Here is a 112,840-nt window from a genome sequence, read left to right on the forward strand (position 1 = left end):
TCCTTTGCCGCGCAGTCGTTAATATCGCCGGCAATCAACGGATTTCGGAGAGCAAGGCACATGAATGGCGTAACCGTGGTCGATCACCCGCTTGTCCAGCACAAGCTCACCATCATGCGCGACAAGGAAACCTCGACGGCCAGCTTTCGCCGCCTGCTGCGCGAGATTTCGCTGCTCTTGTGCTACGAGGTCACGCGCGAGCTGGACCTGACCACACGCACCATCGAAACGCCGCTGATGCCGATGGAAGCGCCGACGCTCGAGGGCAAGAAGCTTGTGTTCGCTTCGGTGTTGCGTGCCGGCAACGGCCTGCTCGACGGCATGCTCGACCTGGTGCCGGCCGCCCGCGTCGCCCATATCGGCCTCTACCGCGATCACGACACGCTGGAAGCCGTGGAATATTTCTTCAAGGCGCCGGGCGACCTTGAGGATCGCCTTGTCATCGTGGTGGACCCGATGCTCGCGACGGCGAATTCGGCCATCGCGGCCGTCGACAAGCTCAAACAGCGCGGCGCGACCAATCTGCGCTTCCTCTGCCTGTTGGCCGCGCCCGAGGGCATCGAGCGCTTCACCTCGGCCCACCCCGACGTGCCCGTCTTCACAGCCTCGATCGACGAGAAGCTCAACGAAAAGGGCTACATCGTGCCGGGCCTCGGCGATGCCGGAGACAGGATGTACGGCACGAAGTAGGGCGCGACGGTGCTCTAAGCGACCACCCGGCTCACTGACTTTGCTTCGCCGTGCGCGGCCGGATCGTAGATGACCATGCGGTTGCGGCCCTGTTGCTTGGCCGCATAGAGTGCGTGGTCGGCCTTGCTTGCGGCACTTTCGAGCGTGTCCGAGGCGCTGACGAGATGCGCGCCGATGGATGTCGTGACGCGCAGCTTCGAGCCGCCGGCGATATCGATTGGGCGCGCGCGGATCGTATTGAGTATCTTGTCGCCGATGGCTGCCAGCGAGCGCATGTCGCAGGCCTTCAGGATCACCACGAACTCGTCGCCGCCCCAGCGGGCACACAGATCCTGTTCGCGGGTCACTTCAAGCAGCCGCTGCGCCACCTCGGCGATGACGACATCGCCGACCACATGGCCATGGCCATCATTGACGGATTTGAAGTGGTCGATATCGAGGATCAGCAGGCCTGGGCGCGGCGCATCGATGGTCATGCGCCTTTCTTCCTGCGCGAAAGCTTCCACGAAGCCGCGCCGGTTCAGTACGCCGCTGAGCTGATCGACATAGGCGATCCGCTCGAGCTGCTCCGTGCGCTGGCGAACGGCGGCTTCCAGCATGGCCCGGTCGGTTCCGACTGTCCGCGCCATCACGTTCAGGGTCCGTGCCAGCCGTGCGATCTCGTCCGAGCCCTTTTCGTCGGCGGCCTGTGAAAAGTCGCCAGCCTCGATGCGTCGCACGACGGTTTCGGTGCGCGCCAGCCGGTCAAGCACGCTGCGCTTGAAGAGGTAGGTGACCAGCCCGGCTGCAACGAGCATCACCAGCCCGATCAGGCAGGCTATGGGGCCGAAAAGGCGCCGATCTATGATCGTGCCGACGTCCATCAGCGTGACGTTGTACCAGCCGAGCTCACGGAGGTGGCCGACACCGACGAGCATGTCCGTGCCGTTCACCTTCAGGAAGCGTGCCTGCGCCTTGCCGCCACCTTGCTCAGCCACCGCGTCCATCATGGCCGCGAACGTTGCGCGGTCGCCTTCCGTATCGAGGAAACGGAAGAACGTCTTCTTGTCGCTGTCGTCCTTGGTCAGGCTGCGGAAGTCGATCAGGCTGGCGTCCCGGCTGGCCTGCACCGCGCCCGAACGGTCTACGAACATGCTCTCGACGCCGGGCTGGTCGCTCTCGACGACCTCGCGCAGGAAGGTGGTCAGGTCGATGCCTGTGCCAACGACGCCGAGCACGTCGCCATTTTCCTCGATGACGCAATTCATCCACACCTTGGTGACTGCCAGCACGACGTCGTGGTTGACGTTGAGATGGCAGCCGGGGCCGGCGGCGAGCGTCTTGTAGTACCAGTCGTCGCTTGGATTGTCCGGTGACACCGCGTAGCGCAGCTGGTCGCCGGTGTAGGTGCCGTCCTGGTCGTTGAAATAGTAGTTGCCGGAAGAGCCGACGATGAAGAAGTAGCTGCGGTCGATAAACGTTCGCCGGAAATGCTCCAGCTCGGCGATCCCGCGCGCCTTGCTGTCGTCACCGAACTCGTTGCGAGCCCAGTCGATGATCGTCGGCGAGCGCATCAGCGTCTCGGCCAGCGCTACCTCGCGCCGCAGCGCCTCGAGGCCGCGATAGCGGTCGTAGAGGATCTGCCGCTCGGCAAAAAGCGTGCCCAGTGTGACGACCGTCCGATCGACGATCCATGTGAAGGCAAGAGCGGCCGGAATCGCGACCGTGACAAACGCCGCCAGCGTCAGGACAAGCACGCGCAGGCGCAGACTAGCCGCGAATTTTTGCTTCAGCGACGTCAGAATACTAACTGCCATGAATACCCCGGTCCCGCAGTTTGGGCCAACAGCCCAAGCCTTTCCCCTGCCTGAAGGACGGTATGTATCCGAACTTTAGTTAAAAGACAGCCATCGCGGTGCAGCCGCCGACAGGCTTTGCGAAAGCAGCCTATTGACGGAACGTCGGCGTGGGCGCAGAGCGTCGAAATGCGCTGGCTTTCTGCTGGCCTTGTTTCCTTTCCGTTTGCCCGGAGGCGTCGTGACCTACTCAGGACTGTTTCAACTCGGCGCGTCGACCGTGATCTTCGTGCTGGCAGCCAGCGCCGCCAAAGGCTGGACGATAACCCCCACCCATTGGCGGCTTGCTCTCGTCCTAGCTCTTTATACGGCGGGCAACCTGATCATGCTGCGCCTGATCCGCGAGTTCGGCATGGGTGTGGCTCTCAGCCTCTCCGCCGTCATCCAGCTTGTCGCGGTCAACCTCGTCGCCTTCCTATGGTTCGGGGAGAAGGTGAACGCGCTTCAGGGCCTGGGCATTCTGGCGGCCATCGCGGCAATAGGCCTGATTACCGTCGGACCCTACCTCTCCGCGCGCTGATTGCTGCCCGCGCGCCGGCTAGTCGCCGCGATAGATCAGCCAGTTTTTGGCGAAGTTGTTGGCAGATAGCGCCGAGAAACGCGTGACGCGGTTACGCCCTGCGGACTTGGAAGCATAGAGTGCGCGGTCGGCCTTCACATAAAGGTCGTCCGGCCCTTGGGCCTGCGTGGCCATGCAGATGCCCAGCGAAATCGTGATCGGGCCGTAATTGGTGCCCTTCGCAACGTTCACGAACGGCGCTTCCATCACGGCCTGCCGGATTTCTTCGGCCACCCGCGCGGTGGCTTCCTCTCCTGAGCCTTCGAGGATAACGGCAAATTCCTCTCCGCCCGTCCTGGCAACGAATGTACGCTCCTTGACCGTGGAGCGCATGATGCTGGCGACGATCTGGATGATGCGGTCGCCGACCGGATGCCCGAAGCGGTCGTTGACCGACTTGAAGCTGTCGATGTCCGCAAGGATCAGCGCGCCGAAGGCGATGCCGCGATTGCTGTCGTAGATGCCGGCGATTGCCTGGTCGAAGGCTCGCCGGTTCTGCAACTGGGTCAGCGCATCCGTTTCCGCGAGGCGCCTGTATTCCTCGAGCTTGGATTTGACCTCCCGCAGCTCCTCCGACTTGTTGGTGATGGACGAGACGATATGGCTGCGGTTCTCGATAGACGCACGCGTGGCCGTCGCGGTGACGCCGACGATTTTCTCCAGAAATTCGCGTGTAATGGACTGTCTGTTTCCGAGACCGTTCGACGTTTCGCCCAGGATCTTGCTGTAGGTCTCCATCGAAGACCGCTCCTTTTTGAGGAGCGTGATGATCTCGTCCAGCTTGGTTGTGATCGAATCGCGTGCTTCGTCGGCGTCGCCTTCATTCGGGCGTAACATGAACCGGCGCGCGATCTCGTCGAGCTGCTTCTGTGTCGGGCGTGCGCCGAGCGCCGAAAGCGCATCGGACAGCTCTTTGTTGCCGGCGGTTACGGCTTCGTAGAACAGTTCGTAATTGCGCGGCAGCGGCACGACCCCGAGCTGGCGCATCGTCAAAACGACGGTTGCCGCGGCATCGGGGCGATTGCCTGCCCCCTCGGCGCGGCGTGGCTCCGGCTCGTCCGGCGCCTGTGTCGTTGGCCTACCTGTCCCCAAACCCGTCCCTCGCCATGCACGCGTAAATGGCCGCGCAGGCCATCCTGCGGACCGTTGCGCTATCCGCACCCACATTTGAATCAAGCTAACCCTACGTCATTAAGCGCAGGTTAAGTTCAGTAGTCCCCAGCGCCCGACCTTCGCTTCCATTAGCATGCCGTGACGTAATCACAATACACCAACAACATTCCGTGAAGCGGAACACATGCTCCCGCCGCGCTTTAAGTATGGAGCCAGTTGCCACGTCCGTGAAATCGAGAGGGACCACATATGCACCGCTATCTGTTTCACACGCTGGTTGCATCGCTGACCGTTGCAGGCGTGTCATCTCAAGCCTATGCGGTCGAGGAAACCTTCGAGACCGAAACCGGCGCGATCCAGGTCTCGACAATTGCTTCGGGCCTCAGCCACCCATGGGCAATTGCCTTCCTGCCGGGGGATGGTGGCATGCTCGTCACCGAGCGCCCCGGGAATCTTCGCCGTATAGGCAGCGACGGATCTGTTTCGGAACCCGTCGAAGGGGTGCCGGAGGTCGATGCGCGGGGACAGGGCGGCCTTCTGGATGTTGCGCTCGACCCGCAGTTTCAGGAAAACCGGCTTGTCTATCTCAGCTTCGCCGAGGCGGGCGAGGGCGGGAACGGCACGGCGGTTGCGCGCGGTCGTCTGAATGAAGACTTGTCGGCGCTCGAAGGTGTCGAGATCATCTTCAGCCAGCAGCCCAAGGTGCAGAGCCGGGCGCATTTCGGATCGCGGCTGGTTTTCGACGGCGAGGGCCATCTCTACGTCACGCTCGGCGAGCGTTCGCAGGCGCAGTTCCGCGGACAGGCGCAGGATCTGGACTCCCACCTCGGCAAGATCGTGCGCATCAATCCTGACGGCAGCGTGCCCGACGACAATCCCTTTGTGGGGCAGGACGACGCGTTGCCCGAAATCTGGGCCTACGGCGTACGCAACGTGCAGGCTGCAGCCCTCCATCCCGAAACCGGGGTCTTGTGGGAGATCGAGCATGGTCCGCGCGGTGGCGATGAACTCAACATTATCGAGCCGGGAGCGAATTACGGCTGGCCGCTGGTGACGCTCGGCGTCGAGTACAGTGGCGGTACCATCGGCGAGGGACTGGAAACCGCGGAGGGCATGGTCGACGCCATCTACACATGGACCCCGGTCATCGCGCCTTCGGGCATGATGTTCTACGGCGGTGATGCGTTTGGGGAATGGCAGGGCGACCTTTTCGTCGGCGGCCTTGCTTCGACGGCGCTCGTACGGCTGGAACTCGATGGCGCTAGCGTCACCCACGAGGAGCGATTGCTCGAGCCGCTCGGTCTGCGCATCCGCGACGTTGCCGAAGGGCCGGACGGCGCGATCTACGTGGCGACAGACGAGCAGAACGGCGGCATCTTGCGCATCGCGCCTGCCGACTGAGCAGGCCTTCATCGAGAGGGTTCTGCAGCCGGGACGAAATTCCGGGTCACACTTCTGGCGGCTATCTCGTCATGTCAGTGAAAGGAAACTGATATGACACGAACCCTGCTTTTTGTTCTGGCCGCCTATCACGGCATCAACGGGGCTGTGATGCTCGCAGCGCCCGAAACCTGGTATTCCGTCGTTCCCGATGTCGAGCATACGGGGCCGATTAACGTCCATTTCATTCGCGACATAGGTCTCGGCTTCCTTGCAGCGGCGATGGCTCTGGTGCTGGTCGCACGCGGCCACCGGAGCGCGCTGCTTTCGGCATTGGTCTTTCTTGGAGGCCACGCGGCGCTGCATGTTGTCGAAATGATCGCCCACGGCACGACGGCGACCGCTGCCGTGAGAGACCTGACGACCATAGTGTTGCCAGCCCTGCTGCCGTTGGTCGCCTTGAAGTCGGCACCCACGATCCCGAACGGGGAGCGTGCATGATGCTCACCACAATCCTGAAGGCCGCATTCGATCGATTCGGCCGGCGTTACAACTACGACGCCAGTTACCTCGCAGGCGTGGCCGAACTGGACCCCGCCGGCGGGGTCAAGCTGGGGCTGGTCTCGCTCTTTACCAGCCACACCTTCGGGGCACCGCGAGATGCCTACTACGCGGCCAAGATTACGGCGGTGCGTCACGCCGATTGCGGTTCGTGCCTGCGGCTCGCCGTTGCGATGGCGCTGGAGGCGGGCGTCGAACGAGGCAATGTCGTCGCGCTGCTGGCCGGGCCCGCCGACGCCGTTCCCGAGCCGATGCGGTTCGCAAGCCGATACGCCGAGGCGATTATAGGCAACCATCCCGAACACATGGAACTGGTCGAGGAGTGCCGCGCGCGCTGGGGTGAGGAAGGACTTGCCGGGCTTGCCGCCGCCACGGTATCCGGCATGTTCTACCCGCTGTTGAAGCGCGGGCTGGGCCACGGGAATGCCTGCGAGCCGGTCCTTGCCGCGCTCAAGGCTCAAAGCGAAGGGGTGGCGGCAGATGGCTGAAGGTGAGGAACGTCGTCTCGAGGCCTATCTCGCCCATCGGCAGCGACTGCTGCGCCTTGCCTACAGGCATCTCGGGTCGGTAGGCGAGGCCGAAGACGTTGTGCAGGATGGATGGATCCGTTTCCAGGCCTCGCCCGAGCCCCTCGATGCCGGGCGGTTTCTGTCGCGGATCGTGACCAATCTGTGCCTCGATCGGTTGAAGTCCGCGCGCGCGAGGCGCGAAACCTATGTCGGCCCCTGGTTGCCGGAGCCGCTCATCGAGAAAGCCGGAATCGTTGACCCTGAAGTCGGCGAGACGGCGCTGGACATTTCATTCGGCGTCATGCGCGCGCTCGAGCGCCTGTCGCCTTTGGAGCGGGCGGTACTGTTCCTGCACGACCTGTTCGACATGCCGTTCCACGAGATTGCCGACACGCTCCAGCGCTCCCCCGCGGCGTGTCGCAAGATGGCGACAAGGGCAAGGTCGGCGCTGGCCGCGTCCGGGCAGAGGTTCCGGCCCAGCGCAGGCGATGTCGACCGGTTCCAGCAGAGCTTCATGCAGACATTGGCCAGTGGCGACCTGGAGCCCTTCAAGCGCCTGCTCGCGGATGAGGTCGAGTTCGTATCCGACGGGGGCGGCAAGGTCACCGCTGCGCTGCAGGTCGTCAGAGGTGCCGATAAGGTCGCCCGTCTTCTTTATGGTCTGGCACAGAAGCAGCTCGAACATCGTGTGGCCAGTTCCGAACTGGCGCGCATCAACGACCTGCCGGGTCTGGTGATCGCGCTGGACGGACAGCTCGACCAGACGATGAGCCTGGAGCTCGACGAAAACGGCCTGATCGCGGGGATATACGTGGTGCGCAATCCCGACAAACTTGCCCATATTCGGTTTCAGCCCGAGGCGGATTTGGGCTCGGTTGCTTCCCCCGTATCTGCCGGTAGCGATTCGACTGGCTGAACGCCGGTATCGCCCGCCGGCGCTTCGCCCCACACGACCTGCTTGTAGTCGAACCCATAGACCAGTGTCGGCTTGACGATCTGGAAATAGGGGGAGAGGTCGAAGTCGCGCGGCGTATAAAGCGAGTGGTGGCGGATATGCATGATTTCCGCCCGCGAGAAACTGGACTGGGCCGACGCCCGGCCCGGCGCCCGCGTAATTTCGGGAAGGATCGGATAGCCGATTTCGCCATAGGCCTCCGCGATCATCGACGAGCAGATCGCCCGCGTCGGGTCGCCCGAGCCAAAGGCCAGCATGCGTCTGCGCCAGCGCACCGGTACCGGCGGCGTCGGCAGGAAGTAGCGCAGCATGTCGAGGATGTTCTTGGTGTCGTATTTCAGGCCCAGCCGCGAGGTCATGAACTCGACGACATGTTTGCGGTCTTCCGGCGTCAGCCCCAGCGCCCGGCAGATGCGGGTGTTGTAGGTCTGGTATTTCGACAGCGGCACGGCAACGCAGCCTTCGCCCAGATTGACCTCGATGAGGCGCGGCCGCTCCGAGCCGTCCTCCGGTTCAACCAGCGCATCGCCGACATAGAGTGCCGCGTGCGACCAGGTCGACTGCGTCAGATATTTGATCGCGGCCGATATCTTCTGGTTGCCCTCGATCAGCAGGATGTCGCCGGGCTGCAATGTACGCCGCAGCGTTTCGGGGTCCGAAGGCGTGTAGGGTTCGTAGCCGGAGGATTCCGTCTGCAACCGGCGCGCCAGAAAGCGGCCGAGGCGGTCGAGGAGCGTGTCGGTTTGCTGGGTCATCCTGTGCCGGGTAGCGATCGTCGAAAGCGCGCGGCACGCTATCAAGTCGGGCTTCGAAGCGCAAAGGCCGAAGACGCAGTTGGCGCATTGCCGCCGAGCGACCTTGATAAGCTGCGCTGTCTCGTCTATATCAACGTCAAATTCTTGGTCGGTATGGCGAAGAGTGGGTCCACCCGGTCCCGCTCTTTTTTGTTAACCGGCGTCTGGAGACGAAATGGCAGAATCTGCTTCCGGCGATGATCGCATCATTCGCGAGACTGGCGTCGACGCGCGAGTCGCGTCGATCATCATGCCTGTGCTCGGCACGATCGGTTTTCGGCTGGTGCGCGTGCGCCTCTCCGGCCAGAACGGCCTGACGCTGCAGATCATGGCCGAGCGAAAGGACGGCACGATGGATGTCGAAGGTTGCGAGGAAGTCAGCCGCGCCATTTCGCCGGTGCTCGATGTGGAAGATCCCATCGACAAGGCGTATCATCTTGAAGTGTCCTCGCCGGGCATCGACAGGCCGCTGGTGCGCAAGTCCGATTTCGAGGCGGCTCTTGGCCATCTGATCAAGATGGAAACGGCGGTCATGGTTGCAGAGCGCAAGCGCTTTCGCGGCAAGATCGCGTCGACGGACGGCGAGGCTGTCACGATCGAGCGCGATCAGGCGAGCTACGGCGACGAGCCGGTGGTGACCGTGCCCTGGGACGCGATTGCCGAGGCAAGGTTGATCCTGACCGACGACCTCATCGACGAGGCGTTGAAGAAGGACAAGCAGGCCCGCCAGCAGGCCAAGAAGAAAAGCGGCGCGGAAGAAGACGACGCTGCCGAACACGAGCCCGATAACGACAACTGAGACGAGCACCCGGCAGGCGCCGGTGGAAATGCCCGAGGAGACTAACATGGCAGTCAGTGCAAACAGGCTGGAACTTCTGCAGATCGCCGATGCGGTCGCGCGCGAAAAGTCGATCGACAAGCAGATCGTGATCGCGGCGATGGCCGATGCGATCCAGAAGGCGGCGCGCTCGCGCTACGGTCAGGAAACCAACATCCGCGCCGACATCAACCCCAACACCGGTGAGATGAAGCTGCAGCGGCTTCTCGAGGTGGTCGAGGAAGTCGAGGAATCGGCGCGCGAGCTTTCGCTGGCCGACGCCCGCACCCGCAACCCCGATGCCCAGGTCGGTGATTTCATCGCCGAACAGCTCCCGCCGATGGATTTCGGCCGCATTGCAGCCCAGTCGGCCAAGCAGGTCATCGTGCAGAAGGTGCGCGAGGCCGAGCGCGACCGCCAGTACGATGAATACAAGGATCGTATCGGCGAGATCGTCAACGGCTCCGTCAAGCGCGTCGAATACGGCAACGTCGTGGTCGACCTTGGCCGCGGCGAGGCAATCATCCGTCGCGACGAACTGATCCCCCGCGAGAACTTCAAGTATGGCGACCGCGTTCGCGCCTATGTCTATGACGTGCGCCGCGAGCAGCGCGGGCCGCAGATTTTCCTTTCGCGCACTCACCCGCAGTTCATGGCGAAGCTGTTCACCATGGAAGTGCCGGAGATTTACGACGGCATCATCGAGATCAAGTCGGTGGCCCGTGATCCGGGCTCGCGCGCCAAGATCGCCGTCATCTCGCGTGACTCATCGATCGATCCCGTCGGCGCCTGCGTCGGTATGCGCGGTTCGCGCGTGCAGGCCGTCGTCGGCGAGCTGGGCGGCGAGAAGATCGACATCATTCCGTGGTCGCAGGATGCGGCTGCCTTCATCGTCAACGCGCTGCAGCCTGCGGAAGTGGCCAAGGTCGTGCTCGACGAGGAGGCTGAGCGCATCGAGGTCGTGGTGCCGGACGACCAGCTCTCGCTGGCGATCGGCCGTCGCGGCCAGAACGTACGCCTCGCCTCGCAGCTCACCGGCTGGGATATCGACATCCTGACCGAGCAGGAGGAAAGCGAGCGTCGCCAGAAGGAATTCGTCGAACGCTCCTCGCTGTTCATGGATGCACTCAACGTCGACGAGATGGTCGGCCAGGTGCTGGCGTCCGAAGGTTTCACCTCCGTCGAGGAAGTCGCCTATGTCGAGTCGGATGAGATTTCCTCGATCGACGGCTTTGATGAAGGCACGGCTGAAGAGATCCAGATGCGCGCCCGCGAATACCTCGAGAAGATCGAGGCCGAGCACGACGCCAAGCGCCGTGAACTGGGCGTCGAGGACGAGCTGCGCGAGATTCCGGGCGTCACCACCGCCATGATGGTCACCCTTGGCGAGGATGGCGTGAAGACGATCGAGGATTTTGCCGGCTACGCGATCGACGATCTGGTCGGCTGGAAAGAGCGCAAGGATGGCGAGACGAAGTTCTATCCTGGCGTGCTCGCGGACTTCGGCGTCAGCCGTGCCGATGCCGAGCAGATGGTTGTCGCCGCCCGTCTGAAGATGGGCTGGATCAGCGAAGAAGACCTGGTCGAAGAGGCCGAGGAAGCCGCCGAAGAGGAAGAAGCGACCGGAGCATGATGATGCGTCCGGCCGGGAGAGCCCTTGAACGAGATGAACGAACGCACATGTATAGTGACGCGCCGGGCGGGCGAGCCGGATGGCTTGCTGCGCTTCGTCGTGGCTCCGGACATGTCCGTCGTTCCCGATCTCAAGCGGCAGCTCCCGGGTCGCGGATGCTGGGTTAGCGCGGAACGCATTCACGTCGAGGAAGCGGCCCGCAAGAACCTCTTCTCCCGGGCGTTCAAGGCCAAGGTGACGCCGCCCGATGATCTGGGCGGTATGGTTGACATGCTGATGGCGCGTGCGGCGCTTGGCTCTCTCGGACTTGCCCGCAAGGCCGGACAGTTGGTCATGGGTGCGGCCAAGGTCGATAGTGCGATCCGCTCCGGCAAGGCCGCGCTGGTTCTGCATGCCCTGGAGGCCTCTCCAGATGGTGTGCGCAAGCTCGACCAGGCCCGCCGTGCGGTCGTGTGGCAGGAAGGCCCGTCCATCCCCGCCTACAAACTCTTTTCGGAGGCCGAATTGGGTTTGGCATTGGGGGGTACAAATGTGATACATGCAGCCGTGCTCGCTGGTGATACGGGCAAGGCGGTGCTTAAGCGCATGGTGGCGCTTGACCGATACAGGGGCGGTTCCCCCGAAGACCGGATGATGCTTGCGGCAACCGGCGATCATGATGACGCCGCAGAGGATATGGAATGAGTGATACCAAAGACGACAAGACGCTGAGCGTAAACCCGAAGAAGACGCTGACGCTGAAGCGCCCCGGCATGGAGCAGGGCACGGTGCGTCAGAACTTCTCGCACGGGCGGACGAAGGCTGTCGTCGTCGAGACCAAGAAGCGCAAGTTTTCCTTGCCTGGCGAGAAGCAGGAAGCGCCGCAGCCCGCGGTGACGCTGAAGCCGCGCGCGCCGCAGCCCGAGGCGCCGCAGCCGCCGGCGCCGCCGCGTCCGGCCGCTCCGGCAGCCCCTTCGTCGCGTTCGGGCATGGTGCTGAACGAGCTCTCCACCGAGGAGATGGACGCGCGCCGTCGTGCGCTGCAGGATTCCAAGGTGCGCGAGGTTGAGGAACGCAAGCGCGCGGCCGAGGATGCCGCGCGTCGCGCCGAGGAAGAAGAGCGCCGCCGCCACGAGCGCGAGGAATCCGCGCGCCGTCAGGCGGAAGAGGAAGCCCGTCTCCAGGCTGAGGCGGAAGCCCGTCGTCGTTCGGAAGAAGAAGCGCGCCGCCGCGCCCCTGCCGCTGAAACGCGGGCCGTCGAGGACGAGGAAGAGGCCAAGCCGCGTGGTGTCGCCGCCGTCAAGCGCGGCCCGGTCAAGCCGGAGGTTGCCACCCCGAAGCCCGTCAAGGCCAAGGGCGAGGAAGATCGCCGCCGTGGCAAGCTCACCCTGAATGCCGCGCTCGCCGGTGACGAGGCCCGCGGTCGCTCGCTGTCGTCGATGCGCCGACGCCAGGAGAAGTTCAAGCGCGCCATGCATGGCGAGACGCGCGAGAAGATCATGCGCGAAGTGGTGCTGCCCGAGACGATCACGATCCAGGAACTCGCCAACCGTATGGCCGAGCGGGCGGTCGATATCGTCAAGTACTTCATGAAGCAGGGCCAGATGATGAAGCCCGGCGACGTGCTCGACGCCGACACGGCCGAACTGGTCGCTTCGGAATTCGGTCACACGGTGCGCCGCGTTGCCGAGTCCGACGTCGAGGAAGGCCTGTTCAATATCGAGGACAACGCCGAGGACCTGAAGTCGCGTTCGCCGGTCGTCACCATCATGGGTCACGTCGACCACGGCAAGACCTCGCTGCTCGACGCCATCCGCCACGCGAACGTCGTGGCTGGCGAGGCGGGCGGCATCACCCAGCACATCGGCGCTTATCAGGTCGAGCAGGGCGGTCAGAAGATCACCTTCATCGATACGCCCGGTCACGCCGCGTTCACCGCGATGCGCGCCCGCGGCGCCCAGGCCACCGACATTGCGGTGCTGGTGGTTGCCGCCGACGACAGCGTGATGCCGCAGACGATCGAGTCCATCAATCACGCGAAGGCCGCAGGCGTGCCGATCATCGTTGCCATCAACAAGATCGACAAGCCGGAAGCCAATCCGCAGAAGGTTCGCACTGAACTCCTTCAGCACGAAGTATTCGTCGAATCCATGGGTGGCGAGGTGCTCGACGTCGAGGTTTCGGCCACCAAGGGCACCAACCTCGACAAGCTGCTCGACGCGATCCTGCTCCAGGCCGAGATTCTTGACCTCAAGGCCAATCCGGACCGGACGGCCGAGGGCGTCGTCATCGAGGCGAAGCTGGACAAGGGGCGTGGCTCAGTTGCAACCGTGCTCGTGCAGGCCGGAACGCTCAAGCCGGGTGACATTCTCGTCGCCGGCAACGAGTGGGGCCGCGTGCGTGCGCTCGTCAACGACCATGGCGACCAGATCAAGGAAGCCGGTCCGTCGATGCCCGTCGAGGTGCTCGGTCTCCAGGGGCCACCGCAGGCTGGCGACCGTTTCGCTGTCGTCGAGAACGAGGCGCGGGCGCGCGAGATTTCCGAATACCGTCAGCGGCTTGCCCGCGAGAAGGCGGTTGCCCGCCAGGCTGGGCAGCGCGGCTCGCTCGAGCAGATGATGTCGCAGCTCCAGACGACCGGTCTCAAGGAGTTCACGCTGCTCATCAAGGGCGACGTGCAGGGCTCGATCGAGGCGATCGTCGCCGCGCTCGACAAGCTCGGAACCGACGAGGTGCGTGCCCGTGTCGTTCACTCGGGCGCCGGTGCCATCACCGAGAGCGACATCTCGCTGGCCGAGACCAGCGGTGCCGCGATCATCGGCTTCAACGTCCGTGCCAACAAGCAGGCGCGCGACGCGGCCGAGCAGGCCGGCATCGAGATCCGCTACTACAACATCATCTACGATCTGGTGGACGACATCAAAGCGGCCATGTCTGGCCTGCTGTCGCCGGAGCGCCGCGAGACCTTCCTCGGCAACGCCGAGATCCTCGAGGTGTTCAACATCACCAAGGTCGGCAAGGTGGCGGGCTGCCGCGTGACCGAAGGCAAGATGGAACGCGGTGCCGGCGTGCGCCTGATCCGCGACAACGTCGTCATCCACGAGGGTACGCTGAAGACGCTCAAGCGCTTCAAGGACGAAGTCTCGGAAGTGCCCGTCGGCCAGGAATGCGGCATGGCGTTCGCCAACTACGAGGACATCCGTCAGGGCGACGTCATCGAGGCCTATCGCGTCGAGATGGTCACGCGGACGCTCTAGCGCCCGGCAGCTACTTGCAAGTTCACTGACGCTGGTGGCGGGTTGTCCCGCCGCCGGCGCGTGTGCAACGGGCGTCCGGTTCCATCCCGGCCGCCGCGACACAGGAAACAGCCACCATGTCCCGCTTTTCCAGTTCCGGCCCATCCCAGCGCCAGCTTCGCGTGGGCGAGCAGGTGCGCCACGCGCTCTCCGACGTGCTTCAGCGCGGCGAGGTCCGCGACGATCTCATCGAATCCACCGTGATTTCGATCTCCGAGGTCAGCATGTCGCCCGATCTCAAGATCGCGACCGCGTTCGTCACGCCTCTTGGTGCGGCCGACGATCAGGCGGTCATCAAGGCGCTGGCGCGCAACGCGAAGTTTATCCGCGGCCGTGTTTCCGGCGCGCTCAAGCAGATGAAATACATGCCGGAATTCCGTTTCCGGCTCGACACCAGCTACGACAACATGGCCCGCATAGACGAATTGCTGCGTTCTCCGGAAGTCGCGCGCGATCTCGATCACGACGGCAACGACGAGGAATAGCAATGGCGCGCCAACGCAAGAAGAAGGGCCGGCCGGTTTCTGGCTGGATGGTCCTGGACAAGCCGCTCGGCATGGGGTCGACCGAGGCCGTGTCCAAGATCAAGTGGCTCTACGGCGCCGACAAGGCCGGCCACGCCGGCACGCTCGACCCGCTTGCCTCTGGCATGCTGCCGATTGCGCTTGGAGAAGCGACCAAGACCGTTCCCTATGTACAGGACGGCGCCAAGGTCTACCGCTTCACGGTGAGCTGGGGCGAGGAACGCTCCACCGATGATCTCGAGGGCGAGGTAACAAGGTCCTCGCCGGAACGCCCTGATGAGCAGGCGATCCGCGCGCTCCTGCCGAAATATACCGGCGTGATAATGCAGATCCCGCCGCAGTTTTCAGCCATCAAGATAGCCGGCGAACGAGCCTACGATCTGGCGCGCGAAGGCGAAGCCGTCGACATCCCTGCCCGCGAGGTGGAAATCGGCCGTTTCGATCTGGTGGAGATGCGCGGCGCGGATGCGACGGTGTTCGAAATCGAGTGCGGCAAGGGTACTTATGTGCGTTCGCTGGCGCGCGACATGGGGCGCGACCTGGGCTGCTACGGACATATCTCCGAGCTTCGCAGAACGGAGGTCGATCCTTTCACCGCGGACGAGCTGGTCACCATGGCCGAGATCGAGGAAGCGATCGCAACTGCCCAGCCGGCAGCTACCGAAGAGGATGAGGCCCCACAGGCGCCGCGCCCCGGACCGGATCAGTGGAAGGCCCTCGATGCACTCCTGATGGACACCGGCGCGGCTCTCGACTGCCTGCCGCAGGTGGTGGTCAACGACGACACGGCCGCTCGTCTCAGGCTTGGCAATCCCGTTATCGTTCGCGGACGCGATGCACCCGCACAGGTAGACGAGGCCTGTGCCTTCGCCAGGGGCAGGCTTGTGGCGATCGGCGCGATCGAGGCGGGCATGTTCAAGCCAAAACGGGTCTTCAGCCTCTGATTTCCTCTGGCGAAACCGCGCGCCAGCGGGCATTGTCTGTCCCATGCATTCCGTGGATGAATCTGGAAAATGAGCGATAGTACCAGTCAGGTGTCGCAAAAGACGCGGCCTGCTCACAATCCAGAGCCTGCCGAGGCTGGGGCGCCTGCGTCGTCGGCGGCCAGGTCGCGCAACCGCATAGGCCAGATTTCGGTCGGCGCGATCCTGTCGCTTTTGATGGCTGCGATCATCATCCCCGCGCTGATTTTCGCGGTGATGCTTCTCCAGCGCAACAACCAGGCCCAGCAGGAAATGGTCTCGACGCTTGCCGAGGCGACAGCCGGTTCGATCGCTGAAACCGTCGATCGCCAGCTCTCGGGCATGTTGACGACGCTGCGCGTTCTCGCCACGTCGCGTGCCATCGGCAGCGGAAACCTCGCGGATTTCTACTATCGGGCCGGCAAGGCGCTCGAGGGGTCCGACGCGTTTCTCATCGTCACTGACGAAAACCTTAACCAGCTTATGAATACGCGTGTCCCCTTTGGCTCGCCTCTGGGAAAGATCTCGGATGTCGAAACCGCACGCAAAGCGCTGGCGAGCGCCGAACCGGCGGTCTCTGGCGCATTCTATGGGCAGACCGCCCAGCGCTGGGTCTTCAATGTCATCCTCCCCGTGCGCGTCGATACCGGGCAGGTGCGTCTGCTGATACTGACGCAGGATGCGGAACGTCTATCGGATTCGCTTGCAAGCCGGAATTTGCGCGGCGGCTGGAATGCGGTGCTGGTGGATGGCGACGGCACAGTGCTTACCTCGTCATACATGACCTCTGACATCGGCAAGCCCTTCTTTCTGGCTGAAGCGACCAGCAAGTCCGAGGCGGGGTCGACGGTGCGCGATTCCGTCGAGCTTGAAGGCGAGTCTTACGAAACGATACGGTCTTCCTCGTCGCGCAGCGATTGGGAGACTATCGTGTGGGCGCCCACCGCCGTGGTTCAGGCGCCGTTGGAACGCACCTTGCGGGTGCTGGCGCTAGGCGGTCTGACCATCATCGCCCTTGGCGCGCTGCTTGCCTGGGTGCTCGGACGTCAGATATCGAAGCCCATCCGCCGGCTTGCGCGCGATGCGCGTCGCCTGGGCGCGGGCGAAAGGGTCGAGCCGGTAGAGTATCCGGTTGCCGAGATTTCCACCGTGTCTATGGCGTTGGCGCAAGCATCCGTCGATCGTCAGGCTGCCGAAAACGAGATTCGCTTCCTCATGCGGGAAGTCGCTCACCGGTCAAAGAACCAGCTCACCGTCGTATCGTCCATCGCAAAGCAGACGGCCCGTCATGCACGCACCTTCGCGGCATTCCAGGATGCTTTTCAGAAGCGGGTGCATGGGCTGGCCCGTTCTACCGACCTGTTGATTGCCGGTGGCGCCGTCGGTGTCGAACTGCGCGAGCTGATCGAGGCCCAGATCGAGCCTTTCCGTCCAACCGACTTGGAGCGGCTTGAGATCAAGGGTACCCCGTTCCGCCTCTCGAACCAGGCGGCGCAGACGCTGGGTCTGGCACTGCATGAACTGGCCACGAACGCATCCAAATACGGGGCTTTCGCCACACCTTCCGGCCGGCTGACGATCCAGTGGAAGCGCAGCCAGGGGCAGCTCGATCTTCTCTGGCGCGAATTCGTGCCCCGTCTACGACGGCGCACAGTCACGCCCGGCTTCGGCACGGAGGTCATCGAGCGCATGCTCGGCGGAACGCTGGACGCGCAGATCGAGCGCGTCATTCACCCCAACGGGCTCGAATGCCGTTTCACGATACCGATCGCGCGGCTGGAACCCGAACGGGCAGATGCCGAGGGCGACGGGGACGAACCCTGACGGGCTTTGCGCCGGCTCGGCGATTTCGCTGGCAATCCAGCGGATTTTACACTATATGCCCCGCAACATCCGCATTTGAGCGCATGTTCACCGGCCCCTGCTGGACGACATCCTGGCTGTGGGCGACCCGTTTCCTCCAACATATAAGGAAAAGCGCGATGTCGATTACCGCAGAGCGTAAGCAGGAATTGATGAGCGAGTTCGCGACCAAGAAGGGCGACACCGGTTCTCCGGAAGTCCAGGTGGCGGTTCTTTCAGAGCGCATCAAGAACCTGACCGAACACTTCAAGGATCACAAGAAGGACAACCATTCCCGTCGTGGTCTGCTTGCCCTCGTCTCACAGCGGCGCAGCCTGCTTGATTATCTCAAGCGCAAGGACGAAGCCCGTTATCAGACGCTGATCGAGAAGCTCGGCCTGCGCCGATAAGTCAGTTTGGCCGGCGGTTCCGCGAGGGTCCGCCGGCCTTTCACATGGGTGGCCCACATGCCGCCCGCCCGGCTCCGCAACGGACAAGGCAGTATGTCGGAGCCGCCCCAGGACAGGGTCATGGGGCAGGATTGCAGGGCGCTTTTGGCGGTTTCCGCCGCCCTCTTCAAAGCGAAGCGTCCCGTTGTCTTGCCCGTGGCTCGTCCTGCAACGAAGCAAGGGAACATTCTCCGTGCCGCAAGAGCTGGCGCGCCCCGTTCCCGTATTGAAGGACAAGACATGTTCAATCATCACAAAGTGGAAATCGAGTGGGGCGGTCGCCCCCTGATTCTGGAAACCGGCAAGATCGCGCGGCAGGCCGACGGCGCCGTGCTCGCCACCTACGGCGAAACGGTTGTGCTCGCCACGGTCGTTTCCGCCAAGGAGCCAAAGCCGGGCCTCGATTTCTTCCCGCTGACCGTCAACTACCAGGAAAAGACGTTCGCGGCCGGCAAGATCCCCGGCGGCTTCTTCAAGCGTGAAGGCCGTCCGAGCGAAAAGGAAACGCTGACGTCGCGCCTGATCGACCGGCCGATCCGCCCGCTCTTTGCCGAAGGCTACAAGAACGACACCCAGATCATCGTCACCGTTCTCCAGCACGACCTCGAGAACGATCCGGACATCCTCGCCATGGTCGCGACGTCGGCGGCGCTGACGCTCTCGGGCGTGCCGTTCATGGGCCCCATCGCGGCTGCCCGCGTCGGCTACATCGGTGGCGAATACGCGCTGAACCCGCACATCGACGAGATGCCGGAATCGAAGCTCGATCTGGTTGTGGCCGGCACGACCGATGCGGTCATGATGGTCGAATCCGAGGCCCATGAGCTCTCCGAGGAGATCATGCTCGGCGCCGTCATGTTCGGCCACAAGGCCTTCCAGCCGGTCATCGACGCCATCATCAAGCTGGCGGAAGTGGCTGCCAAGGACCCGCGCGACCACGTTGCGCCCGATCTCAAGGAACTCGAGCAGACCATGCTAGGCCTGATCGAGGACGAACTGCGTGCCGCCTACAAGAACACCGACAAGCAGGCCCGTTACGCCGCCGTCGACGCCGCCAAGGCGAAGGTGAAGGCAACGCTGCTGCCCGAGGGCGCTGACGACACTGCATGGACTGCCGAGCAGGTCGGTTCGGTGTTCAAGGAGCTCCAGGCCAAGATCGTACGCTGGAACATCCTCGACACCGGCAGCCGTATCGACGGCCGGGATCTCAAGACCGTTCGCCCAATCGTTTCGGAAGTCGGCGTTCTGCCGCGCACACACGGCTCTGCCGTGTTCACCCGCGGCGAGACGCAGGCGGTTGTCGTCGCAACGCTCGGCACCGGCGAGGACGAGCAGTTCGTCGACGAACTGACCGGCACGCGCAAGGAAGCCTTCCTGCTGCATTACAACTTTCCGCCCTATTCGGTGGGTGAGACCGGCCGCATCGGCTCTCCGGGACGTCGCGAGATCGGTCACGGCAAGCTTGCTTGGCGCGCCATTCATCCGATGCTGCCGGCCGCCGAGCAGTTCCCGTACACGCTGCGCGTGGTTTCCGAGATCACCGAGTCCAACGGCTCGTCCTCGATGGCGACCGTCTGCGGCACCTCGCTGGCGCTGATGGATGCCGGCGTGCCGCTCCAGAAGCCGGTTGCCGGTATCGCCATGGGCCTGATCCTCGAAGGCGAGCGCTTTGCGGTTCTCTCCGACATTCTCGGTGACGAGGATCACCTCGGCGACATGGACTTCAAGGTTGCCGGCACCAGCGCCGGCATCACCTCGCTGCAGATGGACATCAAGATCGCCGGCATCACCGAGGAGATCATGAAGGTCGCGCTCGAGCAGGCCAAGGGCGGCCGCGAGCACATTCTCGGCGAGATGGGCAAGGCCCTGACCGGCGCCCGTTCGGAGCTCGGCGAGTTCGCGCCGCGCATCGAGGTGATGAACATTCCGACCGACAAGATCCGCGACGTGATCGGCTCCGGCGGCAAGGTGATTCGCGAGATCGTCGAAAAGACCGGTGCGAAGATCAACATCGAGGATGACGGCACGGTCAAGATCGCTTCGTCCAACGCCAAGGAGATCGAGGCGGCGAAGAAGTGGATCCACACCATCGTTGCGGAGCCGGAAGTCGGCGAGATCTACGAGGGTACGGTCGTCAAGACCGCCGACTTCGGCGCCTTCGTCAACTTCTTCGGCCCCAAGGACGGCCTCGTCCACATCTCGCAGCTCGCGCCGGAGCGCGTCCAGAAGACCACGGACGTCGTCAAGGAAGGCGACAAGGTTTGGGTCAAGCTGATGGGCTTCGACGAGCGCGGCAAGGTGCGGCTCTCCATGAAGGTCGTTGACCAGGAGACCGGTAAGGAACTTGCCAAGGACAAGAAGAAGGAAGACGCCGAAGAGGCCGACGCCTGATATCTGACTGACTGCTTTGAGGGGGGCGGGCGCAGCCGAAAGGCTTGCGCCCGTTTCTCTTGTAAGGACTGCCAACAATGAACGACGGAACGCTCAAGACCCTTTTTCATCCTTTCGATACGGGATTGCTGGAAGGGCCGGGTGCTGACGCCAGGGTTCTCTTTCTCAACGCAGATCCCGGCTTCGTCTTGCCGGCGGGATTCCCTGAAAACGTCACGCTCCAACAGGATTTTCGCCCGACATTCCGTGTGCTTGAGGGCGGAACCCATACGGTGGTTCCGCAGCCCGACGGCGAAGGGTATGATCTCACTCTGGTCCTGACGGGGCGCCATCGCGGCCAGAACGAACTATGGGTCGCCGAGGCGCTCAAGCGTACGCGCGAAGGCGGTCGCATCGTCGTTGCAGGCGGCAAGACCGATGGTGCCGCAAGCCTGCGCAAGCGCCTCGCCGACCTGATGCCGATCGACGATCACGCATCGAAGAACCATGGCGTTGTCTTCTGGATGACGCGCTCGGAATCGACCGATGCCGCCATTGAGGCGCTGGAGGCAGCCAACCCGCCCCTTCTGCTGGATGGCGGGTTTCTTACCGTGCCTGGTGTCTTTTCGCAGGAACACATCGATCCGGCCTCGAAACTGCTGGCCGAGAACCTACCGGAGAAGCTGGAAGGCGATGCAGCCGACTTCGGTGCCGGCTGGGGTTATCTGTCCGTCCAGTTGGCCGAGCGTGCGCCTGCCATCCGCACGATCGAGCTGTTCGAGGCAGGCTTTTCAGCCTGTGTCGCAGCCAAGGCCAATATGAACAACCTTGTGCGCAGCGTCGAAAGCCGGGTTCTCTGGTACGATCTGCTGGCCGAGCCCGTCGAGCGCAGATACGACGTCATCGTGATGAACCCGCCATTTCATCAGGGGCGGGCGGCGGAACCCTCGATTGGCGAGGGCATGATCAAGGCCGCCAGTGCTGCGCTGCGGCCGGGTGGCAGACTGTTTATGGTCGCCAATCGGCAGCTACCCTACGAAGCTGTGCTGGAAAGCGCCTTTGCCCGCCACGGTGAGACGGTGCGCGATACACGCTTCAAGGTGCTTTGGGCAGTGCGATGATCCCGCGCTACGCCGTTGCGACCCGTCGCGGAGGCTCAACATGGGTCTCGCGCACCTGCAATGGAGCCGGTTTGCCGAACAGATAGCCCTGGACGACTTCGCAGCCGGCAGCCTTGAGCAGAGTTGCCTGGTTTTCCGTCTCCACGCCCTCGGCGATCGTGCGCACGCCAAGCGCGCGCGACAGACCCACGATGGTTGAAACCACGGCGCCTGAATTGGCGTCCGTCTCGAGCCGGCGGACGAATGACTGGTCGATCTTCAGTTTCTTGAACGTGAAATCGATCAGATAGGAAAGATTGGAATACCCGGTGCCGAAATCGTCCACGGCTACCGAGATCCCCATTCTGGCGAGTTCCTCCAGAATGGTGGCGGCTCGCTCACGGTCCTGCATCATGGCCGTTTCCGTGACTTCCAGCTCTAATCGGTGCGGTTCGATACCGGTTGCCTTGATGACGCCCCGCACCTGCGAGAGGAAGTCTTTCGTCATGAACTGGACGGTCGAGATGTTGACGGCCACGGAACACTCAGGCGGCATCAGGTGGGCGTCCGCGCATGCTTTGCGCAATACCCATTCACCGATAAGCGCGATCATTCCCGTTTCCTCGGCAATCGGCACGAACTCCTGCGGTGGGATCATGCCCCGCTCGGGATGCCGCCAGCGCACAAGCGCCTCATAGCCGACGACCTTGCCGCTCAGAAGGTCGTATTGCGGCTGGTAGTGGACGACGAAATCCCCACGCTCGAATGCGGTATGGAGTTCCGATTCGATCCACTGCCTGTATTCGGCGACGAGACCCATCTGCTGGTGGAAAACCGACCAGTTGCCGATGCCGCCCGCCCGCGCATGTTGCAGCGCCAGGTTCGAACGGCGCAGCAGGATCACCGGGTCCAGCCCGTCCTTGGGCATGGCGACGATACCGACCGATAGATTCACCGATTGCAGGTGCGAGGGAAGCTGATAGGGCTCCATGAGATTGTCGATGAGATATTCGACCAGCGTGTCGACGGAGCCGGTATCCGGTGTGTCGGGGATCAGAACCGCGAACTCGCCGGCGCCTATACGGCCGATTTCGGTGCCTTCGGGCAGAAGGTCCTTCAGCCGCTGGGCGAATATCCGGATAAGCTGGTCGCCATGGCTGTAGCCGATCGATTCGTTGATCTGCTTGAACCGGTCGATGTCGATGTCGATCAGGAAAACCGGCTCGCCGGAGCGGATGGTCGCTGAAGCAGATTCGGCGATCTTGCCGATCATTGCCGTGCGGGCGTGCAGCCCGGTCAGCTTGTCGAGCTGCGTTTCCTTGTAGACATAGGCTGCGGATTCCTCGACGCCAGCGAAGAACGACATGACGGCCAGCGACGCGGCAAGCGCGCACAGCGTCGCGAGCATGGCGCTCAGCAGTTCAGCCGGTACACCGCCGATGTGCGGACCGAAGCCGAGCTTGATGCCCCACAGGCCGATTACGAAACTGCAGACGCCAGTAACCGCAATCGTCGCGAGGCGGAAGCCAAGGCTTCTTACCGGATTATGCATTTTGTCCATGCCAGAGTCCCCTGAACCCTGGCAGGATATATCTGTTATTCCTTAAGAACCGTTTCCGACGTTCATTAGAATTGGTTTTTCGTCGGTTGCGCTGTTTCAGCCTTCGTCGGTGCGCTTCAGTTCGTCCAGTGTCGGCATGGAAACGATGTGATATCCGGAATCCACATAATGGATTTCGCCAGTCACGCCGGAAGAAAGATCGGACAACAGGTAGAGAGCCGACCGGCCGACCTCCTCGTGCGACACGGTGCGGCGCAGCGGTGAATTGCGCTGCTGGTAGCCATACATCAGCCGCGCATCGGAGATGCCCGCCCCCGCAAGCGTACGGACCGGACCGGCCGACAGGCCGTTGACGCGGATGCCGCGCGGGCCGAAATCGTTGGCCAGGTAGCGGACGCTGGCCTCGAGCCCTGCCTTGGCAACGCCCATGACGTTGTAATTCGGCATGACGCGCACCGAACCCGCATAGGTCAGCGTGATCATCGATCCGCCATTCTCCATAAGCGCCGCAGCACCTCGCGCCACCTCAGTGAAGGAGAAACAGGAAATCACCATCGTGCGGACGAAGTTTTCACGCGTGGTGTCGGCATAGAGCCCTTTGAGCTCGTTGCGGTCGGAAAAGCCGATCGCGTGGACGACGAAGTCCAGCGAGCCCCATTCGCTCTTCAGCGTGTCGAACACCGAGGCCACGCTCTCGCTGTCCTCGACATCGCAGGAAAGCACCTGCTTTGCGCCAACCTGATCGGCAAGCGGCTTCACCCGGCGACCGAAAGCCTCGCCCTGATAGGTGAAGGCCAGCTCAGCGCCATGGTCCGCGAGCTGCTTGGCAATGCCCCAGGCGATCGAGTGATCGTTGGCGACCCCCATCACGAGGCCGCGCTTGCCTTTCATCAGTCCGTCCATGCGTGTAGTCCCGTCAGCCCTGATGGCGCTGGAAGACCAGCGTCGCGTTTGTGCCTCCGAAGCCGAAGGAGTTGGAGAGCACGGTATCGATCTTGGCGTTGTCTATGCGCTTGCGCACTACCGGCATGCCTTCGAATTCGGGGTCGAAATCCTCGATATGGGCGCTTTCGCCGATGAAGCCGCCCTGCATCATCAGGATGGAGTAGATCGATTCCTGCACACCGGCCGCACCCAGCGAATGGCCCGTCAAAGACTTGGTCGAGGTGATGTTCGGCAGCTTGTCGCCGAAGACCTCGCGGATCGCGCCCATCTCGCGGGAATCGCCCACGGGGGTCGAGGTGCCGTGCGTGTTGATGTAGTCGACGTCGCCGTTCACGGTCGAAAGTGCCTGGCGCATGCAGCGAACCGCACCCTCGCCGGAAGGTGCCACCATGTCGTAGCCGTCCGACGTTGCGCCGTAGCCAACGATTTCGGCATAGATCTTCGCGCCGCGCGCCTTGGCGTGCTCCAGTTCCTCGAGCACCAGAACGCCCGCGCCCCCGGCGATGACGAACCCGTCGCGGTTCAGGTCATAGGCGCGCGAAGCGACTTCCGGCCTGTCGTTGAACTTGGACGACATCGCGCCCATGGCGTCGAACAGGTTCGACATCGTCCAGTCGAGATCCTCGTGGCCACCCGCGAAGACCATGTCCTGCTTGCCCCACTGGATCAGCTCGTAGGCGTTGCCGATGCAGTGTGCCGAGGTCGAGCAGGCCGACGAGATCGAGTAGTTCACGCCGTGGATCTTGAACCAGGTCGCCAGCGTCGCCGATGCGGTGGACGACATCGCCTTCGGCACGGCAAAGGGGCCGATCCGCTTCGGGCTACCGTTCTTTTCCGTGATGGCAGCAGCCTCGACGATCATGCGTGTCGAAGGCCCGCCCGAGCCCATGACGATGCCGGTGCGCTCGTTGGTGATGTCGCCTTCTTCGAGGCCCGCATCGGCAATCGCCTGTTCCATCGCGACGTGGTTCCACGCTCCGCCCTTGGACAGGAAGCGCATGGCGCGGCGGTCGACCAGTTCGGTCGGGTCGAGCGTTGGTGCCCCCCAGACCTGGCACCTGAAGCCGTGCTCGGCGAAATCGTTGGAAAAGCTGATGCCGGATTTGGCGTCGCGAAGCGATGCCTGCACTTCGTCCGCATTGTTCCCGATCGAGGAAACGATGCCCAGGCCCGTTACGACTACACGTCTCATCTGACGCTCCCTGAATTCGATGTCGTTGGCCGACCGCTCATTCGGCTTCCTGCTTGGCAAGGCCGACGCGCAGATCGGTGGCCTTGTAGATGGGTTCGCCATCGGCCTTTAGCCAGCCGTCCGCAATGCCGAGCACCAGCCGGCCGCGCATCACGCGCTTGAAATCGACGCCGTACTCGACCTTCTTGACCGAAGGCGTGACCATGCCCTTGAACTTCACCTCGCCGGTCGAAAGGGCCATGCCCTTGCCCGGTTCGCCTAGCCAACCCAGGAAAAAGCCCGTCATCTGCCACATGGCATCGAGGCCGAGGCAGCCGGGCATCACTGGGTTCTGGATGAAGTGGCAGGGGAAGAACCAGAGGTCGCGGCGTATGTCGAGTTCGGCGCGGATATAGCCCTTGTCGAATTCGCCTCCGGTCTCGCTGATGTCGGTAATGCGGTCGAACATCAGCATCGGCGGGTAGGGAAGCTGGGCGTTGCCCGGCCCGAACAGCTCGCCGCGTGCGCAGGCAAGCAGATCTTCGTAATCGTAGCTCGATTTCTGTTCGACCATAGTCCTCCGTCCCTTCGCCGTCCGGGCTCTGTCACTGCCTGTTAGGGCCATCCCCTATCACAGACTGTTTCGGACAGGAAACCACCGACGCGCTCTATCTTGCGCATCATCGAGGGTCAATGTGCCGCTATTGATCGCATTTCTGCGACCGAATATATATTGACAACATTGCCGTATGGAGAAATGCCCGAATCGGGTCCGCGGCGTCGATCAGGGAAGCAAATCGGCTTGATGGAAACTGACTGCAATCAACCCGCCGAAGTCGAGACGCGCGTCCGCGATGCCGGATTGCGGCCGACGCGGCAGCGCATTGCTCTGGCCGAGTTGCTGTTTGCCAAGGGAGACAGGCACCTTTCGGCCGAGGAGCTGCACGAGGAAGCCCTCGTTGCGGGCGTGGCCGTGTCGCTGGCGACGGTCTACAATACGCTCCACCAGTTCACGGATGCCGGCCTCCTGCGCATTCTGGCCGTCGAAGGGTCAAAGACCTATTTCGACACCAACACGTCGGACCATCATCACTTCTTCATCGAGGGCGAAAACCGCGTGATGGACATCGAGACCGGCCCGGTTTCGGTCCACAACCTCCCGGAACCTCCGGAAGGCATGGAAATCGCCAATGTCGACATCGTCGTGCGCCTGAGGCCAAAGGCGCGGTAGTTGTTTTCGGGTGCGTCCTTAGAGGCTCGCCCGGCGGTTGCAATATCATACATTGCAAGGGATTGCGGGCTCGCACCTCAGGATGAGGTAGGTCGTGCCCAGCCGAAAATGCCATAGCCTTCCAGAACCGGCGCCCGATGGCCACGACCTTCCTCATCCTGAGGTGCGAGCCACGTGTCTCGGTGTAAGGCTAGAGAAAGGTCTTGGCGGGCGAGCCTCGAAGGACGCACCCACTTCACACACGAGCGGTGCCAAGCAGCGAAACCTTAGTCCTTGTAGGTCTCGCCTGGATAGGCGCCCCAGATCTGGGTCTGGCTGATCCAGCCGCGATGGCCGGAAAATTCCATCTCGCACCACTGCCCGTTACAGGTCTTGAGCGTGCCGATCACGCCGGGCTCCAGCTTGGCGACGATGCGCGACGTCGTGTCCGGATCGGTGCGCAGCAGCAGTTCGGTATCCTCGCCGCGCTGCCAGGGTGCTGCCACCGCCGTGCGCCGGCCCGACAGCAGCGACTGGTTGATCCAGCCTTCCGCGCCATCCGCATCGCGTACACGCCGCCAGTTGTCGTACTCCTGAATGATCTCCATCGGTACGCCCGATTTCAGATAGAGCCAGTCCACCGGATAGTTGATGCCGGGCCCGATGCGCAGGTTCACACGGTTTGATTTGAGGCTGACGAAGCGCGGCAGCGGTAATCCGCTGGGGCCGACCGCCGCAGTTTGTGCGGCCGCCTGTCCCAGGGGGACAGTCACGGAGACGGTAGCCAGCGAAACCAGTGCCAGCGTGCTGCACAGAAGCGCACGAAACACGATGCGTGAAGACATGACCTTACCCACGATACCCAAGTCTGCTCGGGTGCGGCGGCATTGCCACCGGCCCTTTTTCTTTGTCATCGGCAGGGCGGCTTGATACACAGGATCGAGAACCGCGACCGGGCCGACGCCATTCCCAAGTGTCGCCAATCTTGGTTAAAGAGGTCTCAACAAGACCCGGATTCGAGGAACTGATGGCCGGCAGGAAAAAGCCTCTCGTCGTGATCAGCCGCAAGCTGCCGGATGCGATCGAGACCCGCATGCGGGAGCTTTTCGACGCACGGCTGAATGTTGAGGACCGGCCGCTGACCCAGCCGGAGCTTGTCGCTGCGGTCAAGGAAGCCGACGTGCTCGTGCCGACCGTCACCGATCGAATCGATGCCTCGCTGATCGCTCAGGCCGGCGAGAACCTCAAGCTGATCGCCAATTTCGGCAACGGAGTGGACAATATCGATGTAGCCGCCGCCGCCGCCAAAGGCATCATGGTCACCAACACGCCCAATGTGCTGACCGAGGATACGGCGGACATGACCATGGCGCTGATGCTGGCCGTGCCGCGCCGTCTCACTGAAGGTGCGGCGATGCTGAGCGATGATGGCAAATGGGCCGGCTGGTCGCCGACCTGGATGCTCGGCCGGCGCATCTGGGGCAAGCGGCTCGGCATCGTCGGCATGGGCCGCATAGGCACGGCCGTTGCCCGCCGGGCCAAGGCTTTCGGCCTTTCGATCCACTACCACAATCGCCACCGCGTCGCTCCCGCCACCGAGGATGCGCTGGAGGCAACCTATTGGGACAGCCTGGACCAGATGCTTGCCCGCATGGACATCATCTCGGTCAACTGCCCCTCGACGCCGGGAACCTTCCATCTGCTTTCGGCGCGGCGGCTGGCGCTGCTGCAGCCGACCGCTTACGTGGTCAACACGGCACGGGGCGACATCATCGATGAAGATGCGCTGGTAACGATGCTGGAGACCGGCAAGCTCGCCGGTGCCGGTCTCGACGTGTTCGAGCATGAGCCGGCAGTGAACCCCAAGCTCGTCCGCCTTGCCGCCAAGGGGAAGGTGGTGATTCTCCCGCATATGGGATCGGCCACCATCGAGGGCCGCATCGACATGGGCGAGAAGGTGATTATCAACATCCGCACCTTCTTCGACGGCCACCGCCCCCCGGACCGTGTGCTGCCGTCACGGGTGTAGGCTTTGGGTGCGTCCTTCGAGGCTCGCTCCGCTCGCACCTCAGGATGAGGGAGGTGGGTTGATTGAGCCCACAAGGTTGTGGGCTCTATGCAGGTCAACACAACAACGTCCGAGCCTGCGAGGCTACAGGGGCCGGGCACTACAGTCCTCATCCTGAGGTGCGAGCGGAGCGAGCCTCGAAGGACGCACCAAAGGACCGCTGCCGCTAATCGTTTACCTCAACCATGCCGTCCCCGCCGACGCTCACGCTCTTACCCGCGAAAGCCGCAAACGCAGTCCTGTCCAGCCTGACAGCCATAGGCACGTGCAGGCCCATCTCCTTGGCCACGACAAGCCCAAGCAGCAGGATCGCGTCCGGCTCGTGAAGAACGAGCGCGGCCGGGGCCTTGCTGGCGCTGACGAGCTCCAGAAGGACCGCGGATGCCGACGAAGAGCCGATCGTGCCCGGCAGGAAAAGCACCGTTCCGGCAATGGATCGGCCGTGCTGGGGATGGCGCACATCTGCGATCCTGCCGGATTTGGGGTCGACGCCGCCCCAGAAGCTGATCGGCGCCGAAAGCACAAGCCCCTCGCCAGTGCCACTGGCGCCTTCGACAAGCACCTCGCCCTTCACGACAGGGACCCCGTCCACTGCGGCCTCCCCGAAACGGCGCTTTCGACGCATTCGGCGAGCGATGCGTAAAGCACCGAATAGCCTGTGTTGCCGGGCGCGTAGTGCGCGAACTTGCCCGAATTGGTCATCAGCACGCCGCCGGCAAGCTCTGGCATGATCGGGGTGACGACGACGCATGTGTCGGCGACGAGCACCACGCCGGCCGTTTCCAGCGCGGTACGCCGATCCGGATCGAGTGACGACAGCACGTGACGCCCGGTGCAGGCGTAGATCGGCACGGCGAGCCTGCGACCATTCACCAGGTGCTCCAGCCGTGCCAGCTCCTCGCTGGAAAGGTGCGGGCTGCCGATTGCGACGGCATCGATCCTGTCCGGTCTTTCGGCTGTCGAAAGACGCGCCCGAGCATCGGCGACCATTTTGCCGTCGACGCGGATCATCTTTTCCGGCTCGGCATGGCCGAGCGCAGTCTCCACATCTGGGGCCTCAGGCGTCACCCCGGCGACGTGGAACAGGCCGACAGCGCCTGTGGAGGCTGCCGCCGCGCCAAACGCCTTGAGCGCGTCCTCGCCGGGATCGGCGCGCAGGCCGGTGACGACCCCGATGGCGTCGCCGAGTTCGCGTCCGTGGAGACTGCCGAGGATCGGCCATGCGACGTCGGTCTCCAGGAAGTCCGGCGGCAGATCGGAAACATCGAAGATCACGGTCGCTTTTCGGTTCTCCGGCCGGTGCAGGCCGTAGTCGGGCGCGCGGCCGGCGATCGCGCAGGCAATGTCGAGGAAGTCGCCATAGCGGTTCGTGCGCGCACCGAGCACGGAGTTGCAGAAGACGACCGCGTTGGATTCGCCCCATGCCACATCCGTGCCGCGTGCCGGCCTGTGGCCCGCCTGATAGGGCGCGCAGGTCCATGTCGGCTCGCATCCCAGCGTGCGGTACGCCGACATCATCCGGGCTGCCATTGCCCGTGCCGGTTCCTCAAGCCGGACGCGCGCGCAGCCGGTCAGATCGAGCGCGCCGACATTGAGCGTTGCCCGCACCGCAACCCTGGCGCCACCCTCGACCAGCTTTTCGGCAAAAAGCGTGCCGGAATCGCCGTGATAAAGCGCGCCGTCTATGTGTGCCGATGCGATCGGGATCAGCCGCGGCGCGCCCATCAGGCGCGCGGCGTCCGCCACGATCCGCATCGCCATGGCGGCGCCGTCCGTGCCAGCTGCGATCGCCCGTTCCTCGGCGGCCAGCATCAGCGTCATCGGAGCGCCTTGCGCAAGGTTATGCTCGTCGGCCGGTTGAAGCCCGCATGCGCCGTGCGGCCGGTCTCCACGAAGCCCATGCGAGCGAATGCCGCCTGGTTGCCGGTCAGTTCGATCCGGGTTTGAAGTTCGATTACGGGCTTGCCGGCCGCGACCGCCATCGCCTCGGCTTCCTGCATCAGAAGTCTGCCGATGCCCCGACCCTGCAGGGCCGGATCAACCGCAAGCTTGCCGAGATAGAAATGGTCGGCGCGTTCAGCAAGGAACACGCATCCCGCGAGCCGGTCGTCCTCCTGCGCCGCGATGGCGATCTCTGCCTCGCACTTCTCGCGCAGGTTCTCCACAGTCAGGCGATGGGCCGATGAAGGCGGGTCGATAACGCCATTCATATAGGCAAAAGAGCGCATGATGAGATCGAGCAACGCGTCCATCCTGCCGAAATCGGCATAAACGCGCAGAAGGGTGACAGGAGGTATAGTAAGCAATGACTAACCTTTTGCGCTGTAGCGAACCGTGTCGAAATTCGCCCCCAGCCCGTCATACATCAACAGCCGGCCGACCAGCGGTTCGCCGATGCCTGTAATGAGCTTGATGGCCTCCATAGACTGCAGCGTGCCAATGACGCCGACCAGCGCACCCAGCACACCCGCCTCGGCGCAGGAAGGCACGAGGTCGCGCGGCGGCGGCTCAGGGAACAGGTCACGATAGGATGGATTGCGCCGTCCGTCCGCTCCGGTCTCGTAGGGCTTCAGAACCGTGACCGACCCGTCGAAGCGCCCGACCGCTCCGGTCACCAGCGGCCGCTCCGATTCGGCGCAGGCGTCCGCGATCGCATAGCGCGTGTCGAAATTGTCGGTCCCGTCGATGACGATGTCATAGGCGGAAACCAGTTCCGCGACATTCTCCGCCGTCAGGCGCAGCCGGTGCTGCTCGACGGTCACGTGCGGGTTGATACGGGTGATGGTCGCCGCTGCGCTTTCGGTTTTAGGTAAGTCAACGCTTGCGGTATCGTGGATCACCTGCCTTTGCAGGTTCGACAATGACACGAGATCATCGTCGACGATGCCGAGCGTACCCACACCTGCGGCCGCCAGATAGTGCAGAACCGGCGCGCCCAGCCCACCCGCGCCAACGACCAGCACCCGCGCGCGCTTGAGCTTCTGCTGGCCCGGGCCGCCGACTTCCGGCAGCACGATATGGCGCGCGTAGCGCTCCAGTTCCTCGGGCGAAAGCGGTGGTGTCGCGGGCGTGTCCATGGCACTCAACATAAGCGCTGCCGGCGCGAATGTCAGCGGCTCAACCGGCGGTGACCATGCCCGCCGAAACCGACAGAAACTGCGCGCGGCCCTCCAGCGCGGAGAACAGTGCCGCGTCTGTGCCGGTCATGAAGGCCTGGCAGTTGAGCTCGTCGAGGATCGAGAACAGCGCAGCCCGCCGGCCGGCGTCGAGATGCGCGGCGATCTCGTCGAGCAGCAATATCGGCGCCGACCCGGAGAGTTCAGCCACCAGCCGTGCGTGCGACAGTACGAGGCCGGTAAGCAACGCCTTCTGTTCCCCGGTCGAACATTGCCCGGCGGGCATGTCCTTCGGCCGGTGCCGCACCAGAAGGTCCGAGCGGTGCGGGCCTTCGAGCGTGCGCCCTGCCGCGCGGTCCCGGAACCTGTTCTGCGACAGCGAACGCCGGAAACCTTCCTCTACCTCGATCGCCGGCTGCTGCGTCAGCGCTTCCTCAAGCGTGCCAGCCAGCGCGATGTCGGCCTGCGGAAAGGGGCTGTCGCCGGGCAGCCGCTCGACCATGGCGGCGAGCAGCCGCACGATCTCCACCCGCGCGGCGGCGATCGCCGTACCCGTCTCCGCCATCTGGGTTTCGATGGCATCGAACCACTGGTCGTCGCGCGCCTGCTCGGAAAGCAGCCGGTTGCGGCCGCGCATCGCCTTTTCATAGTCGAGCGCGCGTCGCCCGTGGGCGGGGTCGATGGCCAGCACCAGCCGGTCGATGAAGCGGCGCCGGTCGCCCGCCGCGCCCGTGAACAGCGCGTCCATCGCAGGCACCAGCCAGATCACGCGCAGCCACTCCAGCATCTCGTCTGCCGAGCGCGCGGTCGCACCGTTGATGCGCACCTTGCGGCCGACACTATCGCCGTTCGCATTCCGCTCACCGAGCGTTCCCGTGCCGATCTCGACCTCGCCGAACGCACCCGCGACCCGCGCATGGATCGCAAAGCCGCTCCCCGCGCCGCTGCGCGGCACGTCGTCGAGCGTCGCCCGTCGCAGGCCGCGTCCGGGCGTCAGAAACGAGATCGCTTCGAGCAGATTGGTCTTGCCGGCGCCGTTCTCGCCCGTCAGCACAACCGCGCCGGCGTTGAAATCCAGCGCCAGGCTTTCGTAGTTGCGGAAATCGGTCAGCAGCAGGCGTTCGATACGGGTCTGCGCCGCGCCTCGCGGCGGTTCGGCTGTTCCGGTTCCGGTCACGATCGTCCGCTGCGCGCCTAGACGCGCATCGGCATCAGCACGTAGAGCGCGTGGTCGTCGGTCATGTCGTGGATCAGCGTCGGCGCGCCGGCATCGGCCAGCATGAAGCGCGCCTCGCTGCCCGAAAGCTGCGCGGCGACGTCCAGCAGGTATTTGGCGTTGAAGCCGATTTCGATCGGGTCGGCATCGTAGTCGGCCGCCACTTCCTCGGTCGCGCTGCCCGAATCGGGATTGTTTACCGTCAACGTCACCTGACCGGAAGCAATCGAGAGTTTCACCGCGCGCCCGCGCTCGGACGAGATCGTCGACACGCGGTCAACCGCCTGGGCGAAGCTCTGCCGGTCGATGATGAGCTTCTTGTCGTTGCCGGTCGGGATGACGCGCTGGTAGTCGGGGAACGTACCGTCGATCAGCTTCGAGGTCAGCACCACGCTGCCGATGGTGAAGCGGATCTTGGTGTCGGACAACTCCGTCGTCACCGCCACGTCGGGATCGTCGACCAGCTTCTGCAGTTCGCTGACGGTCTTGCGCGGGATGATGATGCCCGGCATGCCTTCCGAGCCTGCCGGCGCTTCCACTTCGGCGCGCGCCAGACGGTGCCCGTCGGTGGCCACCGAGCGCAGCATCAGCTTGCCGCCCTCTTCGTGGGCGTGAAGGTAGATGCCGTTGAGGTAGTACCGCGTCTCCTCGGTGGAGATGGCGAACTGGGTCTTTTCGATCAGGCCGCGCAAGGCCTGAGAATCCAGGCGGAAGATGTGGCTGAAAGATCCAGCCGAGAGCTCGGGGAAGTCGGCCTGCGGCAGGCATTGCAGGCGGAACGACGAGCGGCCTGAGATCACCGACATCGAGTTGCCGCTCTCGTCCACCTTCAGCATCACCTCGGAGCCGTCAGGCAGCTTGCGCACGATGTCGTAGAGCAGGTGCGCGGGCACGGTGGTCGCGCCGGTCTGCTCGACAACGGCCGCGGTTGCTTCCGTCACCTCCAGGTCGAGATCCGTCGCCTTCATTTCCAGGCTTGCGCCGGAAGCCGACAGCAGCACGTTGGACAGGATCGGGATCGTATTACGCCGCTCCACGACGCGATGGACGTGGTTCAGCGACTTCAGGAGGTTGGAGCGTTCGAGTGTAACACGCATGACACGCAAGTCTCGCAGCAAAGCATTTCGGAGGCCGCGCCGCATTTCCCTCGATCGGGCCTGCCGGACGCGCAAATGGACAACGAACCTGACAGGAAAATGCCTGCGAAGGCAAGCCCGCAGGGAGGTTGCGGACCCGCCAAGGTGAGGTTTCTCAAGAGAAAAATGCAGGCCGGCCGACAGATGGCTGCCGGCCTGCTGACCGCGCCGTCAGGCCTGTTCGTTGATGAGCCTTTTCAGCAGTTCGATTTCCTGCGCCATCGTGTTGTCGGCGCCCGAAAGGCCCTCGATCTTGCGTACCGCATGAAGAACCGTCGTATGATCCCGGCCACCGAAGCGACGGCCGATCTCGGGTAAGGAGCGGGGCGTCATCACCTTTGCCAGATACATCGCCACCTGCCGAGGCTTGACGATGGTGCGGGTCCGGCGGTTCGAGAGCAGTTCCGTCTTCGAGACGTTGTAGTGGCGCGCGACGATGCGCTGGATGTCCTCGATCCGCACCCGCTTGGGCTCGCCGGCGCGGTAGACGTTGCCGAGCACCTCGTCGACCCAGGCGACCGACATTTCCGGCTCGAACGACTGGCGGAACAGGATCTGGTTGAACGCACCTTCGAGCTCACGCCCGCTTCCGGTCACCGCCTGTGCGATATGCGCGAGGATTTCCTCGGGAATGTCGAGCGAGGGCACTTCAGCCACGGCTGCTGCATGGCGCTGCTTCAGGATCGACAGCCGCATCCCGTAGTCGGGGGTGGCCATTTCCAGCGCGACGCCGCCATTGAGGCGCGAGCGAACGCGGGGCTCCAGCGATTCCAGCTCGGAGGGCGGGCGGTCGGCGGCCACCACCACCTGCTTGGCGCTGTCCAGCAGCATGTTGATGAGGTGGCAGAACTCGTGCTGGATCGACTTGCCCTGCAGAAACTGCATGTCGTCGATGATCAGTAGGTCGATGTCGCGGAGCTGCTCCTTCAGGTGCAGCGCGTAGTTATCGCGGATCGCCGTGGCGAAGCGCCACATGAAATACTCCGCCGTCAGGTAGACCACCCGCGCATTGGGCTTGAGCCTAATCGCTTCGGCCGCGATCGCTTGCAACAGGTGCGTTTTGCCGAGGCCGACCGAGGCATGGATGAAGAGCGGGTTGAAACGCAGGGCGTTGGACGACGCCTCGGCGACCGAGCGGGCTGCTGCGAAGGCGACGCGGTTGGATGGTCCCTCGACGAATGAGGCAAACGTGTACCGGCTATCGAGCGGTGAGCCGAGCACGGACTGCTTGCCGGCAAGGTCGGCGCCGTTCATGCGCGGCTGCGCCGGCTTCTCCATGCGTGGGTGTGTTGGCACGGGTGCCTGCAGTCCGACGGAAATCGGGCGGTCCGCTTTCTTGGCCGGCGCGCGCTCCTCCTCGATCTGGGGTGCGGCGCTGCGCGTGGCAGAGCGGACGACGACCTCCAGCTTGAGCATGGCGGGGTCGCCCTGCTTCCAAAGCTCGGCGATCAGGTCGAGATAGTGATTGTTGATCCACTGGCGCAGGAACGCCGTCGGCACGGAGACCCGTATCAGGCCGCGGGACGTCTCCGCGATCTTCATCCGACCGAACCAGCTCGAATAGACGTCGTTGCCAAGCCTGGCCTTGAGTTGCGCTTTCACGCGCTCGAAATTGGCCTCGGGCCCGCTCGCCGGCGTCATCCCCGTCCTCTCCTCGATCTGTTGTGCTGGAACAAACGTGGCCGGTTCGGCCCGCTCTGCAATGCCGCTTTGCATCTTTGCCTGACTTCCCTGTGTATTCGTTGTGGCGCTCCGTCGTCCGACTTGAAATCCGCATCCGGTGCGCGGGCGCCTTTTTTGTCTTTGCCGTACCTCGTTACTCTCTACCGGCGTCGCATTCCTTTCATTCTCCAGACCGGCCATCCGCACTGGCCGGCTTCACTCACACACAAGACACAAGAACCCCCTCCCGAACTTGCGTCCGGGAACAAAATTGCGTCACAAATAAACAGTCCCCTTGCGTCGAACAGGCACAATCAAACCGCCCGCGAACTTGCGCCCGCGCTACGCTGTTGCCGCTGTCTGGCTGGGATCAGCAGGGTTTGGGCCTGCCCCATTCGATGTCTGGACTTTACCGAAAAGGCGGCGCGCAGGGCAAGAGACAGGTAAGGAATTTTTCACGATTCGGAGCGCAGATTCAGCTTGACGCACTGCGGGCGAAAGCCCCCGGTGAGAGAAGTCGTTACGATTCAAAACCTTTTGCCAGCGGTACTAAAAAGCCACCGTTTTTCACAAAAATGTCTTGACAGCCGGGTATCCGCTTTGGACTCGCCGGATATGCGGCTGCGGAATCGCAACCGCGAATAAGCGGCTGATTTTGAACGATATTTTATAAGCTTAAAAAGCTCGGGCGCGGCGGCAGCTTGTGCCGGTTCAACTCATGGATGAACAAGGCCAGGTTGCGCCGGCAAAATACGGCCGGCTGCGCGGCGCCCGCCGGAGCACATATACAGGCGCTTGCGCCACGCAAAACAAAACCCGGCGAACGGGTCACCGGGTTCATGTTTCGACTAAAGGCTTAAGGCCTTATCAGGCAGTCAGCGTCTTGAGCCGCTGGGCAAGGCGCGAAACCTTGCGGGATGCCGTATTGCGATGAAGCACGCCCTTGGAGGCGGCGCGCATCAGTTCCGGCTGCGCGGCGGTGAATGCCGCCTGGGCCGCTGCCTTGTCGCCGCTGGCCAGAGCTTCCTCGACCTTGCGGATGAAGGTACGAACGCGCGAACGGCGGTTCTTGTTGATCGCGGTGCGGCGGGCGATCTTGCGCGTTGCCTTTTTGGCCGAAGACGTATTGGCCATGATGCCTCTCTCTCACTATGTCACGTGAAGCGCCAGAACGGATCGATTCCGCTTGAACCTATCGTCTGGCGCAAAAACAAAGGGGCAGCCATAGGCCGCCTCAGTTGCGGCGGCTTATAGATGAGCTTTTCCGGCGCGTCAACGCTTCAATGCGTTGCTGCCGTTCTCAGCGATTGCGGAATGTCGCCGGCCGTTTTTCGGAGAAGGCCGCCATGCCTTCTTTCTGGTCGTCCAGCGCAAACATCGCATGGAAAACCCGGCGCTCGAAGCGCAGCCCCTCGGTGAGCGTCGTCTCGTAGGCGCGGTTGACGGCCTCCTTGTTCATCATCACCGCAGGCAGCGACAGGCCGGCGATCTTTTCGGCAGCCTTGACCGCTTCCTCGACCACGTCGGCGGCCGGCACCACGCGCGATACGAGGCCCGAGCGCTCCGCCTCGGCTGCATCCATCATGCGGCCCGTCAGGCACATGTCCATCGCCTTGGACTTGCCGACGAAGCGGGTGAGCCGCTGCGATCCGCCCATGCCCGGCATCACGCCGAGCGTGATCTCTGGCTGGCCGAATTTCGCGTTGTCGCCGGCAATGATGAAATCGCACATCATGGCGAGCTCGCATCCGCCGCCGAGCGCATAGCCCGAAACCGCAGCGATGATCGGCTTGCGGATGCGGGTCATTGCGTCCCACCCGGCGAAGAAGTCCGCCATATACATGTCGATGTAGGACTTCTCCTGCATCTCCTTGATATCGGCGCCGGCCGCGAATGCTTTCTCCGAGCCGGTCAGAACGATCGCACCGATTGCCTCGTCGGCCTCGAAGGCCTGGAGTGCCGCGACCACTTCCTCCATCACCACGCTGTTGAGGGCGTTCAGCGCCTTGGGGCGATTGAGCGTGACGAGGCCCACCTTGCCGCGCGTCTCCACGAGGATCGTCTCATAGGCCATCGTTTCATTCCTCCAATTGGCGTTTCGGTGCGTGCCCAGATAGCTAACGTTGGCAGGACGGGCAATAGAAGGTCGAGCGACCGCTCTGCACGATGCGCTGCACCGTGCCGCCGCAGCCGGGCTTGCGGCAGGCTTCCCCCTCGCGGTCGTAGACGTTGAACGAATGCTGGAAATAGCCGAGCGATCCGTCGGCCTGCACATGGTCGCGCAGCGAGGATCCTCCGGCCGCGATGGCGTCGGCGATTACCTCGCGGATGGCTTCGGCAAGTCTCTCGCAGCGGGCGTTGGTACGGCCCGGCGCAGGAGCGATGGACCCGGCCTCGCGGCGCGGCGACAAACCCGCCCGCCATAATGCCTCGCATACATAGATGTTGCCGAGGCCCGCAATCAGCCGCTGGTCGAGCAGTGCCGCCTTCAGCGGTGCGCGACGCCCGTGCAGGAGGTCACCCAGCATCGCGCCGTCGAGCGCGTTGCCCGTCGGCTCGATCCCCAGCCCGGCCAGTGACGGGTGTTCGTGAAGGGTCGCGCCCGGCGAAAACAGCATGAAGCCGAAGCGGCGTGGATCGTTGAAGACGACCCGGCTGGTCGCCCCCGCATCGTTTTCCAGATGGAAGACGACATGGTCGTGCGCTTCGTTCTTGGAGCGCTCGTGGTGAAACGCGCCTGGCACGGCGTCATCGCTGCCCGCCAGGATGCGGAACGATCCGGACATTCCCAGATGGCAGATCAGCACCGGGTCGCGGTCGAGGTGCATTGTCAGATATTTCGCGCGCCGCCCCAGTGAGATCACCGAGCGCCCCGTCAGGCTCGCCACGAAGTCGGCGGGAAACGGAAAGCGCAGGTCGGGCCGCCGCTGTTCGACCGTGACGATGCGCGCGCCCTCGAATACCGGCTGCAGCCCGCGCCGAACCGTCTCGACCTCGGGAAGCTCAGGCATTGCCGGAAAGCTTGGCCCGGAAAGACGTGCCGTATTTGCCCGGCGCGATGCCGAGATGCTCGGCGACTGTCTCGCCGATGTCCGCGAAGCTGGTGCGCACGCCCATCGGTCCGCCGTCGAGCCCAGGGCCGGTTCCCAGCACCGGCACCCGTTCGCGCGTATGGTCGGTTCCGCGCCATGTCGGGTCGCAGCCATGGTCCGCCGTGAGCATCAGCATGTCGCCGTCGCCCAGCAGCGCGAGCGCTTCCGGCAGGCGTGCGTCGAACGCTTCCAGGGCTGCCGCATAGCCCGGCACGTCGCGCCGGTGGCCGAAATTGGTGTCGAAGTCGACGAAATTGGCGAATACCAAGTCACCGTCGCCTGCCTCGCGCATTGCCGCGAGCGCTGCGTCGAACATCGCCATGTTGTTGGGGGCCTTGCGCAGGTCCGAGATGCCGCGATGCGCGAAGATGTCGCCGATCTTGCCGACGGCGAGCACCTTGCGGCCGGCGTCCGTCAGCCGGTCGAGCAGCGTCGGTTCCGGCGGCGGTGTGGCGAAATCCTTGCGGTTCGGCGTACGCTCGAAATCGCTGGCAGTTTCGCCGATGAACGGGCGCGCGATCACCCTGCCAATATTCAGTGCGTCGGCCAGCCTGCGTCCCGTGCGGCACAGCTCGTAGAGCCTCTCCAGGCCGAAATGCTCCTCATGCGCGGCGATCTGGATGACCGAGTCGCTGGAGGTGTAGCAGATGGGCTTGCCGGTGCGGATATGCTCCTCGCCGAATTCCTCGATCACGCCCGTGCCGGACGCATGACAGTTGGCGAGGATACCCGGAATGTCACCTTCGCGGATCAGCGCCTCGGTAAAATCGGCAGGAAAGGCAGGTCGCGTGTCTGGAAAATAGCCCCAGTCGAACCGGACCGGCAGCCCGGCAATCTCCCAATGGCCCGAGGGCGTGTCCTTGCCGCTCGAAGTCTCTGTCGCCGCCGCATGGAAGCCGGAGGTGGCCTCTGCCGGCATCGGCCGGCCCGTGGCGAGCGCGGCAGCGTGACCCAGTCCCAGCGCCCGCATGTTGGGAACTTGAAGCGGACCCCTCCGCAGGCCCGCGGCATCGCCTTCGCCGCGCGCGCATGCCGCTTCGATATGCCCGAACGTGTCCGATCCCTCGTCACCGAAAGACGCCGCATCAGGCGCGCCGCCGATGCCGAAGGAATCGAGCACGAAAAGGAATGCGCGGGCCATATGCTGGGTGCTTTCTGCCGGTTCGGTGACTTTCAAGACATAGGTTCATGCGCCGATCTTGGCAATTATGAAACCAAAACAGCCGAAAATCCGCGCTGGCAACGGCTTGGAGCAGGAAACGTGGTTCGACACCGGGCGATTTCGGGAGCGGGGGCTGCCGTCCTTTTCGCATGCTGGATTTCAGGTGCGGCTACGGCGGCTGACGGAGGACCCGCAACGCCCTTCCGGATAGGCCTTGTGGCTTCCGGCGGCGAGGGCGCGGCCGTCGAGGGCCTTTCGGCGATCAAGACGGCGTTCTCGAACGCGCTGTCGATGCCGGTCGAGGTGCTGGTTGCCCGTGACTATCCCGCGCTCATCGAAAGCCATCTCGATGGCCGGATCGACTATGCCATCTATACCGCGCCCGCCTATGCTGCGGCATCGATCCGCTGCGCCTGCCTGCGCCCGGTTGCGGCGCCTGTCGGCATTGATGGCTCGTTTGGGTTCCGTTCGGTGCTGATCGCTCGTGCATCCGAAGGCAACGAGGCCCCGAAATCCATTGCTGTGGGGCCGGATGACAGTCTGGCGACGCGGCTTGCGCCTCTGGCGTCCTGGCCCGGCGCCGCGGATGCGCTCGGGGCCGGCAGGTTTGTCCCGACCGAGACCGCCGGCGAGGCCGAGGCCATGTTCCTCAGCGGCGCGGTCGATGCGTATTTCGGCTGGGTGCCGGCCGCGCCTGAACCTGGAGGCGGATCGCTGTCCGGCGGCTCCATCGACCGTCTTGCCTCAGCCGGCGTGGACGCCTCTGCTTTCGAGGTAAGCTGGCACTCGGCCCTGCTGCGATACGGGCCGCACGCGGTCCGCAATACGCTGCCGCAGGAGCAGGTCGAGGCGTTGCAGCGCCTTTTGGCTGGCGTCGCCGCCGATCCCGATCTCAACTACTATCTGGAACGTCGTCATGGCGGCGGTTTTGCCGCCGCCGCTCAGGAGGACTACCAGCCCGTTATCGAGGCGGTTGGCGCAGTCGGCAAGGGGATGTCGGCCAGCTCCGCCTCGCCCGCGGAATAATCGTTGCGGGTCAGCAGTCGCTGCAATCAATCTCCGCCGTCATGCGGGGGCGCAGGAAGTAGCTTTCATCCATGGCGATCCTGTCGAACGAGGCCGCAAGTCCTATCGCGGCCTTGTTTTCCGCCGTCCAGGTCAGGACGGGCCGGTATTCCAGGCTGGCGCTGACCTCGATCAGAAACGTGTCCCTGATTTTCAATGTCGTCGGAACCTGGGTTTCGGTCCCCTTTACCGGCCCCTGCATGAATACGCCGTTCCGCATCCTGCGCGACCATTGCACAATCGCCTTGGGGTTGGCCTTGTCGGTGAGCTTGATCGCGGTGACGGTGATGTCCGGCTGGCTGCGGTTATAGGGCAGCAGGATCGCACCACCGATCTGCATGATCGCCTCCAGTTCGGAGCGGCTGATGCTTTGCTGCTGCGTCACGAGGTCGGCGACCATTGAGCCGATCCTGCTGACCTTCTTGTTGGCCTCGATGCCTTGTGCAACTTCCATCGTCACGAAGTAGAGCGACAGAAGCACGGGCGCGACCATGGCGAATTCCAGCGCAGCAACGCCGCGCCGGTCGCCAACAAGGCGCAGCAGCCTTGTCTTGGTACTATCCAATCCGTTGAGAATAGCGCGTTTCATGTTCATCCCTTGCTCTCCCCCCCTAGAGCAGCCTTTTGTGCCCGGCCCAGGCGTCGACTATTCCTCGAACGGCTCGTTCTGCCAGGTAACCGTTGCGTAGTGCAGCGTCTTTCCATCCTTCAGGTTCGACATCGACTTGCGCAGGAAATCGGTCATCACCGGCCAGCGGTAGAAGACCCGCAACTGGTTCTTCGAAAGCGCCTTGCCTGGGTCGATCTTGAAGCCCTTGGTGTCGATATCGTTGTCCTTGGTGAAGGCGATGCGCTGCTGTGCAGCCTGTGCGAATGTGTTGAAGCTGCGCAGGTCGATCTCGAGGCCGGGACAACCATCCGACACCACGATCTCCAGCCGGTCGCAGATTTTATTGCGCACCAGGTTCTTGTCGGCCTCGACATCGGCAATCTGTATCTGGCCGGTGCGGAACTGGCGGGCCACGTCGTCAGTGATGCTGGACATGAGCTGCTGGGCTGCAAACGAGATGCAGCTTTCCAGGATCGCGAACACGAGCATGGCGAACGGAATAGCCAGCGCCGTGAATTCGATCGCGACGCTGCCTTTCGCATCTTTTACGAAATGACGCAGAAAGCCTGGTCGCCGCGGCTTGCCGCTCGTCTCGACTGGTTTTTTCTCGCTTGCATCATGCATGGTGGCACCCTGCCGGTGGTATCTCATGGCAGGACCATACAGTAGGCGGGTTGAGGGGCCGTTTTGGCGAACTCTCAAATTGAGCGGCCAAAGTCAGTCCTTCGTTAACGCTTATTCGGAGTAGCGACGCATCTCCGCTTCCGAGGTCGTCTCGGCCTCGTTCTTGAACGAGGATTCGCAATACGGGCTGCAGGACAGGGTCTGCACGTCGGAGCGACGATAGATGCGCACGGAATTGGCCAGATGCCGCGATACGACGATCTGCTCGTCGACGATCGGAGCGCCGTCATTGTCCAAAACCACAAGATTGGTCACGCCGAAGCCTTTGCCGGTAAGCACGATTGTCGATGCGTCCTGAACGGAAGCGTCGGCGATCGCCGGATTGCCGATGACGATCGTGTCGGCAGGGCGCGCGAGCTTGACGATCTTGGCCTGGTTCATCTGAACCTGGATCGGTTCGCCTGCAAGGGTTTGGGCCGGCAATGCCATCGCGCTCGCCAGGGCCATGCCCGTTACGAAATTGATCCAGCGCCGCGCCATGCGAGTTCTCCAGGTCTTGGACAGTTGAAGGAAAAATGAAGGATATTGGTGAACCGACCGTTAAGGCGCGGCATCTCTGGCGATTCATCTGTTTTTTGACATCAAAAACGGCTAGAGACGCGCCATGGAAATGAACGACACGATTACGCGCGAAACAAACCTGCCGTCCGAGGCGCATGGCGCAGCGCCCCGCAAGGTCTTCGTCAAGACTTACGGCTGCCAGATGAATGTCTACGATTCCCAGCGCATGGCGGATGCGCTCGCTGCGGAAGGCTACCAGCCTACGGCCGAGATCGAGGACGCCGACCTGGTGCTCCTGAATACCTGCCATATCCGCGAAAAGGCGGCCGAAAAGGTCTATTCGGAGCTCGGCCGTATCCGACAGCTCAAGGCCGAGCGAGCCGCCAGCGGCCGTGAGACTTTGGTCGGCGTTGCCGGCTGCGTCGCACAGGCCGAGGGCGACGAGATTCTCCGTCGCGCGCCGGTGGTCGATCTGGTCATCGGCCCGCAAACCTATCATCGCTTGCCACAGGTCGTGCAGAAGGCGCGGGCGGGCGAGAAGGTCGTCGAGACGGAATACGCCATCGAGGACAAGTTCGAGCACCTGCCGGCGCTGGAGCGCAAGGCGGTGCGCAGCAGGGGCGTCACGGCCTTTCTCACCGTCCAGGAAGGCTGCGACAAGTTCTGCACCTTCTGCGTGGTGCCTTACACGCGCGGTTCGGAAGTCTCGCGTCCGGTCTCTCAACTCGTTGCGGAGGCAGAGCGGCTTGCGGAAGCCGGCGTTCGCGAGGTCACCCTGCTCGGGCAGAACGTCAATGCCTGGCACGGAGAGGGTCCGGATGGCACCGAATGGGGCCTTGGACAACTGTTGTTCCGCCTTGCCGAAATTCCTGGCCTTGCGCGGCTGCGCTATACCACCAGCCATCCGCGCGACATGGACGATGCGCTGATCGCCGCCCATCGCGATCTGCCGTCGCTGATGCCCTACCTGCATTTGCCGGTTCAATCGGGATCGGATCGTATCCTGAAGGCGATGAACCGGAAGCATACCGGCGCCGATTACCTCCGGCTGGTCGACCGCATTCGCGCCGCGCGACCCGACATCGCCATGTCCGGCGACTTCATCGTCGGATTCCCGGGCGAGACGGATGAGGATTTCGAGGACACGATGCGGATTATCCGCGACGTGACCTATGCGCAGGCGTTTTCGTTCAAATATTCGCCGAGGCCGGGAACGCCGGGCGCCGATTTGCCGTTACAGGTGGCCGAAGACGTCAAGAATGAGAGGCTTCAACGCCTGCAGGCTCTGGTGGCCGAACAGCAGACTGCTTTTGCGGCAAGTCTTGTCGGTTCGGAAATCGACCTGCTGATCGAGAAGCCCGGCCGAAATCCGGGTCAGCGGGTCGGCCGTTCCCCTTGGCTTCAGCCGGTAATTGTTGATGAAATGGCCGGCGAAATCGGTGACATTGTCAGAGTGCGAATCACGAAAGCGGGTCCCAACAGCCTTTTCTCCGAACCTGTGACCGGAGACGGGCGTTAATCAGGAGAGACGTTTGAGCGCCGCAACAGAACTGAAAGCACCGCCCGCCGGGGCCTCCGACATGGCGCATATCGTTCTGACCTTCGACAACAACAAGCACGCGAGCGCGCTTTACGGCCAGTTCGACGAGAATCTGGCCCGGCTGGAGCAGAAGCTGGGCGTCGATATACGCTCGAAGGGCAATCAGCTATCCATCAAGGGCGATCCGGTCGCTGCCGAGCAGGCGCGGCGCGCGCTGGATTATCTCTACGAGCTTCTCCAGAAGGGCGCGGACGTGTCTCCCTCCGAGGTGGATGGCGCGATCCGCATGGCGATAGCCGTCGACGATCAGCTCACGCTCCCGACGCTTGAGCGCAAAGGCAAAGTGGCGGCAGCGCAGATCGCCACGCGCAAACGCACGATCTATGCGCGTTCATTGAACCAGGACGCCTATATGCGGGCGCTGGAGCGCTCCGAGCTCGTCTTCGGCATAGGGCCTGCCGGCACCGGCAAGACCTATCTGGCGGTCGCCCATGCGGCGATGCTGCTCGAGCGCGGCATGGTCGAGCGCATCGTGCTGTCGCGCCCGGCCGTCGAGGCCGGCGAGCGGCTCGGCTTCCTGCCCGGCGACATGAAGGAGAAGGTCGATCCTTATCTGCGGCCGCTCTATGACGCGCTCTACGACATGATCCCTGCCGACAAGGTCGAGCGGGCTATTGCGGCCGAGGTCATCGAGATCGCCCCGCTGGCCTTCATGCGCGGCCGCACGCTGCGCAACGCGGCGATCATCCTCGATGAGGCGCAGAACACCACGCCGATGCAGATGAAGATGTTCCTGACACGGCTCGGCGAAGGCGGTCGCATGATCGTCACCGGCGATCCGAGCCAGATCGACCTGCCGCCAAACACCAAGTCGGGCCTCGTTGAGGCGCTTCAGGTGCTGGACGGCGTTCCGGGCATCGTCACCGTTCGGTTCAACGACGTGGACGTCGTCCGCCACCCGCTGGTCGCCGAAATCGTCAGGGCCTACGACGCCCATGGTTCCGGCGCCGACCGCAAGGGGCGGATCGACGTATAGGCGATCTGACACGCATGAATTTTCCGAACGCCCCCTCCACCGCCTACGGCGGTCCCCCTCCCCCGCTTCGCAGGGGAGGAACCGAGGTCGCAAATGGCCGCAACCTTGATCCTCCCCTGTTTACGGGGGAGGGGGACCATGCGAAGCATGGTGGAGGGGGCGTTGGCTTTCTCCACGTCAGCTCCCGATGATCAACATAGACATCGCGATCGAAGCCGGCGCGTGGCCGGCCGAGGATGAGCTTTCGGCGCTTGCTGCTCCGACTGTTGACGCGGTTTTGGTCGAGCTCGACCTGAAAGCGGCAAATACGGCCGAACTTTCGCTGCTTTTCACCGACGACGCGCATATCGCCGAGCTCAATCGCGGCTGGCGCGGTAAGGACAAGGCGACGAACGTCCTGTCGTTCCCGGCTTTCGAAATCGCTCCCGGCGACCCGCTCCCGGCGATGCTGGGCGACATCGTGCTCGCCTTCGAGACGATTTCTTCGGAGGCGGTACTGGAAGAAAAGCCCTTCGAGCACCATCTCAGGCACCTGATCGTGCATGGCATGCTGCATCTTCTCGGCTACGACCACGAAACCGACGAAGAAGCCGAGGAAATGGAAGCGCTCGAACGGCGCATACTCGCCGCACTTGCCATTCCTGATCCATATGGATAACTGAAAAGGTCAAACGACCGAAAGACGATGAACGAAAACGCACAATCTGCCGCTGTTGCGGAGCAGGGCGGCGAACAGGGCTCCGACCAGTCAGGCGAGTCCCAAAGTACGCCCGCCGGACGATCCGGCACCAAACCCTCATTATTCGAACGGCTGGCTGCGCGGTTCCGTCCGCGCAACGGATCGAGCTTGCGCGAAGACCTGGCGGATGCGCTATCCGAACAGGCGACCGGCACCGTGTTCTCGGTCGGTGAGCGCGCCATGCTCAACAACATCCTGCGATTGCGTGAGCTGCGCGTCGAGGATGTCATGGTGCCGCGTGCCGACATCGAGGCTATCGAACTGTCGACCGCGCTTGGCGATCTTCTGACACTCTTCGAAGAGTCGGGCCGCTCGCGCATGCCGGTCTATCAGGAGACGCTCGACGATCCACGCGGCATGGTCCACATCCGCGACGTCGTGGGTTACATCACCCGCGCGGCCAAGCAGAAGAAGGGCCGCGCCACGCGCAAGACCCCGGCACTGCCGCTCGATCTGGCCAATGTCGATCTCGGCAAGCCGATAGGCGACCTTGGCATCGTGCGGCCTGTGCTTTTCGTGCCGCCGTCGATGCTCGCCTCCGACCTGATGACCCGCATGCAGGCTGCGCGCATCCAGATGGCTCTCGTCATCGACGAATATGGCGGCACCGACGGTCTCGTTTCGCTGGAGGACATCGTCGAGATGGTCGTCGGCGACATCGAGGACGAGCATGACGAGGACGAGGAGCCGATGATCACCCGCACGGGCGACGGCATTTTCGTCGTCGACGCCAAGGCGGAGATCGAAGATGTGGCCGAAGCCATCGGCGAGGCCTTCACCGGCGGTGAGCACGAGGAATATGTCGACACCATCGGCGGTATGATCTTCAACGCGCTCGGCCGTGTTCCGGCGCGCGGCGAGGTCGTGCAGGCCATTCCCGGCTTCGAGTTCCACGTGCTGGATGCAGATCCCCGCCGCGTCAAGCGGGTCAGGATCGTTCAGGGCAGGGCTGCGGATCGCCGCAGGGCGCGGATGGTCACGCGCGACGAGCCCTTGCCGCCGCCTGCCGAAGTCAAAGCGCCGGAAAAGCAGAGCGCCTGATCAAGCAGTTGACGGCATCGCCGTCACTTGCTGAAGATCGCCTGCTCCGAAATCTGGATTCCGGCCGGCCCGAGGATGACGCCGAAAAGCACCGGCAGGAAGAACAGGATCATCGGCACTGTCAGCTTGGGCGGCAGCGCCGCTGCCTTCTTCTCGGCGATGTTCATGCGCATGTCGCGGCTTTCCGCCGACAGGACGCGCAGGGCGTGGGCAACCGGCGTGCCGTAGCGTTCGGCCTGAACCAGCGCCTGCGTCACCGATTTCACCGCCTCCAGTCCCGTGCGCGCCGCAAGGTTGTCGTAGGCCTGCTTGCGCTCCTGAAGGAACGACAGTTCTGCATTCGTCAGCACGAGCTCTTCGGCCAGGTCGACCGACTGGATGCCGATCTCGTCCGCCACGCGGCGGAATGCGGCTTCCACCGATATGCCGGATTCGACGCAGATCAGCATCAGGTCCAGCGCGTCTGGCCATGCTTTCTGAATGGATTGCTGGCGCTTGGTGGCCCGGTTCCTGACGTAGAGGATCGGAGCGTAAAAGCCGCCATAGCCAAGCAGGATGCAGACGAAAAGTTTCATCAGCGGCGACTGCTCGGAAAGGCCTCCGAGCACGAAGATGTAGACGAGGCCGAGAGCCAGCCCGATGAAAGGCAGGACAAGGCGGAAAAACAGGAACTTCGTCAGCGGGTTCTGGCCGCGGAAGCCGGCGACCTTGAGCTGCGCGGCGGTTTTCTCGTCTGCAAGCAGGCGCCGGAGATCGAGCCTGTCGACAATGTTCCGCATCCCGACTGACTGTTCCTCGCGCAGGCCCTTGCGCCTGCGGTCGGCCTCGGCGGCAAGCCGTGCGCGTTGCTTGGCGCGCAGCTCGTCACGCTCCAGCGCAACCGACTTCATCCGCGCCTTGAGCGGATTGCCGCTGAGCGCGGGAAGCGCGGTGAACATCGTGACGAACACCGCGACCGCGACCACGATCGAGATCATCAGGCTCGGATCGGATATGGATTTGGCGATCTGGTCCAGCATGGCGACGCTTCCCTGAGGCTAGACTTCGAAATTGATCATCTTGCGCATGACGAAGATGCCGATCGACATCCACACGCCGGAGATCGCAAGGATGAGATGCCCTGTCGGATGGGTGAACAGCGGCATGATGTAGTTCGGGCTCGACAGATAGACGAGCAGCGCAACGAGGAACGGCAGCGCGCCGAGAATGACGGCGGAGGCCTTGGCTTCCATCGACAGCGCCTGGATCTTGGCCTTCATCTTCTTGCGGTCGCGCAGCACCTTGGAGAGGTTGCCCAGCGCTTCGGAGAGGTTGCCGCCGGCCTGGCTCTGGATCTGGATGACCACGCCGAAGAAGCTGGCTTCCGCGCAAGGCATGGTTTCGGGCATGCGCATCACCGCTTCCGGCAGCGAGAGGCCGACTTGCTGCGACTCGACGATGCGGCGGAATTCGGTCCGCACGGGCTCGGGTGACTCCGCCGCGATCAGCCGCACGGAATCGTTGAGCGGCAGGCCCGACTTGACCGCGCGCACGATGACGTCGAGCGAGTTGGGAAACTCGTGCAGAAACGCCTTCACCCTGCGCGCACGCATGAACGAGACGACCCAGCGCGGGATGCCGAAGGTTCCCGCCAGGAAAACGCCGGGCAGCACCAGCGGCGGTACGCCCACGATGAACAGCAGCGCCGTCAGGACCAGCCCACAGATGACGGAATAGATATAGAAGCGCTGTATGGTGACTTTCATGCCGGCCTGGCGAAGCTGTATCTTGAGAGGCGGCTTCTTGGTGCTGAGGGCGCGGGTTTTCTGCTTGGTTTCCAGCTCTTTGAGCGAATCCTGCACGGATTTGCGCCGACGTGCCGCCTCGGCAACGCGATCCCGCGACGCCTTGACCGTGGCGCGGTCCGTGTCGGCGCGCTTGATGGTCTCCAGCCGCTTGCCGGCCTTCTTCTCGTTCTCGATCGATGTGAACAGCAGGGCATAGGCGAGCGCACCGACGCTGAGCGTTGCCAGCGCGATGAAGGCCAGAACAGTGCTGTCCAGTCCGAACATCCCAGTCTCCTATGCAGTGCCTGCCGTGAGGACGCGCCCGATCACTGCGTTTCCTTTTCCATCGCTTCCAGCGCGTTGGCGAGCCGCGCGTCCTCGCCATAGTAGCGGGCGCGATCCCAGAACGCCGGGCGGCCGATGCCGGTCGACACGTGCTCGCCGATGATGCGACCCTGCGCGTCTTCGCCCTTGATGTGATAGAGGACGATGTCCTGCGTGATGATGACGTCGCCTTCCATGCCGATCACCTCGGTGATGTGGGTGATGCGGCGCGAGCCGTCGCGCAGGCGCGCCGCTTGGATGATGACGTCGATCGAGCCGACGATGATCTCGCGCACGGTCTTCTGCGGCAGGGCGAAGCCGCCCATCGCGATCATCGATTCCATGCGGTTGAGGCATTCGCGCGGGCTGTTCGAGTGGATGGTACCCATTGATCCGTCGTGGCCCGTGTTCATCGCTTGCAGAAGATCGAACACTTCAGGGCCGCGCACCTCGCCCACGACGATGCGTTCGGGACGCATGCGCAGGCAGTTCTTGACCAGATCGCGCATGGTGACCTCGCCCTCGCCTTCGAGATTTGGCGGGCGGGTCTCCAGTCGCACCACGTGCGGCTGCTGGAGCTGCAGCTCGGCCGAGTCCTCGCAGGTGATGATGCGTTCGTCGCGGTCGATATAGTTGGTCAGGCAATTCAGCAGGGTGGTCTTACCGGAACCCGTGCCCCCGGAAATGACCACGTTGCAGCGGACGCGGCCGATGATCTTCAGAACTTCCGCCCCTTCGGGCGTGATCGCGCCGAACCGCACGAGCTGGTCCAGCGTCAGCTTGTCCTTCTTGAACTTGCGGATCGTCAGTGCGGTGCCGTCGATGGCGAGCGGAGGCGCGATGACGTTGACGCGCGAACCGTCGGGAAGACGCGCGTCGCAGATCGGCGAAGATTCGTCGACGCGCCGGCCGACCTGGCTGACGATGCGCTGGCAGATGTTGAGAAGCTGCTGGTTGTCGCGGAAGCGGATGGTCGTCTGCTCGACCTTGCCGCCCACCTCGATGTAGACGTTCTTCGAGCCGTTGACCATGATGTCGGCGATGTCGTCGCGCGCCAGCAGTGGCTCGAGCGGGCCATAGCCCAGCACGTCGTTGCAGATGTCCTCCAGCAGTTCTTCCTGCTCGGAGATCGACATGGCGAAATTCTTGATCGCAATGATGTCGTTGACGATGTCGCGGATTTCCTCGCGCGCGGAATCCGCGTCGAGTTTTGCCAGCTGCGACAGGTCGATCGTGTCGATCAGCGCCGAGAAAACCTGGCTCTTGGTATCGTAATAGCTGTCACTGCGCTCGCGCGGAGCGCGCTTCGGAGGCTCCGGCGCAAGCGGCGGTGCCTCGATGGCGCGCTTCGGGGCCGCGGTGGGGGCACTTGCCCCGCCTGCGGCCTGTTGCGGGCGTGCGGGCGCAATTGTCGTCGTGCTCGTGGCCGCCTCGCGGGGCGCCGCAGGCGCGGGCCCCGGTGTTCCGGCAGGCCGGAAAGCCGGTGTCTCGCTCTGTCCGCCGTCGTTGCCTCTTTTGCCAAACATTTCCGCGCCGATCCCGCTTTTCTCGAATTATTTCTTGAGCTTCAGGCGTTCCAGCAGGTCGCCGAGCCCCGGCTTTTTCTTCGACTTGATTTCCGAGCGTCCGGTCAGCACATGCGCCACCTCGTTGATCGTCTTGACGATCGCGTGCTGGGCATCCATCTCGCTCAGCATCCTGCCGTTGTTGGCGGCGTTGCCGAAAAGAGCGGGATCGAAGGGGATCACTGCCATCGGCTCGAGTTCCAGCGGGTCGGCAAAGTCGGCGGCGCTGATCTCGGGTCGTTTGGGAACACCCGCCTGGTTGATCACCAATTTCGGCGGGCCGTCGTTCGGCCGCAGCTTTCTCAACGTGTCCATCAGGTTCTTGGTATTGCGCAGGTTGGCGAGTTCCGGCGTCGCCGTGATCACCACCTGGTCCGCCTGCGTCAGCACGTTTTTGGTCCAGCCGTTCCAGACATGCGGCACGTCCAGCACAAGCAGCGGCGTGCTTCGCTGGGCAACGTCGATGATCTGGGTGAAAGCCTCGGCGTCGAAATCGTAGGTGCGGTCCAGCATCGACGGCGCCGCCAGCAGTGACAGGCGCTCGGCGCACTGCGCAAGCAGGCGATCGAGATAGGTCTCGTCGATGCGCTCCGGCGAAAACACGGCTTCGGCGATGCCTTGCGCCGGGTCCTGGTCGAAATTGATGTTGGCGGTGCCGAAAGCAAGGTCGAGGTCGGCCACCAGCACTTCCGAGCTGAACAGCGTCGACATGCTCCAGGCCACATTGTGCGCGACAGTGGAGGATCCGACGCCACCCTTGGCGCCAATGAAGGCAATGGACTTGCCGAGCGGCTCGGCCTGCGGGTCGACGAAGATCGACGAGATCACCGAGACGATGTCAGCCATGGAGATCGGGGCGACCACGTATTCGGAGATGCCGAACCGGATCAGCTCGCGATAGAGCCACACGTCGTTATAGTGACCGACGACGACCACCTTCGAGGAGGGATCGCAGACCTCGGCCAGCCGGTGCAGCTCCGCGACAAGCTGCTTCGGCTCGTCGCGCGACTCGACGATGATCAGGTTCGGCGTTTGCGCCGAGTGATAGAAGTCGATCGCGGTGCCGATGCCCCCCATGTGCACCTTCAGGTGCGCCTTGGACATCCGCCTGTCGGCAGCGGCCCGCTCGATCGGGCTGGCAACGCTCTCCGTCTCGCAGAATGCCTGGATGGAGATGCGCGGAACCGGCCGCAATTCGCTCATGGCGGCGATTTCGTTTTCGCTGACGGCGTCGGAATCCGTCGTCGCGTCGTAGGCGAGATTACTCATGTCATGCGCCCCCGGTGTTCATCAGTATTCGACTTCCTGGTCCCAGCCGCTTGTGCGACGCCGGTATTCGTCGATCGATGCGCCCCTGCGTGTGCTGTCCACTTCGGACTGCTTGCGCGGTCCGAGGAAATCGGCCGGATTAGCCACCTGCGCTGCCAGGTTGTTCTGGTAGGAGCAGCCGAAATTGGCCCAATGCTTGTTTTCCGAATCTTCGAGCAGGTCGGCCGGCCACCGGCCGCACTGCCCGGTCGAGGCGGTCATCTCAGAATAGATCAGCCGGATCGGCGCGTTGTCGCCGTAGCTGGCGGCCTCATAAGGCTGGTGCAGTATGTAGCCTTCCGGGACGCCAGCCGCGCGCAGCCGCTTGACCATGTCGGCGGAAACCAGCGATGCCGCATTCTGGTTGGGTGATCCGTAAGGCGTCAGAACAGTTACCACCGGCGCTGCGGAGCGGTCGTAGTCGGCGATGAAACCGTCCACGGCCGCGCGCTGCATGCGGGAAAGGCCCCGGTCCATCAGGCCGACGGGAATATCGATCTTCTTGTCCTTTTCGCCGATGACGATCGGATGCGAAGTGCGATAGTCGTCCGGAATGGAGCCGACCTGGATGCTGTCCCGGTTGGCGCAGCCCGCCATCAGGAGCGCGGCGACGGCTGCCACCAGGGTCAGGCGCGGCGCATTGTTCAAGAGCACGTCAGACATGATCCACTCCGATCACTTGTAGATGAAGCCGACGACGCCGTGATAGCGTCCGGCCGGCCTGTCGGTCTGCATCGACCCGTAGACGCGGTTGACGCGCCCGAGGAAGATGCCCGCGCCGTCGCTTGCAGGGGTGAAATTGTCGTCTGGCTTTGCCAGCGCGGTCCGCGCCACCGGCTTGGAGATGTAAGGGGTGACCAGGATGACCAGCTCCGTCTCGCTGCGATTGAAGTCGCGGCTGCGGAAGAGCGTGCCCAGAACGGGAACCTGCGACAGGCCGGGTATGCGGTTATAGGTTTGGCGCACATTGTCCTGGACCAGCCCGGCGATCATCATCGACCCGCCGGAGGGCAGTTCGACCGTGGTGTCGGCAAGGCGCTTGCGCAGCGAAAGGATGTTTTCGCCCCCGACCTCGACCGCACCTTCGGGCGTCGGTTCGGAAACCGATGTGCGCACCCGCAGGCTGATGCGTCCGGGCGACAGCACGACCGGCTGGAATTCGAGCCCGATGCCGTACTCGATCTGGGTCAGCGTGCGGACGAAACGACCATCCTCGTTCTCGACATTGGTGATGACATTGTATTCGCCACCTGCCCGGAACGTCGCCTTCTCGCCGGAGACGGCGGTAAGTGTCGGTTCCGCCAGCGTCCGCATGACGCCGGACTGCTCCATGGCGTTGATATAGCCCTGCAGCAGGTCCGCGCCGCCAAGTCCCGTTCCCGCCCGCACCAGTTGGGAGGGATCGAGCATGTCGAAACGGAAGCCGTCGGTCTGCGCCACCATGTTGACGCCGAGCTGCTTCATGACCGAGCGGCTCACCTCTGCAACCGTCACCTTGAGCGTCACCTGGTCTTCGCCGATCACGCGCAGCATGTTGACGATGGCGCTGCGTCGACGTCCGCTGTCCGGATTGTCGATGGCCACACCGGCAGCAGCGCTGCCGCCTGCCGCAGTCTGCGAATACTGCCCCGTCGTAGCCTCGCCGCCGCTCACGAACAGCGTTGCAAGGTCAACCGCGCGCTTTGCATCAAGGGGGGTCTCGACCGTACCCGTCAGCACGACATTGTCGTTGACCAGTTCCGCCTTGATGTCGGAGTTCGGCAGGAAACGCTTGAGATGACTGTCTAGGCCGGCGACGTCGCGCTCGACACGGAGGTCGAGGCTCGCGATCTGCTCGCCATTGGGCCCGAAGACGAAGATGTTGGTTTCGCCAACCTGCTTTCCGAACAGGTAAATGCGTCGCGCGGTGCGGGTTACGGCATCGGCAACACCGGGGTTTGCAACCAATATGTCATAAGCGTCGCGCGGCAGGTCGATGACGATCGACTTGTTGAGGCCAAGCGAGATGCGCTGGCTGGTCCCGGCATTGCCCACGGTAACCATGCCCTGCGCATGGGTATCTGTCGCCGTAGCGAGCAGGCCCAGCCCGACCCCGGTGGTTGCCGACAGCGCGATCAGCGACACCGCGGCTGCGCGCAGCAAAGTCCTTGCCGTTCCCAGTTCCTTCAAGGCTTTCATTTGCGAGCCCCCACTTCGCTCATCTCTCCGGACTTGATGAGGCGCACGGTTCCGCGCCTGCCTTCGCCGGAGACCAGATAATCTGCTTGGTCTTGAACCACTTCCTGGGTGTCGACGATCGCCCTCAACGACAGCGCCAGCCGATCGGCCATCTGCTGGGCGACCGTGATGATCTCCGCCTGCTGCGGCGTCAGTTCCAGGGTGGCCGTGTCGCCGACGCGCACGCGCCGGCCTTCCTCGTCTTCCTGGATCGCCTGGTCGATGGCGAGAACCCGGATATTCTTGAGGATTGTCTCCGTCACGTAGGCGTCACCGCCGCCTTCCTGCGCCGAATTACGGCGGGTCATGATCACATCGACATAATCGTTTGGTAGGATGAAGCCGCCCGCCGAGGTATCGGCTGCGATCTGCGTCGCCACGGCGCGTTTGCCTGTCGGCAGGATGGACGACATGAAGCTCTGGCCTTGGCCGATGAGCTTCGAGCGCCGAAGCGGCTCACCTTCGTAGATCGGTACGCGTGCGATAGCGCCCTTGAACTCCTCGAGGGCTTCCGGGTCCGCGTCGCGTGTTATGAAATTCTCGTTGATGCCTGCCGAAGGCCAGGACTGCCAGCTCAGGCTGTCGCCGAGCGTCGCGCCCATGGCCACATCGCCGTCGAGCACCAGCACCTCGGTCAGCCGGATTGCCGGTTCGCTTGGCGCACTGCTGACGATCTGCGCGGGCGGTGCCGACATGTTCTTGGCGACATAGCCTGCGCCGAGCGCCGTTACGACGGCGACGCCAAGAATGATCACACGCGTTGGAGCCATTGTCCGAACCTCTTACTCGGCAAATCCCATAGCCGAGCCGGACTTTGCGGTTCCAATCGTCAAATTAGGGTTAATGGCTGCCTTACAATCGTGATTAATTTAAAGTTTACACGAACTGTACGGTACCGTTGCTTACAGCGCCGTCAGGCGTGCCAGTGCCCACTGCACCGGCGCCGTCGAGGGATACATGATGAGGCCGCTGATGCCGAGCGCGACGCCGTAGGGGATGCCCAACTTGTCATTGGCGAAGTGGCGCAGGAAGACGTTGTTGCCGGTCAGAACGGCGAGACTGGAGCCGCGGTAGAGGATCAGCAGCAGCGTCAGCAGCCCGCCGATGATCGATGCGTTGACGAGATAGGCAACCAGCTCGCCGGAAAAACCCATCCACAGAGCCGTCGCTGCCAGCAGCTTGGCATCGCCGCCGCCCATGGCGCCAAGGGCAAACAGGGAAAACGTCACAGAAAGCACGAGGCCTGCCGCCGCGAAGTGCCAGCCGTAAGTGGCCCAGTCCATTCCAGTCATCGGCGCGACCACTGCGAAGGTCGCGATCAGGATCAGCGACACGCGGTTGGCGATTGTCATAGAGAGCATGTCGGAAACGGCCGCAAAGACCATGCAGAAGGGAAAGACCACGAAAATCAGCGCTTCAAGCATCGCTGCACCATCCAGCCGGCATTTTCACTTGCAATAGTCTAGCATCCGCGCGCTTAAGCTTTGGTGAAGTCGCGCGCTTCAATCCGAAACGAAAATGGCCGCCCGGGTGGGCGGCCATTCGACGGGGTGGCGAAGCACCCTGTGGTATCAAAATTAGTTCTGAGCGTTCTTCAGCTCGTCGGCCAGGAAGCTGAACTGGTTGTCCAGCGCATTGCCGAGCGTGGTGGCGCCGGCAACGATGGCGAGTGCGATGAGGGCCGCGATCAGGCCGTATTCGATGGCGGTCGCGCCGGATTCGTCCTTAACAAAACGTGCAACGATCTTCGACATGGTGAGCTCCTTACTCGATGTGTTTACAGCACTTCCGTCAACGTTTCTGCTGTGTCGATCGGATGGCTGCACACTACGAGAGAGCTCTTTCAAACGGCTTAAGAAACACCCTTACCGAAATCTTTCGAAACCCAAGCCGTGCACTTGGTTAATCGTCAAATAAGGTTCGGCGTTGCTTTTTAAGGGCCTGTCTTGCGGCTGTCGGGGGGCATCATGCCGGGTTGCGCAGGGCAGCTGAAAGCATCGTCCGCACCTGGCGTTCCACCTCTCTGGCGATCTGCTTGCGATCGGCGTCGGGCGTCGCCACCACCGGCTCGCCGAAATGCACCTCGAGGTCGATCGCGCCCTCAGACAGAAGCTCGCGCAGGTGCGGCACCAGCGCCCGTTCTCCGATCCAGGCCGCGTGGGCGCGGTGCAGGCGGCCCATCGGCATGCCTTGCAGGCGCGTATAGGCAATCGCCACCGGCTGGATCGTAACCGTCCTTCCGCCATTGGCTTCCAGCGCTTTCCGCGCCGCGCCGAAAAGCGTCGACTTGAACGGCAGCATGAGATTGCCGTCGGACGTGCTGCCTTCCGCGAACAGCACGATCGGGTCGCCATTGCTTAGCCGGGCGCCGATCTCCCCGGCCTGCTCGCCCGAGCGTCGGCGCTTTTCGCGTTCGACGAAGACAGTGCGTTGCAGACGCGCCAGCGTGCCCATGATCGGCCAGCCGGCAAGTTCGGATTTGGCGATGAAATGCACGTCCGCCAGCGAACCGAGCACCATGATGTCGGTCCATGAGACGTGGTTGGACGCGATGAGCAGCGGCCGCCCGGCGGCGATTTCTCCGTAAACGCGAATGCGCATGCCCAGCAGCTTGGTGACCAGCCTGTGCCAGATGCGCGGGGCCGGTCGCTCGTCGAGCCACCCCGTCCGCAGGGCGACGAACTGCCAGAGAGCCAGGCAGGGTGTGGCGATGGCCGCTGCCAGAAGCGCCAGCACCAGACGGATCGTCCCGATCATTCTTCTTGCGGCCCCCGTGCGTCGCCTAACCGGCTAGCGAAGATCGCGCCGCATGACAAGCGCCGCGCTGCGCGGCCCGTCGGGCTGCTCGTAATAGCCGGGCCTGCGGCCGACCTCCCGAAAACCCAGCCGCCTGTAGAGCGTCAGAGCCGGCATGTTCATCTCGTCGACTTCAAGGAACAGCGCTTCGGCCCGATCGGCATGAAGCGTGCGCAGCACCGCCTCCATCAGGTCGCGACCGAGTCCGAGCCGCCTGTGGCTGCGCGCCACGGCAATCGTCAGGATCTCGGCCTCGCCCGCCGCCAGCCTTGCCAGCACGAAACCGACCGGCCGCGCCCTGCGCTGGCCCACCGGCCACGCCGCAAAGCCGAAAACCGGCGTCTGGTCGAGCAGCGAGCTGAACTCGTCCTCGGACCAGGGGCGCAGAAAGTGTTCTGCATGGATGTTCGGAAGGTGATCCGCGTCGTCGGTAGAAAGCCTTTCGATCGCGAATTCCAGCGGCGGCGCGAAGAACGGCAGCTTCACGGCGCATCCTTTCGCGGCAACGCGAAGGCGCCCTGTGGTTTCGCGTCGGCATCGCGCAGGTAGAGCGGCCTCGGCGGCAGCGATGCCGTGTGCGGATCCTGCTCCAGCCGCTTGATGGCGATGCGCGCATAGGTCCCGATGTCCGCAGTCTTGCCTTCGGCCAGCAACGTGTCTGCGCCCGTCTCCCGTATCAGCGCTTCCGCTTCGTCTACACCGACTGCGGCCGGATCGAGGGTTGGCGTGCCATCTGCCGCGAAGGCGGCGACATAGGCCTGTCCCCGGCCGGCGTCGATGCGGGCGATGATCGGCCTGTCGGGGTCGGCGTCACGGCATTCCTCGGCAATGGCCTCGAGCGTCGTGATGCCGACGGCCGGTACCTTAAGCGCCAGCGCCAGCCCGCGCGCGGCCGCAACGCCGACCCGCACGCCTGTGAATGAGCCAGGTCCCACTGAAACAGCGATCGCGTCGAGGTCGCCATAGGCCGTCCCGGCCTCCTTGAGCGCGGTATCGATCACGCTCATCAGATGCTCGGCATGTCCCTTGCCGAGGTCGAGCACCGCGCGCCCGCGCTCGCCGCCCGCTTCATAAACGCAGGCGGCGCAAAGGTTGGCCGATGTATCGATGGCGAGGAGGCGCAAGGCTGTTCCCGCGGTCTTCCTATCCGGCGCGATCCCGCGCCTTCAATTCCAGGCGGCGGGCATGCAGGACGGGTTCGGTGTAGCCGCTCGGTTGCTCGCGCCCCTTGAAGACGAGATCAAGCGCGGCGAGGAAGGCGATGGAATTGTCGAAGTCGGGCGCCATGGGCCGATAGAGTGGATCGCCGGCATTCTGGCGGTCGACCACGGTCGCCATGCGCTTCATCGTCTCCATCACCTGGTCGCGCGAGCAGACGCCGTGGTGCAGCCAGTTGGCGATATGCTGCGAGGAGATGCGAAGCGTAGCGCGATCCTCCATCAGCCCGACATCGTTGATGTCGGGCACCTTGGAACAGCCGACGCCCTGGTCGATCCACCGCACGACATAGCCGAGGATGCCCTGCGCGTTGTTGTCGAGTTCGTGCTGGATGTCCTCGGCGCTCCAGTTTGGCCGCGTGGCGACCGGCACCGATAGGATGTCGGAAAGCTTCGCCCGTTCGCGCGACTTCAAACCCTCCTGCACCGCGTGCACGTCGACCTTGTGGTAATGCGTGGCGTGGAGCGTCGCAGCCGTAGGCGAGGGCACCCAGGCGGTGTTGGCGCCGGCTTTCGGATGGCCGATCTTCTGTTCCAGCATCGCGGCCATCAGGTCGGGCATCGCCCACATGCCCTTGCCGATCTGCGCCCGGCCCGAAAGGCCGCATTCCAGACCGATATCCACGTTCCACTGCTCGTATGCGGAAATCCAGGCAGACTGTTTCATGTCGCCTTTGCGGATCATCGGCCCGGCTTCCATCGAGGTGTGGATCTCGTCGCCGGTGCGGTCGAGGAAGCCGGTATTGATGAAGACCACGCGTTCCTTTGCAGCCCGGATGCACTCCTTGAGGTTCACGGTCGTGCGCCGCTCCTCGTCCATGATGCCCATCTTCATCGTGTTGGGCTGCATGCCGAGCATCGCCTCGACACGGCCGAAAAGCTCGACCGCGAAAGCCACTTCCTCAGGGCCATGCATCTTTGGCTTCACGACATACATCGAGCCTTCGCGCGAGTTTGCACGCCTGCCGTCAGGCCCGATGTCGTGCAGCGCGATCAGCGCCGTGATCGCAGCATCCATGATGCCTTCCGGGATCTCGCTCCCGTCGTCCAGCAGGATCGCCGGGTTGGTCATCAGGTGCCCGACATTGCGGATCAGCATCAGCGAGCGGCATTTGACGACGAAATCCGAGCTGTCGGGCGCGGTGTAGGTAAAGTCGCTGTAGAGCTTCCGGGTGAAGGTCTCGCCGCCCTTGGTGACTTCCTCGGTCAGGTCGCCCTTCATCAGGCCCAGCCAGTTGCGATAGACCAGCGTCTTGTCTTCCGCATCGACGGCCGCGACCGAATCCTCGCAGTCCATGATCGTGGTCAGCGCGGCTTCCAGGTTCACTCCGGCAATGCCCGCCGGATCGGTCTTGCCGATCTCCCAGTCGCGGTTGACGATGATCTCGATGCCGAGCCCGTTGTTCTTGATAAGCACATGGCGCCAGCCGTCGTGTTCGGCGTGGCCGGCGTATTTTTCAGGGTCTTTAAGCGAGACCGCGCCGTTTGCCGTCTTCAGGACAAGCGTTTCGCCCGCCTCGATATCCGTCACGTCGGTCCATTTCGCGCCGTCGAGCGGTGCCGCGCTGTCCAGAAACGCCTTCGCCCACGCAATGACCTTCTCGCCACGCTTGGGGTTATAGCCCTTGCCTTTCTCCGCGCCGTCGGTCTCCGGAATCGCGTCCGTGCCGTAAAGCGCATCGTAGAGAGAGCCCCAGCGGGCGTTGGCCGCGTTGAGCGCGAAGCGCGCGTTCATGATTGGCACCACGAGCTGGGGCCCGGCGACCACCGCAATTTCCGGGTCAACGTTCTGCGTCGTTACCTTGAAGTCTCCGCCTTCCGGCAGCAGGTAGCCGATCTCGCGCAGGAAAGCTTCATAAGCCGCCATGTCGCTCGGTGCGCCATTGGCACGGTGCCAGTCGTCGATCTGGCGCTGCATCTCGTCGCGCTTGGCGAGCAACGCGCGGTTCTTTGGCGCGAGATCGTTGGCGATCGCAGAAAAGCCCGACCAGAACGCGTCCTCGCTCACGCCCGTTCCCGGCAGCGCCTCTTTGTTGATGAAGGCGTATAGCGCGGGCGCGACCTTCAGGCCGCGGATCTCGATCTGATCGGTCATTCAGGGGGTCTCCGGTCTTTCAAGCGTGGCTGGCAAAGTTGCCGTCTGCTTTCACCACGCCGGGGGCGCGGGGTCAATTCGCCGATGTGGTGAGGGGCGAACTAAGCCTGAGGTTGTCAAGGACGCGCGCTTGGGAGGATAGTTATTCGTCGGCCCACGAAGTCTGTTGAGTCGTTTCCAGTTCCTGACGGGTGCAGTCGACAACATTCGGCAAGGCGCAATGCCTGGAAGGGAGACAGCCGATGGAACTCATCAGAAGCTTTTTCGGACTGATCGAGGATTTGACCTGGGGATGGTCACTCATACCGATCCTCGTGATCTTCGGCGTATTCATCACCGTCATGAGCGGCTTCGTCCAGCTCGAATTCTTCGGCAGGATGTTCCGTGTCCTGTCTTCTAAGAACCAGAGCGGCGACCCCAACGCAATCAGCGCGCGCGAGGCGCTTCTCGTTTCCGTCGGCGGTCGCGTCGGCGGCGGCAATATCGCTGGCGTCGCGGTTGCGATCACACTCGGCGGGCCAGGCGCCGTGTTCTGGATGTGGGCTATCGCGCTGGTCGGCATGGCGACAAGCCTCGTGGAATCGTCGCTGGCGCAGCTCTATAAGCGTTCCAACGGCGACGGCACGTTTCGCGGCGGCCCGGCCGGATACATCATCTACGGTCTCGGCGCTCAATATCGCTGGCTGGCGGTGCTTTACGCCGTCTGCCTGATGGCAGCCTTCGCCTTCGGCTTCAACGCGTTCCAGGGCAACACCTTCGCAGGTGCTGCAGAGGACAGCCTGGGCATCGATCGCCTGTGGACCGGCCTGTTCCTGGCGGTGATCGCCGGCTTCATCGTCTATGGCGGCATCCGACGCATCGCCAAGGCAGCCGATGTGATCATCCCGATCATGGCCTTCGGCTATATCGGCATGGCGCTGCTGGTCATCATCCTCAACATCACCGAACTTCCGGGCGTGCTGTGGACAATCGTCGCCAACGCATTCGGCATCGAGGAAGCGGTCAGCGGCGGTGTCGGCGCGGCACTTGCGCAGGGACTGCGGCGTGGCCTCTTTTCCAACGAGGCGGGTCTCGGTTCCGCCCCGAACGTCGCGGCCACGGCCGATGTCCGGCACCCGCTCAGCCAGGGGATCACCCAGTCGTTCTCCGTATTCATCGACACGATCATCATCTGCTCGTGCACGGCCTTCATCATCCTGCTGAGCCCGGTTTACGTGCCGGGTGCGGAAGGCATCGACGGCGTCGCGCTGACCCAGCAGTCGCTGGTGAGCCATGTCGGCGAGTGGTCGCAATACTTCCTCACCTTCGCCGTGCTGCTCTTCGCCTTCAGCTCGATCATCTACAATTACTATCTCGGCGAGACCGCGCTGAGCGTGATGACCCGGCAGCCGGCGGCGCTGCATGTACTGAGGGTCGCGATCATCGCCGTTGTCTTTCTCGGAGCGACGGCGCCCGGTGCCACCGCGGTGTTCTTCTTCTCCGATCCGGTGATGGGCGTGCTGGCGGTCGTCAACCTGATGGCGATCATGATGCTGTTCCCGGTCGCCCTGCGCATCCTCAACGACTTCCGTGCGCAGTTGAGGGCGGGTGTGGCGCGGCCGGTGCTCGATCCGCGCAACTTCCCCGACCTCGACTTGGACTACAGCGCCTGGACCCATGCCACGAGTGGGGCAGCCGCACCGGTGGAAGGCGAAACGCGACCTTCGTCCGCGCCGGCCTGACCGTCTCTGTCGAAAACGAGGCTCCTCGCGCGACATGGTTGCGATCGGCATTCCCGCCGGTCGCAACCATGCAGGGAGCCTCATCATGTCAAACCTCTCATTCAGACCGAACGTCGTCGCTGTCATTGTTGCCGGGCTTGCCGGCTTCGCATTCTCGCTCATCTGGTACAGCCCGCTGCTTTTCGGCGACATCTGGGCGGCCGCCAACGGCGAAGCCGCGACCTCCATGCCGATCTGGAAGCTGTTCGTCGCACCGCTGCGCGAGATCATCTCGGCATGGGTGCTGGCGGTGCTGATCGCTAGCTGCGGCATTAACGATCGCAAGGGGGCGGTCGCGCTCGGCCTCTTCCTCTGGTTCGGCTTTTATGTCGTGCAGCTTGCAGGCGCGGTGATCTGGGACGGCATGTCGCCGGTGCTTGGTGTGGTGCACGCCGGCGACTGGCTGATCAAGATGCTGCTGATGGCCGTCATCGTCGCCGCGTGGCCGAAGCGCTCGGGGCGGATGCATGAACGCTCCACTTGAGGCGGCCGTGTCCTACCGCCCGATGCGCGGGCGCCCCGTCGCCGTCGCGGTCAGCGCAGCCTCGATGAAGTTGCGCTGACCTTCGACGGTGGCGGAACGCACGTCGCACTCGACCGTGATCTCGAAACTTTCGGCGCCAGCTTCAGCGGCGCGCGTGGCGAGCACGTCCCGCGCCGCGCGCTCCGCCTCGGCAAGCGCCGCATCCTCGTCGCCGAAGTCGCGGATGCCTTGCAGCGACGACACCCGGAACAGGCCTTCGCGCGGCTGGCTGACCTGAGCCTCGACGCTGACGCGCACCTGGCCGACCACCGCGCCCAGCGCGTTGGCGACGTCGGTGTCCTCCGGCACAATGCAATCGTTGCCGACGAGCACGTCCAGCCCGGCATAATGCAACGGAGCCGATGCGCCGAGGCCGATCACCGGGCGGTCGAGCGAAACCGACAGCCGGGCGATGCCGTTGCTGCCGTCGACTGCGCGCTGCACCAGCGCGTGCGCGACCGTCTCGGGGCCTTCGAGCCCGTCCTCGGCAAAGGCGGTCTCCAGGATCGCTTCGGCCGAGCGCCTGGTCAGTGCCCGCAGCACCCGCGCCGAGATCGCTTCCGCATCCGCTTCGAGCGGTGCGCCGCGGCCGTCGCGCCGACGCGCGAAGAGCGCCGCGCCCATCCGTGCGGCGTTGGCGTCCCAATTGTCCTGCCCGCCGAGCACATGGGCGGCGTCCGAAGGCGTGAAGCCGCATATGTGCACGAGCCCCCGAGCCACTAAGCGGTTGAGCGTGGCGATCTGCGCGTTCGAGGTCAGTAGCCGGTCGAGCGGCTGCGGCGTCGTCGAGATCGTGGCGTGAAGCTTCTCCTCCGCGCCCGAGAGCCCGGCGGCCAGCCTGTCCGGCACGCCGGTGCGCAGCGCAAGACGGCCGTCGAGCCTGCCGGGGTTGGTCGCGCGCAGTTGCCGCTCGAGCACATCGATGACCGCTGCGCCATGGGCATGCGCGGCCAGCGCCAGCGGCACCAGACGGCGGGGGCCGAGCACGAGGCGCGGGCGCAGGCCGCCATCCTCCAGCCCCACCTCCGAATCGCCGCCGAGGCCGAAGGTGCGCATGGCGACCGCCTCGACCATGGTGCGGTAGCCGCCGACGGTGGCGCCCTCCGGGTCGAGGCGCGGGCGGCCGCCGTCGAGCACGGCGACGTCGGTCGTGGTGCCGCCGATGTCGGAGACGACGGCGTTGTCGAGCCCGCTCATGTGGCGGGCGCCGACGATGCTGGCGGCGGGGCCGGACAGGATCGTCTCGATCGGCCGCAGCCTGGCGAAACCCGCCGAGACCAGCGCTCCGTCGCCGCGCACCACCATCAGCGGTGCGGCGATGCCGCGCGCGGCGAGAAAACCCTCGGTCGCCGCCACCAGCCGGTCGATCATCGCGATCAGCCGCGCGTTGAGCAGCGTCGTCAGCGCCCGGCGCGGCCCGCCGAGCTTCGCCGAAAGCTCGTGGCTGGCGGTGACCGGAAGGCCCGTCCGCTCCCGGATGAGGTCTGCTACCGCGATTTCGTGTGCCGGGTTGCGCACCGCGAAATAGGCGCAGACGGCAAACGCGGAGACCGAAGGCGCAAGGCCGGCCAGTGCAGCCTCCAGTTCGTCGAGTATAAGCGGGGCCGCGTTGCCGTGGACGTCATGACCGCCGGGCACGAACAGCACCGGGTCGGAGCCCAGCGCCGAGCGCAGGCCGGCGCGGTCGAGATCGGCCTCGGCAAAACCGACCATCACCAGCGCCACCCGGCCGCCCTGTCCCTCGACCAGCGCGTTGGTGGCAAGCGTGGTCGACATCGAGACGAGCCGCACCGCCGAAGGCGAAACGCCGGCCCGCGCCAGCACCGCGTCGGCCGCGCCCGCAATGCCGACGGCGAGGTCGTGCCGCGTCGTCAGCGCCTTCGCCTTGGCGAGCACGGTGCCGCTCGGGTCCGGCGCCGGCGACCAGAGAACGGCGTCGGTGTAGGTGCCGCCGGTGTCGATGCCGAGAAACAGCGCTTGGTCGTCTTGGGGGATGGCTGGGGCGGCGGACATGCGGCAGGGCTTCGCGTGGCGGGACTTCCGCTTTAGCCGATTGCCGCGTGGGGCGGAAGCGGGCAGACGCTGGGCCAGCAAACCGGCCCGCCGGCCACCGTAATGCCTATTGGGCGATCTCCCATTCCTGTTCGAGGGTCAGCGGCACGATGTCCGGCCGGGCCTGCGGCGCCGGCGTCGGCGAAGGCGCGGAAGGCTGCCTGCTGGTGCAGGCGGCAAGCACGGCGAGTGCTGCAAGGGCGAGCAGCAGGCGCATGGCGGAAGTTCTCATTTTGCCGCGCTGTCGAGCCAGATCGTCACCGGCCCGTCATTGACGAGCGCGACCTTCATGTCGGCGCCGAAGATGCCGTTGGCGACGGTGACGCCGTGACCGGCGACGGCGGCCGAGAAATAGCCGTAGAGGCGTTCGCCCTCGGCGGGTGCTGCGGCGGTGGAGAAACCGGGCCGGTTGCCCTTGGTCTCGGCGGCCAGCGTGAACTGGCTGACGACCAGCGCCGCCCCGCCGGTGTCGATCAGCGAGCGGTTCATGCGGCCCTCGTCATCACGGAAGATCCGCAGGTTGACCACCTTGCGCGCCAGCCAGTCGGCCTCCTTTTCGGTGTCGCCCTGCATGGCGCAGACCAGCACGAGGAAACCCGGCCCGATCTCGCCGGCGACCGCGCCGTCGACGGTGACGGAGGCCGAGGAAACACGTTGGACGAGCGCGCGCATGGGAAATCCTACAATCGAGAGAGTCGGCGCAATGCTTGGCACGGTGCCGCCCGCCCGTAAACAGGCAGAGCGGTCGCATCTGGAAACGACCGGCGCACAGCCTCGTACCCCCACCCCTTACCCCTCCCCACAAGTGGGAGGGGGACCTTGATGTGCAGCCAACTCCGAAAACGTTTGCATCAGGCGGCCACATTGCCGTACCCCCTCCCCCTCGTGGGGAGGGGTAAGGGGTGGGGGTAGCTGCGTATCCGATTGCCCTGCCGTTCGAGCGGAATATCCGGCGCACGGGCGCGTGCGTCCGCAAGGGGGCGGTCCGTTGCTCAGCCATTTCCGGAAATGGTTGCCCGCTTCCGTCATGAAGTGTCGGTGCGCTCCATCGCCCAGAAGGCGAGGTCGTGCACGATGTTGAGCACGTCATGGACCGGGTGGGCATGCCGCCCTTCCCTGCGCCATCCGGGTGGGTGGCCGGGGCGTAGCGGCCAGACGCGGCGCGTGATGCCACGCCGGGCAGATGGTGCGCGCTGCGCCTGATCCTTTAGGGCCGCATCGCGCCGCGCCCGCCAGCGGGCGAAGCGGCCTGCGTGGGCAGGCAAATCGTCGAGTGCCGAGGCCACGGCCCGCAGGCGCAGGGCAAGGCGGGTGGCGTCGATGGCATCGTCCGGCATCGGCGGCTGGCGTGGGGGAAGCGGCGCCGACGCGCCGTCGCCGGGAAACGAGATGCGCGGCACACCGGCGGCAACTGGCCGCGTTGGCCCGCGCCAGCGCGGCAGCGGATCGAACAGCGGCAGGGTCGCGCGCCTTGCGGCCTTGCGCGCCTTCGGCGATGCGGGCGTTGCCGCCTGCGGGCGTCCTTCGAAGCTCGGGCCTTGCGCTTGCAGCTCGGGAGGAAGCAGGTCGCGCGCCACCACGATGATGAGCCGCCGCGCGGCCGCCTCGGCGGGGCGCAGGAGCCGCAGTACGGCGCGGTGGAGATGGCGGGGGAGCGTCGGGCGTTCTTCGGTGCGCTTCCCCGCCGGGTCCCCGCTGCCTGCGGCAGCGTCCCGGCCTTCTTCGGCTTTGGTTGTGGCATCGGCAGGACAACCTTGCGCCTCCGGGGCAAACGGGCCGCGAAGCCCGGCCATGGCCACGAGCGTCGCCAGAATGCGCCGCAGCGCCTCCCGGTTCGTCTCGATCGCCGCACTCCAGTCCATCGCCGCCTTCTCCGGTTCGGTCGGGGCGATTGTCGGGCGGGTGACGAGGGGGTGGATAGGTTTGGTGGTGCGGGGACGGAATGCTCGGGCATTCTGCCGAATGCTCTCCGATGCCGCGAACTGCTGGGCAAGTCGGTGTTTCGCGCGTTCTTTGGAGATCAGCACCCCCTCCACCACTTCGTGGTCCCCCTCCCCCGTAAACGGAGGAGGATCCAGGCCGCGGACGGCCGCAACGCGGTTCCTCCCCTGCGAAGCGGGGGAGGGGGACCACGAAGTGGTGGAGGGGGTGTTTGTCTTCTCGGCCCTCAGGGACCGCTACCCAGTCGCGACCGTCACATGCTGCCGCAGCCATTCCTCCAGAACCGGCTTGCGAAAGGTGCCGGCCTCCAGGTGCCGGTAGATGAAGGCGATGACGGCTGCCGGCTCGGCTTCCAGCCGCGCACCGTTCAGCCCGAGGAATATGTCCATGCAGGCAAACGCGACGCGCTTGTTGCCGTCGATGAAGCCGTGGTTCATTGCGAGGCTTTCCCACAGCGCTGCCGCCTGCTCAATCAGATCGGCATAATAACCAGTCTGCGGGCGCAGCAACGCGGATTCGATCAGGCCGTGGTCGCGGACGCCCTGCGCGCCGCCGAACAGGCGCAACTGCTCGGCGTGAATGTAGAGCGCGTCGTCTAGGGTGAGGTATTCCACCTACTTCGCCAGCGCCTCGTAGACGGTGGCCCAGCGCTTCGCGCTTTCCGCATGAAGGCGCTCGACGGCGGGATTGACCTTGCCGCGCGCAGCCTCGGCCATGCGGCGGAATTCGTCCGGCGACATGACGATGGCGACATCGCGCCCCTGCCGCTGCACGCGCACGGGCTCGGCCTGTGCCATGTCGATCAACTGGCCAAAACGATTCTTGGCGTCGGAGGCGGAGAAGGATTTCATAGGAGAATGTTAGCTGAATTGGCTAATTTGGGCAAGGGCGGGCGCGATCTCCCTTCTCCCCTTGAGTGAGAAGTGGATCGGCGCGTAAGTGCCGAAACGGATGAGAGGTGCTGGAAGGAATGAGGGCTTGAGTTTGGCAGCGTTGCGCTCCGTCCAACACCCCTCATCCGGCCTCTCCTCTCCTCTCCTCTCCTCTCCTCGCTTCGCTCGGCTCGGCCGCCTTCTCCCTCAAGCGGAGAGGGAGGGTGCGCTTCCTCCGCCCGTCCGGCGCTGCTGCCGTTTCCTGGCTGATACTCGCCATCGCTGCGCGGTAGGCGGCGGGCTGCGTTCGGCGGCATGAGGTGCGCCGCGCGGCTTCGCCTACCGCAACAAGGACATGCCGATTATCTGCGAAAAGGCTCGGCGAGCCGCCGACGCACTCGCTGCGCCTGGCGCAACAGGGATTTTGACGGCATCATCGCATAACGAGATGTGCATATGTATGAACATGAATAATGGCAGTAATACTTACGTATATTGCAATGCAGCAAGAATCAGTTTCCTCACAATTATTTGCTATCCAGATAGAATTGCGGTATCTTTATTTTGGCTCCTGACCGCAAACGCTCGGTCAGGCACGCCGGGAGGGAAAGCTAAGAATTTGATTTTTATGAGGAATTTTTGAAACCGTTACCTCGTGTTAACGGTTTTTTAAGCGCGCCTTGACTCTAGGCGGCACTTAGATCATGCAAGTATATGTCCAGAACAAGAACCGCCGCAAAGCTGGCGAGCCGCGGCGGTTCCCAAGTTCTAGCCCGCACGAGATTGGACGTCAGGCGCGGGATATAGCTTTTGGTACACTGATCTTTGAATCAGAATAAGCCGCTATGGTCAAGCCTGACGTTCGCTTACGCCAGCAACAAGGAGTTACTCCAATGGCGCAGCGTACGTACCCTTCGTACTGGTTGTACAAGGACAATCGTGGTGAATGGCGTTGGACGTATGAGGCTGCAAACGGCGAGACAATCGCGGTGAGCAGCGAAGGCTACAAGCGTCGTGTCGATGCCGAGCGCGGCATCGAAATCATGAAAGCGTCGGCCAATAGCCCCGTGTGGTATCCCTCAAGCTTGGAGAACGCGGCGTAAAAGATTGAGAGGTCCGTCGATTTTGGCGGACCTCTCAGACTTTTTGGAACTGCGTTGGAAGGATACGTCAATGCCATCGTTTGGAACTTCAGCCTTCTTGAGAATTGTTCACATGAACCCGCGGCCGCAGCGGTCGGAACTGCGCCGGAGATTTACTCCAAGAGAGGGCGGGTATGATTTCCACAGCAGTCTCCGCCGCCTTGCCCATCGTTTGTTGGTCGAGGGAGAGTCGTTGGAAAATGTCCTAGCCGCCACCGCTGCAATTGCGCAGGAACCCGAAAGACGATCTGCGCAAACCGGTTTGAGGCAGTTGGTCGCTTGGAGAACTATGAATCCGGGTCCCGTTCTGCGGTTCGAGCCTGCCACGGTTCAGAGCCTAGGTGAAACATTCAGAGTAACATTTACGCCAAACGTCGGCCTTCTGGTTGATGGCCAATCCGTTGCCATACATGTGTGGAACACCGCTATGCCCCGTTTGGAGCCACGCTTGGTACAGGCCGTGCTTTCGTTGTTTGTTGCTTCCTATCGTAGTTCGGAAAATCCGCCGGAAGATTTAGCGGTCTTATGCTTGCGAACGATGCGCCTTATCAGGCTGGGCAATGCCTTAGAGGTTGCGCCGTTGGGCCTTCTGATAGCGAGGGGCATCGACGGGATATTCCAAGAAGTTGAACGGGAAATTCGGGAGCCTCTCCCTGGTCAAATCGATCGACCGCCGGCTCCATCGGCGGAGTAGTTATTTCAGCACTGGAGCGCCTTGTGCTCGCTCTACGTTCACGTCGGAGGATTCGATTTGGCTAGATGCACTGCACCATCACGGGGCCATCGCACAGCGAGCGGTCGAGCAGACTGCCCGGCATGCGGTGGTCGCTCACGGTCGTACGGCTACAGCAGCTACGGGTCGAGCTCGTACCCGTCTTACTCCTCATCGTGGAGCAGTGGAGGTGGCCGGAGCAGCGTCGGCGGATCGGTCAGCAGCGCAAGGCCGCGCTGGTCGCGAGCCGGTTCGTCCGTGGTGTATACGCCTGCTGAGGTGCGGGCGCTCACGCCGGTTCGCGAAAGCGTCGAAAAGCGAGCACCCTTGCCCGACCTTCGGGACGTCTTTCTCTGCCACGCGTGGGACGACCGCAAAGGGGCTGCCAAGGATTTGCACGATCTACTAGAGTCGCGAGGTGTCTCGGTCTGGTTCAGCGAGAAGGACGTCGCTCTCGGTACGTCGTTGCTCCGCGAAATCGACAAGGGACTGGCAAAGTCGCGAGTCGGGATCGTGTTGGTAACACCTGCGCTCCTGCAGCGTGTCCAAAGAGAAGGCATCGCCGACAAAGAGCTTTCCGCCCTTCTAGCGCGTGATCTGCTCGTTCCCATCGTGCACAATACGACGTATGAAGCTCTCCGCGAAGTAAGCCCCCTGCTCGGCTCGCGAAGCGGCCTGAGCACTGCGGATGATCCTATGGCAGACGTCGCGGCCAAGCTCGCCGAGCTGGTCGCCCCATAGTTTCATTGACGGTGTGGCTGGTCGCGCCACCTAATGCGCTTCACAGGGAAGGATCAGGCTGAGCACTGGCGCGGCCCACTGGATTGACGCGTCCGACCAAAAGCCCGCCTCACCCATCCCCCATCTTCAGCGCTTCAATAAACGCCGCCTGCGGGATTTCCACCTTGCCGAACTGGCGCATGCGCTTTTTGCCCTCTTTCTGCTTTTCGAGGAGCTTGCGCTTGCGGGTGACGTCGCCGCCGTAGCACTTGGCGGTCACGTCCTTGCGCAGTGCGGAGATGGTCTCGCGGGCAATGACCTTGCCGCCGATGGCCGCCTGGATCGGGATCTTGAACATGTGCTTGGGGATCAGGTCCTTGAGCTTTTCGCACATGGCGCGGCCGCGCTTTTCGGCAGCCGAGCGGTGGACCAGCATGGAGAGCGCGTCGACCGGCTCGTCATTGACGAGGATCGACATCTTGACGAGGTCGCCCTCACGATAGTCGGTGAGCTGGTAGTCGAACGAGGCGTAGCCCTTGGAGATCGACTTCAGCCGGTCGTAGAAATCGAACACCACCTCGTTGAGCGGCAGGTCGTAGGTGGCCATGGCGCGCTTGCCGACATAGCTGAGGTCGACCTGCACGCCGCGGCGCTCCTGGCAGAGCTTGAGGATCGCGCCGAGATAGTCGTCGGGCGTCATGATGGTGGCGCGGATCCACGGCTCCTCGATCGTGTCGATCTTGACCACGTCGGGCATGTCGGCCGGGTTGTGCAGCTCGATCTGCTTTCCGTCGGTCATGTTGAGGCGGTAGACGACCGACGGCGCAGTGGCGATCAGGTCGAGGTCGAACTCGCGCTCCAGCCGCTCCTGGATGATCTCGAGGTGTAAGAGGCCGAGGAAGCCGCAGCGGAAGCCGAAGCCGAGCGCGGCCGAGGTTTCCATTTCGAACGAGAACGAGGCGTCGTTGAGGCGCAGCTTGCCCATGGCGGCGCGCAGATCCTCGAAATCGGCGGCGTCGACCGGGAACAGGCCGCAGAAGACAACCGGCTGCGCCGGCTTGAAGCCTGGCAGCGGGGCGGCCGTGGGGCGCTTGTCCTCGGTGATGGTGTCGCCGACGCGGGTGTCCGCCACCTCCTTGATGGAGGCGGTGATGAAGCCGATCTCGCCGGGGCCGAGTTCGTCGACCATGACCATCTTGGGCGTGATGACGCCGACGCGGTCGATGCCGTATTTCGCGCCGGTGCCCATCATGCGCACCTGCTGGCCCTTCTTGAGCGTGCCGTCGATGACGCGCACCAGCACGATGACGCCGAGATAGGCGTCGTACCAGCTATCGACCAGCATCGCCTTGAGCGGCGCATCGCGGTCGCCGCCCTTCGGCGCGGGCAGCTTGTGGACGATCGCCTCCAGCACCTCGGCGATACCGATGCCGGTCTTGGCCGAGATCATGAGCGCTTCGGAGGCGTCGAGGCCGATCACCTCCTCCACCTGCTCCTTGATACGGTCGGGCTCGGCGGCGGGCAGGTCGATCTTGTTGAGGACGACGACGATCTCATGGTCGGCGTCGATGGCCTGGTAGACGTTGGCGAGCGTCTGGGCCTCCACGCCCTGTGAGGCGTCGACGACCAGCAGCGAGCCCTCGCAGGCGCGCAAGGAGCGCGAGACCTCGTAGGCGAAATCGACATGGCCGGGCGTGTCGATGAGGTTGAGCACGTAATGCTCGCCATTCTGCGCGTCGTATTCGAGGCGGACGGTGTTGGCCTTGATGGTGATGCCGCGCTCGCGCTCGATGTCCATGGCATCGAGCACCTGGTCCTTCATCTCGCGGTCTTCGAGCGAGCCGGTCGCCTGGATGAGCCGGTCGGCGAGCGTGGACTTGCCATGGTCGATATGCGCGACGATGGAGAAATTGCGGATGTGGGAGAGCGGCGTCTTGGTCATGGCGCGCCTTTAGCAGGCGAACGCCGGAACGGGAAGGGATTTCGGCGGCGACGGGCGCGGCGGGGCGGGCCCGGATTCACCGCGCTGCATGCAATGGTTGCATATCGCAAATACACAACCTAAGATAATTCCATCCAGTCTATGCAACCGGCGTCGCGACGGCGCCGGCGGGCCTTGCCTGCCGGCAGCGACAGCGTGCGCGCCGGCCTTGGGAGGGGGCGGATGGATATCGAGGCGTTCATCGCCCGCTGGACGTCGCGTGAAGGCGGCGCGGAGCGGGCCAACTACCAGATGTTCCTGAGCGAATTCTGCGACGCGATCGGCGTGCCGCGGCCGGAGCCTGCGGGTGCCGAGCGCGCGCAGAACGACTACGTGTTCGAGCGCGCGGTGAAGCGGCGGGCGAGCGACGAGATAGCCTCGTCGAGGCGCATCGACCTCTACAAGAAGGGTTGCTTCATCCTGGAAGCCAAGCAGTCGCGGCTGCCGGGCGGTCGGAACGCGCTGCCGGGGCAGTTGAACATGCTGCCCGACGAGCCCGAAACGCTGGGCCGCCGCTCGATCGTGCGCGGTTGGGACGTGATGATGCAGCATGCGCGCCGGCAGGCGGAGCACTACGTATTCCTGCTCGACGCCGACCATCCCGCGCCGCCCTTCATCATCACCTGCGATGTCGGCCACGCCTTCGAGATCTTCGCCGATTTCACCGGCACCGGCCGCGCCTACGGCCAGTTTCCCGACCGCAAGGGTTTCCGCATCTACATGGAGGATCTGCGCAGGGAGGAGGTCCGCGACATGCTGGCGCGCATCTGGACAGATCCGGCAAGCCTGGACCCGGCGCGGGAATCGGCACGGGTGACGCGCGAGATCGCCGGCCGGCTGGCGCAGGTGAGCCGTTCGCTGGAGAAGGACTACGATCCCGAGGAGGCGGCGCTGTTCCTCATGCGCTGCATCTTCTGCATGTTCGCCGAGGACGTCGACCTCCTGCCGAGAGGCGGCTTCACGCGACTGCTCGAAGAATGCCGGGAGCGCCCGTCCGCGCTGGTGCCTCTGCTCGAGGAGCTGTGGAGGAAGATGGATAGCGCGGAGCGCGGCGACCGCTTCTTTTCCTATCTCTGCGTCGAGTTGCGGCACTTCAACGGCAACCTCTACCGCGACGCCCGTGCCTTGCCGCTGCGCCGCGAGGAAATCGGCGAACTGGTGGCGGCTGCGCGCCACCGCTGGATCGATGTCGACCCGGCGATCTTCGGCACGCTGCTGGAACAGGCGCTGGAACCGGGCGAGCGCCGCAAGCTTGGCGCGCATTATACGCCCCGCGCCTATGTGCAGCGCCTGGTGGAGGTGACGGTGATGGAGCCGTTGCGCGCCGACTGGCAGAAGGCGCTGACCAAGGCGGAGGATGCCAAGGAGAGCGGCGACGAGGACAAGGCAGTCGCCATCGTGCGCGGCTATCACCACCAGCTTTGCACCACGCGTGTGCTCGATCCGGCATGCGGCACGGGCAACTTCCTCTATGTGGCGCTCGAACTGATGAAGAAGCTCGAAGGCGAGGTGCTGGAAACGCTGGCGCGGCTCGGCGTGTCCGAGTCGCTAGGCCTCGAGCGCGAGGCGGTCGACCCGCACCAGTTCCTTGGGCTGGAGCTGAACCCCCGCGCGGCTGCCATCGCCGAGCTGGTCGTGTGGATCGGCTATCTGCAGCAGCACTACCGCACGCGAGACGGGCACCCGTCCGAACCGATCCTGAAAGCGTTCCGGAACATCAATTTCGGCCACCGCGAAGGTTATGACGCGGTGCTGACCTGGGATGGGTATCCGGTGCCGACGATCGTTGAACAGGATGGCAAGCGCGTCGAGACCTACCCGAACGCACGCCGGCCCGACTGGCCGGAGACGGAGTTCATCGTCGGCAACCCGCCTTTCATGGGCGGCAAGGATTTGCGGTCGCGGCTCGGCGGAGGTTATGTCGAGACGCTGTGGCGGGTCCACAAGCACATGAACGAAAGTGCGGATTTCGTCATGTACTGGTGGGACCGCGCGGCTGAACTGCTAACGTGCAAAGGCGCGAAGCTGCGGCGCTTCGGAATGGTGACGACCAATTCGATCAGCCAGGTGTTCCAGCGCCGCGTGATGGAGCGGCATCTCGGCGCGAAGCATCCGATAAGCCTTGTCTTCGCCATTTCCGATCATCCCTGGACGAAGGCAACGAAGGACAGCGCCGCAGTGCGGATCGCGATGACCGTGGCGGAGGCGGGGACCAAGGAAGGCGTGTTGTGGGAGGTCGTTCGAGAAGATGGGCTTGATACGGACGAGCCCGAACTCGATTTCGACAGCAGCGAAGGGCGGATCAATTCGGACCTGACGGTCGGGCTGGATCTGACGCGCGCCACGACGCTCATCGCCTCCGAGGGGCTTTGCTCGCGAGGCGTCCAACTGATGGGCTCAGGCTTCATAATATCGCGAACGGAGGCAACCCATTTAGGGCTCGGTCGTCGCGAAGGCCTCGAATCCCATGTCCGACTTTATCGGAACGGGCGTGATCTGACCGATCGGTCCCGCGACAAGCTCGTCATTGATCTGTTCGGGCTATCGGCCGAGCAGGTGAGGCAAGTCTTTCCGGAAGTGTATCAGCACTTGACCGAGAAAGTACGGTACGACCTCGGGCCGGGCGGACAGCCTCGCACGGACAAGACTGGCCGCAAGCTCGGACGCGAATGGAACAACCGGAAATCCTACCGTGAGAAGTGGTGGATATTCGGAGAACCGCGCGGCGACCTGCGACCGGCGATCGAAGGGCTGAACCGCTATATCGCCACGGTGGAGACCGCTAAGCATCGCGTTTTCCAGTTTTTGGACGCTTCGATACTGCCGGACAACAAGCTGATCTGCATCGCCCTGGGGGCTGCCGAGCATCTTTCCGTGCTCCAATCTTCTGCACATCACGTGTGGTTCCTGGCAAATTCAGCGATGCTCGGCGTGTACGACCGGGAGGCCGTGTATGTGAAATCCCGTTGTTTCGATCCTTTTCCCTTCCCTGATCTGTCCGATGTGCTGCGCCAGCAGCTTCGCGAGGCTGGCGAAGAGCTCGACGCGCTGCGCAAGCGGGTGCTGGCCGATCATCCCGACCTGACGCTGACCGGGCTCTACAACGTGCTCGAAAAGCTGAAAGGCGGAATTGTGCTCACCGACAAGGACGAGGACGTGAAGCAGCGCGGGCTGGTGCTGATCCTCAAGGAACTGCACGAGACGATCGACGGCCTGACGATGGACGCCTATGGTTGGCCGCGCGACGTGACCGAGCAGCAAGTCCTCGAACGGCTGGTGGCACTCAACGCGGACCGAACGCGGGAGGAGGCGGAAGGCCACGTCCGCTGGCTGCGACCGGACTATCAGGCACCGCGCTTCACCAAAGGCGTCAAGGCAAGAACGGGTGAACTCGATCTGGCGGATACCGTCATTTCCATCGATCGGGGCAAGCCAGCATTCCCGAAGGATCGTCAAGAACAGCCGCTGGCGGTGCAGGCGATGCTGGCGGCAAGCGGACGGGTGATGGATGCCACTTCCATCGCGCGCGGCTTCCGCAATGGCGGCCGCAAGATCGAGCCCCGCGTGGCACAGGTACTTCTCACTCTCGCCCGCTACGGGCACATCTCCGCCCTGCCTGACGGCAGGTTTGCGGCACTGCGGGCGGCGTGAGGGGAGAGTTGAGGCACACAGAACCCGGCTGTTAATACGGGTCGCGTGTATCGCCCCGGCCTCCGGATTCCCGCGGGGATGGCAGGATCTCACCGGGTAGGGCGCCACCCCCACCCCTTGGGGCCGAGCCGCTTGTCTCGCCCGTCCTTCGGACCCCCACAAGGGGGAGGGGGAATTGATGCGTCCCGCTCTCGAGAGGATTCGTGCCAAGACCCTGCGGCTCGGAGACCTCTAGGTATAAGCGAGAGGGAGGCCTTGGAGGCCCCTCCATTCCCGGAATGACTGATGTCCGGGCGCCGACGGTCCAGAATCCCCGTCCCCCTTGTGGGGAGGGGTAAGGAAAGCCGTGCACTCGCGATTTGCGCAGGCGGCCCTGGCATCGAACGGGAAGAGGAAAACGCCGGCGCGGGACGGTCGAATTCGATCTTCCGCGACTTGTTCGAGGCACCGGCGTTCAAGCCAGCGTGCTTCTCCTGCGTCCGATATCATGCCCATCGGGTGCGACATGATTGCCGCCTTTGGGCACTTGTTTATAAGCGTGCTTATTATATATGAGCCTTATGAATAAGACGAACCTCGAAGGGCTGGGTTTTCTCATCCACGACGCAGCGCGCGTGATGCGGCGGCGGTTCGAGGTGCGGGCGGCCGGTTACGGGCTGTCGGCGGCGCAATGGCGTCTGCTCGTGCGCCTCGTGAAGGCCGAGGGCGTGCCGCAGGCGCGGCTTGCGACGTTTCTGGAGATCGAGCCGATCAGCGTTTCGCGGCTGCTCGATCGCATGGAGGAGGCCGGCTGGATCGAGCGCCGGCCGGACCCGACGGACCGGCGCGTGCGCACGGTGTTCGCCACCGAAAAGAGCCGCCGCGCCTTCGCCGAGGTGAAGAGCGTGGCAAACGAGATCTACGAGGAGGCACTGGCCGGGATGTCGCCCGACGATCGCGCGGCGCTCGTCGGCGGCCTCAGAACCCTGATTTCAAACCTCTCCGACGACGACTGCGCCGCGGAGGGCTGCAAGACGACCGTCGCGAAGGAAGACGTAGCATGAATGCGATGACCAAGATCGAAGAGGAAGAAGCCGGCGCGCAGCCGCCGGAGCCGCAGGAGGCCGCCCGGCCCGCGAAGAAGAAGCGTCGCGGCGGGCGCTATGCGCTGATGCTGGCGGTGCCGCTGCTGCTGGTGGCCGGCGGCGCCTATGTGTGGGCGACGGGCGGACGCTACCAGGAAACGGACAACGCCAATCTGCGGCAGGCCCGCATCACGGTGGCGGCGGACACGGCAGGCAGGATCGTCGAGGTGGACGTGGCCGACAGCGCGCAGGTGAAGGCCGGCGACGTGCTGTTCGTCGTCGATCCCGAGCCGTACCGTATCGCGCTGGCGCAGGCCGACGCCGCGCTCGAAGGCGCCCGGCTGAATGTCGGGCAATTGCGCGCCGCCCACAGCCAGGCGGTCGCGCAGCAGCACAACGCCGAAAACAACGTGACCTACCTCCAGTCCGAATTCGACCGTCAGCAGGCGCTGGAAAAGCGCGGCGTAAGCACGAAGTCGTCGCTCGACCAGGCAGGCCGCGCGCTTGCGCAGGCACGGGACCAGCTCCAGGGAGCGCGCGAGGCCGTTTCCGGCGCGCTGGCCGCGCTGGGCGGAAATGCCGGCATCGAAACGGACGAGCATCCAACCGTGCAGGCGGCGCTGGCTGCGCGTGACAAGGCGGCCTATCAGCTCGCGCAGACCACGGTGCGCGCGCCGGTCGACGGCGTCGTCGCGCAGGCATCCTCTTTCAAGGAGGGGCAATATGTGTCGGCGGGCTCGCCGCTGTTCTCGCTGGTGGAAACCGGCGATAGCTGGGTGGAGGCGAACTTCAAGGAAACGCAGCTCACCAACATGCGCGTCGGCCAGACGGCGGAGGTGACGCTGGACACGTTTCCGGACCGGCCGCTGACCGCGACCATCGAAAGCATCGGCGCGGGCACGGGCGCGGAATTCTCCGTGCTGCCGGCCCAGAACGCCACCGGCAACTGGGTGAAGGTCACTCAGCGCATCCCGGTGAGGCTGAAGGTGGAAGACGCGGACGCACAGGCGCTGCTGCGCACCGGCATGAGCGCGGTGGTGTCGGTCGACACCGGCCATGCGCGCGGCCTGCCGGCTTTTGCGGGGTTGTTCGGGACCACAGCCGAAGCGGCACAATAGGCACCGTGCGGCCCTCTTCGGCCCACCCGAAGCCCGTTACCGTGCCGCGGGCATCAGCATCTGGCGCGGAGGAACGGATAAGCGAAGGCCGCACTCTATGTCGCCCCCCTCTGTCCTGCCGGACATCTCCCCCACACGGGGGGAGATCAGCCGGCCGCCTGGCTTTCGCCAATCGCCGACGTCGCAGGAAGAGCGGTGAGCGCCAAGCTGCCGATCTCCCCCCGTGTGGGGGAGATGTCCGGCAGGACAGAGAGGGGCAACGTAGGACGCGACCTTCAGAGTTAGCCAAATGAGCAAAACCGATACCGACTATCCGCATCGCGGCCTGATCACCGTTTCGATCATGCTGGCGACGATCATGCAGGTGCTCGACACCACGATCGCGAATGTCGCCCTGCCGACGATGACGGGCGACCTGGGCGCGTCGCAGGACACGATCAACTGGGTGCTGACCTCCTACATCGTCGCCGCGGCGATCATGACGCCGGTGACGGGCTGGCTCGCCGACCGGTTCGGCCGGCGCGAGCTTTTCCTGGTGACCATCGCCGGCTTCACCATCTTCTCGATGCTGTGCGGGCTGGCGTGGAGCCTGGAGAGCATGGTCGCCTTCCGCGTGATGCAGGGCCTGTTCGGCGCGTCGATCGTGCCGCTGTCGCAGACCTTCCTTCTCGACATCAACCCGAAGGAAAAGCACGGCCAGGCGATGGCGATCTGGGGTGCGGGCATCATGGTCGGCCCGATCATCGGACCAACGCTCGGCGGCTGGCTGACCGAGTTCGCGAGCTGGCGCTGGGTGTTCTTCATCAACCTGCCGGTCGGCATCCTCGCCTTCCTCGGCTCGGCCGCCTTCCTGCCGAGGGCGGGCGTGCGCCTGCGCGGCTTCGACTTCTTCGGCTTTGCCATGCTGTCGCTGGGCGTGGGCGCGCTGCAGCTCATGCTCGACCGCGGCGCGGAGGTGGACTGGTTCTCGGCCGTCGAGATCTGGCTCGAGCTCGGGCTGGCGATCACCGGTTTCTGGATCTTCGCCGTGCACCTGATGACCGGCAAGGACACCTTCATCGACGCGCGGATCTTCGCCGACCGCAATTTCGTGACCGGCCTCGTCTTCATCTTCGTGATCGGCGTGATCCTGCTGGCGAGCCTTGCGCTGCTGCCGCCGATGCTGTCGCGGCTCTTCAACCATTCGACCACGCTCACCGGCCTCGTCATGGCGCCGCGCGGCGTCGGCACGATGATCTCCATGCTGCTCGTCGGGCGGCTGGTGCAGGTGGTCGACGCGCGCGTGCTCGTCGTCGCCGGCCTGTCGCTGACGGCGTGGTCTCTGCACATGATGACCGGTTTCTCGCCGCAGATGGACGATCACCTGATCATCGTCTCGGGCGTCGTGCAGGGGCTCGGCCTCGGCCTCGTCTTCGTGCCGCTCTCGACGGTGGCCTTCGCCACGCTCGACCCGCGCTTCCGCACGGACGCGGCAAGCCTGTTCAACCTGGTGCGTAATATCGGCTCGTCGATCGGCATCTCGATCGTCACCGTGCTTCTGACGCGCAACGTGCAGGTCAACCACGCCGAGCTGTCCGCGGGGCTGACGCCGTTCAACCAGAGCCTTGCCGCGGCCATGCCCGGCGCGGCTGCGGGCAACGTTTCGACGCTGAGCCAGCTCGACCAGCTCGTCAACCAGCAGGCGCTGATGATCGCCTACATCGACGACTTCAAGCTGATGATGATCGTGACGCTGTGCGCGATACCGCTGGCGCTGCTGCTCAGGAAGCCGAAGATGACCGCGGCCGGCGCGCCGGCAGCCGCCCACATGGATTGAGGTTGCCGGCGGCGCCTCAGTCGTAGCTGAGGTCGCCGGCCTTTCCGCTGAAGACGCGGTAGACGTAGAAGGACGCGCCGATCATCACCGGCAGCACGACCGCCGTGCCGGCGAGGATGATGGCGAGGCTTTCGGTCGCGGCCGCGGCCTCCCAGATGGTGAGCCGGTCCGGCACCACGAACGGGTAGAAGGAATAGGCCAGCCCCGCGAAGCCGAGCGCGAAGATCGCCGCCAGCGTCAGGAACGGCGTGATCGCGTGGCGGTCGCCGGGCGCGGGCATGCGGAAGGTGAGCAGCCACAGGCCGAGGAAGGCCGCGCCCGTAACGATCGGCAGCGGCGCCAGAAGGGCGATCTCCGGCCAGGTGAACCATTTCTCGAAGATCCGCGGGCTCGCAAAGGGCGTCGCCAGCGAGACGGCGACCATGCCGACGGCGGTGAACACCAGCGCGGAGCGCAGGAAGCGCACGGCCTTGCGCTGCAGGTCGCCCTCCGTCTTGTAGATGAGCCACGCGGCACCCATCGCCGCGTAGGAAGCCGCAAGGCACAGCGCCACGAGCAGGCCGAAGCCGATCGCCGGCAGGCCGGTTTCCAGCCCGAGCACGTAGACGCCGAGCATGTAGCCCTGCGAGAGCGAGGCGGCGAGCGAGCCGATGCAGAACAGCGCGTCCCAGCGCTTCTTGCGGTGGACGGGCACCTTGGCGCGGAAGTCGAAGGCGACGCCGCGCAGGATCAGCCCGACGAGCAGCACGAAGACGGGGATGTAGAGCGCTGTGAGGATGACCCCGTGGGCGACGGGGAAGGCCACGAGAAGCAGCCCGACGGCGAGCACCAGCCAGGTCTCGTTGGCGTCCCAGAACGGGCCGATCGCGGCGATCATCGTGTCCTTCTCGTGCGCGTCGGACGCGGCGAACAGGATGCCGATGCCGAGGTCGAAGCCGTCGAGCACGACATAGACCAGGATCGCCAGACCCATCAGTCCGGCGAAGATGAGAGGAAGAAGGGTGGGCCAGTCGAGGGTCATAGCTGCTCTCCTTCGCCTTCAGTCGCGAGAATTGCCGGTAACAAAACACCCCCTTCACCACGCTTCGCGTGGTCCCCTTCCCCCGTGAACGGGGGAAGATCCGATGTTGCGGCCGTCAGCGATGTCGGTTCCTCCCCTGCGAAGCGGGGGAGGGGGACCGCCGAAGGCGGTGGAGGGGGTGTCTTGCCATCAACCCATCTTGGCGACTGGGATTCTTGGGGGATTGTTCCTGTTGCCGCAGTCAGAGCGATTAGGCGTAGTACGCCTTCGAAAAGATGATCATCGAGAATATCGCTCGCGGCAATTCGCAACACGCGAATGCCTTCGTTGCAAAGCCAGTCGTCGCGACGATTGTCGTGTCGCATATGGTGCTCGAGGTCGTGATGCGATCCATCGACCTCAATGGCAAGGCGAGCCTTCGGACAATAAAAATCCAGAACGTAGGGGCCGATGGCGTGTTGCCGTCTGAAGCGCAAACCCTCCAGCCGTCCTCCGCGCACTTGTTCCCAAAGAAGAGCTTCAGGCAGAGTGAGGCTGCGGCGCAATCGGCGCGCATTCGCAATCGCGGTGTCGGGAGCGCGAAGTCCCATACCTATTCCCCCGCCATCGGTTGGGTCAGGGCGCGGTCTTCGACGCCGGGGAGTGGGGACTGGTCGCCGTCCTTGGCCGCCTTGAGCGCCAGGTGGGTGAGCACGCCGAGATAGACGATCATCAGAACGATGTAGAGCACAATGTAGATGGCGAGCGTGAAGCCGACATTGGAGGCGGCGACCGGGCCGACTGCCTCTTCGGTGCGCAGCACGCCGGTCACCAGCCATGGCTGACGGCCGATCTCGGTGGTGTACCAGCCGGCGAGCGTGGCGACCCAGCCTGAAAAGGCCATCGGCGCGTAGGCATAGGCGAGCAGCCTCGGCATCGCCCCGCGTCGCCACAGGAACCACGAGGTCGCCCAGGACAGCGCCAGCATGGCCAGCCCGACACCGACCATGATGCGGAAGCCCCAGAACACCGGCGCGACCGGAGGGTGCTCGCCAACATAGTCGTTGAGGCCGGGCACAACGCCGTCGAGCGAGTGCCTGAGGATGAGGCTGGCTCCATTGGGCACGGCGATCTCGAACCGGTTTTCGCGGGCTTCCTCGTCTGGCCATGCGAACAGCACAAGCGGCACGTTGCCCCGCGTCTCCCAGTTGGCCTCCATGGCGGCGACCTTCTGCGGCTGGTGCTCCAGCGTGTTGAGGCCGTGCATGTCGCCGACGAAGATTTGCACTGGAATGAGTGCCGCCCCCATGAAAACGCCGGTGCGCAGCGCCTTCCACATCGATTCGGCGCGGTCGCCTGCCAGGAACCGCAGGGCCGACAGGCCGGCGACGAGGAAGGCCACCGTCAGGCCGGAAGCCAGCAGCATATGGACGAGGCGATAGGGGAAGGACGGGTTGAAGACGATCGCCCACCAGTCGACGGGGAAGGCCACGCCGTCGCGCATCTCGAAGCCGGCCGGGGTCTGCATCCACGAGTTGAGCGCCAGGATCCAGAACGCCGAAAGCGTCGTGCCGAAGGCGACGAGGAAGGTCGCGAGCGTGTGAACCCGGTTCGACACGCGGCGGAAGCCGAATAGCATGATGCCGAGGAACACGGCCTCCAGGAAGAAGGCGGTGAGCACTTCGTAGGCGAGCAGCGGCCCGGCGATGTTGCCGACCTTCTCCATGAAACCCGGCCAGTTGGTGCCGAACTGGAAGCTCATGGTGACGCCCGATACGACGCCGAGCGCGAAGGACAGCGCGAACACCTTCACCCAGAAGAAATAGGCGCGCATCCAGGCCGAGTCGCCGGTCGCGTTGTAGCGCAGCTTGAAGAACAGCAGCACCCAGCCCAGCGCGATGGTGATCGTCGGAAAGAGAATGTGGAACGAGATGTTCGCAGCAAACTGCAGGCGGGAAAGAATAAGCGCGTCCATGACCGGCTTCCGGCTCCATTTGGCTCCCGCTTGCAACGTTAGGGCGTAGCGGCGGACGGGTCAAAGGTGCCGCCTGTCGCAGGGGCGGAGTGTCGCGGTGCGGCAGCTTAGCGCAGCACGCGGCTGAGCAGCGCGACCAGTTCGCCCTGGCGGTGGGTGCCCGTCTTGGCGAAGATCGCCTTGAGCCTTTGGCGCGCCGTGCCGATCGCGATGCCGAGCTGGTCGGCGCAGCGTTCGAGACTCCGGCCTTCCGCCATCGCGCCGGCCAGTAGCGCTTCGGCGGGCGTAAGCCCCAGAGCCTGTCGCAAACGCTCGGTGTCAGCGAGCGGCCGCTCGTGCGGGTCGCTGAGGAGCAGGATGGCAAAGGCCCGCATGGAGACGGGTGCGACGAGTCCGCGCACGGAGACCAGCTCCGCGATCAGGGGCAGCCCGGCGGGACGCTCGATACGCACCGGCAAGGCCTCGACCGCACGCTGGCGACGGTGGCCGTTGCTGCCGGCGCCTGCGAGCAACGACTGCAACTGCCGGTCGCTGGCCGCATGCACCGCGCGGGGCCGCCCCTCGCGGACCACAATCGTCTCCGATGCCGAGGCGAGAAGGCTTTCGGCCTGCGCGTTGATTTCGATAGCGCGGCCCTGCCAGTCGAGCAGCATGGCCGCGCGCCCGATATGCGCAAGCGCCTCGACGCCGGTCGCCGCGCGCGCCTGCGCGAACTGCTCGCTGAGGTGCATCATCCGGCGCAGATCCGGCCCGAGCCGTGCGAACAGATGCGCTTCCTCGTAAGAGAAGTGTCCCTGGCTGCTGGATCGCAGCAGGGGCAGGCACCAGCGCTGGCCTTCCACGCGGAAACCGATCGCGGCGAAGCCGGGATAACCCCATTTCAGATAGAAGTCATGATAGTGGGCGAGCTTGCGGCGCTCCTCGTCGGTGGCGAGATCGTGCTCGATCAGCACGCCGGTCGGATGCGTCTCCAGCAGCGGCCAGCCGCGTTCGGCGCGGTAATGGTTGTCGTACCAACCGCCGGCGACATAGTCCTCGAGAAGATCGGCATAATGAACGGATGAAGGCACGAGCGTTGCCCGCTCGCCGACATCCTTGGGGTAGAACATGGCGCAGGCGGAATCGAGCGAGGAGGCGAGGTCGTGTAGCGCGGTCTGCCAGAGCTCCGGCTCCGACACCGCGTCGTAACAGGCGTCGAGCGCCTTATGTACCGCATCCGCGCGCACGAAACGCCACCTCCCGCCGAAAGGCTGTTCCGATCCCCTCACCCAGATTGGAGCGCCGTGCCGGCAGGGTCAACCTTCCACGGTTCAATCGGCCAGCAACCGCTCGAACGCGCGGCGGCCCGTCGGGGTGAAGACCACGGCGCGGCTGTCCTTGTCGCGCCGCGCCCAGCCGCGCGTCGTGATGGTGTCGAGCATGGCCGCGCCGAGGCTGCCAGCCAGATGCGAGCGGCGCACGCTCCAGTCCAGGCAGGCGCGGCACATCGGGCGTCGTGCCTGCTTGAGCGCGCCGACATCGATGTCGAGCGCCTCGAACCAGCGTCGGCCGGCGTCGCTGGGCGTCAGTCGCTCGGCGTCCTCGTCCAGCAGCCCGCGTGCCACCAGGTGGTCGAACAGCGCCACGCCGCGCTCGCCGGCGAGATGGTCGTAGCAGACCCGCGCCTCGCGCATCGCCCTGTCGCGCGGGCCGGGGCGGGTGCGCTGGGGGCCGACCGCCTCGGCCACCCCGGAGATGGCCTCGATCATCAAGGCAACCTGCGTGCCGGCAAGCGCGAAATAGCGGTGGCGGCCCTGCGCGGCGACGCGTACGAGCCCGCCATCGCACAGTTTGGCGAGATGCGAGCTGGCGGTCGGCAGGCTGACGCCCGCTTCCAGCGCGAGCTCGCTGGCCGTGAGCGCCGTGCCGCCCATAAGCGCCGACAGCATGTTGGCGCGAGCGGGATCGCCGACAAGCGCTGCGACACGCGACAGATCCGGACCTTCCTTCATCGGTGCCTCCCGGCTCACTGAATGACAATCATGGTTTGATGATAGTCGAAGCATTGCCGTCGCGCAATCGGTAGGGTGTTGCTCAAAGGAGTTCCGCCATGCGTACCACCGTGCCTTTGCTACCGAACCGTTCCGAGACACTGGCCGAGGCACCCTCGCCGGGCCGCGGCGTCTTTGCCCTGCTGCGCCGGCTCTGGCGCTGGAACGACCGCCACCGGCAGCGTCTGGACCTCGCAGACCTCGACGACCGGATGCTGGACGACATCGGCATCACGCGCGGCATGGCCGAGCGCGAGTGCCGCAAGCCGCCCTGGCGTTGAACCATAACGCGGTACGACGCTGGAACGCTTCGTTGCGTGTCGAAGCGTCATCGAATGAACAAGGGAGGCGACATGACGATTACCTGTTTCATCCGCTACGAGATCGATCCTTTCGGTAAGGAGGACTTTGAGACCTATGCTCGCAACTGGGGCGAGGCGATCCCGCGCTGCGGAGCCGAGCTGATCGGCTATTTTGCCCCGCACGAGGGCTCCGCAACGACGGCCTACGGTGTCTATTCGATCGACAGCCTCGCTGAATACGAGACCTATCGGGCGCGGTTGGCCGCCGACCCGATAGGCAAGGAGAACTATCGGTTCGCGCGCGAGAAGCGTTTCATCCTCAAGGAGGACCGCATCTTCCTGAAGCTGGCCTCGGCGCCGCATGGCGAAAGGATTGCGCCATGATCGCGGTTATCTTCGAGGTGAAACCCACCGCCGGCCGGCGCGATGCCTATCTGTCGCTCGCCGCGGAATTGCGCCTGCTGCTCGACCCGATCGATGGCTTCATTTCGATCGAGCGCTTCCAGAGTCTGTCGGACCCGGACCGCATCCTGTCGCTGTCGTTCTGGCGCGACGATGATGCTGTTGCCGCATGGCGCAACACGCGCGAGCACCGGCTGGCGCAGAAGGCCGGCCGGGGCGGCATCTTCGACGGTTACAGGCTGCGGATCGCCCATGTCGTGCGCGACTACGAGATGGAAGAGCGGCGCGAACAGGCGCCCGCCGACAGCCGCGCGGTACATCGGGCCTGACGCGGAGCTGCCGCAGGGAAACGAGCCCAGGTCAACGGGCGGAGCCTTCCATCCCGTCATTCTCGGGCTTGTCCCGAGAATCTGCCGGGTATGGTGAGTTTACTGCGCCGGTATGGGCACGGTCGAAAGGCCTGGAATCTCCGATGTGCGCAGATTCTCGGGACAAGCTCGAGAATGACGGTGGTGAGTCGGTTGACCGATGGCCGCTTGCCATGCCGGCCGTCTCGGGCTTTCATGCCGCGATGGCCAAGGAGATCGAGCGCAAGTTTCTGGTGAAGACCTCCGGCTGGCGGGCGGCGGCGAAGGATGCCACCGCCATCAGCCAGTTCTATGTGAGCGCCGGCGAAGACCGCTCCGTGCGTGTGCGCATCGTGGATGGCGAGAAGGCGAAGCTGACGATCAAGTTCGGCGGGGCCGCGCGGGCACGCGACGAGTTCGAATATCCGATTCCGCTGGCAGATGCGCGCGACTTGTTGCGTTTTGCGCTGGGCAACGTCGTCGAAAAGACGCGCCACAAGGTGGCCCATGGCGGACGCGAATATGATGTCGACACGTTCGAAGGCGCGCTGGCCGGGCTCGTGATCGCCGAGCTGGAGACACCCGACGACGTGCCGGATGAGGAATTGCCGGACTGGCTCGGCGACGAGGTGACGGGCGATCGGGCATTCTACAACCTCTCGCTGGCGCTGGAGGGCGCGCCGTGACGGCCCAGCCGGTGTTTCGCATTGCTCCGTCGAGATCGCTCGACGCCGAGGTGATGCGCATCCTCGACGAGACCGGCGGCCGCGTCATAGGGCATCTGGAAGACAGGGAGGGCGATCATGGCAAGGCGCTGCACGAGGCGCGCAAGGGCATCAAGAAGCTGCGTGCCCTGCTGCTTCTGGTGCGCGCCGCCGACAAGCCGCTGATGAAAGGGGAAGGGCGACGCCTTCGCGATGCGGCGCGGCTGATCGCGGGACCGCGCGAGGCGACCGCTGCGGTAGAGACGGTCGACCGGTTCATTGCCGCGTTCCCGGAGAAGGTCGAGGCCTGCCATCTGGCGGAAATTCGCGATGCGCTCGACGCCCGTCATGCGAGGATCACGGGGCAGGCGCTGGACGAGGCGCGGGATGAAGCGGCCGCCATGTGCCGGGCTGCGCTGGAACGGCTTCGCCGCAGCCAGCCTCTTGCCGATGTCTCCGATGGCGCGGTACTCGCCAAAGGCTTCGCAAAGGCGCTGAAACACTGGGGCAAGGCACTCGAAAAGGCACGGGCTCGCGGCGAGCCGGAAGAGTTTCACGAGTTGCGCAAGGCCGTTAAAGCACACTGGGCGCAACTCGGCCTGCTGCGCGATTTCATGGGCGGCAACATCAGGAAGCGGCGCGCCGAGGTCGAGGAACTGGGCGAACGGCTCGGCGAGATCAATGACATTCACGTGATGCGCGACGGGCTGGCGAGCGGCGCGCTCGGCTTGCCGGAAGCGATCGATACGAAACCGTTTGACCGGCTCCTGCGGAAAAACGTTGGGGCGCTGTCGAAACAGGCGCTTTCGGAGGCCCGGAGGCTTCTGGCAGATGCGCCCGAGAAGCCCAAGAAGCGTTTGCGCAGGAGCATCGCCAAAGCTGCGTGATAGACGCCGCGCCATCGTCGAATTCCCGGCACCGAAGGTTTCCCCTTCCAGGGAAAGGCTCTAGAACATCGTCGGGGTGATTCACGCAATTCCGGGGATCTGATGGAGCGCGTGGCCGGCAAGGTCATACTGCTGTGGGGGTGGCGCAGGGCGCTGGCTGCTTTTCTGGCCGGCGCAGTCGCGGCCCTTGGCCAGCCGCCCTTCGATTTCTTCGCTGCCTGCCTGATCGCCTTTCCGGTGCTGGTGTGGCTGCTGGACGGATCGGCCAGCGCGCCGGGCGAACGGTTCTTCCGACGCGTCTTCAGGCCTTTCCTGACGGGCTGGTGGTTCGGCTTCGGCTACTTCGTGGCGGGCCTCTGGTGGACCGGAAATGCGCTGTTGGTCGAAGCCGATCTCTTTGCCTGGGCGCTGCCGCTCGCCGTCTTCGGCCTGCCGGCGCTGCTCGCGATCTTCCACGGGCTGGCCGCCGTGGTCGCGCGGCTCCTGTGGAGCGACGGCCTCGGCCGGATCGCGGCAATCGCCTTCGCGTTCGGCGTGGCCGAGTGGCTGCGCGGCGTTGTCCTGACGGGCTTTCCATGGAACGCCATAGGGCAGGCGGCGATGCCCGTTCCGCTGCTCATGCAATCGGTCGGTGTCGTCGGGATGACGGGCATGAATGCGCTCGCCGTCTTCGTGTTCGCGATGCCGGCGCTGCTGGCGTCTCCCAAGGGGCGGCTGGCGGGCTTCGGCCTCGCGGGCCTCCTGATCGCCGCCCATGCCGGCTACGGCGCATGGCGTCTTTCGACGGCGGATGCCGCGCCAGAGACGCTCGTCAACGTGCGTATCGTGCAACCCTCGATCGACCAGACCGAGAAGTGGGATGCAAGCGTGCGCGACCGCATCTTCGCGACCTATCTCGACCTGTCGGCGCGGCCACCGGCGGAGGGCGCGCCAGCGCCCGACCTGATCGTGTGGCCCGAGACCTCCGTGCCCTTCATCCTGGCTGATCGCCCGGATGCGCTGGTGGCGCTGGGCGAGCTCGTCGCGGATGGACAGACGCTGCTCGTCGGCGCCGTACGCGTGGAGGGCGCGAGCCAGGCGCAGGACGTGCGCTACTACAATGCCGTCGTCGGCATCAACGCGGCCGGCGAGACCTATGACGCGGTCGACAAGATCAGGTTGGTGCCGTTCGGCGAATACCTGCCGTTCGCGGATTTGCTGGGACGGTTCGGCATGAAGAGGCTGGTGCAGTCGGTGTCGGACTTTTCGCCGGGCGGTCCTCGCCGCAGCATCGAGACGGCGGACGGTGTAAAGGCGCTGCCCTTCATCTGCTACGAGATCATCTTTCCGGGCATCGCGGGCTATGGCGATGTCGACGCGGATGTCATCCTCAACGTGACGAACGACGCTTGGTTCGGAAACACGCCCGGCCCGTACCAGCATTTTCGCCAGGCGCAGATTCGCGCGGTCGAGGCTGGACGGCCTCTGGTGCGCGCCGCCAATAACGGTATTTCCGGGGTCGTCGACGCCTATGGCCGCGTAATCGACGCATTTGCGATCGATGCAGTGGGCGTGCTGGACGTTTCGGTGCCGCGGCAGCGGGTCGAAGGTTTGGGCTCGCCGGCTCTTGCAGGGGCATCCTTTCTGGTGATTCTAGGCCTTTGGTCGGTCTTGACCTGCCTGTTTTCCGGCTACCGGTCTGATTGACAGCGCGTATATTAGAGATTCATAGTGAAAAGCCGTCTGCCGAGGGATTCGTCACGCTGGATCATTGGGGTCTCCAGCCGATCCATTCCGGCAAAGGGAAGTTGGAAGTTCAACCTTTGCAGGTAACGGCGAGGGAATCATGCCGGAAAACAAGAAGAAGCCGAATCCGATCGACATTCATGTCGGGGGCCGCATCCGTCTCAGGCGCAACATGCTGGGCCTGAGCCAGGAGAAGCTTGGGGAAAGCCTCGGCATCACGTTCCAGCAGATCCAAAAATACGAGAAGGGGACGAATCGCGTCGGCGCCAGCAGGCTGCAGGCAATCGCCTCGATCCTCGAGGTTCCGGTCGCCTTCTTCTTCGAGGACGCGCCGGGAGGACCAGGTGCTGGAGGCCTGTCGGAGGAAAGCCAGACCACCTATGTGGTCGACTTCCTGTCGAGCACCGAGGGCCTGCGGCTCAACCGGGCGTTCGTGCGCATTTCCGATCCGAAGGTGCGGACAAAGATCATCGATCTCGTAAGGGCACTCGCCGACGAGGAATGATCCCGCGCGTCCCGCGTAACCGGCGTGGCCGCGCGGTAGCGTAGCGGCTTCGCACGACCATTTTCTCCTTTTTCATAGGATTGACGAACGTTTGTTTGCTTGACGGCACAAGGCGGGCCTCGGTAACAGATTGCGTCTTTGCCGGATCGTTCCGGCATTTCTTTCGAGAGGGGATACCCGTGGCACGCCAGAACTACCTTTTCACCAGCGAATCGGTCTCCGAAGGCCATCCCGACAAGGTTTGCGACCGCATCTCGGACGAGATCGTGGATCTCGTCTATCGCGAGGCCAAGAAGACCGGGATGAACCCCTGGGACGTGCGTGTCGCATGCGAAACGCTGGCGACGACCAACCGGGTCGTGATCGCCGGAGAAGTCCGGGTGCCCGACTCGCTTCTCAGGAAGAATAAGGACGGCTCGATCATGACGAATGCGGCGGAGTTTCCGCTGATCAATCCGTCGAAGTTCAAGTCCGCCGCCCGCAAGGCGATCCGCGCCATCGGCTACGAGCAGGATGGCTTCCACTGGAAGACCGCCAAGATCGACGTGCTGTTGCATGGCCAGTCGGCCGACATCGCGCAGGGCGTCGACAATGCGTCCGACAGGCAGGGCGAGGAAGGCGCTGGCGACCAGGGCATCATGTTCGGCTACGCCTGCAACGAGACGCCCGACCTGATGCCGGCCCCGATCTACTACAGCCACAAGATCCTCGAACTGCTGGCCGCCGCCCGCCACGCTGGTGAGGGTGAGGCCGGCAAGCTCGGCCCGGACGCCAAGAGCCAGGTGACCGTGCGCTATGTCGACGGCAAGCCGGCCGAGGCAACCCAGATCGTGCTCTCGACCCAGCACCTGGACGGAAGCTGGGATTCGAAGAAGGTGCGCGCGGTGGTCGAGCCGTATATCCGCGAGGCGCTCGGCGACCTGAAGATCGCCGACGACTGCAACTGGTACATCAACCCGACCGGCAAGTTCGTGATCGGTGGCCCCGACGGCGACGCCGGCCTGACCGGCCGCAAGATCATCGTCGACACCTATGGCGGCGCGGCTCCGCACGGCGGCGGCGCGTTCTCCGGCAAGGACACCACCAAGGTCGACCGCTCGGCCGCCTATGCGGCGCGCTATCTGGCCAAGAACGTGGTGGCGGCCAAGCTTGCCGAGCGCTGCACGATCCAGCTCTCCTACGCCATTGGCGTCGCACAGCCGCTTTCGGTCTATGTGGACCTGCACGGAACCGGCAAGGGCGTGACCGAAGAACAGATCGAGGCAGCGATCCGCAAGGTTATGGACCTGTCGCCGTCCGGCATTCGCCGGCACCTCGACCTGAACAAGCCGATCTACGGCAGGACCGCCGCCTATGGCCATTTCGGCCGCAAGGCTGGCCGCGACGGCTCCTTCTCCTGGGAGAAGACCGATCTGGTCAAGGCGCTCAAGGAAGCGGTTGCAAGCAACGCGTGAGGCCGGTCTGCAAATGGCGGTTTTCTGCGCTTCCGGTGCTCACGTACCTCGGTACGCTCCGCTCCGGTTCTCGAAAGTCACCATTTTCGACTCGCGCTGACGCATTGCTGGGACGGCACTGAAGGAGCATCGGGGAATGGCGGAAGAGCGGCGCAAGCGCGCGACCGAGGCCTTCTTCGGTCGTCGGCGGGGCAAGTCGTTGCGCCCCGCCCAGGCGGAAGCCGCCGCGCGGCTCCTGCCGGGGCTCATGCTCGACCTCGGCAGCCCGGCGCCGGACGACCTGACCGGCCTGTTCGGCGTGCCGGTCGATGGCGTTCGGCTGGAAATCGGCTTCGGCGGCGGGGAGCACCTGCATCTGGAGGCCGGCCGCAACCCAACGACTGGCTTCATCGGCGTGGAGCCCTTCGTCAATGGCATGGCCAAGATGGCTTCGCTGCTGGACGAGGAGCCCCGCGGCAACCTTCGGCTTTACGACGACGACGCGACCCGCCTGCTCGACTGGCTTCCGGACGCGTCGCTGGACGGGATAGACCTGTTCTATCCCGACCCTTGGCCGAAGAAGAAGCACTGGAAGCGCCGTTTCGTCAACGAAGCCAATATGGATCGTTTTGCAAGGGTGCTGAAGAAAGGCGGGGTGTTTCGCTTCGCATCCGACATCGATACCTATGTCGACTGGACGCTGCTGGCATGCCGGAAGCACGAGGCGTTCGAATGGCGCGCGGCCTCGGCTGAAGACTGGCGCACGCCCTATGAGGGCTGGCCGGGCACACGCTACGAGGCGAAGGCGATAAGAGAAGGAAGGACGCCGGCCTATCTCACATTTCTGCGCGGATAGGCCGGCGGTCCTTTGCGGGCGCGTGCCCGCTTCAGAGACTGCTCGATGGTTCTACTCCGGCGGGCATCTGATGCGGCTTTCTACGCTTCCGATGCTCACGTACCGAATGTACGCTGCGCGTCGGTTCTCGAAAACCGCGCCACCTGCCTCGCTGGAGCGAACTCTCGAACGGTCTCTCAGAAGCGCTTGATCCCGCGGAACCGAACCGGATCGATGCCGAGACGCAGAAGGTCTGCGTCCCTTGCGGGCCGGTGTTCACGCGTGGCCGCCGATACGGCGAATGCGCTTCCCACTATGTCGAGGAATTCCGAGATTCCCCTCGTCAGTGATCTGTTGGACATTTTTCCTGTCTCATCGGCTGTGCGATGCGACGTAGATAGGAAGCCAACTGCCGCAGCGGAAGCGACGTTTCAGCATGGCCGCCATGCATTTTTGTGCAGTGCAGCATAAAGCCCCCGCCGGCATGCGGACGTGAAGCTTGTCGAAGTATCGCCGCTGTCAGTTGGTGTTCTTTTCTTCCTGCTCGAGCTGGTTCCAGGCGTTTTGCTGGGAGAGCATCGAGCGCAGGTAGGCGACGTTGGCCTGGGCCTGGTCGGGCGAGAGTTCGCGGCTGGCGATCTCTTCGGCTTCCTTGAAGCGCCCCTGCAGGCCGACGACGAGGGCGAGGTTCTGACGCACGCGGCTGTCGGCGCCCTGCGTCTCGACGGCCTGTCGCATGTAGTTCTCGGCGGTCTTGAGGTCGCCTTCAAGCAGATGCGACATGCCGAGGTTGGACAGGATGGAGGGTTCGCCGGGCTTCATCTCGAGGGCGCGGCGATAGAGCTGGCGGGCCTCCTGCGGCTTGCCGAGCTGGTCGAGGATCGCTGCCTCGGCCGAAACGAGCTTCCAGTCTGGATATTCAGGTGTCTGGGCGCGGCGCACGGCGTCGAGCGCCGGCTCCAGCTCGCCGGCCGCGGCGAGCGCCTTGCCGTAGGCCGCAAGCACCTGGCGCTCCTTGGGATAGTCGATCGCAAGCTTGCGCATCACCGCCAGCGACTGGTCGGTTCGCCCGTTCATCTGCAGGACGGAGGCGTAGCGCATCGCCGTGTTCACGTCCTTGGGGTTCTTGGCGTAAATCTGGCCCAGCGTCTGCGCCTCGGACGCGAGCTGCTGTGTCGACATGGTCTCGACGGGGGCGGAGGACGGACGGCTGACCGATCCGGTCGTGATCCGGTCCTTGGTGGCGCAGCCGGCCAGCGCCAGGCCCAGCGCAAGTGCCGCTGCCGTGGTACGAAGGCGTTTTCCCGTTGCGTTCGTCGCGCGGTTGGTCAACATCTGCACGCTCGTCTCCATGCCGTCATTGCCCTGCAAGAGGGCGCATCCGGGAACGAGCAATAGTCTGTTAACCCTAACGGACGGTTAAGGCGCTGGCGCCAGCGCCGGGGTTCCGTCCGGCATCAGGAAGTCTCCCATGCCGCTGAAACTGACCGAAAAGCCCGCGCGTGACGCACGTCCCGTGCACCTCGTCACCAAGAAGAGCTTCGAGCAGCTCGATCTCGACGACCGGTCGCGCGCCTGGGCGGCAGCCAACGGGTTTTCGGGGCAGGCGGGCAAGCTGCTGGTGCTGCCGGGCGAAGGTGGCGCTGTAGCAGGCGCGCTGTTCGGCGTGGCAGCCGAGCGCGGCGGCTTCGCGCCGCTGGAAACGGGAACACTCGCGCGCCAGCTTCCCGATGGGGCATGGCGGTTTGCCGGGCAGGTCGAGGAACCGGAAATGGCGGCGCTGGGTCTGGCGCTGGGTGGCTACAGCTTCTCCCGCTATCGCAAGAACGAGACGCCCAAACTGGAATTCGCCGTTGCCGACGGCTCGGACCTCGCGGCGGTGCAGCGCCGGGCCGATGCGGTCTACCTCGTGCGCGACCTCATCAACACACCGACGAGCGATATGGGGCCTGACGCGCTGGAGGCAGCCGTGCGCAAGCTGGCCAAGGCGCACAAGGCGAGCGTGAAGGTGATTGCCGGCGACGATCTCCTGAAGAAGAACTTCCCGATGATCCACGCCGTGGGACGCGCATCCGCGCAGGCGCCGCGGCTCGTCGACCTGACCTGGGGTCCGAAGGGCGCGCCGAAGGTGACGCTGGTGGGCAAGGGCGTGTGCTTCGACACCGGCGGGCTCGACATCAAGCCGGCCTCCGGCATGCTGCTGATGAAGAAGGACATGGGCGGGGCCGCAAATGTGCTCGGCCTTGCGTCGATGATCATGGCGGCGGGGATGACGGTGAGGCTGCGGGTGCTGGTGCCGGCGGTCGAGAACTCCATCGCGGGCAACGCCTTCCGGCCGGGCGATGTGCTCCAGAGCCGCAAGGGGCCGACGGTGGAGATCGGTAACACCGATGCGGAAGGCCGGCTGGTGCTGGCCGACGCGCTGGCGCTCGCGGACGAGGAAGAGCCGCAGCTGCTGATCGACATGGCGACGCTGACGGGTGCCGCGCGGGTGGCGCTCGGGCCCGACCTGCCACCCTTCTTCACCGATGACGAAGCGTTTGCATCCGATCTGGCGGAAGCCTCGATGCGCGTGGCCGACCCGCTGTGGCGGATGCCGTTATGGACGCCCTACGACAGGAAGCTCGCTTCCAAGGTCGCCGACGTCAACAACGTGACGTCGGATGGCTTTGCAGGCGCGGTGACGGCGGCCCTGTTCCTGCGCCGTTTCGTGGAGAAGGCGCAAAGCTGGACGCATCTGGACGTGTACGGCTGGAGCCCGGTCGACCGGCCCCATTGCCCCGTGGGCGGCGAGGCGCAGGGCATTCGCGCAATCGAGGATGTGCTGGCGCGCCGCTACGGCGGCTGAGGGCGCGCTATTGGTCCGGCGCGGCTTCGAGCAGCGTTTTCAAGCGCTCGGTGACGAGGTGGAATTCCTCGTCGGTCAGGACGTCGAGGTTGATGAGGGCCGAATTGCGCACGCCCAGCGCGACCAGGAAGATGACGATCGACAGCGCCGGATCGGCGCTGTTTTCCTTCATGCGGTCGAGTAGCTCGCGCTCGAAACGACGCACGGGTCTCAGGAAGTCCGGGTTTTCGGCGAGTGCCGCAAGCAGGCCCGAGGGCGGCGGCTTGTTGCAATCGTGGTCTTCCACGAAAAGCTCGAGATAGGCTTCGGCGAGGCCGTTGGGTTCGCCCTGCTTTTCGGCGGCGCGCGCCGACAGGGTTTCGGCGAAGCTCGAGACGAACATCTCCACCACGCCTTCCATGAGCGCGGCCTTGGTTGGAAAATGATAGAGAAGTCCGCCCTTGGAGGTGCCCGCCCGGGCGGCGACGGCGTCGAGGGAGAGGCTGCCGGCTCCCGATTCACGCGAGATGTCCGCCGCCGCTTCGAGAAGACGCTGCCTGGTGTTGGGTCGTTTATCTGCCATTTCACCTACAATCGGGGTTGACAATACCGTCCAGACGGTACAGTAGATCGCCCTCGATTTGCAAGGTTATTATTGCGGCCCTCTCACGGAGGCCGTTGGCCTTTGCTCGTCGGTTCCAGCCAGAAAGCCCAACACCCATGATCAAGCGCCTCCTCATCGCAATCGTACTGCTGGCCGTCCTTGCGGCAGGCGTGGTCGGATTCAACATGTTCCGCGATCAGGCGATCGAGAACTTCTTCGCCAACATGCCGGTTGCGACCGTCACAGTCTCCACGGTGGAGGTCAAGCCGGAATCGTGGACCCCGTCGATCGATGCGATCGGAACGGTCAACGCGATCCGGGGCGTGGACCTGACGGTGGAGACGACGGGCATCGTCAAGGAGCTGCACTTTAGCGCCAACCAGCGGGTCGAGCAGGGCGAGGTTCTGGTGCAGCTCGACGATGCCGTGCAGCGGGCCGACCTATTCGCCGCCCGCACCCAGGCCGATCTCGACAAGCAGGCGCTCGATCGCGCGATGGAGTTGCAGCAGCGCGGCGTCGGCTCGACGGTGTCGCTGCAGGCTGCCGAAGCGGCTGCCGCTGCTTCCGGCGCGCAGGCCGAAAAGCTCGAAGCGGTGCTGCAGCAGAAGCAGTTGCGCGCGCCCTTCGCCGGCACCGTCGGCATTCCGCGCGTCGACATCGGCCAGTATCTGCAGCCGGGAACCAGCGTGGTGACGCTGCAGGATCTGGAGACGATGCGGGCAGACTTCACCGTGCCGGAGCAGCGGCTGAGCCAGCTCAGCATCGGCCAGCCGGTGCGCCTGACCGTGGATGGCGACGACAACGAGCTGACCGGCGAGATCGTGGGCATCGACCCGAAGGTCGACCCGTCGAGCCGGCTGGTTTCGGTGCGCGCGGCGATCGAGAACCCGGACGAGCGTCTGACGCCCGGCCAGTTCGCGCGCATCTATGTCGATATGCCGAAGGAGGACGACGTCATCGCGCTGCCGCAGACGGCCGTCGTGACGAGCCTCTACGGCGACTATGTCTACGTCGCCCGCAAGCCCGAGGCTGACGGCGAAGAGCAGGTCCCCGCCGAAGGCGAGGCGGAGAAACTCGAGGCGCGGCAGGTCTTCGTGACGGTGGGACGCAGGTCCGGCAGCCAGGTGGAAATCGCCTCCGGCCTCGAAGGCGGCGAGATGGTGGTGACGGCAGGCCAGAACCGGCTCAACAACGGGACCCCCATCGCCGTCGACAACACCATCGATCCGGCGGGGCAGGCCGGTGAACAGGCGGCGTCGAAATGAGCTTCTCCGACATCTTCATCCGCCGGCCCGTCCTGTCGTCGGTGCTCGGCATCATGATCCTGCTCCTGGGCTTCCAGGGGCTCTTCAACCTCCAGGTGCGCCAGTATCCGGAGGTCGAGGAGACCGTGATCACGATCACCACGATCTATCCGGGCGCCAGCGCCGAGCTGATCCAGGGCTTCATCACCGCGCCGATCTCGGCCGCCGTCGCCACGACGGAGAACGTCGACTACGTCACCTCGCAGAGCCGTCCCTCCGCGAGCGTCGTTTCCGTGCAGATGCGGCTGGGCTCCAACCCCGACGTCGCGCTGACGGAGGTGATGTCGAAGGTGCAGCAGGTGCGCAGCCAGTTGCCCAGCGAGGCCGAGGATCCGACCATCGTCAAGGGCACGGGCATGCAGTTCGCCACCATGTATCTGGCGCTGCAGAACCCGAACATGACCAATGAGCAGGTGACGGAATATATCGAGCGCGTCATCCGGCCGCGCATGTCGACCATTCCGGGCGTTGCCGAGGTCCAGATCATGGGCGCGGCCAACTACGCCATGCGCGTCTGGGTCGATCCAGTGCGGCTGGCCGCCCGCGGCATGACGGCAGCGGAGGTGATGAATGCCATCAATTCCGCCAACTTCCTGGCCGCTCCCGGCAAGACCAAGAACGAGTTCGTCACCTATTCGGTGACGATGGAATCGACGCTGCAGAACCCCGAGGCGTTCGGCCAGTTGCCGCTCAAGGCGACGGGCGACGACGTCGTGCGGCTGCGCGACGTCGCTGAGGTGGAACTCGCCGCCGAAAGCAGCGACATGGTCGTTACCTTCAATGGCCAGCCGGGCACCTTCATCGGCGTCTTCCCCACACCGTCCGCCAACCCGCTCGACACGGCCTCCGCCGTGCTCGACGAGTTGCCGGCGATCCAGGCGAGCCTGCCCGAGGGCATGACGCTGACGATGATGTATAACGCCACCGAGCAGATCAGCGCATCGATCCGCGAGGTGTTCACGACGATCTCCGAAGCGGTGGTGATCGTCATTGTCATCATTCTTCTGTTCCTGGGCTCGTTCCGTTCGGTGCTGATGCCGATCGTCACGATACCGCTGTCGCTGATCGGCGTCTGTTTCGTGCTGTTCGCGCTCGGCTACTCGATCAACCTCCTGTCACTGCTGGCGATGGTGCTCGCCATCGGCCTCGTGGTCGACGACGCGATCGTGGTGGTGGAGAACATCCACCGCCATATCGAGGAGGGGCTGAGCCCCCGGCAGGCGGCGTTCGTCGGCATGAAGGAGATCACCGGGCCGGTCGTCGCGATGACGATCACGCTGGCGGCCGTGTTCGCGCCGCTCGCCTTCATCGGCGGCCTGACGGGTTCGCTTTTCCGCGAATTCGCCATGACGCTGGCCGGCGCCGTCGTCATCTCCGGCATCGTCGCCCTGACGATCACGCCGATGATGTCGGCGCGGCTGCTCAAGCGCGGTGGACACAGCCGCTTCCAGCAGGCCGTCGACAATACCTTCGACCGCGTCTCGGCGCGTTACGAGCGACTGGTCCACGGTTCGCTGAACTATCGGCCGGTGACGGTGCTGATCGTGCTGGTGCTGGTTGGCCTGACCGGCTTCATGTTCATGAAGACCTCGAGCGAGCTCGCGCCGGAAGAAGACGAGGGCGCGCTCTTCGCACTGGTGACCGCGCCGCCTTATGCGACGACGGAGTACACCAAGATGTACACCGACCAGATGCGCGCGTTGACGGAGGACCTGCCGGAGCTCGACGCGAACTTCTCAATCGTCGGCTTCGGCGGCCAGACCAATTCAGGCATCTCGGTGTGGGCGCTCAAGGACTGGGCCGAGCGCGAGCGGTCGCAGAAGGAAATCCAGCAGGACATCCAGGCGCGGCTGTCCAAGATCGCCGGCGTCGAGGCGCTGGTCTTCGCGCCGCCCTCGCTGCCGGGTGCCGGCGGCGGCCTGCCGATCTCGCTGGTGATCCAGTCGACCGGCGATCCGAGCCAGGTCTACGAGGTGGCCGAGCAGGTGCGCCAGGAGGCGCAGGCAAGCGGCCGCTTCATCGTCGTGCAGAACTCGCTCGCCTTCAACGCGCAGCAGGTGGTCATCACGGTCGACCGCGAACGCGCGGCGGCACTCAACCTGCCGGTGCGCGACATCGGCTCCACGCTGAGCCTGCTGGTGGGCGGCGGCGCGATCGCGCAGTTCGACCGCGATTCCAACAGCTACGACATCATCATGCAGGTGCCGCAGGAGTACCGCGAGAATCCGGAACGGCTGGGCGACTTCTTCGTGCGCAGCGCCACCGGCCAGATGGTGCCGCTTTCAGCGGTGGTGACGATCTCCACCGGCGTCAGCGCGGCCGCCATCGAGCAGTTCAACCAGCTCAACTCGGCGACGATCTCCGCGCTGCCGCTGCCGGGCGTGACCACCGGCGACGGTCTCGCGCTGATCGAGGACATCGCACGGCCGCTGCTGCCGGACGGGTTCTTCATCGACTATTCCGGCCAGTCGCGGCTGGAGATCGAGCAGGGCAACACGATCGTCATCGCCTTCGCGCTGGCCGTTGTGGTGATCTATCTGGTGCTCGCAGCGCAGTTCGAGAGCTTCCGCGATCCGTTTATCATCATGATGACGGTGCCGCTGTCGATCTTCGGCGCGATGCTGCCGCTGAACCTCGGCCTCTCGACGCTGAACATCTACACGCAGGTGGGTCTGATCACGCTGATCGGGCTGATCACCAAGCACGGCATCCTGATGGTGGAGTTTGCCAACCAGCAGCGCGAGGCCCATGGGCTAGACCGCTTCGAGGCGATCGTCGCCTCCGCAAAGGTGCGCCTGCGGCCGATCCTGATGACCACGGCGGCGATGTCGCTGGGCGTGGTGCCGCTCATCATCGCCTCTGGCGCCGGTGCGGCGGCGCGCTTCTCGATGGGCCTCGTCATCTTCACCGGCCTGATCATCGGCACGATGTTCACGCTGTTCGTGGTGCCGATGTTCTACAGCTTCATCTCCGCCAAGGAGATGGGGCATGTGGAGGACGACGCTCCGCAGCCGCAGGGGGCGCCGGCTGGCGAGTAGCCGCCGTAGAGACGAAATGAAGAGCGGCCGGTGCCTTGCGCCGGCCGCTTTTTTTCGCTTGAATGATACGGAACCGAAACGACCTTCCGTGGAGCGCCGATGGGCATCGCGATGCGTCCCAGCCAGTCGCTGCGGCTCTGGCAGCAGGTCACGCTGGCGGAGGTGCAGGCGGCGTCGCACGACCTTACCATGCGCCAGATGGCGATCCTGCTGACGGTCTATCTCGACCCGCCGCCGCACACCGTGCGCGGGCTGGCTGAAAAGCTCTCCGTGACCAAGCCGGTGATTACCCGCGCGCTCGACACGATGGGCTCGCTCAAGCTGTTGTCGCGCCACCGCGACGAGAAGGACAAGCGCAACGTTCTGATCAAGCGCACCGTGGAGGGCGCGCTGTTCGTCGAACGCTTCGGTGATCTCGTCATCGACAAGGCTGCGGAGCTGCCGATATGAACGCCCTCGACCGCAGGCTGCAGGCCTTCCGGCCCGATCTCGCCGACGAGCGGCTGCGAGGCACGGTGGAGGCGCAGCGTTTCGTTACCGGCCGCCCGGCGCGGGTCGCCGCGCCCGTTCTCGACCTGCGCAACGCGCCGCGGCCCGATGCCGGGCTCGACACCCAGCTTCTGGCCGGAGACGAGGTGATGGTCTTCGAGGAAACGGAAGGCTTCGCCTGGGTGCAGGGCGCGCGCGACGGCTATGTCGGCTACGCGCCCGCAACGGGGCTGGCAGAGCCGGGTGCGGCGCCCACACATGTCGTCGCCGTGCCGCGTACCTTCAGCTATCGCGAAGCCGACATGAAGAAGCCGGCCACGGGCGCCCTCTCCATGGGCAGCCGGCTGACGGTGGTGGGCGGAGCGACGACGCGCGGCACGGACTACGCGCTTCTTGAAAGCGGCGAGGCGCTGGTCGCCGCGCACCTGCGGCCTGTAGGCACGGTCAGTGGCGACTATGTCGCGGTCGCCGAAGAGCTGGAGCGCACGCCCTATCTCTGGGGCGGATCGAGCGCCTTCGGCATCGACTGTTCGGGCCTCGTACAGCTTTCCATGCGCATGGCGGGAAGCGATGTGCGCCGCGACACCGACATGCAGGCGGCCACGATCGGCGCGGCGCTGGAGGTGGGCAACGATCTCGCCGGGCTGCGGCGCGGCGACCTCGTTTTCTGGAAGGGCCACGTGGCGATCATGGTCGACGAGAAAACCATCATCCACGCCAACGGCCACACCATGATGGTCTCACGCGAACCGCTCGCCGCGGCGGTCGAGCGAATCGCCTACCTCTATGGCGCGCCGACGGGGTTCCGGCGGGTGTGACCTTCGCTCAATACCCTTCCTTGCGGTCGACGAGGTTTTGCAGCGCCTCGCCGCGTTGGTCGCGGGCGATCTGTTCGAGCATCAGCGGGGCGAGGTGGACGGGGTCGGAGGTGGCCGCCGAGTGCGGGGTCACGAAGACGCGCGGGTGCGTCCAGAGCGGGCTCTGCTGCGGCAGCGGCTCCTGCTGGAAAACGTCGAGGCTTGCTTCCTTCAAGGTGCCGTCTTCGAGTGCCTGAAGGATGTCTGCCTCTTTTTGGAGCTTGCCGCGTCCGCCATTGATGAGGATCGCGCCGCCGAGCCGGTTTTCGCGGCGCAGGCCGCGCAGGAGCGCATGGTCGATGATGCCTTCGGTGGCCGGCGTATGCGGCAGCAGCACCACCAGAATGTCGGTCGCGGCGAGGAAGTCGCGCAGCCCGCTTTCGCCGTGGAAGGTGGTGACGCCTTCCATCGGGCGCGGCGTGCGCGTCCAGCCATTCACCTTGAAGCCGAGCGGCAGAAACGCGGAGGCGCAGGCGCGGCCGAGCTGACCCAGGCCCATGATGCCGACGCTGATCTCGCCGGCGACGGGCTGCGGCGGTTCGCGCCAGATCTTCTGCGCCTGATTGGCGCGGTAGGTCATGCCGTTGCGGTGATGGTCGAGCACCCGCCAGGTCATGTATTCGACCATGTGCTGCGTCAGATTGTCGGCGACGATGCGCGCGATCGGCACGTCGGGCAGGCCTGGATCGGCAAGAATGTGGTCGACACCGGCGCCTAGCGAGAAGATCGCCTTGAGGCCCCTCAGCCCATCGAGAGCGCCGTGCGGATGCTTCCAGACAACCGCATAGTCGATCGCTTCGCCGTCCGGCTGGGTGACGACGTCGTGTTCCGTCGACAGGAGCTCCTTCCAGAGCTTCGGATCGTAGCCGGTGACGGAAAGCAGGATGCGCCTGCGCGCGATTGAAGACATGGCGATGGTCCTGAAAGTGAAGCTACTGGCTGACGACGCCGGCGGGCGCGGTGGCGATGTCGAAGGCGGCGGCGATCAGCGCCCTGGTGTAGTCGGTTTGCGGGTTCTCGAAAATCTGCTCGGTCGAACCCTGCTCCACCACCTTGCCGTTGCGCATGACGATGACGTGGTTCGACAGGGCGCGCACCACCTTGAGGTCGTGGCTGATGAAGAGATAGGCGAGGTCGTGCTTCTTCTGCAGGTCGCGCAGAAGGTCCACCACCTGCGCCTGCACGCTCATGTCGAGCGCCGAGGTCGGCTCGTCGAGCATGACGAAGCGCGGCTTCAGCACCATGGCGCGCGCGATCGCGATGCGCTGGCGCTGGCCGCCGGAAAACTCGTGCGGGTAGCGGAAACGGGTGGCCGGATCGAGCCCGACCTCGCCGAGCACGTCGACGACCATGGCGTCGCGCTCGTCGACGGACAGGTTCGGCTCGTGGATCTTCAGGCCTTCCTCGATGATCTCGGAGACCGACATGCGCGGCGATAGCGAGCCGAACGGGTCCTGGAAGACGATCTGCATCTCGCTGCGCAGCGGGCGCATCTGCTTGAAGGAATAGCCGTCGATTTCCTTCTGGCCGAGCATGATCCTGCCTTCCGACGAGATCATCCGCGACAGGGCGAGGCCGAGCGTGGTCTTGCCGGAACCGGATTCGCCGACGACGCCGAGCGTCTGGCCGGCCTTGACGACGACGTCGATGCCGTCGACCGCCTTCACATAGTCCACGGTATTCCTGAAGAAGCCCTGCTTGATCGGGAACCAGACTTTTATGTCGTCGCCCGTCATGACCGTCTCGGCGTCCGGGTTCGCTTTGGGGGCGGTGCCCTTCGGCTCGGCGGCGAGCAGGTGGCGGGTGTATTCGTGCTGCGGGTTCTCGAATATCTCGCTGGTCGGGCCGGCCTCGACGATTCGCCCCTTGGTCATCACGCAGACCTTGTCGGCGATGCGCCGGACGATGCCGAGGTCGTGGGTGATGAACAGCATCGACATGCCGTTCTTCTTCTTCAGCTCGTCCAGCAATTCGAGGATCTGCGCCTGCACGGTGACGTCGAGCGCGGTGGTCGGCTCGTCGGCGATCAGCAGCTCCGGCTCGTTGGCGAGCGACATGGCGATCATCACGCGCTGGCGCTGACCGCCCGACAACTGGTGCGGATAGGCGCCGAGGCGGCGTTCCGGCTGCTGTATGCCGACTTCATGCAGCAGCTCCAGCGTGCGGGCACGGGCCTGTTTGTCGCCCATGCCGCGGTGGATCTTCAGGATCTCGCCGATCTGCTGCTCGATCGTGTGCAGCGGGTTGAGCGAGGTCATCGGCTCCTGAAAGATCATGGTGATCTTGTTGCCGCGCACCTTGCGAAGTTCCTTCTCGCCGCCTGCCAGCAGGTTCTCGCCGTGGAACAGGATTTCGCCCCAGGGGTGGCTGGCGGCCGGGTAGGGCAAAAGCTTGAGGACCGAGAGCGCCGAGACGGACTTGCCCGACCCGGATTCTCCGACGAGCGCGACCGTCTCGCCGCGCGCGATGTCGAAGGAGACGCGATCGACGGCAAGATTCTGCGCGCCGCCCTGCGTGAAGGCCACGGAAAGATCGCGCACCGAGAGGAGAGGTGTGTCGCTCATTTGAACGTCTTCCGCGGGTCGAAGGCGTCGCGCACGGCCTCGCCGATGAAGATCAGCAGCGACAGCATGATCGACAGCGTCAGGAAGCCGGTGATGCCGAGCCATGGCGCGTTGAGGTTGCGCTGACCCTGCCGCAGGAGTTCGCCCAGCGAGGCGGAGCCCGGCGGCAGGCCGAAGCCGAGGAAGTCGAGCGAGGTCAGCGTCGTGATCGAGCCGTTGAGGATGAAGGGCAGGAAGGTCAGCGTCGCCACCATGGCGTTGGGCAGAAGGTGGCGGAACATGATCGTGCCGTTGGAGACGCCGAGCGCGCGCGCGGCGTTGACATATTCGAAGTTGCGCGCGCGCAGGAACTCCGCCCGCACCACGCCGACGAAGGCGACCCACGAGAACAGGAGCATGATGCCGAGCAGGATAAAGAAGCCCGGCGGCAGCACGGCTGCTATGATGAGGATCAGGTAGAGCACCGGGATCGATGACCAGATCTCGATCACGCGCTGGAAGATCAAATCGGTCCAGCCGCCGAAATAACCCTGCACGGCGCCGGCAGACACGCCGATGACGGCCGAGGCCAGCGTGAGCACGAGGCCGAACAGCACCGATATGCGGAAGCCGTAGATAATGCGCGCCAGCACGTCGCGGGCCTGGTCGTCGGTACCCAGCCAGTTCCAGTTGCCGACCGTGCAGGCGGGGTCTGCGGCGCCGTCGAAATAGCGGCCGCAGCGCGTCTCAGCGTCGTAGAGCCATGAGGGCTTGGCTGGCGCGGATTCGGGGATGTCGTTGTTGACCGTGCGGTAGGAGTAGCGGATCGGCGGCCAGATCAGCCAGCCATTGGCCTCGATCTCCTCGCTGATGATCGGGTCACGATAATCGGTGACGGCAAGGAACCCGCCGAACTTCTCTTCGGGGTAGTCGACGAGGACCGGGAACAGAATCTCGCCCTTGTAGGACGCGAGGATCGGCTTGTCGTTGGCGATGAACTCGGCGAACAGCGACAGCACGAACAGGACCAGGAAAATCCAGAGCGACCAGTAGCCGCGCCGGTTGGCCTTGAAGTTCTGCCAGCGGCGCTGGTTCAGCGGCGACAGCCATGGCCGCGCCGTGCGCTCGCGTACCTTCTCCACTTCGCCCTTGGCGATCACGTCGGACATCTAGACCTCCCGCCTTTCGAAATCGATCCGCGGATCGATCATCGTGTAGGTGAGGTCCGAGAGAAGGCTGACGAACAGGCCGATCAGCGAGAAGATGTAGAGGGTGGCGAACACCACGGCATAGTCGCGGTCGAGCACGGAACGGAAGCCGAGAAGGCCCAACCCGTCGAGCGAGAAGATGTTCTCGATGAGCAGCGACCCGGTGAAGAAGGCGGAGATGAACGCGCCCGGAAAACCGGCGATGATGATGAGCATGGCGTTGCGGAAGACGTGGCCGTAGAGCACCTGCCGCTCGGACAGGCCTTTGGCGCGGGCCGTGACGACATATTGCTTGCGGATCTCGTCGAGGAAGGAGTTCTTGGTCAGCAGCGTGGTGGTGGCGAAGGCCGACAGCACCATTGCCGTCAGCGGCAGTGTCAGATGCCAGAAATAGTCGAGGATGCGTTCCGGCCAGGACAGGTCGCCCCAGTTCTCGGAGGTGAGCCCGCGCAGCGGAAACCAGTCGAAGAACGAGCCGCCGGCAAACAGCACCATCAGCAGGATCGCGAACAGGAAGCCCGGTATGGCATAGCCGACGATGACGATGCCGCTGGTCCACACGTCGAAGGCGGTGCCGTCCTTGACCGCCTTGCGGATGCCGAGCGGGATCGAGATCGAATACGAGATCAGCGTGATCCACAGCCCCAGCGAGATCGATACCGGCATCTTCTCTATGATGAGGTCGATGACCGAGATGTCGCGGAAATAGCTCTCGCCGAAGTCGAAGCGGGCATAGTTCCACAGCATGTTGAAGAAGCGTTCGAGCGGCGGCTTGTCGAAGCCGAACTGCTTTTCGAGCTGGGCGATGAAGGCGGGGTCCAGCCCCTGCGCGCCGCGATATTTGTAGTCGTTTCCGGCATCGAAGTTCTGCGAGACGTCGGCCCCGCCGCCGGAGAGGCGGTCGGTCGCGCCGCCGCCGTCGCCGGTCATGCGCGCGATCACCTGTTCCACCGGTCCGCCGGGCGCGAACTGGATGACAATGAAGGAGATGGCCATGATGCCGAACAGCGTCGGGATCATCAGCAGCAGGCGGCGGAGGATGTAGGCGCCCATCAGTTTCCTTCGGGTTTCGAGCTGGACACGTCTGTAACCGGCTTTGTCATCACATGGGAAGCTTGCGTCAGCCGGTCATGCCGGTTGCCTGGACCTTGTCCGGGCGCGTCCACCATGTGTCGAGCACGCCGGTGGCGTATTTGGGACTGACCGTCGGACGGTCGTAATAGTCCCAGTATGCGAGCCAGCGTGCTGCCTTGTGCCACTGGAAGACCACGTAATGCTCGGCGCGGATGATCCGGTCGAGCGCGCGCGTGGCCATGGTGAATTCTTCCTGCGACTTCGCCGCGATGATCTTCTCCAGCACGGCGTCGATGGCGGGATTGGCCATGCCAGCCATGTTGAACGAGCCCGGCGAATTGGCGCTGACCGAGCCGAACACCTGCCTGATGAAGCGCGACGGAAAGAGCGACATCGTGAAGCGCGACACCACCATGTCGAAATCGAACTCGCGCAGCCGCAGCGAATATTGCGCGGCGTCGACGATGCGGTAGCTGGCGCGGATGCCGAGCTGGGTCAGATTGCGAATGAAGGCGTTGTGGTGCGGCTCGAACGTGTCCGAGTTGCCGAGAAACTCGATCGTAAGCTGCTCGCCGGAGGGCAGCAGCATACGGCGGCCGTCGAGCTTGCAGCCGGCCTCGGTGAACATCGCCAGCGCGGCGCGCATCTGGTTGCGGTCGCGGCCGCTGCCGTCGGTGACGGGCGCGACATAGGGTTCTTCGAAGACCTCGGGCGGAAGCTGGTCGCGAAACGGTTCCAGCAGTGCAAGCTCGGCTTCGTTCGGCAGGCCCGACGCCTTGTTGTCCGACTTTTCGAAGAAGGAGTTGGAACGCTCGTAGAGGCCGTACATGATATTGGCATTCGTCCATTCGAAATCGAACAGCATGCCGATGGCCTGGCGGATGCGCCGGTCCGCGAACTTTTCCCGGCGGGTGTTGAAGAACCAGCCCTGACCGCCTGAGGGTGTTTCGTCGGGATAGTCCTCGATCTTGACCCTGCCGTCGTTGATGGCCGGAAAATTGTAGTCCGTCGCCCAGTTGCGGGAGGTGAATTCCTCCCTGAAGAGGATGTTGCCGCCCTTGAATGCCTCGAACGAGGCGGTCCTGTCGCGATAATATTCGTAGCGGATGCGGTCGAAATTGTAGCGCCCGACCATGACCGGGCGCTTCACCGCCCAATGGTCGGCGACCCGGTCGAATTCGATGAAGCTGCCGAAATTGAAGCGGCCGACCCGGTACGGCCCGGAGCCGAGTGGCGCCTGCGAGAGCGTTGCCTGGAAATCGCGGCCTTCCCACCAGCTTTCCGAAAAGATCGGCGCGCCGGCGACGGTCAGCAGGACCGATATGCCGGCATCCGCCTTGAGCGTCACCGAGATCGTGCGCTCGTCCGGGGTTTCCATCGTCTCAACCTCGCGCAGCGTGCTGGCGATGTTTTCATGGCCGAGGTCGCGTAGCGTCGTCAGGGTGAAGAGGACGTCCGAGGCCTTGATCGGCGTGCCGTCATGGAAGGCGGCGTCCGGATGCAGCGTGAAGCGCCATGTCAGCCTGTCCTCGCTGACGACCACCGTCTCCGCCACATAGCCGTACATCGAGCTGGTCTCGTCGGACGAGCTCGCCAGTAGCGAGGCGTAGGTGAGATCCATGCCGAATGCCGCATTGCCGCGCAGCACATACATGTTGAGCGTATCGAACGTGTCGAAGTTCTGGTTGTAGATGCGCGCCGGCGACTGGGTGACGATGCGTCCGCCGCTGGGCGCGTCGGGGTTCACATAGTCGAAATGCGCAAAGTCGGCTCCGTATTTCAGGTCGCCGAAGACCGATATGCCGTGAAGCGGCGTGTCCGTCGGCAACTGGGCGAAGGCGTCGCGAACCAGCAGGGGCGCCGCCAGCGCTGCCCCGCCCAGCGCGAGGAAGTCGCGCCGGGCAAGCATTCCACCGGCCTTCATTGCGCCTCCTCGAAGCTGCGCTCGATTGCCTTTTCCTGATCGGGACGGATCCACCAGGACATGGTGTCAATACCGGCGTAGCGCGGTTGCTGCTCGGGAATGCCGAACTTATTCCAATAAGCGTAACGCATTGTCGGCTGATAATATTGGGGTACCGTATAGTAGTTCCACAACAGCACCCGATCGAGCGCCCGAACCGTGGCAACGAGCTCCTCGCGGTCCTTGGCGAAAATGATCTTATCGATTAGTCGGTCGACGACCGGGTCCTTGATCCCAGGAGCGTTGCGTGAGCCGGGCGTATCGACTGCCTGCGAGCTCCAGTAGTCGCGTTGCTCGTTGCCAGGAGACTCGGTTTGCGGGAAAGCTGCCGTGACGGCATCGAAGTCGAAGTTCTGGTAGCGCTGGATATACTGCGAGGTATCAACGATACGCAGTGTGGCGTCGATGCCTAGACGGCGCAGATTCGAGATGTAGCCGCCGGCAATTACCTCCGCCGTCGGAGAGCCGCCAAGGAAATCGATGCGGAACTGCTCCCCCGTTTCCTTGTTGACCATCCGCCCGTCCCGGATTTCCCAGCCCGCCTCGTCGAAGAGGCCAACTGCCTCGCGCAGGTTGTCTCGCGCGCTTCGCGGACTGTCGAAGACCGGAAGCTTGAACTCATCGGTGAAAAGCTCAGGTGGAAGATCGTCACGGAACTCTTCAAGTATATCCAGTTCCTTGCCTTCAGGAATCCCGCTCGATGCGAGTTCGGAATTCTGGAAGTAGCTGGAGAAGCGCCGATTTAGGCCGAAGAACTGGAGTCGGTTCTGCTCTTCGAAATCGTATGCCAGCGTCAGCGCCTTGCGCACGAGACGGTCCTGGAAGCGGGGCAAGCGCATGTTGAATGCGAAAGCTTGCATGTGCTGGACACCGCCCTCGACGAACTCGCGCTTGATCACATCCCCACTTCCCACAGCCGGAAAATCGTATTCCTGCACCCACCGGCGAGTGCTCATCTCCCGCCTGATGTCCTCGAAACCACCACGCTTGAAGGCGAGGAACTCAGCATTATCGTCCTGGAAATAGATGTAGCGCAGCCGGTCAAAGTTGTTGCGCCCAATGTTGATCGGCAAATCCGCTCCCCAATAGTCATCGACCCGCTTCCAGACGATCCTCGATCCGGCATCGAAGGATTCGATCTTGTAGGGTCCACTGCCCAGGGGTGGCTCAAGCGTCGGGTTTTCGATGTTACGCTTCTGCCCGCGCGCGTTTTCGCCTTCCCACCAATGCTTCGGCAAGACCGGAAGATCTCCCATGATGTGCGGCAGTTCTCTGTTACCGGTCTGGTCGAAGGTGAATCTGACCTCGTTTTCCGAAAGCGCTTCGGCCTTGCTCACGTTGGCATAGTAGTGCTTGTGCATGGGACTGATACGCTTCAGCGTCTCGAAGGACCAGATAATGTCCTCCGGAGTGATCGGTTGACCGTCATGCCAGCGTGCTCTGGGGTCGATGCGGTAGGTAGCCGAGGAATAGTCTTCCGGATAGGCAAACGCCTCTGCAATCTGCGGGTGGCTCGTTCCTGCCTCGTCAACAGATTGCTGCATCAGGGTCTCCCAAAGAAGCCCGCCAAACGACCCGAATCCCGCAGCAGGTGTGCCGCGTACGATGAAGGGGTTAAAGCTGTCGTAAGTTCCGAACGTGGTTGTGTTCAGCGTGCCGCCTTTAGGGGCATCGGGATTGACGTATGGATAGCGCTCAAACGTCTCAGTTTCGGCCGCTTCGCTGATCAGCGACGAGGTTGTGCGCCATTCGGGGTCCTCCTGCGCACTGGCCGTGCCGGTCAGCAAGGCTGTTGCGATCATCGACAGAGCCAGAGTGCGAAAGCGCTTCAATCCCATGCCATCCTCATTCAGCGTGTGGTCCACGAATTCCTAAACTAGCCTCTGCGGCGCATATGAAAACCCTGCGCAGGCAAGTTTCCGCGCGCCGCAGATTAACAAAAAAGCCGGGCGAAACCCGGCTTTTTCGTGATGCTGAGATTACATCTTTGTCATTGTTGCTGAGGGGTCGTCTCGCCGCTCTCGGTGCCGGCATCGGTTTCCGGCGCGGCGGCGCTGCCGTCATCGGGCGTTTCCGGCTGGGCCGGCTCGGCCTCTGTCTCTTCGGCGGGGGCAGTCTGTTCCTCGGCGGGGGCAGTCTGCTCTTCCGCAGGGGCGGCCTGATCCTCGGCAGGGGTGGCCTGGTCCTCGGCGGGAGCAGCCCCATCCTCCGCTGCCGGGGCGGCTTCGCCTTCGGCGGCGGGCGCTGCGGCGTCCTCGGCCGGCGCTTCTTCTGCCGCGACTTCCGGCAGCGGGGCCGGGTTGCTGGAGAGCGTGCGCAGATAGGCGATCAGGTTGGCTTCTTCTTCCGGGTTCTTGATGCCGGCGAACGCCATGGCGGTGCCGGAGACGTAGGAGCGCGGCGCCTTGAGGAACTCGCTCAGGTGATCGTAGTCCCAGACGGTGCCGTCGGCTGCGAATTCGCGCATGCCGGCCGAGTAGCTGAAGCCTTCATGCGAGGCGACCGGGCGGTTGACGATGTCCCAGAGGTTCGGGCCGACCTTGTTGGCGCCGCCTTCGTCAGGCGTGTGGCAGGCCTGGCACTTGCGGAAGGCTGTCTCGCCGGCTGCGGCGTCTGCCGTCTGCAGCAGCTCCGCGATCGACGGGCCGGCCTCGGCCGGGGCCGCGTCGCCGCTTGGCTGTTCGGCCACCTCAATGGCGTAGCCGGGGTTTTCCGGTGCGTGGGTAGCGAAGATGGAATCGGACACGATGCTGACCGAAAAGACCACGAACGCCACCGCGAGAAACGCGCCGATCAGCTTGTTGAGTTCAAACGAATCCATCATCTATCCGAGGCTCCCTTGTCCGACCGCTCCGTCGGGCTTGCCCCCTTCTCGTGCGCAAGCCACATCCCCCGTGCGGTAGATGCCGGTGAAATCGCGCGGAAACTAGGTCTTTTGCTCGGTCCTTGCAACACATATAAGGGCACTTCCCAGTGAGACCTTTTGCCACTCGGGAATGCCCTCGCCATTCGCGCCGGAGACCCGTTTCCCAGCCATGTCCATCCTTGTCCTGATCCCCGCGCGCATGGCGGCGACCCGCCTGCCGGGCAAGCCGCTCGCAGACATTTGCGGCCGCCCGATGATCGCGCACGTTGCAGACCGGGCGGTGGAAAGCGGCGTGGGACGCGTTGTGGTCGCCACCGATTCGGCCGAGATTCGTGATGCGGTCGTGGCCAGCGGACACGAGGCGGTGATGACCGACAGCGGCCACCAGTCGGGCTCGGACCGCATCTTCGAGGCGCTTCGGACCTTGGACCCGGACGGAAAGGTCGAGACCGTCGTCAATGTGCAGGGCGATCTGCCGACCGTCGAGCCGCGCATTGTACGCGCGGCACTCGAACCGCTGGCCGACGCCGCCGTCGACATCGCCACGCTCGGCGTCGAGATCACCCATGACGAGGAGCGGACCGACCCGAACGTGGTGAAGATCGTCGGCTCGCCGGTCGAGCCCGGTCGCCTGCGTGCGCTCTATTTCACGCGCGCGACCGCGCCCTGGGGCGAGGGGCCGCACTACCACCATGTCGGTCTCTACGCCTATCGCCGCGCAGCACTCGCACGCTTCGTCGCGCTGGAGCCCTCGACGCTGGAGAAGCGCGAGAAGCTCGAGCAGCTTCGGGCGCTGGAAGCCGGAATGCGCATCGACGCGCGCATCGTCGGTGCCGTGCCGCTGGGCGTCGACACGCCGCGCGACCTCGAACGCGCCCGCACATTGATTTCACAAGGCCTGCCGAAATGATTGCAAAGACGAACAGGATTTCCTTCCAGGGCGAACCGGGGGCGAACTCCGACACCGCCTGCCGCGACATGTATCCCGACATGGAGCCGATGCCCTGCCCGACCTTCGAGGATGCCTTCAACGCGGTGGAGAGCGGCAAGGCCGACCTCGCCATGATCCCGATCGAGAACACGCTGGCGGGCCGCGTCGCCGACATTCACTACCTGCTGCCTGAATCGCGGCTGCACATCGTCGCGGAATATTTCCTGCCCATCCACTTCCAGCTCATGGTGCTGCCAGGGGTGAAGATGGAGGAGATCAAGTCGGTCCACAGCCATATCCACGCGCTCGGCCAGTGCCGCAAAGTGATTCGCCGCCATCGCTGGAAGCCGGTGGTTGCGGGCGACACCGCAGGGGCCGCGCGTCTGGTGGCCGAGGAGGGCAACCGAAGCTGGGCTGCGCTTGCGCCGCGGCTGGCGTCGTCGCTCTACGGGCTCGACATCCTGGCCGAGAATGTCGAGGACGCCGACAACAACGTCACCCGTTTCGTGGTGCTGTCGAAGGAAAAGAGCTGGGCGCCGCGCGTCGATCCCGAACAGCTCATGATGACGACCTTCGTCTACCGCGTGCACAACATCCCCGCCGCGCTCTACAAGGCGATGGGGGGCTTTGCCACCAACGGCGTCAACATGACCAAGCTGGAGAGCTACCAGCTCGGCGGCAAGTTCTTCTCGACGCAGTTCTACGCCGACATCGAGGGGCACCCGGACGACAAGAACGTCGCCCAGGCGCTGAAGGAACTGGCGTTCTTCTCCCGCGAGGTCCGCATCCTCGGCGTCTATCCGGCGCATCCGTTCCGCGCGACGCAGAGCGTGGACGAGGACTAGGGCCCCGCTTCAGACGTGGATCACATCTCCCAGCGGCGGCGCGGGTCGTCTTCGGCCATCACGTCGAATGTGTCGTCGCGCAGCAGGCCGAAAAGCCGGAAGCGGCGGGTGTGCAGCATGTGCGGGTCGAAGCCGGCACGCCTGCATCCCTTCAGCGACGGAATGTTTTCGGTGCCGACGAAGGTGTGCACGTAGCGTGCGCCGAAATCGGTCGCGTGCTCGGCGAACAGCGCCATCGCCGCCGACATGATGCCGAGCCCACGATGGCTCGGCGGCGTATAGGCGCATTCGAGCAGCGCCTCGTCCCGGCCGAACCGCGGGAAGCCGCCGAGATCGGCGACGATGTCGGCCTCGGTGCGGCCGAACAGCCACTGCATGTAGCAGGGCGAGCCATCGCGTTCGTCGACGGCGACGAAACCGTTGGCGATACCGGCCTTGTCAAGGAAGAGGCGGCGCCACTTGACCTCGAGCTGATCGGCAGGCGGCAGCGCGGAGGCGTCCTCCGGCAGCATGATGTCGATGTCGGCCTGGGTCATGCGGCGCGACGAGATCGGGATCTTGGCGCTGACATGCTCCAGCGGCG

104 protein-coding genes and 2 pseudogenes (1 of these 106 running past the window's edge) are annotated in these 112,840 nt (G+C 64.2%); 48 read left to right on the plus strand and 58 right to left on the minus strand.

The annotated features are described in order from the left end of the window. The first annotated feature begins 60 nt into the window (after positions 1-60). Complete coding sequence (gene upp / locus V1479_RS03695; RefSeq protein ID WP_173188039.1) at positions 61-690, plus strand: uracil phosphoribosyltransferase; 630 nt, start codon at positions 61-63, stop codon at positions 688-690. 14 nt (positions 691-704) lie between these two features. On the opposite strand, the gene V1479_RS03700 is transcribed toward upp, so the two are convergent. Continuing rightward, the gene (locus tag V1479_RS03700) at positions 705-2,486 is read right to left on the minus strand and encodes a sensor domain-containing diguanylate cyclase (RefSeq protein WP_368801718.1); all 1,782 of its coding nucleotides are present in this window, start codon (positions 2,484-2,486) and stop codon (positions 705-707) included. Positions 2,487-2,706: 220 nt separating this feature from the next. Here V1479_RS03700 and V1479_RS03705 point away from each other — a divergent pair, with 220 nt between their 5' ends. After that, positions 2,707-3,045, plus strand: a complete 339-nt coding sequence (locus V1479_RS03705) for a hypothetical protein (protein WP_173188035.1) — start codon at positions 2,707-2,709, stop codon at positions 3,043-3,045. Positions 3,046-3,063: 18 nt separating this feature from the next. Here V1479_RS03705 and V1479_RS03710 read toward each other — a convergent pair whose 3' ends face one another. Beyond that, complete coding sequence (locus tag V1479_RS03710; RefSeq protein ID WP_368801719.1) at positions 3,064-4,176, minus strand: GGDEF domain-containing protein; 1,113 nt, start codon at positions 4,174-4,176, stop codon at positions 3,064-3,066. 270 nt (positions 4,177-4,446) lie between these two features. On the opposite strand from V1479_RS03710, the gene V1479_RS03715 reads away from it, so the two are divergent. The 4 genes from V1479_RS03715 (at position 4,447) to sigJ (ending at position 7,563) form a co-directional block, all read left to right on the plus strand. Then, on the plus strand, positions 4,447-5,598 hold the full coding sequence (locus V1479_RS03715) for a PQQ-dependent sugar dehydrogenase (protein WP_368801720.1): 1,152 nt from the start codon (positions 4,447-4,449) through the stop codon (positions 5,596-5,598). A gap of 93 nt (positions 5,599-5,691) precedes the next feature. Beyond that, the gene (locus V1479_RS03720; RefSeq protein ID WP_368801721.1) at positions 5,692-6,078 is read left to right on the plus strand and encodes a hypothetical protein; all 387 of its coding nucleotides are present in this window, start codon (positions 5,692-5,694) and stop codon (positions 6,076-6,078) included. Then, positions 6,075-6,626 carry a hypothetical protein gene (locus V1479_RS03725; protein WP_368801722.1) on the plus strand — a complete coding sequence of 184 codons (552 nt, stop codon included), beginning with the start codon at positions 6,075-6,077 and terminating at the stop codon, positions 6,624-6,626. Before V1479_RS03720 ends, V1479_RS03725 begins: the two co-directional genes overlap by 4 nt. Further along, entirely contained in the window at positions 6,619-7,563 is a 945-nt protein-coding gene (gene sigJ / locus V1479_RS03730; RefSeq protein ID WP_368801723.1) for an RNA polymerase sigma factor SigJ, read from the plus strand. The genes V1479_RS03725 and sigJ overlap by 8 nt, the downstream gene beginning before the upstream one ends. On the opposite strand, the gene V1479_RS03735 is transcribed toward sigJ, so the two are convergent. Further along, positions 7,497-8,357 carry a YiiX/YebB-like N1pC/P60 family cysteine hydrolase gene (locus tag V1479_RS03735; RefSeq protein WP_368801724.1) on the minus strand — a complete coding sequence of 287 codons (861 nt, stop codon included), beginning with the start codon at positions 8,355-8,357 and terminating at the stop codon, positions 7,497-7,499. The genes sigJ and V1479_RS03735 overlap by 67 nt on opposite strands. 214 nt (positions 8,358-8,571) lie before the next feature. On the opposite strand from V1479_RS03735, the gene rimP reads away from it, so the two are divergent. The 11 genes and pseudogenes from rimP to V1479_RS03785 all read left to right on the plus strand — a co-directional run bounded on the left by rimP (position 8,572) and on the right by V1479_RS03785 (position 21,389). Further along, complete coding sequence (gene rimP / locus V1479_RS03740; RefSeq protein WP_368801725.1) at positions 8,572-9,195, plus strand: ribosome maturation factor RimP; 624 nt, start codon at positions 8,572-8,574, stop codon at positions 9,193-9,195. 46 nt (positions 9,196-9,241) lie between these two features. After that, positions 9,242-10,846 (plus strand): transcription termination factor NusA, encoded by a 1,605-nt coding sequence (gene nusA, locus V1479_RS03745; RefSeq protein WP_368801726.1) that lies wholly within the window; start codon positions 9,242-9,244, stop codon positions 10,844-10,846. 33 nt (positions 10,847-10,879) lie between these two features. After that, the gene (locus V1479_RS03750) at positions 10,880-11,530 is read left to right on the plus strand and encodes an RNA-binding protein (protein ID WP_368801983.1); all 651 of its coding nucleotides are present in this window, start codon (positions 10,880-10,882) and stop codon (positions 11,528-11,530) included. After that, complete coding sequence (gene infB, locus V1479_RS03755; protein WP_368801727.1) at positions 11,527-14,082, plus strand: translation initiation factor IF-2; 2,556 nt, start codon at positions 11,527-11,529, stop codon at positions 14,080-14,082. Before V1479_RS03750 ends, infB begins: the two co-directional genes overlap by 4 nt. Before the next feature lie 116 nt (positions 14,083-14,198). Continuing rightward, positions 14,199-14,606, plus strand: a complete 408-nt coding sequence (rbfA, locus tag V1479_RS03760; protein ID WP_368801728.1) for a 30S ribosome-binding factor RbfA — start codon at positions 14,199-14,201, stop codon at positions 14,604-14,606. A 71-nt stretch (positions 14,607-14,677) separates the two neighbouring features. Further along, a pseudogene (gene truB / locus V1479_RS03765) lies at positions 14,678-15,337 on the plus strand (tRNA pseudouridine(55) synthase TruB); the annotation flags it as partial. An 18-nt stretch (positions 15,338-15,355) separates the two neighbouring features. Then, positions 15,356-15,589 (plus strand): annotated as a pseudogene (gene truB / locus V1479_RS26170) (tRNA pseudouridine(55) synthase TruB); the annotation flags it as partial. A gap of 69 nt (positions 15,590-15,658) precedes the next feature. Further along, a complete protein-coding gene (locus V1479_RS03770; protein ID WP_368801730.1) occupies positions 15,659-17,431 on the plus strand; it encodes a sensor histidine kinase in 1,773 nt (590 codons plus the stop codon). A gap of 158 nt (positions 17,432-17,589) precedes the next feature. Next, positions 17,590-17,859, plus strand: a complete 270-nt coding sequence (gene rpsO / locus V1479_RS03775; protein WP_173188017.1) for a 30S ribosomal protein S15 — start codon at positions 17,590-17,592, stop codon at positions 17,857-17,859. Positions 17,860-18,138: 279 nt separating this feature from the next. After that, complete coding sequence (pnp, locus tag V1479_RS03780; protein ID WP_173188015.1) at positions 18,139-20,289, plus strand: polyribonucleotide nucleotidyltransferase; 2,151 nt, start codon at positions 18,139-18,141, stop codon at positions 20,287-20,289. A 77-nt stretch (positions 20,290-20,366) separates the two neighbouring features. Continuing rightward, positions 20,367-21,389: a class I SAM-dependent methyltransferase gene (locus V1479_RS03785; RefSeq protein WP_368801731.1), complete on the plus strand. Its 1,023-nt coding sequence runs from the start codon at positions 20,367-20,369 to the stop codon at positions 21,387-21,389. A gap of 7 nt (positions 21,390-21,396) precedes the next feature. Here V1479_RS03785 and V1479_RS03790 read toward each other — a convergent pair whose 3' ends face one another. The 4 genes from V1479_RS03790 to fabA form a co-directional block, all read right to left on the minus strand. Beyond that, positions 21,397-22,929 (minus strand): putative bifunctional diguanylate cyclase/phosphodiesterase, encoded by a 1,533-nt coding sequence (locus V1479_RS03790; protein WP_368801732.1) that lies wholly within the window; start codon positions 22,927-22,929, stop codon positions 21,397-21,399. A gap of 96 nt (positions 22,930-23,025) precedes the next feature. Next, entirely contained in the window at positions 23,026-23,832 is an 807-nt protein-coding gene (gene fabI / locus V1479_RS03795; protein WP_368801733.1) for an enoyl-ACP reductase FabI, read from the minus strand. 13 nt (positions 23,833-23,845) lie between these two features. After that, complete coding sequence (gene fabB / locus V1479_RS03800) at positions 23,846-25,066, minus strand: beta-ketoacyl-ACP synthase I (RefSeq protein ID WP_368801734.1); 1,221 nt, start codon at positions 25,064-25,066, stop codon at positions 23,846-23,848. A gap of 37 nt (positions 25,067-25,103) precedes the next feature. Continuing rightward, positions 25,104-25,619 (minus strand): 3-hydroxyacyl-[acyl-carrier-protein] dehydratase FabA, encoded by a 516-nt coding sequence (fabA, locus tag V1479_RS03805; RefSeq protein ID WP_173188009.1) that lies wholly within the window; start codon positions 25,617-25,619, stop codon positions 25,104-25,106. A 231-nt stretch (positions 25,620-25,850) separates the two neighbouring features. Between fabA and irrA the strand changes: the two genes are divergently transcribed. Next, on the plus strand, positions 25,851-26,276 hold the full coding sequence (irrA, locus tag V1479_RS03810) for an iron response transcriptional regulator IrrA (protein ID WP_173188007.1): 426 nt from the start codon (positions 25,851-25,853) through the stop codon (positions 26,274-26,276). A 266-nt stretch (positions 26,277-26,542) separates the two neighbouring features. Here irrA and V1479_RS03815 read toward each other — a convergent pair whose 3' ends face one another. Then, positions 26,543-27,100 (minus strand): SH3 domain-containing protein, encoded by a 558-nt coding sequence (locus V1479_RS03815; protein ID WP_173188005.1) that lies wholly within the window; start codon positions 27,098-27,100, stop codon positions 26,543-26,545. Positions 27,101-27,282: 182 nt separating this feature from the next. Between V1479_RS03815 and V1479_RS03820 the strand changes: the two genes are divergently transcribed. Beyond that, positions 27,283-28,284: a 2-hydroxyacid dehydrogenase gene (locus tag V1479_RS03820; RefSeq protein WP_368801735.1), complete on the plus strand. Its 1,002-nt coding sequence runs from the start codon at positions 27,283-27,285 to the stop codon at positions 28,282-28,284. A gap of 205 nt (positions 28,285-28,489) precedes the next feature. On the opposite strand, the gene V1479_RS03825 is transcribed toward V1479_RS03820, so the two are convergent. From V1479_RS03825 to V1479_RS03875, 11 genes are all read right to left on the minus strand, one after another. Beyond that, positions 28,490-28,915, minus strand: a complete 426-nt coding sequence (locus V1479_RS03825) for an aconitase X swivel domain-containing protein (RefSeq protein ID WP_438620479.1) — start codon at positions 28,913-28,915, stop codon at positions 28,490-28,492. Continuing rightward, a complete protein-coding gene (locus V1479_RS03830) occupies positions 28,894-30,144 on the minus strand; it encodes an aconitase X (protein WP_368801736.1) in 1,251 nt (416 codons plus the stop codon). The genes V1479_RS03825 and V1479_RS03830 overlap by 22 nt, the downstream gene beginning before the upstream one ends. Beyond that, complete coding sequence (locus V1479_RS03835) at positions 30,141-30,629, minus strand: GNAT family N-acetyltransferase (RefSeq protein ID WP_368801737.1); 489 nt, start codon at positions 30,627-30,629, stop codon at positions 30,141-30,143. Before V1479_RS03835 ends, V1479_RS03830 begins: the two co-directional genes overlap by 4 nt. Positions 30,630-30,632: 3 nt before the next feature. Then, positions 30,633-31,400: a molybdopterin-synthase adenylyltransferase MoeB gene (locus tag V1479_RS03840; RefSeq protein ID WP_368801738.1), complete on the minus strand. Its 768-nt coding sequence runs from the start codon at positions 31,398-31,400 to the stop codon at positions 30,633-30,635. 40 nt (positions 31,401-31,440) lie between these two features. Beyond that, complete coding sequence (gene recF, locus V1479_RS03845; RefSeq protein ID WP_376769149.1) at positions 31,441-32,619, minus strand: DNA replication/repair protein RecF; 1,179 nt, start codon at positions 32,617-32,619, stop codon at positions 31,441-31,443. A gap of 14 nt (positions 32,620-32,633) precedes the next feature. Beyond that, complete coding sequence (dnaN, locus tag V1479_RS03850) at positions 32,634-33,752, minus strand: DNA polymerase III subunit beta (protein WP_173187995.1); 1,119 nt, start codon at positions 33,750-33,752, stop codon at positions 32,634-32,636. 210 nt (positions 33,753-33,962) lie between these two features. Continuing rightward, positions 33,963-35,507, minus strand: a complete 1,545-nt coding sequence (dnaA, locus tag V1479_RS03855; protein ID WP_438620480.1) for a chromosomal replication initiator protein DnaA — start codon at positions 35,505-35,507, stop codon at positions 33,963-33,965. 813 nt (positions 35,508-36,320) lie between these two features. Continuing rightward, positions 36,321-36,587 (minus strand): 30S ribosomal protein S20, encoded by a 267-nt coding sequence (rpsT, locus tag V1479_RS03860; protein ID WP_173187993.1) that lies wholly within the window; start codon positions 36,585-36,587, stop codon positions 36,321-36,323. A 166-nt stretch (positions 36,588-36,753) separates the two neighbouring features. After that, on the minus strand, positions 36,754-37,527 hold the full coding sequence (locus V1479_RS03865; protein ID WP_368801740.1) for an enoyl-CoA hydratase: 774 nt from the start codon (positions 37,525-37,527) through the stop codon (positions 36,754-36,756). A 43-nt stretch (positions 37,528-37,570) separates the two neighbouring features. Continuing rightward, positions 37,571-38,464, minus strand: a complete 894-nt coding sequence (gene mutM / locus V1479_RS03870) for a bifunctional DNA-formamidopyrimidine glycosylase/DNA-(apurinic or apyrimidinic site) lyase (RefSeq protein WP_368801741.1) — start codon at positions 38,462-38,464, stop codon at positions 37,571-37,573. Beyond that, entirely contained in the window at positions 38,457-39,686 is a 1,230-nt protein-coding gene (locus V1479_RS03875) for a phosphopentomutase (protein WP_368801985.1), read from the minus strand. Before V1479_RS03875 ends, mutM begins: the two co-directional genes overlap by 8 nt. Before the next feature lie 237 nt (positions 39,687-39,923). Here V1479_RS03875 and V1479_RS03880 point away from each other — a divergent pair, with 237 nt between their 5' ends. Next, a complete protein-coding gene (locus tag V1479_RS03880; RefSeq protein ID WP_368801742.1) occupies positions 39,924-40,733 on the plus strand; it encodes a phosphate/phosphite/phosphonate ABC transporter substrate-binding protein in 810 nt (269 codons plus the stop codon). Positions 40,734-40,743: 10 nt separating this feature from the next. On the opposite strand, the gene V1479_RS03885 is transcribed toward V1479_RS03880, so the two are convergent. From V1479_RS03885 to V1479_RS03895, 3 genes are all read right to left on the minus strand, one after another. Continuing rightward, positions 40,744-41,367 (minus strand): TadE/TadG family type IV pilus assembly protein, encoded by a 624-nt coding sequence (locus tag V1479_RS03885; protein ID WP_368801743.1) that lies wholly within the window; start codon positions 41,365-41,367, stop codon positions 40,744-40,746. A gap of 51 nt (positions 41,368-41,418) precedes the next feature. Continuing rightward, the gene (locus V1479_RS03890; protein ID WP_368801744.1) at positions 41,419-42,006 is read right to left on the minus strand and encodes a TadE/TadG family type IV pilus assembly protein; all 588 of its coding nucleotides are present in this window, start codon (positions 42,004-42,006) and stop codon (positions 41,419-41,421) included. Positions 42,007-42,117: 111 nt separating this feature from the next. Further along, positions 42,118-42,546, minus strand: a complete 429-nt coding sequence (locus V1479_RS03895; protein WP_368801745.1) for a pilus assembly protein N-terminal domain-containing protein — start codon at positions 42,544-42,546, stop codon at positions 42,118-42,120. A gap of 124 nt (positions 42,547-42,670) precedes the next feature. Between V1479_RS03895 and miaB the strand changes: the two genes are divergently transcribed. The 4 genes from miaB to V1479_RS03915 all read left to right on the plus strand — a co-directional run bounded on the left by miaB (position 42,671) and on the right by V1479_RS03915 (position 46,923). Beyond that, positions 42,671-44,086 carry a tRNA (N6-isopentenyl adenosine(37)-C2)-methylthiotransferase MiaB gene (gene miaB / locus V1479_RS03900; protein WP_173187982.1) on the plus strand — a complete coding sequence of 472 codons (1,416 nt, stop codon included), beginning with the start codon at positions 42,671-42,673 and terminating at the stop codon, positions 44,084-44,086. 61 nt (positions 44,087-44,147) lie between these two features. Further along, a complete protein-coding gene (locus V1479_RS03905) occupies positions 44,148-45,143 on the plus strand; it encodes a PhoH family protein (RefSeq protein WP_173189974.1) in 996 nt (331 codons plus the stop codon). 187 nt (positions 45,144-45,330) lie between these two features. Beyond that, entirely contained in the window at positions 45,331-45,801 is a 471-nt protein-coding gene (gene ybeY / locus V1479_RS03910) for an rRNA maturation RNase YbeY (protein WP_368801746.1), read from the plus strand. Positions 45,802-45,828: 27 nt separating this feature from the next. Continuing rightward, complete coding sequence (locus V1479_RS03915; RefSeq protein WP_173187978.1) at positions 45,829-46,923, plus strand: hemolysin family protein; 1,095 nt, start codon at positions 45,829-45,831, stop codon at positions 46,921-46,923. 23 nt (positions 46,924-46,946) lie between these two features. On the opposite strand, the gene V1479_RS03920 is transcribed toward V1479_RS03915, so the two are convergent. From V1479_RS03920 to V1479_RS03980, 13 genes are all read right to left on the minus strand, one after another. Continuing rightward, entirely contained in the window at positions 46,947-47,942 is a 996-nt protein-coding gene (locus V1479_RS03920; RefSeq protein ID WP_173187976.1) for a type II secretion system F family protein, read from the minus strand. An 18-nt stretch (positions 47,943-47,960) separates the two neighbouring features. Next, positions 47,961-48,974 carry a type II secretion system F family protein gene (locus V1479_RS03925; protein ID WP_173187974.1) on the minus strand — a complete coding sequence of 338 codons (1,014 nt, stop codon included), beginning with the start codon at positions 48,972-48,974 and terminating at the stop codon, positions 47,961-47,963. 41 nt (positions 48,975-49,015) lie between these two features. Further along, the gene (locus V1479_RS03930) at positions 49,016-50,539 is read right to left on the minus strand and encodes a TadA family conjugal transfer-associated ATPase (protein ID WP_368801747.1); all 1,524 of its coding nucleotides are present in this window, start codon (positions 50,537-50,539) and stop codon (positions 49,016-49,018) included. Between the two features lie 27 nt (positions 50,540-50,566). After that, complete coding sequence (locus V1479_RS03935) at positions 50,567-51,847, minus strand: CpaE/TadZ family protein (RefSeq protein ID WP_368801748.1); 1,281 nt, start codon at positions 51,845-51,847, stop codon at positions 50,567-50,569. Between the two features lie 21 nt (positions 51,848-51,868). After that, positions 51,869-52,549: a CpaD family pilus assembly protein gene (locus tag V1479_RS03940; RefSeq protein ID WP_173187970.1), complete on the minus strand. Its 681-nt coding sequence runs from the start codon at positions 52,547-52,549 to the stop codon at positions 51,869-51,871. A gap of 12 nt (positions 52,550-52,561) precedes the next feature. Further along, on the minus strand, positions 52,562-54,064 hold the full coding sequence (locus V1479_RS03945; RefSeq protein ID WP_438620481.1) for a type II and III secretion system protein family protein: 1,503 nt from the start codon (positions 54,062-54,064) through the stop codon (positions 52,562-52,564). Then, complete coding sequence (gene cpaB / locus V1479_RS03950; RefSeq protein ID WP_173187968.1) at positions 54,061-54,873, minus strand: Flp pilus assembly protein CpaB; 813 nt, start codon at positions 54,871-54,873, stop codon at positions 54,061-54,063. Before cpaB ends, V1479_RS03945 begins: the two co-directional genes overlap by 4 nt. A 132-nt stretch (positions 54,874-55,005) precedes the next feature. Continuing rightward, a complete protein-coding gene (locus tag V1479_RS03955) occupies positions 55,006-55,527 on the minus strand; it encodes an A24 family peptidase (RefSeq protein WP_173187967.1) in 522 nt (173 codons plus the stop codon). Between the two features lie 153 nt (positions 55,528-55,680). Next, the gene (locus V1479_RS03960) at positions 55,681-55,857 is read right to left on the minus strand and encodes a Flp family type IVb pilin (RefSeq protein ID WP_173187965.1); all 177 of its coding nucleotides are present in this window, start codon (positions 55,855-55,857) and stop codon (positions 55,681-55,683) included. Positions 55,858-56,068: 211 nt separating this feature from the next. Continuing rightward, the gene (olsA, locus tag V1479_RS03965; RefSeq protein WP_368801749.1) at positions 56,069-56,860 is read right to left on the minus strand and encodes a lyso-ornithine lipid O-acyltransferase; all 792 of its coding nucleotides are present in this window, start codon (positions 56,858-56,860) and stop codon (positions 56,069-56,071) included. A gap of 33 nt (positions 56,861-56,893) precedes the next feature. After that, positions 56,894-57,385, minus strand: a complete 492-nt coding sequence (locus V1479_RS03970) for a GNAT family N-acetyltransferase (protein ID WP_368801750.1) — start codon at positions 57,383-57,385, stop codon at positions 56,894-56,896. Next, complete coding sequence (gene tsaB, locus V1479_RS03975) at positions 57,382-58,023, minus strand: tRNA (adenosine(37)-N6)-threonylcarbamoyltransferase complex dimerization subunit type 1 TsaB (RefSeq protein ID WP_173187962.1); 642 nt, start codon at positions 58,021-58,023, stop codon at positions 57,382-57,384. Before tsaB ends, V1479_RS03970 begins: the two co-directional genes overlap by 4 nt. A 19-nt stretch (positions 58,024-58,042) precedes the next feature. Further along, the gene (locus tag V1479_RS03980) at positions 58,043-60,211 is read right to left on the minus strand and encodes a malate synthase G (RefSeq protein WP_368801751.1); all 2,169 of its coding nucleotides are present in this window, start codon (positions 60,209-60,211) and stop codon (positions 58,043-58,045) included. A gap of 242 nt (positions 60,212-60,453) precedes the next feature. Between V1479_RS03980 and V1479_RS03985 the strand changes: the two genes are divergently transcribed. After that, positions 60,454-61,932, plus strand: coding sequence for an alanine/glycine:cation symporter family protein (locus V1479_RS03985; protein ID WP_173187960.1), 1,479 nt, complete (start codon positions 60,454-60,456; stop codon positions 61,930-61,932). 85 nt (positions 61,933-62,017) lie between these two features. Further along, positions 62,018-62,455, plus strand: coding sequence for a DUF1761 domain-containing protein (locus V1479_RS03990; protein WP_368801752.1), 438 nt, complete (start codon positions 62,018-62,020; stop codon positions 62,453-62,455). A 12-nt stretch (positions 62,456-62,467) separates the two neighbouring features. On the opposite strand, the gene V1479_RS03995 is transcribed toward V1479_RS03990, so the two are convergent. The 6 genes from V1479_RS03995 to V1479_RS04020 all read right to left on the minus strand — a co-directional run bounded on the left by V1479_RS03995 (position 62,468) and on the right by V1479_RS04020 (position 67,338). Beyond that, entirely contained in the window at positions 62,468-64,507 is a 2,040-nt protein-coding gene (locus tag V1479_RS03995; protein WP_368801753.1) for a hydantoinase/oxoprolinase N-terminal domain-containing protein, read from the minus strand. A 106-nt stretch (positions 64,508-64,613) separates the two neighbouring features. After that, positions 64,614-64,778 (minus strand): hypothetical protein, encoded by a 165-nt coding sequence (locus V1479_RS04000; protein ID WP_368801755.1) that lies wholly within the window; start codon positions 64,776-64,778, stop codon positions 64,614-64,616. Continuing rightward, positions 64,775-65,218: a D-aminoacyl-tRNA deacylase gene (dtd, locus tag V1479_RS04005; RefSeq protein WP_368801756.1), complete on the minus strand. Its 444-nt coding sequence runs from the start codon at positions 65,216-65,218 to the stop codon at positions 64,775-64,777. The genes V1479_RS04000 and dtd overlap by 4 nt, the downstream gene beginning before the upstream one ends. Positions 65,219-65,571: 353 nt before the next feature. Further along, positions 65,572-66,408 carry a hypothetical protein gene (locus tag V1479_RS04010; RefSeq protein WP_368801757.1) on the minus strand — a complete coding sequence of 279 codons (837 nt, stop codon included), beginning with the start codon at positions 66,406-66,408 and terminating at the stop codon, positions 65,572-65,574. A gap of 315 nt (positions 66,409-66,723) precedes the next feature. Then, on the minus strand, positions 66,724-67,101 hold the full coding sequence (locus tag V1479_RS04015) for a type II toxin-antitoxin system death-on-curing family toxin (protein WP_368801758.1): 378 nt from the start codon (positions 67,099-67,101) through the stop codon (positions 66,724-66,726). Continuing rightward, on the minus strand, positions 67,102-67,338 hold the full coding sequence (locus tag V1479_RS04020) for a type II toxin-antitoxin system Phd/YefM family antitoxin (protein ID WP_368801759.1): 237 nt from the start codon (positions 67,336-67,338) through the stop codon (positions 67,102-67,104). A gap of 914 nt (positions 67,339-68,252) precedes the next feature. Between V1479_RS04020 and V1479_RS04025 the strand changes: the two genes are divergently transcribed. Beyond that, a complete protein-coding gene (locus V1479_RS04025) occupies positions 68,253-68,462 on the plus strand; it encodes a YegP family protein (protein WP_368801760.1) in 210 nt (69 codons plus the stop codon). 1,012 nt (positions 68,463-69,474) lie between these two features. After that, positions 69,475-69,954, plus strand: coding sequence for a toll/interleukin-1 receptor domain-containing protein (locus tag V1479_RS04030; RefSeq protein ID WP_438620482.1), 480 nt, complete (start codon positions 69,475-69,477; stop codon positions 69,952-69,954). Between the two features lie 109 nt (positions 69,955-70,063). Here V1479_RS04030 and lepA read toward each other — a convergent pair whose 3' ends face one another. Then, positions 70,064-71,875: a translation elongation factor 4 gene (gene lepA, locus V1479_RS04035; RefSeq protein WP_368801762.1), complete on the minus strand. Its 1,812-nt coding sequence runs from the start codon at positions 71,873-71,875 to the stop codon at positions 70,064-70,066. Positions 71,876-72,097: 222 nt separating this feature from the next. On the opposite strand from lepA, the gene V1479_RS04040 reads away from it, so the two are divergent. From V1479_RS04040 to V1479_RS04055, 4 genes are all read left to right on the plus strand, one after another. After that, positions 72,098-75,565: a class I SAM-dependent DNA methyltransferase gene (locus V1479_RS04040; RefSeq protein ID WP_368801763.1), complete on the plus strand. Its 3,468-nt coding sequence runs from the start codon at positions 72,098-72,100 to the stop codon at positions 75,563-75,565. 560 nt (positions 75,566-76,125) lie between these two features. Beyond that, positions 76,126-76,608: a MarR family winged helix-turn-helix transcriptional regulator gene (locus V1479_RS04045; RefSeq protein ID WP_438620483.1), complete on the plus strand. Its 483-nt coding sequence runs from the start codon at positions 76,126-76,128 to the stop codon at positions 76,606-76,608. Continuing rightward, the gene (locus V1479_RS04050; protein WP_368801765.1) at positions 76,605-77,747 is read left to right on the plus strand and encodes an HlyD family secretion protein; all 1,143 of its coding nucleotides are present in this window, start codon (positions 76,605-76,607) and stop codon (positions 77,745-77,747) included. The genes V1479_RS04045 and V1479_RS04050 overlap by 4 nt, the downstream gene beginning before the upstream one ends. Before the next feature lie 289 nt (positions 77,748-78,036). Continuing rightward, positions 78,037-79,563, plus strand: coding sequence for a DHA2 family efflux MFS transporter permease subunit (locus V1479_RS04055; protein WP_368801766.1), 1,527 nt, complete (start codon positions 78,037-78,039; stop codon positions 79,561-79,563). A gap of 16 nt (positions 79,564-79,579) precedes the next feature. Here V1479_RS04055 and V1479_RS04060 read toward each other — a convergent pair whose 3' ends face one another. The 5 genes from V1479_RS04060 to V1479_RS04080 all read right to left on the minus strand — a co-directional run bounded on the left by V1479_RS04060 (position 79,580) and on the right by V1479_RS04080 (position 84,529). Beyond that, positions 79,580-80,584, minus strand: coding sequence for a cytochrome d ubiquinol oxidase subunit II (locus V1479_RS04060; RefSeq protein WP_368801767.1), 1,005 nt, complete (start codon positions 80,582-80,584; stop codon positions 79,580-79,582). Continuing rightward, positions 80,581-81,174 (minus strand): endonuclease domain-containing protein, encoded by a 594-nt coding sequence (locus V1479_RS04065; protein ID WP_368801768.1) that lies wholly within the window; start codon positions 81,172-81,174, stop codon positions 80,581-80,583. Before V1479_RS04065 ends, V1479_RS04060 begins: the two co-directional genes overlap by 4 nt. A 2-nt stretch (positions 81,175-81,176) precedes the next feature. Continuing rightward, complete coding sequence (locus V1479_RS04070; protein ID WP_368801769.1) at positions 81,177-82,538, minus strand: cytochrome ubiquinol oxidase subunit I; 1,362 nt, start codon at positions 82,536-82,538, stop codon at positions 81,177-81,179. Between the two features lie 107 nt (positions 82,539-82,645). Beyond that, the gene (locus tag V1479_RS04075) at positions 82,646-83,764 is read right to left on the minus strand and encodes a helix-turn-helix transcriptional regulator (RefSeq protein WP_368801770.1); all 1,119 of its coding nucleotides are present in this window, start codon (positions 83,762-83,764) and stop codon (positions 82,646-82,648) included. A gap of 84 nt (positions 83,765-83,848) precedes the next feature. Continuing rightward, entirely contained in the window at positions 83,849-84,529 is a 681-nt protein-coding gene (locus tag V1479_RS04080; protein WP_368801771.1) for an ArsR/SmtB family transcription factor, read from the minus strand. Positions 84,530-84,627: 98 nt separating this feature from the next. Between V1479_RS04080 and V1479_RS04085 the strand changes: the two genes are divergently transcribed. From V1479_RS04085 to trmB, 9 genes are all read left to right on the plus strand, one after another. Continuing rightward, positions 84,628-84,849, plus strand: a complete 222-nt coding sequence (locus V1479_RS04085; protein WP_368801772.1) for a DUF1127 domain-containing protein — start codon at positions 84,628-84,630, stop codon at positions 84,847-84,849. A gap of 72 nt (positions 84,850-84,921) precedes the next feature. Next, positions 84,922-85,254 (plus strand): NIPSNAP family protein, encoded by a 333-nt coding sequence (locus V1479_RS04090; RefSeq protein ID WP_368801773.1) that lies wholly within the window; start codon positions 84,922-84,924, stop codon positions 85,252-85,254. Continuing rightward, entirely contained in the window at positions 85,251-85,601 is a 351-nt protein-coding gene (locus V1479_RS04095) for an antibiotic biosynthesis monooxygenase family protein (RefSeq protein WP_368801774.1), read from the plus strand. The genes V1479_RS04090 and V1479_RS04095 overlap by 4 nt, the downstream gene beginning before the upstream one ends. A gap of 242 nt (positions 85,602-85,843) precedes the next feature. Beyond that, positions 85,844-86,305 (plus strand): CYTH domain-containing protein, encoded by a 462-nt coding sequence (locus V1479_RS04100; RefSeq protein WP_368801987.1) that lies wholly within the window; start codon positions 85,844-85,846, stop codon positions 86,303-86,305. Beyond that, positions 86,302-87,210: a CHAD domain-containing protein gene (locus tag V1479_RS04105; RefSeq protein WP_368801775.1), complete on the plus strand. Its 909-nt coding sequence runs from the start codon at positions 86,302-86,304 to the stop codon at positions 87,208-87,210. The genes V1479_RS04100 and V1479_RS04105 overlap by 4 nt, the downstream gene beginning before the upstream one ends. A 102-nt stretch (positions 87,211-87,312) precedes the next feature. Next, entirely contained in the window at positions 87,313-88,896 is a 1,584-nt protein-coding gene (gene lnt / locus V1479_RS04110) for an apolipoprotein N-acyltransferase (protein ID WP_368801776.1), read from the plus strand. Between the two features lie 139 nt (positions 88,897-89,035). Continuing rightward, complete coding sequence (locus V1479_RS04115) at positions 89,036-89,440, plus strand: helix-turn-helix domain-containing protein (protein WP_368801777.1); 405 nt, start codon at positions 89,036-89,038, stop codon at positions 89,438-89,440. Between the two features lie 179 nt (positions 89,441-89,619). Further along, positions 89,620-90,894: a methionine adenosyltransferase gene (gene metK, locus V1479_RS04120; protein ID WP_368801778.1), complete on the plus strand. Its 1,275-nt coding sequence runs from the start codon at positions 89,620-89,622 to the stop codon at positions 90,892-90,894. A 136-nt stretch (positions 90,895-91,030) separates the two neighbouring features. Continuing rightward, on the plus strand, positions 91,031-91,729 hold the full coding sequence (gene trmB, locus V1479_RS04125) for a tRNA (guanine(46)-N(7))-methyltransferase TrmB (RefSeq protein WP_368801779.1): 699 nt from the start codon (positions 91,031-91,033) through the stop codon (positions 91,727-91,729). 176 nt (positions 91,730-91,905) lie between these two features. On the opposite strand, the gene V1479_RS04130 is transcribed toward trmB, so the two are convergent. Continuing rightward, positions 91,906-92,070: a hypothetical protein gene (locus V1479_RS04130; protein WP_173187931.1), complete on the minus strand. Its 165-nt coding sequence runs from the start codon at positions 92,068-92,070 to the stop codon at positions 91,906-91,908. A gap of 157 nt (positions 92,071-92,227) precedes the next feature. Next, entirely contained in the window at positions 92,228-93,043 is an 816-nt protein-coding gene (locus V1479_RS04135) for a tetratricopeptide repeat protein (RefSeq protein WP_368801988.1), read from the minus strand. Positions 93,044-93,179: 136 nt separating this feature from the next. Between V1479_RS04135 and V1479_RS04140 the strand changes: the two genes are divergently transcribed. Further along, positions 93,180-94,556 (plus strand): leucyl aminopeptidase family protein, encoded by a 1,377-nt coding sequence (locus V1479_RS04140; RefSeq protein WP_368801780.1) that lies wholly within the window; start codon positions 93,180-93,182, stop codon positions 94,554-94,556. 7 nt (positions 94,557-94,563) lie between these two features. Here the strand turns inward: V1479_RS04140 and V1479_RS04145 are convergent, their stop codons facing one another. Further along, a complete protein-coding gene (locus tag V1479_RS04145) occupies positions 94,564-95,118 on the minus strand; it encodes a TetR/AcrR family transcriptional regulator (protein WP_173187929.1) in 555 nt (184 codons plus the stop codon). A gap of 137 nt (positions 95,119-95,255) precedes the next feature. On the opposite strand from V1479_RS04145, the gene V1479_RS04150 reads away from it, so the two are divergent. From V1479_RS04150 to V1479_RS04165, 4 genes are all read left to right on the plus strand, one after another. After that, positions 95,256-96,404 carry an efflux RND transporter periplasmic adaptor subunit gene (locus V1479_RS04150; protein ID WP_368801781.1) on the plus strand — a complete coding sequence of 383 codons (1,149 nt, stop codon included), beginning with the start codon at positions 95,256-95,258 and terminating at the stop codon, positions 96,402-96,404. Further along, positions 96,401-99,481, plus strand: coding sequence for an efflux RND transporter permease subunit (locus tag V1479_RS04155; protein WP_368801782.1), 3,081 nt, complete (start codon positions 96,401-96,403; stop codon positions 99,479-99,481). The genes V1479_RS04150 and V1479_RS04155 overlap by 4 nt, the downstream gene beginning before the upstream one ends. A gap of 99 nt (positions 99,482-99,580) precedes the next feature. After that, positions 99,581-99,931 carry a MarR family winged helix-turn-helix transcriptional regulator gene (locus V1479_RS04160; protein ID WP_173187925.1) on the plus strand — a complete coding sequence of 117 codons (351 nt, stop codon included), beginning with the start codon at positions 99,581-99,583 and terminating at the stop codon, positions 99,929-99,931. Continuing rightward, positions 99,928-100,788 carry a C40 family peptidase gene (locus V1479_RS04165; RefSeq protein ID WP_368801783.1) on the plus strand — a complete coding sequence of 287 codons (861 nt, stop codon included), beginning with the start codon at positions 99,928-99,930 and terminating at the stop codon, positions 100,786-100,788. Before V1479_RS04160 ends, V1479_RS04165 begins: the two co-directional genes overlap by 4 nt. Before the next feature lie 7 nt (positions 100,789-100,795). On the opposite strand, the gene V1479_RS04170 is transcribed toward V1479_RS04165, so the two are convergent. The 7 genes from V1479_RS04170 to V1479_RS04200 form a co-directional block, all read right to left on the minus strand. Further along, entirely contained in the window at positions 100,796-101,728 is a 933-nt protein-coding gene (locus V1479_RS04170; RefSeq protein WP_368801989.1) for a 2-hydroxyacid dehydrogenase, read from the minus strand. A 31-nt stretch (positions 101,729-101,759) separates the two neighbouring features. Continuing rightward, positions 101,760-103,391 (minus strand): ABC transporter ATP-binding protein, encoded by a 1,632-nt coding sequence (locus V1479_RS04175; protein ID WP_368801784.1) that lies wholly within the window; start codon positions 103,389-103,391, stop codon positions 101,760-101,762. After that, complete coding sequence (locus V1479_RS04180; RefSeq protein WP_368801785.1) at positions 103,388-104,539, minus strand: ABC transporter permease; 1,152 nt, start codon at positions 104,537-104,539, stop codon at positions 103,388-103,390. Before V1479_RS04180 ends, V1479_RS04175 begins: the two co-directional genes overlap by 4 nt. Then, positions 104,540-105,631 (minus strand): microcin C ABC transporter permease YejB, encoded by a 1,092-nt coding sequence (locus tag V1479_RS04185; RefSeq protein WP_368801786.1) that lies wholly within the window; start codon positions 105,629-105,631, stop codon positions 104,540-104,542. 67 nt (positions 105,632-105,698) lie between these two features. Beyond that, the gene (locus V1479_RS04190) at positions 105,699-107,576 is read right to left on the minus strand and encodes an extracellular solute-binding protein (protein WP_368801787.1); all 1,878 of its coding nucleotides are present in this window, start codon (positions 107,574-107,576) and stop codon (positions 105,699-105,701) included. Continuing rightward, positions 107,573-109,453, minus strand: coding sequence for an extracellular solute-binding protein (locus tag V1479_RS04195; protein ID WP_368801990.1), 1,881 nt, complete (start codon positions 109,451-109,453; stop codon positions 107,573-107,575). Before V1479_RS04195 ends, V1479_RS04190 begins: the two co-directional genes overlap by 4 nt. 152 nt (positions 109,454-109,605) lie before the next feature. Further along, positions 109,606-110,436: a c-type cytochrome gene (locus V1479_RS04200; protein WP_368801991.1), complete on the minus strand. Its 831-nt coding sequence runs from the start codon at positions 110,434-110,436 to the stop codon at positions 109,606-109,608. 214 nt (positions 110,437-110,650) lie between these two features. Here V1479_RS04200 and V1479_RS04205 point away from each other — a divergent pair, with 214 nt between their 5' ends. Both V1479_RS04205 and V1479_RS04210 read left to right on the plus strand, forming a co-directional pair. Further along, the gene (locus V1479_RS04205; protein ID WP_368801788.1) at positions 110,651-111,391 is read left to right on the plus strand and encodes a 3-deoxy-manno-octulosonate cytidylyltransferase; all 741 of its coding nucleotides are present in this window, start codon (positions 110,651-110,653) and stop codon (positions 111,389-111,391) included. Continuing rightward, complete coding sequence (locus V1479_RS04210) at positions 111,388-112,257, plus strand: prephenate dehydratase (protein ID WP_368801789.1); 870 nt, start codon at positions 111,388-111,390, stop codon at positions 112,255-112,257. Before V1479_RS04205 ends, V1479_RS04210 begins: the two co-directional genes overlap by 4 nt. Before the next feature lie 20 nt (positions 112,258-112,277). Here the strand turns inward: V1479_RS04210 and V1479_RS04215 are convergent, their stop codons facing one another. Further along, positions 112,278-112,840: the 3' portion of a GNAT family N-acetyltransferase gene (locus V1479_RS04215; protein ID WP_368801790.1), read on the minus strand. The gene runs 148 nt beyond the window's last position; 563 of the gene's 711 nt are visible here — the last part of the coding sequence; its start codon lies off the right edge, out of view; its stop codon occupies positions 112,278-112,280.

The organism is Neoaquamicrobium sediminum, from assembly GCF_040970315.1.
Lineage (GTDB): Bacteria > Pseudomonadota > Alphaproteobacteria > Rhizobiales > Rhizobiaceae > Aerobium > Aerobium sediminum.

What these genes read in the sequence shown, in the direction of transcription:
- V1479_RS04045 (WP_438620483.1), top strand. Translation starts at nt 76,126, where the DNA reads ATGAATAAGACGAACCTCGAAGGGCTGGGTTTTCTCATCCACGACGCA.
- V1479_RS04080 (WP_368801771.1), bottom strand. Translation starts at nt 84,529, where the DNA reads ATGAAGGAAGGTCCGGATCTGTCGCGTGTCGCAGCGCTTGTCGGCGAT.
- miaB (WP_173187982.1), top strand. Translation starts at nt 42,671, where the DNA reads ATGGAAATGAACGACACGATTACGCGCGAAACAAACCTGCCGTCCGAG.
- V1479_RS04210 (WP_368801789.1), top strand. Translation starts at nt 111,388, where the DNA reads ATGATTGCAAAGACGAACAGGATTTCCTTCCAGGGCGAACCGGGGGCG.
- V1479_RS03905 (WP_173189974.1), top strand. Translation starts at nt 44,148, where the DNA reads ATGGCGCATATCGTTCTGACCTTCGACAACAACAAGCACGCGAGCGCG.
- V1479_RS03815 (WP_173188005.1), bottom strand. Translation starts at nt 27,100, where the DNA reads ATGTCTTCACGCATCGTGTTTCGTGCGCTTCTGTGCAGCACGCTGGCA.
- V1479_RS04050 (WP_368801765.1), top strand. Translation starts at nt 76,605, where the DNA reads ATGAATGCGATGACCAAGATCGAAGAGGAAGAAGCCGGCGCGCAGCCG.
- V1479_RS04200 (WP_368801991.1), bottom strand. Translation starts at nt 110,436, where the DNA reads ATGGATTCGTTTGAACTCAACAAGCTGATCGGCGCGTTTCTCGCGGTG.
- V1479_RS03725 (WP_368801722.1), top strand. Translation starts at nt 6,075, where the DNA reads ATGATGCTCACCACAATCCTGAAGGCCGCATTCGATCGATTCGGCCGG.
- V1479_RS04095 (WP_368801774.1), top strand. Translation starts at nt 85,251, where the DNA reads ATGATCGCGGTTATCTTCGAGGTGAAACCCACCGCCGGCCGGCGCGAT.
- V1479_RS03915 (WP_173187978.1), top strand. Translation starts at nt 45,829, where the DNA reads ATGAACGAAAACGCACAATCTGCCGCTGTTGCGGAGCAGGGCGGCGAA.
- dnaN (WP_173187995.1), bottom strand. Translation starts at nt 33,752, where the DNA reads ATGCGTGTTACACTCGAACGCTCCAACCTCCTGAAGTCGCTGAACCAC.
- V1479_RS04130 (WP_173187931.1), bottom strand. Translation starts at nt 92,070, where the DNA reads ATGTCCAACAGATCACTGACGAGGGGAATCTCGGAATTCCTCGACATA.
- V1479_RS04175 (WP_368801784.1), bottom strand. Translation starts at nt 103,391, where the DNA reads ATGAGCGACACACCTCTCCTCTCGGTGCGCGATCTTTCCGTGGCCTTC.
- V1479_RS03925 (WP_173187974.1), bottom strand. Translation starts at nt 48,974, where the DNA reads ATGTTCGGACTGGACAGCACTGTTCTGGCCTTCATCGCGCTGGCAACG.
- V1479_RS03840 (WP_368801738.1), bottom strand. Translation starts at nt 31,400, where the DNA reads ATGGACACGCCCGCGACACCACCGCTTTCGCCCGAGGAACTGGAGCGC.
- rpsO (WP_173188017.1), top strand. Translation starts at nt 17,590, where the DNA reads ATGTCGATTACCGCAGAGCGTAAGCAGGAATTGATGAGCGAGTTCGCG.
- irrA (WP_173188007.1), top strand. Translation starts at nt 25,851, where the DNA reads ATGGAAACTGACTGCAATCAACCCGCCGAAGTCGAGACGCGCGTCCGC.
- mutM (WP_368801741.1), bottom strand. Translation starts at nt 38,464, where the DNA reads ATGCCTGAGCTTCCCGAGGTCGAGACGGTTCGGCGCGGGCTGCAGCCG.
- V1479_RS03990 (WP_368801752.1), top strand. Translation starts at nt 62,018, where the DNA reads ATGTCAAACCTCTCATTCAGACCGAACGTCGTCGCTGTCATTGTTGCC.
- rbfA (WP_368801728.1), top strand. Translation starts at nt 14,199, where the DNA reads ATGTCCCGCTTTTCCAGTTCCGGCCCATCCCAGCGCCAGCTTCGCGTG.
- dnaA (WP_438620480.1), bottom strand. Translation starts at nt 35,507, where the DNA reads ATGCAAAGCGGCATTGCAGAGCGGGCCGAACCGGCCACGTTTGTTCCA.
- V1479_RS04135 (WP_368801988.1), bottom strand. Translation starts at nt 93,043, where the DNA reads ATGTTGACCAACCGCGCGACGAACGCAACGGGAAAACGCCTTCGTACC.
- V1479_RS03930 (WP_368801747.1), bottom strand. Translation starts at nt 50,539, where the DNA reads ATGTTTGGCAAAAGAGGCAACGACGGCGGACAGAGCGAGACACCGGCT.
- fabB (WP_368801734.1), bottom strand. Translation starts at nt 25,066, where the DNA reads ATGAGACGTGTAGTCGTAACGGGCCTGGGCATCGTTTCCTCGATCGGG.
- V1479_RS03980 (WP_368801751.1), bottom strand. Translation starts at nt 60,211, where the DNA reads ATGACCGATCAGATCGAGATCCGCGGCCTGAAGGTCGCGCCCGCGCTA.
- V1479_RS04020 (WP_368801759.1), bottom strand. Translation starts at nt 67,338, where the DNA reads ATGAAATCCTTCTCCGCCTCCGACGCCAAGAATCGTTTTGGCCAGTTG.
- dtd (WP_368801756.1), bottom strand. Translation starts at nt 65,218, where the DNA reads ATGCGCGCGCTCGTCCAACGTGTTTCCTCGGCCTCCGTCACCGTCGAC.
- V1479_RS04205 (WP_368801788.1), top strand. Translation starts at nt 110,651, where the DNA reads ATGTCCATCCTTGTCCTGATCCCCGCGCGCATGGCGGCGACCCGCCTG.
- V1479_RS04025 (WP_368801760.1), top strand. Translation starts at nt 68,253, where the DNA reads ATGGCGCAGCGTACGTACCCTTCGTACTGGTTGTACAAGGACAATCGT.
- V1479_RS04145 (WP_173187929.1), bottom strand. Translation starts at nt 95,118, where the DNA reads ATGGCAGATAAACGACCCAACACCAGGCAGCGTCTTCTCGAAGCGGCG.
- V1479_RS03895 (WP_368801745.1), bottom strand. Translation starts at nt 42,546, where the DNA reads ATGGCGCGGCGCTGGATCAATTTCGTAACGGGCATGGCCCTGGCGAGC.
- V1479_RS03955 (WP_173187967.1), bottom strand. Translation starts at nt 55,527, where the DNA reads ATGCTTGAAGCGCTGATTTTCGTGGTCTTTCCCTTCTGCATGGTCTTT.
- V1479_RS04010 (WP_368801757.1), bottom strand. Translation starts at nt 66,408, where the DNA reads ATGGACTGGAGTGCGGCGATCGAGACGAACCGGGAGGCGCTGCGGCGC.
- V1479_RS03890 (WP_368801744.1), bottom strand. Translation starts at nt 42,006, where the DNA reads ATGCATGATGCAAGCGAGAAAAAACCAGTCGAGACGAGCGGCAAGCCG.
- V1479_RS03790 (WP_368801732.1), bottom strand. Translation starts at nt 22,929, where the DNA reads ATGGACAAAATGCATAATCCGGTAAGAAGCCTTGGCTTCCGCCTCGCG.
- V1479_RS04070 (WP_368801769.1), bottom strand. Translation starts at nt 82,538, where the DNA reads ATGGACGCGCTTATTCTTTCCCGCCTGCAGTTTGCTGCGAACATCTCG.
- V1479_RS04165 (WP_368801783.1), top strand. Translation starts at nt 99,928, where the DNA reads ATGAACGCCCTCGACCGCAGGCTGCAGGCCTTCCGGCCCGATCTCGCC.
- infB (WP_368801727.1), top strand. Translation starts at nt 11,527, where the DNA reads ATGAGTGATACCAAAGACGACAAGACGCTGAGCGTAAACCCGAAGAAG.
- V1479_RS03830 (WP_368801736.1), bottom strand. Translation starts at nt 30,144, where the DNA reads ATGACGCTGATGCTGGCCGCCGAGGAACGGGCGATCGCAGCTGGCACG.
- V1479_RS03945 (WP_438620481.1), bottom strand. Translation starts at nt 54,064, where the DNA reads ATGAAAGCCTTGAAGGAACTGGGAACGGCAAGGACTTTGCTGCGCGCA.
- V1479_RS03940 (WP_173187970.1), bottom strand. Translation starts at nt 52,549, where the DNA reads ATGTCTGACGTGCTCTTGAACAATGCGCCGCGCCTGACCCTGGTGGCA.
- V1479_RS04060 (WP_368801767.1), bottom strand. Translation starts at nt 80,584, where the DNA reads ATGACCCTCGACTGGCCCACCCTTCTTCCTCTCATCTTCGCCGGACTG.
- V1479_RS03700 (WP_368801718.1), bottom strand. Translation starts at nt 2,486, where the DNA reads ATGGCAGTTAGTATTCTGACGTCGCTGAAGCAAAAATTCGCGGCTAGT.
- V1479_RS04090 (WP_368801773.1), top strand. Translation starts at nt 84,922, where the DNA reads ATGACGATTACCTGTTTCATCCGCTACGAGATCGATCCTTTCGGTAAG.
- V1479_RS04065 (WP_368801768.1), bottom strand. Translation starts at nt 81,174, where the DNA reads ATGGGACTTCGCGCTCCCGACACCGCGATTGCGAATGCGCGCCGATTG.
- V1479_RS03920 (WP_173187976.1), bottom strand. Translation starts at nt 47,942, where the DNA reads ATGCTGGACCAGATCGCCAAATCCATATCCGATCCGAGCCTGATGATC.
- fabI (WP_368801733.1), bottom strand. Translation starts at nt 23,832, where the DNA reads ATGGACGGACTGATGAAAGGCAAGCGCGGCCTCGTGATGGGGGTCGCC.
- V1479_RS03885 (WP_368801743.1), bottom strand. Translation starts at nt 41,367, where the DNA reads ATGAACATGAAACGCGCTATTCTCAACGGATTGGATAGTACCAAGACA.
- V1479_RS03865 (WP_368801740.1), bottom strand. Translation starts at nt 37,527, where the DNA reads ATGGCCTATGAGACGATCCTCGTGGAGACGCGCGGCAAGGTGGGCCTC.
- V1479_RS03720 (WP_368801721.1), top strand. Translation starts at nt 5,692, where the DNA reads ATGACACGAACCCTGCTTTTTGTTCTGGCCGCCTATCACGGCATCAAC.
- V1479_RS03960 (WP_173187965.1), bottom strand. Translation starts at nt 55,857, where the DNA reads ATGTCGAAGATCGTTGCACGTTTTGTTAAGGACGAATCCGGCGCGACC.
- olsA (WP_368801749.1), bottom strand. Translation starts at nt 56,860, where the DNA reads ATGATCGGGACGATCCGTCTGGTGCTGGCGCTTCTGGCAGCGGCCATC.
- V1479_RS04100 (WP_368801987.1), top strand. Translation starts at nt 85,844, where the DNA reads ATGGCCAAGGAGATCGAGCGCAAGTTTCTGGTGAAGACCTCCGGCTGG.
- rimP (WP_368801725.1), top strand. Translation starts at nt 8,572, where the DNA reads ATGGCAGAATCTGCTTCCGGCGATGATCGCATCATTCGCGAGACTGGC.
- V1479_RS03785 (WP_368801731.1), top strand. Translation starts at nt 20,367, where the DNA reads ATGAACGACGGAACGCTCAAGACCCTTTTTCATCCTTTCGATACGGGA.
- V1479_RS03820 (WP_368801735.1), top strand. Translation starts at nt 27,283, where the DNA reads ATGGCCGGCAGGAAAAAGCCTCTCGTCGTGATCAGCCGCAAGCTGCCG.
- sigJ (WP_368801723.1), top strand. Translation starts at nt 6,619, where the DNA reads ATGGCTGAAGGTGAGGAACGTCGTCTCGAGGCCTATCTCGCCCATCGG.
- pnp (WP_173188015.1), top strand. Translation starts at nt 18,139, where the DNA reads ATGTTCAATCATCACAAAGTGGAAATCGAGTGGGGCGGTCGCCCCCTG.
- V1479_RS04195 (WP_368801990.1), bottom strand. Translation starts at nt 109,453, where the DNA reads ATGGGATTGAAGCGCTTTCGCACTCTGGCTCTGTCGATGATCGCAACA.
- V1479_RS03735 (WP_368801724.1), bottom strand. Translation starts at nt 8,357, where the DNA reads ATGACCCAGCAAACCGACACGCTCCTCGACCGCCTCGGCCGCTTTCTG.
- V1479_RS04115 (WP_368801777.1), top strand. Translation starts at nt 89,036, where the DNA reads ATGCCGGAAAACAAGAAGAAGCCGAATCCGATCGACATTCATGTCGGG.
- V1479_RS04140 (WP_368801780.1), top strand. Translation starts at nt 93,180, where the DNA reads ATGCCGCTGAAACTGACCGAAAAGCCCGCGCGTGACGCACGTCCCGTG.
- rpsT (WP_173187993.1), bottom strand. Translation starts at nt 36,587, where the DNA reads ATGGCCAATACGTCTTCGGCCAAAAAGGCAACGCGCAAGATCGCCCGC.
- V1479_RS03770 (WP_368801730.1), top strand. Translation starts at nt 15,659, where the DNA reads ATGAGCGATAGTACCAGTCAGGTGTCGCAAAAGACGCGGCCTGCTCAC.
- V1479_RS04160 (WP_173187925.1), top strand. Translation starts at nt 99,581, where the DNA reads ATGGGCATCGCGATGCGTCCCAGCCAGTCGCTGCGGCTCTGGCAGCAG.
- V1479_RS03875 (WP_368801985.1), bottom strand. Translation starts at nt 39,686, where the DNA reads ATGGCCCGCGCATTCCTTTTCGTGCTCGATTCCTTCGGCATCGGCGGC.
- fabA (WP_173188009.1), bottom strand. Translation starts at nt 25,619, where the DNA reads ATGGTCGAACAGAAATCGAGCTACGATTACGAAGATCTGCTTGCCTGC.
- V1479_RS03995 (WP_368801753.1), bottom strand. Translation starts at nt 64,507, where the DNA reads ATGTCCGCCGCCCCAGCCATCCCCCAAGACGACCAAGCGCTGTTTCTC.
- lnt (WP_368801776.1), top strand. Translation starts at nt 87,313, where the DNA reads ATGGAGCGCGTGGCCGGCAAGGTCATACTGCTGTGGGGGTGGCGCAGG.
- V1479_RS03750 (WP_368801983.1), top strand. Translation starts at nt 10,880, where the DNA reads ATGAACGAACGCACATGTATAGTGACGCGCCGGGCGGGCGAGCCGGAT.
- V1479_RS03985 (WP_173187960.1), top strand. Translation starts at nt 60,454, where the DNA reads ATGGAACTCATCAGAAGCTTTTTCGGACTGATCGAGGATTTGACCTGG.
- upp (WP_173188039.1), top strand. Translation starts at nt 61, where the DNA reads ATGAATGGCGTAACCGTGGTCGATCACCCGCTTGTCCAGCACAAGCTC.
- trmB (WP_368801779.1), top strand. Translation starts at nt 91,031, where the DNA reads ATGGCGGAAGAGCGGCGCAAGCGCGCGACCGAGGCCTTCTTCGGTCGT.
- V1479_RS04000 (WP_368801755.1), bottom strand. Translation starts at nt 64,778, where the DNA reads ATGAGAACTTCCGCCATGCGCCTGCTGCTCGCCCTTGCAGCACTCGCC.
- V1479_RS04085 (WP_368801772.1), top strand. Translation starts at nt 84,628, where the DNA reads ATGCGTACCACCGTGCCTTTGCTACCGAACCGTTCCGAGACACTGGCC.
- V1479_RS03715 (WP_368801720.1), top strand. Translation starts at nt 4,447, where the DNA reads ATGCACCGCTATCTGTTTCACACGCTGGTTGCATCGCTGACCGTTGCA.
- V1479_RS04155 (WP_368801782.1), top strand. Translation starts at nt 96,401, where the DNA reads ATGAGCTTCTCCGACATCTTCATCCGCCGGCCCGTCCTGTCGTCGGTG.
- V1479_RS03935 (WP_368801748.1), bottom strand. Translation starts at nt 51,847, where the DNA reads ATGAGTAATCTCGCCTACGACGCGACGACGGATTCCGACGCCGTCAGC.
- nusA (WP_368801726.1), top strand. Translation starts at nt 9,242, where the DNA reads ATGGCAGTCAGTGCAAACAGGCTGGAACTTCTGCAGATCGCCGATGCG.
- V1479_RS04055 (WP_368801766.1), top strand. Translation starts at nt 78,037, where the DNA reads ATGAGCAAAACCGATACCGACTATCCGCATCGCGGCCTGATCACCGTT.
- ybeY (WP_368801746.1), top strand. Translation starts at nt 45,331, where the DNA reads ATGATCAACATAGACATCGCGATCGAAGCCGGCGCGTGGCCGGCCGAG.
- V1479_RS04150 (WP_368801781.1), top strand. Translation starts at nt 95,256, where the DNA reads ATGATCAAGCGCCTCCTCATCGCAATCGTACTGCTGGCCGTCCTTGCG.
- V1479_RS04040 (WP_368801763.1), top strand. Translation starts at nt 72,098, where the DNA reads ATGGATATCGAGGCGTTCATCGCCCGCTGGACGTCGCGTGAAGGCGGC.
- cpaB (WP_173187968.1), bottom strand. Translation starts at nt 54,873, where the DNA reads ATGGCTCCAACGCGTGTGATCATTCTTGGCGTCGCCGTCGTAACGGCG.
- V1479_RS04180 (WP_368801785.1), bottom strand. Translation starts at nt 104,539, where the DNA reads ATGTCCGACGTGATCGCCAAGGGCGAAGTGGAGAAGGTACGCGAGCGC.
- V1479_RS04190 (WP_368801787.1), bottom strand. Translation starts at nt 107,576, where the DNA reads ATGAAGGCCGGTGGAATGCTTGCCCGGCGCGACTTCCTCGCGCTGGGC.
- V1479_RS04185 (WP_368801786.1), bottom strand. Translation starts at nt 105,631, where the DNA reads ATGGGCGCCTACATCCTCCGCCGCCTGCTGCTGATGATCCCGACGCTG.
- lepA (WP_368801762.1), bottom strand. Translation starts at nt 71,875, where the DNA reads ATGACCAAGACGCCGCTCTCCCACATCCGCAATTTCTCCATCGTCGCG.